Consider the following 115,343-nt stretch of genomic DNA (forward strand, 5'->3'; position numbering starts at 1 on the left):
CTCAAGGTGCGGACGCTTCCTTTGTACTGACCCTCGCGGGCTTTCCTCCGGGCGCTTCCTTCGTTCTTGCGTTTCCGACTCTATCAGATCTTTTCAATCCGATTTCCTCGGCGCTTTCCGGCTTTTCGGCCTTTCAGCGGTTCCAACCTTACCAGATCCGTTTTCCGCGTTTTCCGTGGAATTTCGAATCCGATGGCCGTTGGGGGCCTTTTCCCTTTCGGGCGGATCAGACCATATCAGGTTTCCCAGGTCTGGATTCCCACCCAAGACGGAACCGGTTCGGGCACACGTGTGTGCTGCGGTCCGTGCTGGGGTGGAGACGTCAACGTACTGGAGCGGGGCCCCCGGACGCAAATCCGGTTGCCCCGCTCCGGTGACGCGGGTACGGCGAGGGTCAGACCTCGACGACGACCGGGAGGATCATCGGCCGGCGGCGGTAGCCGTCGGAGACCCACTTGCCCAGCGTGCGGCGGATGAGCTGCTGCAGCTGGTGGGGCTCGGCGACGCCGTCCGAGGCGGCCTTGGCGATGGCTTCCTCGATCTTCGGGACGACCGACGCGAAGGCGGAGTCCTCGATGCCGGAGCCCCGGGCGTTGATGTTCGGGCCGCCGACGACCTTGCCGGTCGTGCTGTCGACGACGATGAAGACCGAGATGATGCCCTCGTCGCCGAGGATCCGGCGGTCCTTGAGGTGGACCTCGGTGACGTCGCCGACCGAGAGGCCGTCGACGTACACGTAGCCGGCCTGGACCTTGCCCGTGATGCGGGCCCGGCCGTCGATCAGGTCGACGACCACGCCGTCCTCGGCGATCACGATGTGGTCCTTGGGGACACCCGTCATCGCGCCGAGCTCGGCGTTGGCGCGCAGGTGGCGCCATTCGCCGTGGACCGGCATCAGGTTCTTCGGCTTGCAGATGTTGTAGAAGTACAGCAGCTCGCCGGCCGAGGCGTGGCCCGAGACGTGCACCTTGGCGTTGCCCTTGTGGACGACGTTGGCGCCCCAGCGTGTCAGGCCGTTGATCACGCGGTAGACCGCGTTCTCGTTGCCCGGGATCAGGGACGACGCCAGGATCACGGTGTCACCGGGGACGATCCGGATCTGGTGGTCGCGGTTGGCCATGCGGGACAGGGCCGCCATGGGCTCGCCCTGGGAACCCGTACAGACGAGCACGATCTCGTGGTCGGGCAGGTCGTCGAGGGTCTTGACGTCGACGACGAGGCCCGGCGGGACGCGCAGGTAGCCCAGGTCACGGGCGATGCCCATGTTGCGGACCATGGAGCGGCCGACGAAGGCGACCCGGCGGCCGTACTCGTGGGCGGCGTCCAGGATCTGCTGGATGCGGTGGACGTGGCTGGCGAAGCTGGCCACGATGATGCGCTTCTGGGCGCCCGCGAAGACGCCGCGGATGACGTTCGAGATGTCGCGCTCGGGCGGGACGAAGCCCGGGACCTCGGCGTTCGTGGAGTCCGACAGGAGGAGGTCGATGCCCTCCTCGCTCAGCCGCGCGAAGGCGTGCAGGTCCGTCAGACGGTTGTCCATCGGGAGCTGGTCCATCTTGAAGTCGCCGGTGGCGACGACCAGACCCGCGGGGGTCCGGATGGCGACGGCCAGGGCGTCCGGGATGGAGTGGTTGACCGCGATGAACTCGCAGTCGAAGTTGCCGAGGCGCTCCCGGTCCCCTTCCTTCACCTCGAGGGTGTACGGGCGGATGCGGTGCTCCTGGAGCTTCGCCTCGATGAGGGCGAGCGTCAGCTTGGAGCCGATCAGCGGGATGTCCGGCTTCTCCCGGAGGAGGTAAGGGACGGCGCCGATGTGGTCCTCGTGGCCGTGGGTGAGGACGATGCCGTCGATCTGGTCGAGGCGGTCCCTGATGGACGAGAAGTCCGGCAGGATCAGGTCGATGCCCGGCTGCTCCTCCTCGGGGAAGAGGACGCCGCAGTCGACGATCAGCAGTCGGCCGTCGAACTCGAAGACGGTCATGTTGCGGCCGATTTCGCCCAGGCCGCCGAGCGGGGTGACGCGCAGGCCGCCCTTGGGCAGCTTCGGCGGCGGGCCGAGTTCCGGATGCGGATGGCTCAAAAGACTCTCCTCACCACACGCGCCACGTACCCCTTAAGGCACGTGGCGCGCATGACATTCGTGCACTTGCTTTTGTGTATGTGTGGACTGCTTGTTCAGTTGTGAAGTCTGGTGTCAGAGCTGTACCCCGCCGGCGGCAAGATCGATCTTGAGCTGGGCGGTCTCTTCGTCGGTCAGTCCGATCATCGGCAGCCGCAGCGGCCCGGCCGGCAGGCCCTGGAGGGTCAGCGCGGCCTTGGTGGTCATGACGCCCTGGGTGCGGAACATGCCGGTGAAGACGGGCAGCAGCTTCTGGTGGATCTCGGTCGCCTTCTGGACGTCGCCGCCGAGGTGGGCCTCCAGGAGGGCGCGCAGCTCGGGGGTGACCACGTGGCCGACGACGGAGACGAAGCCGACCGCGCCGACGGACAGCAGCGGCAGGTTCAGCATGTCGTCCCCGGAGTACCAGGCCAGGCCCGACTGGGCGATGGCCCAGCTGGCGCGGCCGAGGTCGCCCTTGGCGTCCTTGTTGGCCACGATACGGGGGTGCTCGGCCAGCCGGACGATCGTCTCGGTGTTGATCGGGACGCCGCTGCGGCCGGGGATGTCGTAGAGCATGACCGGCAGCCCGGTGGCGTCGGCGACGGCCGTGAAGTGCTGGTACAGGCCCTCCTGAGGGGGCTTGTTGTAGTACGGCGTCACGGCGAGCAGGCCGTGCGCGCCGGCGCGCTCGGCCTGGCGGGCGAGCTCGACGGTGTGGCGGGTGTCGTTGGTGCCGATGCCGGCGACGACGTGGGCACGGTCGCCGACCGCCTCGAGCACGGCTCGTACGAGGTCGTTTTTCTCCGCGTCGGTGGTGGTCGGGGACTCACCGGTGGTCCCGTTGATGATCAGGCCGTCGTTGCCTGCGTCCACCAGGTGGACGGCGAGCCGCTGCGCGCCGTCGAGGTCGAGTGCGCCATCCGCCGTGAACGGCGTGATCATGGCGGTGAGGACCCGCCCGAAGGGGGTCTGCGGAGTCGAGATCGGAGCCATGGGTAACACGCTACTCGCTGCCACGCTCGCGGTGCCCCCTCGGGGGACGTGATGTGGGATGCCGCCCGGTGGTGACCGGGAGGGTTGTTGGAGCCCGGCACTGCCTGCTCGGGGGTTCAAGCAGTGCCGGGTCCGTTTGATCAGCCTAGATGAACTTCACGAAACGCCGCAATACGGACACTTCGCACTTCGCTTCGCACATCCGTCCGGGGCGGCATATTACGGGGCAACCCGGCCGTTCGCATTGAAAGCGGCGTACGTCAGCGGCATCAGCCTGGCCCAGTGCGCTTCCATCTTCTCGCCGACCATCTCGATCTCCCGCTGCGGGAAGGACGGCACCGTGGCCTGCTCGTGCTGGGTGCGCAGCCCCAGGAAGTGCATCAGCGAGCGCGCGTTGCAGGTGGCGTACATCGAGGAGAACAGGCCGACCGGCAGGACCGAACGGGCCACCTCACGGGCCACACCGGCGGCGAGCATCTCCTGGTACGCCGCGTACGCCTGCCGGTAGGAGTCCTCCATGACCCGGCCGGTCAGCTCGGCCTGCGCCTGGGTGCCCTCGACGAAGACGTACTTGCCGGGGCGGCCCTCCTGGACCAGCTTGCGGGAGGCGTCCGGGACGTAGAAGACCGGCTGGAGCTCCCGGTATCGGCCGGACTCCTCGTTGTAGGACCAGCCCACCCGGTGCCGCATGAACTCGCGGAAGACGAAGATCGGGGCGCTGATGAAGAACGTCATCGAGTTGTGCTCGAAGGGGCTGCCGTGGCGGTCGCGCATCAGGTAGTTGATGAGGCCCTTGGAGCGCTCGGGGTCCTTCTGCAGCTCCTCCAGGGACTGCTCGCCGGCCGTGGAGACCCGGGCGGCCCACACCACGTCGGAGTCGGTGGCGGTGTGCTTCACCAGGTCGACGGTCACGTCGCCACGGAAGTCGATCTTCAGCTCGGGGGTCTCGCTCACGAGGTCCTTCCAGTTCACATCGGCCATGCGGCGACCACTTTACGGCGCCCGGAGGGCGCGGCGGGCCAGCACCCGCGCGGGTGCGCCGGACGTCCGGTGTCCGGCGCACAACTGACGCACAGCCATCGAATTTGGATAATGCGCCGGAATCCGGCACCGATGGGCCGCTCCGATCGTCCTACTGGGTAGCAACGCAACACATCGTCGTTCCCGACCGTGAGGAGAGAGGCCCTTCCATGTTCAGCCGGCGCGAACCCGTCCCGTTTGCCTTCGTCGCCGAGGCCGACCGTTTCCGCAGCAACGTCACCCCGCCGCCGCGCGAGCGCCTGGCCACGACCCAGATAGCCGCCCGTACCCTGGTCGGACTGACCGTGGTGGCGGGGCTGGTCGGCTCGCTGCTCTTCGGGCTCCCCGCACTGCAGCCGCACCAGGCCTCCGGTAAGGCGCAGCAGTCCGAGGCGTCCCAGGGGCGCTAGTCTCACCAGGCACAGCCCAGCCGAATGTGCATGTGAGTGAGGATCAGCCGTGCCCCTGCCCTTCCTGACGGCCGACAGCGCATGCGACGCGCACGACGACGAGCCCCTGCCCTACGAGGACCGTGACCGCTGGCGGCGGCCCTACCGGCCCGGACCCTGGCGGGTGGCCGGCGGGGCGTTGCTGCTCCTGCTGGCGTCCTTCATGCTGCTGGCCACGATGATCATCGCCTTCGCGGGTGCGTGGACCGGTGCGGTGGTCTGCCTGGTGGCCGCGCTCTCCGTGATCGCCGGGGCGCTGCGGCTGCTGCGCGCGGGCGTGTGGGTGAGCCCCGCCGGGCTGCGCCGGGCGTCCCTCTTCGGGACCCGGACGCTGGCCTGGGAGCAGGTCGAGGCGGTCCGCACGGTGCAGCAGCCGGTGCGCTGGCTGGGGCTGCCCCGGACGGTGCAGGGGCAGGCGCTGACCGTGGTGGCCAGGGGCGCGAGCCCGGTGCCGGTGCTGCTGACCGACCACAACGCCGACTTCCTCTCGCGGGCCGAGGCCTTCGAGCGGGCGTCCGACACCGTGAAGGCGTGGGCGCAGGAGTACCAGGGCGTGCCCGCGGCCCGCTGAGGCAGGCCGGCCGGGCGGCCGGATCCGAGCACGGAGCCCGTACGGGGGATCAGACCTGTACGGGCTTCTTGTCGTGCAGGGCGATGGCCCGCTGCATGGCCTTGCGGGCCCGCGGGGTGTCCCGGGCGTCGTGGTAGGCGACCGCGAGGCGGAACCAGGTGCGCCAGTCCCCCGGCGCGTCCTCGGTCTCGGCCTTGCGGCGGGCGAAGACCTCGTCGGCGGAGTCGCGCAGGATCCGGCCGTAGCCGTCGCGCTCCAGTTCGTCGACGGGCAGGCCGCCCTCGGCCTCCAGCTCGGCGGAGAGCTGGTTGGCGCGGGCCACGAACTGGGTGTTCTTCCACAGGAACCAGACCCCGATGACCGGCAGGATCAGCACCATGACACCGAAGGTGACGGTCAGTGGGGTGCCGATGCCGATGAGCGCGATGCCACGGCCGCCGGCCAGGACGAAGTAGACGGCCAGGACGGCTGCCGTCAGGAGGTAGGTGAGCTTCGCGCGCATCGGTCGGGTCCGTCGCTTCTACTGGTTCAGGTCGAGGAAGTTTTCCAGGCCGAAGGTGAGGCCCGGGCTGCTGACCACGCGGCGTACGCCGAGCAGGATGCCCGGCATGAAGCTGCTGTGGTGCAGGGAGTCGTGACGGATGGTCAGGGTCTCCCCCTCGCCGCCGAGCAGCACCTCCTGGTGGGCCAGGAGACCGCGCAGCCGGATGGCGTGCACGGGCACCCCGTCGACGTCCGCACCGCGCGCCCCGTCGAGGGCGGTGGCCGTGGCGTCGGGCTGCGGGGCGCAGCCTGCCTTCGACCGGGCCTCGGCGATGAGCTGGGCGGTACGGGTGGCCGTGCCCGAGGGGGCGTCGACCTTGTTGGGGTGGTGCAGCTCGACGACCTCGACGGACTCGAAGTAACGGGCCGCCTGGACCGCGAACTTCATGGTGAGCACGGCGCCGATGGAGAAGTTCGGAGCGATGAGCACACCGGTCTGCGGGGAGCCGGAGAGCCAGGTGGTCAGCTGCGCGAGGCGGTCCTCGGTCCAGCCGGTGGTGCCGACGACCGCGTGGATGCCGTGGCGCACGCAGAAGTCGAGGTTGCCCATGACGGAGGCCGGAGTGGTGAGTTCGACCGCGACCTGGGCACCGGCCTCGGCCAGGGTCTCCAGCTTGTCCCCGCGGGACAGCGCCGCCACCAGTTCCATGTCCTCGGCGGCCTCGACGGCCCGTACGGCTTCGGAGCCGATACGCCCCTGGGCTCCGAGGACGGCCACGCGCAGCTTGCTCATGTTCTTCGCTTCCTTACCTTGGGCGGCGGTCTAGGCGACGGCCTCGTCGAGCCGGGCGGCCTGCTTCTCCTTCAGCGGGCCTATCACCGACAGCGAGGGCCGCTGGGCCAGTACATCCTGCGCGACGGCCTTGATGTCGTCCGGGGTGACCTCGCCGATACGGGCGAGCATGTCGTCGACCGACATCTGGTCGCCCCAGCACAGCTCGCTCTTGCCGATGCGGTTCATCAGGGCGCCGGTGTCCTCCAGGCCCAGGACGGTGGAGCCCGAGAGCTGGCCGATGGCGCGCCGGATCTCCTCGTCGGTGAGCCCGTTCTCGGCGACCTTGGCGAGCTCGTCGCGGCAGATCCGCAGGACGTCGTGGACCTGGCTGGGGCGGCAGCCGGCGTAGACGCCGAACAGGCCGGTGTCGGCGAAGCCCGAGGTGTACGAGTACACGCTGTACGCCAGGCCCCGCTTCTCGCGGACCTCCTGGAAGAGCCGGGAGGACATGCCGCCGCCCAGCGCCGTGTTCAGCACGCCCAGGGACCAGCGCCGCTCGTCGGTACGGGCCAGGCCCGGCATGCCGAGGACCACGTGGGCCTGCTCGGTCTTGCGGGTGACGAGGTCGACGCGGCCGGCGGTGCGGATGCGCTTGGTGCCGCCGCGCGGGCCGATGGGCTCGGCGTCGGTGTGGGTCAGGGCGCCGGCCTTCTCGAAGGCGGCGCGGACCTGGGTCACGACCTTGTTGTGGTCGACGTTGCCGGCGGCGGCGACGACGAGGTGGCGCGGGTCGTAGTGCTTCTTGTAGAAGCGGGCGATCTGGTCGCGGGTGAGCGCGTTGATCGTGTCGACGGTGCCGAGGACGGGTCGGCCCAGGGGGCTGTTGCCGAACATGGTCTCGGCGAACAGGTCGTGGACCATGTCGCCGGGGTCGTCCTCGGTCATCGCGATCTCTTCGAGGATGACGCCGCGTTCCGCGTCGACGTCGGATTCGAGGATCAGCGAGCCGGTGAGCATGTCGCAGACCACGTCGATGGCCAGCGGCAGGTCGGTGTCGAGCACCCGCGCGTAGTAGCAGGTGTACTCCTTCGCCGTGAAGGCGTTCATCTCGCCGCCGACCGCGTCGAGCGCGGCGGAGATGTCGAGGGCGGACCGCTTCTTGGTGCCCTTGAAGAGGAGGTGCTCCAGGTAGTGCGTGGCGCCGTTGAGCGTGGGCGTCTCGTCACGGGAGCCGACGTGCGCCCAGATACCGAAGGTGGCGGAGCGGACGGAGGGCAGCGTCTCGGTGACGACGCGCAGTCCGCCGGGCAGGACGGTGCGCCGGACGGTGCCGATGCCGTTCTCGCCCTTGAGCAGGGTTTGGGTACGGGCGACGGCCCGCCCCTCCGAAGAGGGGCGGGCCGTCGCACGCGAACTACGCGACGTCACTTGTCGGAGTCGTCCTTGTCAGCGTCAGCGTCGGCGGCCTCGCCCTCGATCACGGGGATCAGGGAGAGCTTGCCGCGCTGGTCGATCTCGGCGATCTCGACCTGGACCTTGGAGCCGACCGCGAGCACGTCCTCGACGTTCTCCACGCGCTTGCCGCCGGCGAGCTTGCGGATCTGCGAGATGTGCAGCAGGCCGTCCTTGCCCGGGAGCAGGGAGACGAAGGCACCGAAGGTGGTGGTCTTGACGACCGTACCCAGGTAGCGCTCGCCGACCTCCGGCATGGTCGGGTTGGCGATCGAGTTGATCGTGGCGCGGGCGGCCTCGGCGGCCGGGCCGTCGGCGGCACCGATGTAGATGGTGCCGTCGTCCTCGATCGTGATCTCGGCGCCCGTGTCCTCCTGGATCTGGTTGATCATCTTGCCCTTGGGGCCGATGACCTCACCGATCTTGTCCACCGGGATCTTGACGGTGATGATCCGCGGGGCGAACGGGGACATGGCGTCCGGCGTGTCGATCGCTTCCATCATCACGTCGAGGATGTGGAGGCGGGCGTCGCGGGCCTGCTTGAGGGCCGCGGCCAGGACGGAGGCCGGGATGCCGTCCAGCTTGGTGTCGAGCTGGAGGGCGGTCACGAACTCCTTGGTGCCGGCGACCTTGAAGTCCATGTCACCGAAGGCGTCCTCCGCACCGAGGATGTCGGTGAGGGCGACGTAGTGGGTCTTGCCGTCGATCTCCTCGGAGATCAGGCCCATGGCGATACCGGCGACGGGGGCCTTGAGCGGCACACCGGCGTTCAGCAGCGACATGGTGGAGGCGCAGACCGAGCCCATGGAGGTCGAGCCGTTGGAGCCGAGGGCCTCGGAGACCTGGCGGATCGCGTACGGGAACTCCTCGCGCGTCGGCAGGACCGGCACGATGGCGCGCTCGGCGAGCGCGCCGTGGCCGATCTCGCGGCGCTTGGGCGAGCCCACGCGGCCGGTCTCACCGACGGAGTACGGCGGGAAGTTGTAGTTGTGCATGTAGCGCTTGCGGGTCACCGGGGAGAGGGTGTCCAGCTGCTGCTCCATGCGGAGCATGTTGAGGGTGGTGACGCCCAGGATCTGGGTCTCGCCACGCTCGAAGAGGGCGGAGCCGTGCACGCGCGGGATGGCCTCGACCTCGGCGGCCAGCGTACGGATGTCCGTGACGCCGCGGCCGTCGATGCGGACCTTGTCCTTGATGACGCGCTCGCGCACCAGGGCCTTGGTCAGGCTGCGGTAGGCGGCGGAGATCTCCTTCTCGCGGCCCTCGAAGGCCGGGAGGAGCTTCTCGGCGGCGATCTCCTTGACGCGGTCGAGCTCGGCCTCGCGGTCCTGCTTGCCGGCGATCGTGAGCGCCTGGGCGAGGTCACCGCGCACGGCGTCGGCCAGGGCGGCGTAGACGTCGTCCTGGTAGTCGAGGAAGACCGGGAACTCGCCCTCGGGCTTGGCGGCCTTGGCGGCGAGGTCGGACTGCGCCTTGCACAGGACCTTGATGAACGGCTTCGCGGCGTCCAGACCGGCGGCGACGATCTCCTCGGTCGGGGCCTCGGCGCCGCCCTTGACCAGGGCGATGGTCTTCTCGGTGGCCTCGGCCTCGACCATCATGATCGCGACGTCGCCGTCCTCCAGGACGCGGCCCGCGACGACCATGTCGAAGACGGCGTCCTCGAGCTCGGTGTGCGTCGGGAACGCGACCCACTGGCCCTTGATCAGCGCGACGCGGACGCCGCCGATCGGGCCGGAGAAGGGCAGACCGGCCAGCTGGGTGGACGCGGACGCGGCGTTGATCGCGACGACGTCGTACAGGTGGTCGGGGTTGAGCGCCATGATCGTCGCGACGACCTGGATCTCGTTGCGCAGGCCCTTCTTGAAGGACGGGCGCAGCGGGCGGTCGATCAGGCGGCAGGTGAGGATCGCGTCCTCGGAGGGCCGGCCCTCACGACGGAAGAAGGAGCCGGGGATCTTGCCGGCCGCGTACTGCCGCTCCTCGACGTCCACCGTCAGGGGGAAGAAGTCGAGCTGGTCCTTGGGCTTCTTCGACGCGGTGGTGGCGGACAGCACCATCGTGTCGTCGTCCAGGTAGGCAACGGCGGAACCGGCGGCCTGGCGGGCCAGACGGCCCGTCTCGAAGCGGATGGTGCGGGTGCCGAAGGAGCCGTTGTCGATGACGGCCTCGGCGTAGTGGGTCTCGTTCTCCACTAGCGTTTTCTCCATTTTCGTCGTCTCCGTCCGCCGCCCGTGTGGCGGTGGACGGTTGCGGAGAAGCGCTCCTTGCGTGCGGGCCGGTCTTCGATCGAAGCACCCGGTACGGGGCCCGTCCGGGCGTTTTCCGGGTGCCACTACCGAGGACCGGCGGCGTAGGGAAGGCGCTCCTCCTCTTCAGTTGTGCGTGATGCGACCAGACTACAAAGCGTCCGGTACGTACCGCACGTACAGCAAAGGGAGCGGCCCCCTGGATGTGGGAACCGCTCCCTTCACGGCGTCTTACTTGGCGCCCGCCGCACCGCGGCGGATGCCGAGGCGCTCGACCAGCGCACGGAAGCGCTGGATGTCCTTCTTGGCGAGGTACTGCAGAAGGCGGCGGCGCTGGCCGACCAGGATCAGCAGACCACGACGGGAGTGGTGGTCGTGCTTGTGGGCCTTGAGGTGCTCGGTCAGGTCCGAGATGCGGCGGGAGAGCAGCGCGACCTGGACCTCGGGGGAGCCGGTGTCGCCCTCCTTGGTACCGAACTCGGCCATGATCTGCTTCTTCGTAGCGGCGTCGAGCGACACGCTTACTCCTCGTGATGTCTTCGTTTGCCACCGAGTGCCCCAGGTCTGCATCTCTGGGGAGCTTCCGTGACTCGGGAGGCGGATTCCGTCCGGCGCAGTCCCCGGGAACCGGGGCGCGTACACAGACGGCCGTCACACAGCGTACCAGGCTGCCGGAGCGGGGCCGTCTCAGCTGGTGAGCGAGCGGGCCGCCGAGTAGACGTCGAGGACGGCCAGGCACAGCGGGACGAGGCTGAGCAGGACCGCCGCCTCGGTGAGGTCGAGCAGCCGCCCCCAGAAGGGTGACAGACCCTTGCGGGGAATGACCAGCGCAATTCCGACGACGAGGGCCGCGCCGGCGGCGACGGCGCCGGAGAGCCAGATCGTACGGATGTCCAGGGTGCCGCTGCTGCCGTACTTGGCGAGCTCGACGACGAGCTCGGTGGGCGGGTTCAGGGACAGGCCCAGGATCAGCAGGGTGATGGCGGCCAGGCCCGCGACCAGGGCGCACACGACCTGCGAGGTGTAGCGGAAGAGGCGGGCGCGCAGCAGCATGGCCAGGCCCGCGGCGAGGGCGAGCAGCTTGCCCCAGGTGTTGTCGGAGAAGCCGAGGACGGCCGCCGAGCCGACGACGACCGCGGCGGAGCCGCCGACGAGGCCGAGCAGCATCTCGTGGCCGCGGCGGGCCTGGGCGGCGATGAGCTCGGCGTCGAGGGCGGCGCCGGCCTCGGCGCCGTCGCCGGACTGGTCACCGAAGGTGTCGGCCTCGTAGCGGTCCGGGGTCTCGTAGACCTCGACCGAGCTCTGCGGGGCGGCGTATCCGATGGGCAGCCGGGCGAAGCGGGCCGAGAGGCCGGGCAGGAAGGCGACGAGGCCGATGGCGACGGGGGCGCAGACGGCGGCCGTGTCGGTGGCGGAGGCCTCGGTGACGATGGCGAGGAACGTGGCGAGGGTGCCGACGGCGCCGAGGAAGGTGGCCGCGACGAAGGGGGCGTCCCCGCTGGGGGTGAGCGCGACCAGGGCCACGGAGGCGACCAGGACGCAGACGCAGCCGAGGAGGAACTGGAGCCGGCCCGGTCCCTCGCCGGCGGCGGGCGCGACGATGCCGGAGCCGGCGATCAGCAGGTGCGGCAGGGCGGCCAGGCCCAGGGCCACGGCGGAGCCGCGGTCGCGGTAGACCCGGGCGCGGACCCCAGCGGCCGCGGTCAGCAGCAGGCCTATGGCGCCGGCGATGACGCCGGGCAGGCCGTGCATGTCGTGGCGGACGGGGTCGGAGAACCACAGGACGAAGCCCACGAGGACCAGCAGGACGGCGGCGCCGGCCAGGCCCGCGCCGCGCAGCATGTCGTCGCTCCAGCGGTGCCGGTCGCGGACGACGGCCGAGGCGACGGCGTCGGAGACGTCGTCGAAGACGGCGGGCGGCAGCGATTCGGCGAACGGGCGCAGGCTGAGCACCTCGCCGTCCAGGACGGTCTGCGCGGCGAGCGTGCGGGCGCCGTCGAGGACGGTGCCGTCGCGGCGTACCAGGTGGAAGCCGGTGGGGGCGCCGACCGGCTGGGTCTGGCCGGTCAGGCGCAGCAGCTCCGGATAGACGTCGGCGACGGCGATGTCCTCGGGGAGGGCGACGTCGATCCGGCTGTCCGGGGCCACGACGGTGACCCTGCAGAAACCCGTCGTTGCGGCCGTACTCACCTGTGGGACCCCCCTGGTTGGCGGACTGTTCCGCCTCTGGTTCGAGGCTGATTCGCGGTTGCGCATGATGCGCGCGCCACCCTACCGGGAGTATGCGTGACTGTCGGCAAGTAGGATCACCTGTCGCGCGGAGGAGACCCCCTCCGCATGCGGGACTTGGGGGCGCCGGAAGAGACGTCCCGTCCGTTTTCGAGGGATTGATGCTCCGGTGAGCCAGATCGTCGTCAAACGCCCGCCGCGGTCCCTGCCGCCCGAAGTCCCTTCGGACGAGCTGAGGCTGGAGGCGCCGCCGGAACTTCCGCGCGGGCAGCAGGAAGGCATGGCGATGCAGCTCCTGCCGATGCTCGGCATGGGCTCGTCCGTCGTCTTCTTCTTCATGCCGAACGTGCCGCCGTTCATGCGCATCATGGGCGTGCTGATGCTGGTGTCGACGGTCGCGATGGTCATCGCGCAGATCGTGCGGTTCCGCAAGGGTACGCAGGGGCAAATGGCCGACGTACGGCGCGACTACCTGAAGTATCTGGCGCAGACGCGGCGTCAGGTGCGGCGGACGGCGCGGGCCCAGCGTGACGCGCAGTTGTACCTGCACCCGGCGCCAGAGCAGTTGTGGTCGGTGGTGGCCGAGGGGTCGCGGCTGTGGGAGCGGCGGGTCGGCGACGAGGACTTCGGGCAGGCCCGGCTGGGGCTGGGCGCGCAGCGCCTGGCCACTCCCCTGGTGGCACCGGACACGGCGCCGGTGGACGAGCTGGAACCGCTGACGGCAGGCGCGATGCAGCGCTTCCTGAAGGTGCACGCGTCGCTGGACGGGCTGCCGATGGCGGTGTCGATGCGGGCGTTCTACCACGTGACGGTGTCGGGCGAGCCGGAGTCCGCGCGCGGTGCGGCCCGGGCGATGGTGGCGCAGCTGGCGACGCTGCACTCCCCCGAGGACCTGGTGGTGGCCGTGGTGGCGGCGCCGGGCGCGCTGCCGTCGTGGGACTGGGTCAAGTGGCTGCCGCACACGCAGGTGCCGGGCCAGGTGGACGGCGCCGGTACGAAGCGGCTGTTCAGCGACGACCTCGGGGAGCTGGAGGGTCTGCTGGCCTCGCGGCTGGACGGCCGGCCGCGGTTCAGCAGGGACGTCTCCCCGGTGCTGGACCAGCCGCACATCGTGGTGGTCCTGGACGGTGGGATGGTGCCGCCGGACTCGGTGTTCGCCGCCGCGGAGGGCCTGCAGGGCGTGACCATCGTCGAGGTGGTCGCGGGTGAGCTGGACGAGCCGCGCGGCGGGCTGTCGGTCGTGGTGCGGCCGGGCCGGCTGCGGCTGGAGTCGGGTGGCGGTGTCGCGTACGAGGGCACGCCGGACGTGCTGTCGCTGCCGGCGGCCGAGGCGCTGGCGCGCCAGCTGGCGCCGCTGCGCACGGGCGGGGGCGACGACGACGAACCGCTGCTGGCGAACCTGGACTTCACGGATCTGCTGAACCTGGGCGACGCCGCCTCGATCGACGTGGCGCGCACGTGGCGGCCTCGGTCGGCCGGTGAGCGGCTGCGCGTGCCGATCGGTGTGGGTGAGGACGGCGCGCCGGTCATGCTGGACCTGAAGGAGGCCGCGCAGGAGGGCATGGGCCCGCACGGCCTGTGCGTGGGCGCGACGGGTTCGGGCAAGTCGGAGCTGCTGCGCACGCTGGTGCTGGGCCTGGCGGTCACGCACACCTCGGAGACGCTGAACTTCGTGCTCGCGGACTTCAAGGGCGGTGCGACGTTCACCGGCATGGGCACGATGCCGCACGTGGCGGCGGTCATCACGAACCTGGCGGACGACCTCACGCTGGTCGACCGCATGGGCGACTCGATCCGCGGTGAGCTGCAGCGCCGTCAGGAGCTGCTGCGGTCGGCGGGCAACTACGCCAACATCCACGACTACGAGAAGGCCCGCGCGGCGGGTGCGCCGCTGGAGCCGCTGGCCTCGCTGGTGCTGGTCATCGACGAGTTCAGCGAGCTGCTGACGGCGAAGCCGGACTTCATCGACATGTTCATCCAGATCGGCCGCATCGGCCGGTCGCTGGGTGTGCACCTGCTGCTGGCCTCGCAGCGTCTGGAGGAGGGCAAGCTGCGCGGCCTGGACACGTACCTGTCGTACCGGATCGGTCTGCGGACGTTCTCGGCGGCGGAGTCGCGTACGGCGATCGGTGTGCCGGACGCCTACCACCTTCCGTCGGTGCCGGGTTCGGGCTATCTGAAGTTCGGTACGGACGAGATGACCCGGTTCAAGGCGGCGTACGTCTCGGGCACCTACCGGGCGGGCGGGCCGGACCTGTCGGTCGGGCAGTTCCCGGTGGAGCGGCGTCCGGCGCTGTTCACGGCGACGCCGGTGCCGGTGGTGTACGCGGCGCCGGACCCGGCGTACCTGGCGGCGCAGGCCGGCCGGGAGGACGACGCGCTGGCGGACACGGTGCTGGACGTGATCGTGGGGCGGCTGGAGGGCCAGGGCGTGCCGGCGCACCAGGTGTGGCTGCCGCCGCTCGACCAGGCGCCGCCGCTGGACCAGCTGCTGCCGGCGCTGGCGCCGTCCGCGGAGCGGGGTCTGCACGCCGAGGGGTACACGCGGCCCGGCGGGCTCGTGGTGCCGCTCGGCCTCATAGACAAGCCCTTCGAGCAGCGGCGCGAGGTGCTCTACCGGGACTTCTCGGGTGCGGCCGGTCACCTGCTGGTGGTCGGTGGTCCGCAGTCGGGCAAGTCGACGCTGATGCGGACGCTGGTGTCGGCGTTCGCGCTGACGCACACACCGCGCGAGGTGCAGTTCTACGGGCTGGACTTCGGTGGTGGGGGTCTCGCGGCGATCCAGGACCTGCCGCACGTGGGCGGGATCGCCTCGCGGCTGGACCCGGAGCGGGTGCGGCGTACGGTCGCCGAGGTGGCCGGTGTGCTCAACCGGCGCGAGGAGTTCTTCCGGGCCCACTCGATCGACTCGATCGGCACCTACCGGCGCCGCCGGGCGTCGGGGGACCTGGCGGGCGAGGTCTTCGGTGACGTCTTCCTGATCGTCGACGGCTGGGGGCAGTTCAAGAACGACTACGACCAGCTGGAAGTGGTGGTCGCGGACATCGCGGCGCGCGGTCTGGGCTACGGCATCCACGTGGTGATCACCGCCTCGCGCTACATGGAGGTGCGGGCGGCGCTCAAGGACCAGATCCTGGGCCGGCTGGAGCTGCGCCTGGGTGACGTCATGGACTCGGAGTTCGACCGCAAGGTCGCGGCGAACGTGCCGCAGGGCTCGCCGGGCCGCGGTCAGGTGGCGGAGAAGCTGCACTTCATGTCCTCGCTGCCGCGCGTCGACGGCCGCTCGAACGCGGAGGGGCTGCCCGAGGCGACGGCCGAGTTCGTGGAGGCCGTCCGCGCGGGCTGGTCCGGTCCGGGCGCGCCCGCCGTACGGCTGCTGCCGCGCAAGCTGGACGCGGACCGGCTGCCGCGGGGCTTCGAGTACCCGCAGCAGGGCATCGCGATCGGTATCGACGAGACGAACCTGGAGCCGGTGTTCGTCGACTTCGAGACCGACCCGTTCTTCCTGGTCTTCGGTGAGAGCGAGTCGGGCAAGACGGCGCTGCTGAGGCTGATCGCGAAGCAGATCACCGAGCGGTACACGCCGGAGCAGGCGCGGATCGTGGTCGGTGACTACCGGCGCACGATGCTGGAGGCGGTGCCGTCCTCGCACCTGCTCGAGTACGCGCCGATGTCGTCGGCGATGGACATGCACATGGAGGCCATCGCGACGGTGATGGGCAAGCGGGCGCCGGGGCCGGACATCACCCCGCAGCAGCTGCGCGACCGCAGCTGGTGGACCGGCCCGGACCTGTACGTGATCATCGACGACTACGAGCTGGTGTCGACGAGTTCCTCGCAGCCGCTGTCGCAGCTGGTGGAACACCTGCCGTTCGCGCGGGACGTGGGCATCCGCTTCATCGTGGCGCGCAGCGCGGCGGGTGCCTCGCGGGCGGCGTACGAGCCGTTCATGCAGCGGGTCAAGGAGCTGGGCGCGCAGGGCGTCGTCCTGTCGGGCGACCGCAACGAGGGCGACATCCTGGGCAACGTCCGGGCGCGTCCGATGCCTCCGGGCCGTGGCACCTTCGTCTCGCGCAAGCGGGGCACGCCGCTGATACAGGCGGGCTGGCTGCCGGGGGCGTGACCGCCTGACGGGGCGGGCGGAGCGGAAGTACGATGCGGTCAGAGGCTGTTCGTACGACCGCTCCGCCGAAGGGAACCCGACGCACATGGCTGACGCACGCGATCGCGAGCGCGAGAAGGACGAGCTCTACGCCCTGGACATCTCGGGGGTGGAGTGGACGAGCGCGCCCGGGACCGAGGAGCACGAGGAGCGGGTCGAGATCGCGAAGCTGCCGGGCGGGGCGGTGGCGATGCGTTCCTCGCTGGATCCGGGGACGGTGCTGCGCTACACCGAGGCGGAGTGGACGGCGTTCGTGCTCGGGGCGCGCGACGGCGAGTTCGACCTCACCTGAGGGCCCGTATACGCGTGAAGGGGCCCGCGCACCGTTCGGTGCGCGGGCCCCTTCACGCGTGTGTGGGACGCGGGGTGGCTCAGACCATCCGGAAGCGGGCGGCGTTGCCCTTGTCGGTGTCCTGGTAGCCGACGAGCGACTGGTCCAGAAGGGTCGCGATCTGACCGAGCTTCTGGTTCATCTGCTCCATGTTGGTGCTGACCGTCCGCTGGATCTCCTCGTAGGCGGTCTTCGCCTCACCCTCCCAGCTCGAGGTGACCTCCTTGACCTTGCCCATGAGGGTCTCCAGCTGCTGGCTGAGCTGCGAGCCGGTCAGGCGCACATCCCCGGCCGCGGTCGAGACGGTGTCGTAATTGACTGCGAGCGACATCGCTGTCTTCCTCCCGTTGTGTTTCGTACTACCGCTGCTCGAACGCTCAGACGTCGAGGATGGAGCTGCTGTTGACCTTGCGGATCTCCGCGATGCGCTGCTGCTCCTCGGCGTCGAAGCCCTTGACGCTCATGCGCATGGCCTCTTCGAGGTCGACGAGGCGGTCCTTGATCTTCTTGAGGTTCTCGTTGACCCCGCGCTGGAGCACGTCGAACTCCTTGCCCGCGGCGCCCTGCCAGCCGGCCTGGATGCGGTCGACGACGTCGTTCAGCTTGCCGATGCGAGTGGTGAGCTCCGTGTGGTAGGTGTTGATCTCACCCGCGAGCTTGACCTTCTTCTGGTCGTCAACTTGAAGGTTCATCGTCATCGTCGGTTCTCTCCCGTCATCACACTCGTGAAGTCCACGGATACTTTAGCCACTTCATACGACAGGCCCAACAATTCACCGTGCGCGTGGCGGTCGTTCGCATTCTGCAAACCCCTCCCCCGGTTCAGGCCTGCCGTGCCGACCCGGAGCGCCGCTTGCGGCGGTACGCCTCACGGGTGACGGTGGCCGTACCGGCGATCACCGCGATCAGCACGGCCCCGATACCCAGAGCGTACGTCCCGAACCGCTCCTCGCGCTCCTGCCGGGTCTCGGTCATCGCGAGCGGGGCCGCCTGCGGGGCGGCCGCCGGCGGCGGACCGGGGTCGGGTACGGGCGCCTTGGGCCGCTGGCCGTCCTGGGTGACGGCACGGACGGGGTCGACGACCCCCCAGCCGACGTAGTCGTCCTTGCCGTTGACGGAGCGCTCGGCCGTCTGCTGGATCTGCCAGATGATCTCCTGGGCACTCCAGTCGGCGTGCTGGGCGCGCAGCAGCGCGGCCACACCGGCGACGTACGGGGCCGAGAAGCTCGTGCCGTTGTCGACGCACTGGCCGAACATCGGCACGGTGGAGACCATGTCGACGCCGGGGGCGGCGACCGAGATGAAGTCACCGGGCTGGGAGAACGCGGCGCGCTCGTTGTTGCGGTCGCTGGAGGCGACGGCGAGGACGCCGGGGAAGGCCGCCGGGTACGTCTTGCGCTTCTCGCCCTTGATGCCGTCGTTGCCGGCGGAGGCGACGACCACGACGTTTTGCGCGACGGCCTTCTTCACGGCCTGGCCGAGCTTGGAGTCCTCGCCCATCGGCTGGGTGGTGTCCTGCGAGATGTTGATGATCTGGGCGCCCTTGGCCAGCGCGTGCTCGATCGCGTCGGCCAGGGTGTCGGCCTTGCCGGTCTGGCGCTCGTCGTTCTGCCGGATCGGGATGATGGTGGCCTCGGGGGCCAGCCCCACGAAGCCGGTGCCCTCCTGGGGGCGGGCCGCGATCAGACCGGCGACCTTGGTGCCGTGCCCGACCGTGTCGGTCGTGCCGTCGCCCTTGGCGTCGAGCAGGTCCTTGCCCGCGCCGACGTCCACGGCCGGGGCCAGCTGCGGGTTGGCGCGGTCCACACCGGTGTCGATGACGGCGACCCGGACGCCCTTGCCGCGGGTCTCGGCCCACAGGGCGTCCAGGAGGACCCGTTGCAGGGCCCAGGGGCGGTCGGCGATCTGCTTCTTCATCGGGAAAGTGCACTCACCCGCGCCGGCCGGCCGCGTCCGCGCGTCGTCGGACGCCAGGGCGAGCGCGGGCGCGGGCGCGGCGGCGGTGCCGGCTCCCACGACGAAGGCGAGGGCCGCAGCCGTGCGCAGGACGGCGGCGCCACGGGGTGTCGTCTGCATCGGCGGCCTCACGAACCCTGCGGCTGGCGGGCCGCGTTGGTGTCCAGACGCGGGCCCTTGGAGAGGAACTCCGACCAGGCGATCGGCACCAGGGCGGGGGTGACGCTGCCGTAGCCCAGGCGGGTCTGGGCCTGGCTGGCCTCGGGGCGCCCGTCGGTGGAGTCCTTCTTCGGGTCGGCGGCGCCGATGCCCGACTTCGCGGCGTCGCTGTCACCGTTGGCCTGGACGGCGTACCGCAGGCCCGTGTCGGTGACCAGGAAGAGGGAGCCGCCGGCGGTGGCCTGCCGGCCCTGGGTCTGCGTGTAGAGCAGGCCCGAGCCGGGGGTGACGTACGAACTGGCGCCGCTGGCGGTGATGTCGATGGGGAAGCCGGTCCCCGCCCACGTGCTCATCGTCTGGTTGCCCGAGCCGTCGACCGAGCGCAGCACGTTGCAGACGGTGTCGCGGTCGCCGCCCTGCGCCGGGGCGCCGGAGGTGCCCGCGGCGCCGGCGGCCGCGCCGACGCGGTTGATCTGCGTGGCCTTCTTCACCGGCCAGCGGGCGTCGCCCTTGAACGGGGTGGCGTCCGGGCTGAGGGACTGCATGTCCACCTCGCGCGGCTTGCCGTTCATGTTGAGCATGTCGGTGGCGGGCGCGCTGATCAGCAGCCACGCCACGAAGTCGGAGACCGGGGCCACCTTGCCCGGCAGCACCACGTAGTGCTGCGGGCCGGAGCCGGTCTGGGCGCGCAGCACCGTGCCGACCCGGTTGTCGGCGGTGACCAGGCCGGGGACGCCGGCGTCCGCGCCGACCGTGCCGGGAAGTTGCGGGAAGCCGAGGGGCTCGCCGTCGCGCAGCGTGGCCAGCCACGCGTCGCTGACCTCCTGCGGGGTGCCGCTGCCCACCAGGGCGTTGGTGAGCTTCTGGGCGTCGGCGGCGGCCGGGGTGCCCGCGGCGCCGTCGGGGAACTTGTACTTGGTGCCGGCCGCGTCGACGAGGTAGCGGGTCCTGGTCTCGCCCGTGCTCTGTACGTACAGCACCTGGCCGTCGGCGACCTTGCGCTCGTCGTCGAGCAGGCGGGCCTCACGGTCGGCGAGGACGAAGGCGGCGGTCTGCACGCCCCTGCCGTTGCCGCCGGGCTGCTGGCAGACGGCCCAGCGCTTGGCGGTGCCGGCGTCCTTGGCGGACGGCAGCCGGTCGGGGGCGTACTGGATGCCGATGATGGGCCCGCGCGGCGGCTTCCCACTGTCGAGGGTCTTGTCGTCGACGGTGATGACCTTGAACTTCTGCGGATCCAGCAGCAGTCGGGCGGAGGCGAGGTTGAGCACGGGGTGCAGCCGGGTCTGGTCCTTGCCGCCCACCTTGGTGGTCAGCACCACGTAGCGGGTGGTCGAGTTCTTGCCGACGATGACCTTCGCGCCGGGCTCGTCCCAGCCCTTGGGGGCCTTGGGCTTGAACATCCCCCACGCGCCGAACGTCGCGAGGACCAGCGCTCCGACCACCAGCCCCGGCACGATCGCGCGCAGCGGCCTGGGGGCCCCTTCCTCGGTGCCCGTCGCGGACGGCTGCAGGAAGGCCGCCACCGTGCGCCGCTTCGCAAAGGTGTACGCGTTGAGCTCATCACGTCGTGATGCCATGACCGCCTGCTTCTCCCCGCCCGGCCCGGCCGGTGAGTACTCCCCCAGCTACCGCTGGGAGGTGCCCCCGTCCCCGGGCCTCGTTTGTCGGACCGGCCACCTACTATGCCTGTTGACGGAGGGTGCGCAGGGGGCGGGTAGGGTGAGGCTGCCGCTCAGTGCCTTCCGTTCCGGGGTGATCAGGGCTTGTTGGGGTGGATTGGGGAGATTCCGGGGAGACGCGGGCACGGGCCGCGGTTCCGCGGGGCTTTCGGGGTCTGGCCCCGGGAAGGGGAAGTGCGCGAGTGATGGCCACCGCGACGCGCCGCCGAGCGGCCGCGGCCGCACCGCCGCAGGGCGGTGTGACGCCGTATCCGAAGTCGAGCCCGGGACGGTTCGGTCCGTTCCGATTGCAACAGTTGGTGCTGCTCCAGGCGGCAGCCGCGGTGCTGCTCGTGGCCTGGGTCGTCGACACCCTGCTGCTGGTGCCTGCCGGTGTGGTGGCCGCCGTGCTCGTCGTGCTGGCCGTCGTGCGCCGCCACCAGCGCTCGCTGCCCGAGTGGATCGGCTCCGCGCTCGCGCTGCGCGCGCGCCGGCGGCGGGCGGCCGCACTGACGGTGCCGCCGGGCACCGAGCCGGGGCTGGCGCCGCTGGTGGAGGCCGATCCGGCACTGCGCACCTACACGTTCAGCGACCGTGACCGCCGTCCGGTCGGGATGATCGGCGACGGCACGTTCCTGACGGTGGTGGTCCAGGTGGACACCGACGCGACCGCGCTGCGCGAGGACCGGGCCGCCCGGCCGCTGCCGCTGGGCCTGATACGGGGCGTGCTGGAGGTCGACGGCATCAGGCTGGAGTCCGCGCAGCTGGTGCAGCACACCCAGCCGGCGCCCGCGCCGCACCTGCCGGCCCAGTCGATGGCGACCCGCAACTACGCGCCGCTGCAGGCCCGGACCGGCACCCCGGCGGTGCGGCTGACCTGGATCGCGCTCAAGCTGGATCCCGAACTGTGTCCGGAGGCGGTCGCCGCGCGCGGCGGCGGGCTCGCGGGCGCGCAGCGCTGCGTGGTGCGCGCGGCCGACCAGTTGGCGAGCCGGCTGGCGGGCGCGGGGTTCCGGGCGACCGTGCTGACCGAGCAGGAGCTGACGGCCGCGCTGGCCACGTCCTCGTGCGCGAATCCGATGGCGATCACCCAGGCGGGCCGCTCGGCGACCGCGGGGCGGCGTACCGAGGAGACACCGCGGACCTGGCGCTGCGACGACCGGCGGCACACGACGTACTGGATAGCCCGCTGGCCGCAGTTGGGCGGCGGGGCCGCGCCGCTGCCGCACTTCGTGGCCCTGCTGACCTCGCTGCCGGCGCTGGCGACGAACTTCAGCCTGACGCTGGCCCCGGCCGACCGGCGGGGGGTGACCCTGACCGGTCACGTCCGGATCACCGGGCGCAGCGACGAGGAACTGGTCGCGGCCCGGCGGGAGCTGGAGCGCACGGCCCGCGGGGTGAAGACCGGACTGGTCCGGCTCGACCGCGAACAGCTGCCGGGCGTACTGGCTTCGCTGCCGCTGGGAGGCGCGCGATGAGGATGGGCTACGGGCTGATCGGCCCGCGCCGGGAACGGCACACGGTCGCGGCGCAGGAGCTGGACGTGCTGGCGCTGCCGGTCGGGGACGACGGCGTCGTCATCGGCGTGGACTCCGAGGGCCGCCCGGCCGTGCTGGGCGTCAACCGCCCCACCCCGTACGAGGTGACGCTCATCGGCGGGCTGTGGACGGCGCAGGTCCTGGCGCTGCGGGCGGCGGCGACGGGCGCCCGGGTGGCCGTCGAGACGGGCCGCGCGCAGGTCTGGGCGCCGCTGGCGCAGGCGGCGGGCGGCGGCCAGCAGTGCGTGACGCTGCACGAGGTGGGCCGGGTGCCGCCGCAGGGTGCGTCGGCGGGCAGCCCGGTGCTGGTCGTCCGCGACTGCGGGATGCGCCCGCCGCGGGGCCGGGTGGTGGCCGGACCGTGGCAGGCGGTGCTGACGCTGCTGCCGTACCTGAGCCCGACGGCACCGCGGCTGGTGCAGCAGTCGTCGCTGGTGGGCGTGCAGCGGGTCTCGCCGGACGAGGCGGAGCAGCTGGGCCGGCTGATGAACCTGCCGCGCACGGCCGTGGAGTCGCTTCCGACGCTGGGCGACGGGGTGACGCTGTGGTGCAACCAGCGGGACCGCCAGTTCGTGATGACTCAGGGGACCGAGGCGGAGACGGGACTGCTGGGCGCGGCGCGCCGGATCGACTGAGGCGCGCGGTGCCGGGCGGTACGCGGCGGTTCGGTGCGTTTCGGTCCGGATGCGGTCCGTATGTGGTCCGCATGGGTTCGGTGTCGTTCCGGTGCGGGTCCGGTGCGGGTGCGGTGCGGGTGCGGTGCGGGTGCGCTTCGGGTGCGGTGCGGTTCGCCGCCGTCGGGTGACGGGTTTCCGCGGCGGACCGGGCACGGCGGACTCGGCGCGGGGCTTGCGGTGTTGGCCCTGCGGGCAGGGGCGTATCGAGGGGCGGCCGTACGGGCGACCCGACGGGGGGCCGGGCTTCGGATGCCGGGCACGATTAGGCTGACGGTGGGCGCGGCGCCGATGGAGGCGCCCCACCGTGCGCGACCAGACCAGGAGGACGTAGTGAACGGCGATCGGAACGAGAGCCGCGGCGGGACGTGGGACGTCCCGACGGACGATCAGTCCGACGCGGAGCCCGAGCTGACGGGCGAGTTCACCATCGACTACACCCCGCCGGCCTGGTACACGCAGAACGCGCCCTCGGCCGGCGCGGTCCCGGGCCTGCCGGAGGGCAGCGGCTTCGAACCGCACCGCCCCGGTGACGTGAGCTCCCCATCGACGATGCGCATCGCCCCGGGCGCTGCGCCGGATCCGGTGCCGGGTACGGGGGCGGCCGGCATGCCGGGCACGGGGGCGCCGGTTCCGGCTGGTCCGGGCGCGCCGATGCCCGGTGCGCCGGTTCCGGGGATGCCGGCGTCCGGTACGCCGGTTCCGGGGATGCCGGCGTCCGGTACGCCGGTGGCTGGGATGCCGGGATCCGGTACGCCGGTTCCGGGGACGCCGGTGTCCGGCGCGCCTGTGCCGGGGATGCCGGGATCCGGTGCTCCGCTGTCCGAGGCTCCCGCTTTCGGGGCTCCGGCCGACGGCGGCTCGAACCCGGGCCACCCGGCGGGCCCGGCGGACGGCACCTCGTACCCCGGCGGGCCGGCGGCGGCGCCCGCGGCCCCGGCCGACGGCGGCTCGTACCCGGGTCTGCCCGCGGCTCCGGTGGACGGGGGCTCATATGGTCTGCCCGCGGCTTCGACTCCTGCGCCGGTTCCGGCTCCGGCTCCGGCTGTCCCGGACATCTCGGGGACCCCCGCCGAAGGGCTTTCCGGCCCCGTCCCGGCGGCGGCCGCCCCGGTGACACCCGCCGCGGGCACCACGTACCCGGGACTGCCGGACGCCCCGGAGCCGGTGGAGACGGCGGAGGCGGCGCCGGAACCGGCGGACGCCGGTGCCCCGCTCCCGGCGGCCGCTGCGGCCGACAGCGCCCCCGTGGCCGACGCCGCCGCGGACGCGCACGTCACCCCGGCGAGCGGCACCCACTCCGGCACGCCGGGCCCGTTCACGGCTCCCAAGCCCCTCGAGGTGCCCGTGGAGACCGCGCTGCCGGCCGACGGCGCCTCCTCCACCGACCCCTACGCCGCTCCGGCCGCCGACGCCGCGCCCCGGACCCCGACTCCCGACTCCGGTACGCCGGTTCCGGCGCCGGGCGCCACCGGTACGGGTGACAGCCCCACGGACGCCGTGCCGTCGCCCCTTCCGGCGACAGGCGAGCCCCAGGACGCCCCGCCCGCCGACCAGCCGTGGGCCACGCCGCCCGCGCCGCAGGGCGGGCTGCCGCCGCTGCCGCCCACCTTCCCGGCGAACCCGGCGGAGCCGGCGCCCGCCCCGCAGGCGGGCTACGGCTTCCCGCCGCCCCAGCCCCCGGCCGGGTACGGCTTCCCGCCCGCCCAGGCGCAGCAACAGCCGCCCGCCGGTTACGGGTTCCCGCCCGCCCCGCAGCAGGCCGGGCAGACCCCGCAGGCGCCCGCCCAGCCGCAGGCACCGCAGCAGCCCCCGGCCGGGTACGGTTTCCCGCCGCTCCCGCCGCAGGACCAGGCACAGCCCCCGGCCCAGCCCCAGGCCCAGGCCCATGCCCAGCCCCAGATTCCGGGGCAGCCGCAGGTTCCGGGGCAGCCGCAGGCGGGCGGCAGCTACGGGTTCCCGCAGCCCCCGGCCCCCGTACCCCCGCAGCCCGACGCGCACCAAGCCGCTCCCGGGTGGCCCCAGCAGGCCCAGCAGGCCCAGCAGGCCCAGCACCCGGGCCAGCACCCCCACCCCGGTCCGAACCCCGGTGCGAACCCCGGCCCCGGCGGCCCCGGTCCGCAGGACCCCCGGTTCCAGCAGTCCCCCGCCGGCGGTGCCCCCCTCGGGTACACCGCCGCCGTGGAGCTGTCCTCCGACCGCCTGCTGCGCAACAAGCAGAAGCCCAAGAGCAGCCGCGCGGGCGGCGGTTCCGGATCCCTCTTCCGCCTCGGCGGCAAGGCGGCCGAGGCCGAGCGCCAGCGCAAGCTGGAGCTGATCCGCACGCCCGTGCTGTCGTGCTACCGCATCGCGGTGATCAGCCTCAAGGGCGGCGTCGGCAAGACCACGACGACCACCGCCCTCGGCGCGACCCTCGCGACCGAGCGCCAGGACAAGATCCTCGCCATCGACGCGAACCCGGACGCCGGCACCCTCGGCCGCCGCGTGCGCCGTGAGACCGGGGCCACCATCCGTGACCTCGTCCAGGCGATCCCGTACCTGAACTCGTACATGGACATCCGGCGGTTCACCTCCCAGGCCCCCTCCGGGCTGGAGATCATCGCCAACGACGTGGACCCGGCCGTCTCGACGACGTTCAACGACGAGGACTACCGGCGGGCGATCGAGGTCCTGGGCCGCCAGTACCCGATCATCCTCACCGACTCGGGCACCGGCCTGCTGTACTCCGCCATGCGCGGCGTCCTGGACCTGGCCGATCAGCTGATCATCATCTCGACGCCGTCCGTGGACGGCGCGAGCAGCGCGAGCACCACGCTCGACTGGCTCTCCGCGCACGGCTACGCCGACCTCGTCTCGCGCTCCCTCACCGTGATCTCCGGAGTCCGCGAGACCGGCAAGATGATCAAGGTCGAGGACATCGTCCAGCACTTCGAGACCCGCTGCCGCGGTGTGGTCGTGGTGCCCTTCGACGAGCACCTCGCCGCCGGCGCCGAGGTCGACCTCGACATGATGCGGCCCAAGACGCGCGAGGCGTACTTCCACCTGTCCGCCCTGGTGGCCGAGGACTTCCAGCGGGCCCAGCAGCAGGCGCACAACCAGTGGGGTGCCGCCGGCCAGCACCTCCCGCAGCAGGCCCCGTACGGCCAGCAGCCGCAGCAGCAGCCGTACGGTCAGCAGCCCTACCCGCAGCAGCAGCCGTACCCGCAGGGGCAGCCCCCGGCGCCCGGCGCACCCGGCCCCTACGGCCAGCCGCCGCAGCAGCCCCAGCAGCCCCAGCCGTACGGTCAGCCGCAGCCCTACCCGCAGCAGCCCCAGCCGTACGGCCAGCCGCCGCAGCAGCAGCCGCAGCCGGGTCAGCCGTACCAGCCGCAGCCCGGCCAGGGCTGGCCGCAGCAGCCGCCCGCCCCGCCGCAGGACCCGCGCCAGTCGCAGGGCCAGTAGCCCGGACAACGCCGAGGGCCCGTACCGTCCTGCCCGGACGGTACGGGCCCTCGCCCGTTCTTCCAGCCTGCGCTCAGCGCGCCGTGTCGTACGCCTCCGTCAGCGCCCGCGCCCGCTTGACGTCGTCCGCGATCGCCTCCAGCAGGCCCTCCAGCGACTCGAACTTCGCCATGCCGCGCACGTACGCGAGGAAGTCGACGGTCACGTGCAGCCCGTACAGGTCCAGTCCGACCCGGTCGATCGCGTACGCCTCGACCGTCCGCTCCGTCCCGTCGAACTGCGGGTTCGTGCCGACCGAGATCGCCGCCGGCATCCGCTCGCCGTCCGCCGTCAGCCAGCCCGCGTACACGCCGTCCGCCGGGATCGCGGTGTGCGGGAGGGTCTCGACGTTCGCCGTCGGGTAGCCGAGCTCGCGCCCGCGCTGCGCACCGCGCACCACGACGCCCTCGACCCGGTGCGGCCGGCCGAGGATCTCGGCCGCGCCCTCCATGTCGCCCTCGGCGACCAGCCGGCGCGCGAGCGTCGAGGAGAACGGCACGCCGCCGCCCGCCTCGCCGCGCACCACCAGGTCGATGACCTCGACCTGGTAGTCGTACGTGGCGCCCAGTTCGCGCAGGAAGTCGACGTTGCCGGCGGCGCGGTGGCCGAAGCGGAAGTTCGGGCCCTCTATGACGGCGCGCGCGTGCAGCTTGTCGACGAGCACCTTGACGATGAAGTCGGCCGGGGACAGCTGCGAGAACTCGGCGGTGAAGGGCAGGATCAGCACCGCGTCGACGCCGAGGCCCTCCATCAGCTCGGCCCGGCGGTGGTGCGGGGCCAGCAGCGGCGGGTGGCTGCCGGGGCGGACGACCTCGCTGGGATGCGGGTCGAAGGTGACCACGACCGACGGCACGCCGAGCTCGCGGGCGCGGGCCACGGCCCGGCCGATGATCAGCTGATGACCCCGGTGGACGCCGTCGTAGGAGCCGATGGTGACGACGCTGCGTCCCCAGTCCTGGGGGATGTCCTCCAAGCCACGCCACCGCTGCACTGTGACCGCTCCTCGCCCGAAACCCGTGTATGCCTGTAGAGATTGCAGGTCTAAGACTGCCATGCCGGTCGTCGAGGGCCCGCATCGGCGTCCGGCTCCGCGGGGCCGCCACCAGTCTGCCAGCCGGGTCCCGGCTCCTGGCCAGATCCCTGTCAGGTACGGGACAGGCTCTCGACCGTACGTCGAGCGCCAGGCCCCAGCAGCGCGGCGCCAGCCGTGGTGTCCTCGGCCAGCCAGCGGGCCACCAGCACCGCGAACCGGGGTGCCGTGCGGGCCAGCTGGAGCGTCGACCGTTCGAACACGGCCGCGCCGCCGGGCGCCCGCAGCAGCTGCCGCGCGGTGCGGCGCAGCAGCTCCCGGGTGCGGGCCTCGTCCCGTACGGCGGCCCCGCGCGCGAGCGCCCCGAGGACCGCCTCCAGCACCCGCGGGTCCTGCTCCTCGCGCAGCAGTACGTCGGCCAGCTCGCCGCGCAACGCCCGGGAGTCCTCGCCCCCGGGTGCGGCGAGGACACCGGCGAGCGCGATCCGTACCGGCAGCGGTCCGCGCAGCAGTCCGGCGACCAGCGGCTGCAGGACCGCCCGGGCGGCCGGGCCCTGGTCCAGGCGGCGGTCGACGAACACGGCGGCGTGCGGGGCGTCCTCGGGGCGGCGGGCGAGGTGGTCGCGGACGAGGTCGCCGGCGCGGCGGGCGAGCGCGGGTGTCGTCAGGGCGGCGAGGGCGCGCAGCACCTCGCCGTCGGCGCGCTCGCGCAGGACGTCGAAGACGGCGTCGGGGTCGGGCAGCAGGGGCAGTGCGGCGACCAGGGCGTCGGCGGGCAGCCGCGCGCCGCGCTCGCGGAAGCAGGCGAGGGCCTGCTGCGCGTAGCGGCCGCGGACGTGCGGGTCCCGGAGCAGGACGGCGAGTGCGCTGCCGTGCAGGGTGGCGTCGGTGGGGCGCGCGAGCAGGGCCTGCGCGGCGTGGCGCAGCAGTTCGCGGTCGGCGGGGGTGCGTACGTGGGCCGCGACGGCCGGGCCGTACGCCGCGGCGGCGACCCGGCGCTCGGGGCGGGCGTCGTGCGCCCAGCGGGCCACGGCCCGGCAGACGGCGGACGGCTCCTCCTCGGCGAGCGCGGCGAGCAGTTCGTCGGCGCACGGGTGCGCGGCGACGACCAGGGCCTCGGTGAGGTCGTCCAGGGCGGGCCCGCGGTGGGTGTGCAGCAGTGCCTGGGCGGCGGTGGCCACGGTGGCGCCGGGGCGGCCGCGCAGCCGGCGTTCGTCGCCGAACCACTGGATCAGCAGCGGCTGGACGGCGTACGGGTCGCGGGCCAGGCGGCGGCCTGCGGCGTCCAGGCAGCGGTCGCCCTCGGCGGGGTCCGCGGGCAGGGCGCGGCGCAGGAGGTCGAGGCGGGCGGTCTCGGACAGGCGCAGCCGGTTCCAGAAGGACCCGCCGAAGCCCCCGGGTCCGGCGTCGTCCTCGGCGACGTGGTCGGCGAGGGCGTGCAGGACGGGCAGGAACGGCTCGGCGTCGGCGGCCCGCAGCAGGCAGGCCCGCAGCAGCCGGGAGGCCCACCAGGCGCGGTCGGCGTCGGGGGCGGGGCGGGCGGTCAGCACGGTGACCAGCTGGAGCAGGCGCGCGGCGCGGGCCGGCGGGGGCAGTTGGTGGAGGGCTTCGAGGACCGGCCCGATGCGGTGCCGGGGGACGGCGGGCGCGGTGGCCGGCCCGGTCCGCAGCACGAGGGTGTCCAGGGCCGTAGGTACGTCGAGATGGGCGGCCTGGAGCCAGTCGGACACCTCTTCGTGGGCAATCCGGTACCCGGTACCGGTGGGCACCAGCAGCCCCTCGGCGAGCACGGCCGAGGCCCAGCCGGTGCGCCGGGGGAACAGCGTCTCGAAGGTCTCCCGGTCCAGCTCGCCCTGCCCGGGCCCCAGACACCGCCGCGCGGCCGCGTGCAACCGCCCGGCCACCCGCACCGCCAACCGCCGCACCCCGGGCCCGTACACGCCCCCACCGCCAGGCACACCCCCGACCCCGACACCACCGCCGTACCACCCGGCCATGACGCCGGCACCGTCCCCGGAGCCGGCCCGACCACCGGCCGCCCCGGGCCCGTACACCTGCCCGGCAGGACCGCACGACCCACCGGCGGCGGCACCGGAAACACCCGCACCAGCACCGGACCCCGGCCAGCCCGCCGTCGGCTCGGGCCCGTACTCCGGGCCGGGGGGTCCGTCGGACGCGCGGACGGCGTCGACGGCTCCGGGGCCGGGGCGGCCGGGGGCTCGTGGCGCGGCGGCGGCGGGCCGTCGGCCGTGTCCGGCCGGGCCGGCAGGGCTCCCGTACCGCCCGGGGCCGGCTGCGGCGGGCTGGCCCGCCTCCGCCGCCGCCCCGTCGGTACCGGCCCCCGTCGGGGGCCAGGGCGGCTGGGGGCGCCCGGTGGCATCCGCGGTCGGCGCTTCGTCCCGGGCGCCCGGCGCGGAGGGTCCGGCGCGGCCGGACGTGAAGGCGGTGCCCGACCCGGGTGGCCCGTGGGACGCGGACGGGTCGGGCTGCGCCGCGTCCGGCGTCCACCCGTGCGTCCCGGACGGTCCGGGGCCGCACCGGGGAGTACCGGACCCGGCGCCGGCCGGGACCCCGCGTCCGGGGCCCGGGGCGTCCGGGGTGGCGATGCGGATCGCCGTGCGCAGGCACAGCAGGTCCAGGTGGGCGGAGAAGATCTCTTCGCGGGTCGGGCGGCCCGCCGTCACGCCCGCGGCCCGGATGCCCGACAGCAGGCGCAGGGCGAGCGGGTGGCGGGCGTCGGCGGGGGCGATCGACGCCGTCGGGATGCCGTGGCGGACCCGGGCCAGCGCCGCCTCGTCCGCGGTCAGGTCGCCCAGTCCCAGCGCGGGCGGGAGACCGCGGGCCGGGCGGCGCGGAACGTGCAGCGCGTCCGGCGGGAACAGGGCTCCCAGGCGTTCCCAGCACTCCGGGCGCCCGGTGATCACCAGCCGGGCGCCGGACGCCCGCAGCCAGTCGACCGTGGCCCGGGTCCACACGGCCAGTCGGTGGTCGGACAGCGCGGGCAGTTCCTCGGACGCGTCGAGCAGGACCGCGAGCGGACGTCCGTACCCCTGCGCCAGCCCGGTCACGGCCGCCGCGAGGCTCCGCGGGTCCCCCGGCACGGCCCCGAGCCCGGTCACAGCCGCCGCCAGGCTTCCGGCGTCCCCGGGCAGGGCCGCCGCGTGGACCCGGTGGTCTCCCGGCGCGGCCACCGCCGGGCTCCGGGGATCCTCCGGGGCGACCGCCGCCAGGCGCTCGGGGTCCCCCGGCACGGCCGCCGCCACGCGCCCGGGGTCCCCCGGCGCGGCCGCCGCGGGGGCCCGGGGGGCGCCGCTTTCGGCGGACCCCGACGTGCCCCCGGCACCCCACGGGCCGAAGGGCGCCCGGCCCCCGGCACCCCACGGGCCGAAGGGCGCCCGGCCCCCGGCGCCCCACGGGTCGGCGGGCGTTCCGCTGCCGGGCGCCCCGGTGCCGCCTCCGTCGGACGCCGTGTCACCCGGGGCGTGGTCCCGGACGGCCGACACCATGCCCCGCGTGCCTCCGTCGGCCGCGGTGCCGCCTGCGGCATGGTCCTGGCCGGCCGCCATCACGCCCCGTGCCGCCCACAGTGTCCGGGTCACCGCGTCCGACAGGGACGTGTCGTCGGGGAGTACGTCGGCGCCGCGCAGGAAGACCGTGGGGTGGGGGGCCGGGGTCAGGGTGCGGCGGCGGGCCCACGAGGCCAGTTCGGTGGTGCGGCCCGTGCCGGGGGCGCCGATCAGGGCCAGGACCGGGCGGTCGCCGGCCGTGAAGGCGGCCAGCTCGGCGACGACGGCCGCGCGTTCGACCGGTTCCGGGCCGTCGTACGGCAGGAACGGGGCCACCGTGGCGCCGGCCAGCCGCAGCACGCCCGCGAGGTTGAGGTCGGCGCCGTAACCGGGGACGGTCGCCGCGTTGCGTTCCAGCAGCTCGGCCAGCGGCCGGCAGGAGGCGGCAGCGGCCCGCAGCACCACCGCGAACCCGCCGGAGCGATGCTCCGAATGCAGAGCAGTGCACACCACCGCGAGCACCGCTCCGGTTTCCGCGTCGAGCACCGGACCGCCGCACGCCTCCCCGCCCAGCCGCAGCGCGTCCATGCCGTCGGTCCCCAGCGCCAGCGCGATCGCCCCCGCCAGCGGCCGGCCGCCGTACGTGACCTCCGCGTCCCCCAGCACCCGCGCCTGCCGCCAGCCCCGCGCGACCAGCCGCACGTACCTCCCGGCCGGGAGCCCGTCCCGCACCGTCACCGGCAACGGCCGCACCGCGGCGAGCCCTTCGGCGCGTACGAGCGCCAGCCCGGCCTCGGGCAGCGCGGTCACCGCCTGCGCCCCAACCCGCCGGGGCCCGTCGCCGGGCCCCACCAGCAGCACCTCTCCCAGGCCGGCGACGGCCTCGTGGCTGGTCAGTACGGTCCCCCGGTCGTCGGCCACGAAGCCGCTGCCGCGCGGCCGACCGGTGGTGGGATCACATACCTGGACCAGCTCCCCCGTGAGCTCCATCTCACGACCGTAGGTCGGTGAAGATCAGCGGGAAAAGCACGTGAGCCGAAAGCGCCCCCGTACGCTCCCTCCATTCACTCCGAGCGCCTGCTCGGACGGGTGAATACGGGGCTCCGGATGGATAGAGACCTACCCGAGGGGGGTCGTGGAGCGGTGAGCAGCAGCACCGGTGCGCTCACCGCTCCACGTCAACACCCGACCATCGATCAGTCGCCCGGACCAGGACGCAGCCGCTCAGACGAAGACCGCCAGGGACTTCGCCTTGCCGCCCTTGCTCTCCACGAGCCCGAGCAGCGTGCCCTGCGGGCCGAACACGGCGACCGTCCGGCCGGCCTCGTACTCGTCCGGCATCTCCAGCCGCACCCCGTTGGCGAGCAGCGAGGCGCGCCGCGCGTCCAGGTCCCAGCGCGGGAACGCGGCGGCCGCGGCCTCCGCGATCGGCATGACGGTCAGCTCCTCCTGGAGCTGGTCCAGGGTGCGCGCCCGGTCCAGCTTGTACGGGCCGACCCGGGTGCGCCGCAGCGCCGTCAGGTGCCCGCCGACGCCGAGGTCGGCGCCGAGGTCGCGGGCCAGGGCGCGGATGTACGTACCGCTGGAGCAGACCACGGAGACGACCAGGTCGACGACCTTGGTGCCGTCCTCGGCCAGCGCCTCGCGCATGTCGTACACCTGGAACGAGGAGACCGTGACCGGCCGGGCCGGGATCTCGAACTCCTCGCCCTCGCGGGCCCGCTTGTAGGACCGCACGCCGTTGATCTTGATGGCGCTGACCTTCGACGGCACCTGCATGATGTCGCCGGTCAGCTTGGCGATGCCCGCGTCGACGGCCTCCCGGGTCACCCCGGAGGCGTCGGTGGAGGCGATCACGTCGCCCTCGGCGTCGTCCGTGAGGGTGTTCTGGCCGAGCCGGACCGTACCGAGGTACTCCTTCTCGGTCAGCGCGAGGTGGCCGAGCAGCTTGGTGGCCTTCTCCACGCCCAGGACGAGGACACCCGTCGCCATCGGGTCGAGGGTGCCGGCGTGGCCGACGCGGCGGGTCTTGGCGATCCCGCGCATCTTGGCGACCACGTCGTGCGAAGTGAAGCCGGACGGCTTGTCGACGATGACAAGGCCGTCCGGCGTGGTGTGTGCCCTGCTGCTCATTCCGCGGCTGCGTCCTCGTCGTCCTCGCCCGGCTTCTTGTACGGGTCGGCCTCGCCGGCGTACTCGGCGCCCGAGGACGCCTCGCGCACCTGGGCGTCGGAGAGCCGCGCCTTGTCGAGGAGGTCCTCGATGGTCTTGGCGTTCTCCGGGAGGGCGTCCGCCACGAAGGTCAGGGTCGGCGTGAACTTGGTGCCGGCCGCCCGGCCGACCGCGGAGCGCAGGATGCCCTTGGCGCTCTCCAGGCCGGCGGCCGCGCTGGCACGGTCCTCGTCGTCGCCGTAGACCGTGTAGAAGACCGTGGCCTCCCGCAGGTCACCGGTGACCCGGGTGTCCGTGATCGTCACGTGCGTACCGAGGCGCGGGTCCTTGATGCCTCGCTGCAGCTTCTGGGCGACCACCTCCCGGATGAGGTCCGCCAGCTTCTTCGCCCGCGCGTTGTCGGCCACTGGTCCGTCTCCTTCTTTTCTTGCAAGTCAAGCAATCAGTCTTCATCACCGTGGAGCCGCCGTCGTACCGACAGCAGTTCCACCTCCGGCCGTGCCGCGACCAGCCGCTCACAGCGGTCCAGTACGTCCGACACGAACCCCGCGTCCCCGGACACCAGCGCGACCCCTATCCGGGTTCTGCGGTGGAGGTCCTGGTCACCCACCTCGGCAGCGCTCACGGAGAACTTGCGCTGGAGCTCGGCCACGATGGGCCGGACGACGGAGCGTTTCTCCTTCAACGAGTGGACGTCGCCGAGGAGCAGATCGAAGGACAGAGTCCCCACGTACATGCAGTTCCGGATGTCCCGCCGGTTCGGGTTCGGTGGCCTGCCAGCCAACGCTTGGCAGGGTCACCAGAACCGTACACGCAACGGCCGGGGCCGATCGACGGAAATTCCGCCGACCGGCCCCGGTCACGACAGCAGTCGTGAGACAGTCGCGATCGCTGCGCGTCAGGCGCGCGGCTTCTCGCGCATCTCGTACGTCGCGATGACGTCGTCGATCTTGATGTCGTTGAAGTTTCCGAGGTTGATACCGCCCTCGAAGCCTTCGCGGATCTCGGTGACGTCGTCCTTGAAGCGACGCAGGCCCGAGATGGTGAGGTTCTCCGCGACGACCTTGCCGTCGCGCAGCAGGCGCGCCTTGGTGTTGCGCTTGACCTCGCCCGACCGGACCAGGACACCGGCGATGTTGCCCAGCTTGGACGAGCGGAAGACCTCGCGGATCTCCGCCGTACCGAGCTCGACCTCTTCGTACTCCGGCTTGAGGAGACCCTTCAGGGCCGCCTCGATCTCCTCGATGGCCTGGTAGATCACCGAGTAGTACCGGACGTCGACGCCCTCGCGCTCCGCCATCTGCGCGGCACGGCCGGCCGCACGGACGTTGTAGCCGATGACGATGGCGTCGGAGCCCATCGCCAGGTCGATGTCGGACTCGGTGACCGCACCCACACCACGGTGCAGGACGCGGATGTCGACCTCTTCGCCGACGTCGAGCTGGAGCAGCGAGGACTCGAGAGCCTCGACCGCACCGGACGCGTCGCCCTTGATGATGAGGTTGAGTTCCTGGACCAGACCGGCCTTGAGCACCTTGTCGAGGTCTTCGAGGGACACCCGGCGGACGCGCTTGGCGAAGGCGGCGTTGCGCTCACGCGCAGCACGCTTCTCGGCGATCTGACGGGCGGTCCGGTCCTCGTCGACGACCAGGAAGTTGTCGCCGGCGCCCGGGACGTTGGTGAGACCCAGGACCAGGACGGGAGTCGACGGGGTCGCCTCCTCGACGTTGTTGCCCTTGTCGTCGAGCATCGCCCGGACACGGCCGTACGCGTCGCCGACGACCATCGTGTCGCCGATGCGCAGCGTGCCGCGCTGGACCAGGACGGTGGAGACGGCACCGCGACCGCGGTCGAGGTGGGACTCGATCGCAATACCCTGCGCGTCCTGGTTCGGGTTGGCCCGCAGGTCGAGCGAGGCGTCGGCGGTGAGGACGACGGCCTCCAGCAGGGAGTCGATGTGCAGACCCTGCTTGGCGGAGATGTCGACGAACATCGTGTCGCCGCCGTACTCCTCGGCCACCAGACCGAACTCGGTCAGCTGACCGCGGACCTTGGTCGGGTCGGCACCCTCGACGTCGATCTTGTTGACCGCGACGACGATCGGGACGCCGGCGGCCTTGGCGTGGTTGAGCGCCTCGATCGTCTGCGGCATGACGCCGTCGTTGGCCGCGACCACGAGGATCGCGATGTCGGTCGACTTCGCACCACGGGCACGCATGGCGGTGAACGCCTCGTGACCCGGGGTGTCGATGAAGGTGATGCGGCGCTCTTCACCGTTGACCTCGGTGCCCACCTGGTAGGCACCGATGTGCTGGGTGATGCCACCGGCCTCGCCCGCGACCACGTTGGTCTTGCGGATCGCGTCGAGGAGCCGGGTCTTACCGTGGTCGACGTGACCCATGACGGTCACGACCGGCGGACGCGCGACGAGGAACTCCTCGCCGCCCTCGTCCTCGCCGAACTCGATGTCGAAGGACTCGAGGAGCTCGCGGTCCTCCTCCTCCGGGCTGACGATCTGAACCGTGTAGTTCATCTCCTGGGCCAGCATCTCCAGCGTGTCGTCCGACACGGACTGGGTGGCCGTGACCATCTCGCCCAGGTTCATCATCACGGCGACGAGCGACGCCGGGTTGGCGTTGATCTTCTCCGCGAAGTCGGTGAGCGACGCACCGCGCGACAGACGAATGGCTTCGCCGTTGCCGCGGGGCAGCATCACGCCGCCGACCGACGGGGCCTGCATGGCCTCGTACTCCTGGCGCCGCTGCCGCTTCGACTTGCGGCCACGACGGGCCGGGCCGCCGGGACGGCCGAAGGCGCCCTGCGTGCCACCACGGCCACCGGGGCCGCCGGGACGACCGCCGAAGCCGGGACGGCCACCGCCGCCAGCACCGGCACCGGGACCGCCGCCGAAGCCGCCGCCACCACCGGGACGCGGGCCGCCGAAGCCGCCGCCGCCACCGGGACGCGAGCCGGGACCGGCCGGACGGCCGGCGAAGCCGCCGCCGCCGGGACGACCGGCACCGCCGCCGGGACGGCCTGCGCCGCCCGGGCCACCGGGACCACGGCCGCCGGGACCGGGGCGCGGGCCGGCAGCGGGACGCTGCGGCATCATGCCCGGGTTCGGACGGTTACCACCGGGAGCACCACCGGGTCCACCGGGACCCGGACGCGGGCCGCCCTGCGGGCGGGGCATGCCGGCGGGCGAGGGCCGCCCACCGGGCTGACCGCCCTGGCCGGGACCCTGCGGACGGGGGCCACCCTGGCCGGCGCCCTGCGGACGCGGGCCGCCCTGACCGGCACCGGGGGCACCGGGACGGGGCGCGCCGCCCGGACGGGGCGCCTGCGGGCGCGCCATGCCGGTGGAGCCGCCGGAGGTGAAGGGGTTGTTGCCCGGACGGGGACCGGCCGGACGGGCGCCACCGGGGCGCGGGGCCTGGGCACCACCGGGACGCGGGGCCTGCGAGCCCTGCGGACGGGGGGCGCCGGGGCGGGCACCGGACTGACCCGGGGCCGCGGGACGCTGCGCCGCCGGGCGCGGGCCCGGGGTCGCGGCGGGACGCGCCGGGGCGGCCGGAGCCGACGGCGGGGCCTGGAATTCGGCCGCGACCGGGGCCGGAGCCGCCGGAGCGGGCTTCGGGGCCGGGGCCTTGGGACCGGGACGCGGGCCGGGAGAGGCCGGCGTCACCGGGGCGCTGACGGCCGGAGCCTCCGCGGCGGCCGGCTTGGGGGCCGGTGCGCCGGGCTTCGGGGCAGCAGGACGCGCCGCGGTCGCCGGGGAGGGCGCCGCGGGCTTGGCGGGCGCGGCCTTGCGGGGCGCGCCGGGCTTTGCAGCGGACTTGCCGGCGGTGCCGGGCCCCTGCAGTGCGTCAGTCAACTTGCGTACAACCGGCGCCTCGATCGTCGAGGACGCCGAACGGACGAATTCACCGAGTTCTTGGAGCTTGGCCATGACGACCTTGCTCTCAACTCCGAACTCCTTGGCGAGTTCGTATACCCGGACCTTAGCCACTTCGCTCCTTTTAGGTCCGGGTTACGCCGGACCGTCGCTACTTCATGGGCGTACTCATCGCGTACTCATCGAGTGCTCATCGCAATCTCGACCTACTTCCAACTCGCGAGGTACCTGACCGCACGGTGTTCCGTGCCGTACTTCTTCTTACGGTGTCGCCTCTGCGGCCGTGTCCACGGCCTTGCGCAGCTCCGCCGTGTCGAGTGCTCCCGGGGACCGAAGGGCCCTGGGGAACGCCCGGCGGCGCACCGCCTGGTCGAGGCAGACCACGGCAGGGTGCACGTACGCACCCCGGCCGGGCAGCGTACCGCGAGGATCGGGGACGCATTCGTCCCCGATCGCCACGATCCGCAGCAGTTCGTTCTTGGCCGCTCGCGCCCGGCACCCCACACAGGTGCGTTCAGGGCATGCGCTGGCATGCGTCCGGCCAGACACGCTTCAGTCTACCTCCCCGTACCGACCTCACCCCTTCGGGCGAAAAATCGAACGGACGTTGTTGTCGTGTATCTCCAGGTCTACCGGCCGGGAACCCCGGTCGGCAGCCGATTATTCCCCCGCCGGCTCGGTGTCCGGGCGGATGTCGATGCGCCAGCCGGTGAGCCGTGCGGCGAGGCGGGCGTTCTGCCCCTCCTTGCCGATGGCCAGCGACAGCTGGTAGTCGGGCACCGTCACCCGGGCGGACCGCGAGGCGAGGTCGACGATCTCGACCTTGCTCACCCGGGCGGGTGACAGCGCGTTGGCCACCATGTCCGCCGGGTCGTCCGACCAGTCGACGATGTCGATCTTCTCGCCGTGCAGCTCGGCCATCACGTTGCGCACGCGGCCGCCCATCGGGCCGATGCAGGCGCCCTTGGCGTTCAGGCCCGAGCGGGTGGAACGCACCGCGATCTTGGTGCGGTGGCCGGCCTCGCGGGCGATCGCCGCGATCTCGACGCTGCCGTCGGCGATCTCCGGGACCTCCAGGGCGAAGAGCTTCTTCACCAGGTTGGGGTGGGTGCGCGAGAGCGTCACGGACGGACCGCGCACACCCTTGGCCACCCGGACGACGTACGTACGAAGACGCAGGCCGTGGGTGTACTCCTCGCCGGGGACCTGCTCCTGCACCGGCAGGATGGCCTCCAGCTTGCCGATGTCGACCAGGACGTTCTTGGGGTCCTTGCCCTGCTGCACCACACCGGTGATGACGTCGCCCTCGCGGCCGGCGAACTCGCCGAACGTCAGGTCGTCCTCGGCGTCGCGCAGACGCTGCAGGATCACCTGCTTGGCGGTGGTGGCGGCGATCCGGCCGAAGCCCGAAGGAGTGTCGTCGAACTCCTTGGCCTCCTGGCCCTCCTCCAGATCCTGAGGGTCTTCCTTCGCCCACACGACCACGTGCCCGTTGGTGCGGTCCAGCTCGACCCGGGCGCGCCGGAAGCTTCCCTCGGTGCGGTGGTAGGCGATGAGGAGGGCCGACTCGATCGCTTCGACGAGCAGGTCGAAGGAGATCTCCTTCTCCCGGACCAGACCCCGCAGGGCACTCATGTCGATGTCCACGGCTACGCCTCCTCTTCCTTCTTGTCCTTGCGGTTGAACTCGATCTCGACACGCGCCCTGGCGATGTCCGTGAAAGCGATGCGGCGGGCGGTGGCCTTGCGGCCCTTCACGCCCGGGACCTCCAGGTCCAGGCCGTCCTCGTCCACGCCGAGGATGCGGGCGACCAGTTCCCCGGCACCCGTGTCACCTTCGGCGGACAGCTGGAACTTCACGAGGCGACCCGTCGCCCGTACGTAGTGGCGGTGCTCGGTCAGGGGGCGGTCCGCGCCCGGGGAGCTGACCTCGAGGACGTACTCGCCCTCGCCCATCACGTCGGTCTCGTCGAGCATCTCTCCGACGACCCGGCTCAGCTCGGCGCAGGTGTCCAGCTCCACGCCCTCATCGGAATCCACGATGATCCGCAGCATCCGGCGCTTGCCGGCACGGGAGGTCTCGATCTCCTCGAGGTCCAGTCCCTTGGCGGTGACGAGCGGCTCCAGCAGTCCGCGCAGCCTGTCGCTCTGGGGGGTGCTCATCCGGGTGACTCCTCGGCCGCGTGTGCTGTTGTGGTTTCCGTCGCGTGGGTCGCGTGTCAGGTCAAAGGGTATCCGGTCGCGGAGGGTGTTGCCGTCCGCCCTGTGGACAACCCCCCGGGTACCGTGATCACTGCCTGCCCCTGCACACCCCCCGAGGACGTCGCCGTGCCCTGGTCTTTGCCTCTGAGGCCCTCGCGAAGAAGCCTGCTCGCCGCAGCCGCCGGCACCGCCGGTGCCGTGCTGCTCACGGGCTGCACGGACGGTCGCCCCGCCGCCGGCGACCCCGAAGGTCCACCCGAACGGCGGATGCGGGAAGCGGCCGTCCGTGACAGCCGGGCGATGCTGGAACGTTACGACGCCACGCTCGCCGCCCACCCGGCGCTGGCCGGGCGGCTCGCGCCGCTGCGGGCCGCGGTCGCGGCGCACGTGACGGCGCTGGACCCCGACCAGCCGCGCCGCACGCCCTCCGCGACCCCGTCCGCCACCGGGGCGCCGGCGGCCGCCGGCGCGCCGAAGGCCTCGGGCACGCCGCAGGCGTCGGGCGCGCCGGCCGAGGCCGTCCCCGCCAAGCCGGAGGAGGCCGTCACCGCCCTGGCGGAGGCCGAACGCGACCTCGCCGAGACCCGTACCGTCGCGCTGGCCGAGGCGCCGGGCGAGCTGGCCCGGCTGCTCGCCTCGGTCGCGGCCTGCGGGGCCGTCCACCACCACCTGCTCACCTCGACCCCGGGAGCCGCGCAGTGAGCCGAGAGCAGAGCACGGGACCGTCGCAGTCCCCCGCCGCCGCCCGTGTGCTGGAGGCGGCCCAGGCCGCGCTGGCCGCCGAGCACGCGGCCGCCTACGGGTACGGCGTGATCGGCGCCCGGGTCGCGGCGGAGCGGGCGAACGAGGCCCGTGAGGCGCACGGCGGACACCTCGCGCGCCGGGACGCGCTGACCCGGACCGTGCGCGAGCTGGGCGGCGTACCCCGGCCGTCGGAGGCGGCGTACGCGCTCCCGTTCGAACTGCGCGCCCCCGCCGACGCGGTGCGGCTGGCCGCCGAGATCGAGGAGCGGGTGGCCGGGGCGTACTCCGATCTGGTGCGGGCGGCGGAGGGTCCGCTGCGCCGCGAGGCGGCCGACGCACTGAGCCGGGCGGCGGTCCGCGCGGCACGCTGGCGCGGCGGCGGCGTAGCCTTCCCTGGGCTCGGCGAACGCGCGGAACGAGCCCGGACCAGCTGAAAGGGACCACGCACGCATGGCTTTCGAACCGCCGCAGCGGCTCGTACGGGCGCTCGGCGAGATGCCGGATCCGGCGCAGGACGCGGACTGGCTGGGGCAGTTGCCCCACCTCGCGCAGGAGGCCCTCGACCGGCGGGGGGTCGCCGCGCAGCGGATCCAGGCACCCGGCGGCCGCAGCAGCGTGGTCGTCCTGGTCCGCTACCCCGACGGGACCCCGGCCGCGCTGAAGCTGGCGCCGCCGTCCGCCCGCCCGGACCGTGAGCTGGCGGCGCTGGCGCACTGGGGCGGCTTCGGAGCGGTCCGGGTGCTGGACAGCCGGCACGACGACGGGGGGCTGCTGCTGGAGCGGCTGCAGCCCGAGGTCTCGCTGCGTTCGCTGCCCGACGCGAAGGCCCTGCTGGAGGCGGCGGGCACGATCCGCCGGCTGTGGGTGGCGCCGCCGGCCGGGCACGGCTTCGAGACGGTCGCCCAGCGGACCGGGCGGCAGGCCGAGGCGATGGCGGGGGCGCCCGAGGAGGCGCAGCCGCTCGTACGGGACGCGCTGGCGGCCCGGGACGGACTGGGCGCGGCGGCGGAGGAGGAGTTCCTGCTCCACGGGAACTTCCGGCAGGGCAAGGTACTGGCGGGCGACCGGGCGCCGTGGCTGACGGTGGGCCCGGAACCGCTGGTGGGCGAGCGGGCGTACGACCTGGCGCGGCTGGTGCGGGACCGGCTGGAGGACCAGGTGGCCTCCTCGGCGGGCGCGGCGGGCGCCCGGCGCCGGGTGAACAAGCTGGCGGACTCCCTGGAGGTGGACCGGGACCGGCTGCGGGCCTGGACGCTGTTCCGGGCGGTGGAGTCGGGCACGCGTGCGCTGCGGGCCGGACGGCGGCGGGACGCGGAGCTGCTGCTGGAGTTCGCGGGCTGGCTGTAGTTCGCGGACCGGCCGCAGGGCATACCGTTGAGGGGTAGGCATGCCTGGCAGGGGGCCGTCATGGGCGAAGAACTGCTGGCCGCGGCCATCGCGGCGGGAACGGCGATCGTGGTCTACGTCGGTTGCGCGGCGCGGGTGGTCAAGCAGTACGAGCGCGGCCTGGTCTTCCGCTTCGGGCGGCTGCGCGCGGGCATCCGGCAGCCCGGCTTCACGCTGGTCGTCCCGGGCATGGACCGGATGCGCAAGGTGAACATGCAGATCGTGACGCTGCCGGTGCCCGCGCAGGAGGGGATCACGCGGGACAACGTGACGGTGCGGGTGGACGCGGTCGTGTACTTCAGGGTGATCGACCCGGCGAACGCGATCATCGAGGTCGAGGACTACCGGTTCGCGGTGTCGCAGATGGCGCAGACCTCGCTGCGCTCGATCATCGGCAAGTCGGACCTGGACGACCTGCTGTCCAACCGGGAGAAGCTCAACCAGGGGCTGGAGCTGATGATCGACAGCCCGGCGGTGGGGTGGGGCGTGCAGATCGACCGGGTGGAGATCAAGGACGTCTCGCTGCCGGAGACGATGAAGCGGTCGATGGCCCGGCAGGCGGAGGCGGACCGGGAGCGGCGGGCGCGGGTGATCAACGCGGATGCGGAGCTGCAGGCGTCGAAGAAGCTGGCGGAGGCGGCGGGGGTGATGGCGGAGCAGCCGGCGGCGTTGCAGCTGCGGCTGCTCCAGACGGTGGTCGCCGTCGCGGCGGAGAAGAACTCCACGCTGGTCCTGCCGTTCCCGGTGGAGCTGCTGCGGTTCCTGGAACGCGCGGCCCAGGCCGCCCCTGCGGAGGGCCAGCCGAATCCGGCCCGCCCGGACGCCCCGCCGCCCCCCGCCACGCCCCCGGGCCCGCCGCCCGCCGCCGCGGCACCGGGCCCGCCGCCTCCTGACGCCGTGCCGGGCCCGCCGGACCCCGGTGCCCTGCTGGGTCCGTCGGACCCCGGTGCCCTGCTGGGTCCGGCGGCCCCTGACGCCGTGCCGGGTCCGTCGGACCCCGGTGCCCTGCTGGGTCCGTCGGACCCCGATGCCCTGCTGGGTCCGCCGGACCCCGATGCCCTGCTGGGTCCGTCGGACCCCGGTGCTCTGCCGGGTCCGGCGGACGCCGCGCCGCGGTCGGAGGGCCCGCCGGACCTGGCGCCGCCGCGCCTGGAGGGGCCGGCCGCCCCGGTGCCGGACCCGGCGGATCCCCCGCCGTTGCGGGGGCCGGCGGAGCCGCCGCCGGCGGCGGCCGCGTAACCCGGGCGCCGCTGCGCGGTGCTCTTCCCCCACCCCGCCCCTTCCCGAAACCGGGGCCCCGCCCCGGCCCCGCGCCTCAAACGCCGGCGGGGCTGAAAGGTGCCCGACGGGGCACGGTTGCGGGGGCTCCGCCCCCGAGCCCCGATACGGGCGCTCCGCGCCCGTGCGCTCAAACGCCGCGCGGGCTGGACATGCCGCTCCGCGGCATCCGAGCCCCGCGGGCCCCATCCCAGCCCTGCGGGCTCCATCCCAGCCCTGCGCTCCATCCCAGCCCTGCGCTCCATTCCAGCCCGGCGGGCTCCATTCCAGCCCCGCCGAGGCGCACCACCCAGCCCCGCCGGCGTTTGAGGCGCGGGGGTCCGGGGCGGAACCCCCGCAAGGCCGGCCGGGCCCACGGACCCTGCCCCGCCACCGGGCACCACTCCAACCCCGTCAAGGCGCACCACCCAGCCCCGCCGGCGATTGAGGCGCAGGGGCTCGGGGTGGAGTCACCGGGGGTTTGGGGCCGGCGGCGAGTGGGTCAGGGGTGTGTCAGGCGGGTGACGGCTTGCGGGAGGGGGAGTTCCTCGCGGGTGCCCGTGCGGCGGTCCTTCAACTCCACGACCGATTCCGCCGAGCGCCGGCCCGCGACCAGGATCCGCGGGACGCCCAGCAGTTCGGCGTCCGTCAGCTTCACGCCCGGCGAGAGGCCGGCCCGGTCGTCCAGCAGGACCCGCAGGCCCGCCGCGGCCAGGGCGGCGGCCGCTTCCTCCGCCAGGGCCAGCTGCGCGGCCTTGCCCGCCGCGACCACGTGCACGTCCGCCGGGGCCACCGCGTCCGGCCAGCACAGGCCCTGCTCGTCGGCGGTCTGCTCGGCCAGCGCGGCCACGAGCCGCGACACGCCGATGCCGTACGACCCCATCGTCACGCGCACCGGCTTGCCCTCGCGGCCCAGTACGTCCAGCCCGAAGGCGTCCGCGTACTTGCGGCCCAGCTGGAAGATGTGGCCCACCTCGATCGCCCGGTCCAGGGAGAGGGCCGAGCCGCAGGCCGGGCAGGGGTCGCCCGGTTCCACGACGACCACGTCCAGGTACCGGTCGACCTCGAAGTCCCGCCCGCACACCACGTTCCGCGCGTGCGTGTCCGCCCGGTTCGCGCCCGTCACCCACGCCGTGCCCGGCGCGACCCGCGGGTCGGCGAGGTAGCGGACCTTGTCCAGGCCCTGCGGGCCCACGTAGCCGCGCACCAGGTCCGGGCGGTCCACGAAGTCCTCGGCCGTGACCAGTTCGACGACCGCCGGCGCCAGGTGCTCGCCCAGCTTGCCGAGGTCCACCTCGCGGTCCCCGGGGACGCCGACCGCGACGATCTCGCCGTCGACCTTCACCAGCAGGTTCTTCAGCGTCGCCGACGCCGGCACCCCCAGGTGCGCGGCCAGCGACTCGATGGTCGGGGTGTCGGGGGTGTCCAGTTCCTCCACCGGGCCGTGGTCCACCTCGCCCGCCGGCACCAGGGCGAACGTCACCGCCTCCGTGTTCGCCGCGTAGCCGCACGCCGCGCAGGAGGCGAAGGTGTCCTCGCCCGCCGCGGCCGGGGCCAGGAACTCCTCCGACGCCGAGCCGCCCATCGCGCCCGAGACCGCCGACACGATGCGGTGGTCCAGGCCGAGCCGCGTGAAGATCCGTACGTACGCCTCGCGGTGGAGCCGGTAGGACTCCGCCAGGCCCTCGTCGCTGACGTCGAAGGAGTACGAGTCCTTCATCTGGAACTCACGGCCCCGCAGCACGCCCGACCGCGGCCGCGCCTCGTCGCGGTACTTGGTCTGGATCTGATACAGCGTCACCGGCAGGTCCTTGTAGGACGCGCACTGGTCCTTCACCACCTGGGTGAAGATCTCCTCGTGCGTCGGCCCCAGCAAGTAGTCCGCGCCCTTGCGGTCCTTGAGGCGGAACAGCAGGTCGCCGTACTCGCTCCAGCGGCCCGACACCTCGTACGGCTCGCGCGGCAGCAGCGCCGGCAACAGCACCTCCTGCGCGCCGATCGCGTCCATCTCCTCGCGGACGACGCGCGAGACGTTCTCCAGGACCTTCTTGCCGAGCGGCAGCCAGATCCAGACGCCCGCCGACGAACGGCGCACGTAGCCGGCCCGGACCAGCAGCTTGTGGCTGAGGGTCTCGGCGTCCGCCGGGTCCTCCCGGAGGGTCTTGGCCATCACCCGGGACATTCGCTGTACGTGTTGCAGAGACATGCCCCGAGGTTATCGGCGGCGCAGCGGCAGGGGCGCGCCCATGACGGCGTAGGGCAGGCTGGCGCTGGGGAAGTGCACCTGGCGCGCGAGGTCGGTGTAGCCCAGCGCCCGGTAGAGACCGCGCGCCCGGCTCTCGGTGTCGATGGCGGACAGGATCGAGCGCGGCTCCGCGGCCGCGTCCGTGATCCGGGTGATCAGCTCGCGGCCGACGCCATGGCCCTGGAACCCGGGGTGGACGTGGAGTTCGGTGATGACGAACGAGCCGTCGAGCCAGCCGTCGTTCCCGGTAGCCCGCAGGTACGGCTCGACGACGGTGGACCACCAGTGCGTACGGTCGTTGGGCATGCCGTAGACGAACCCGGCCAGCGCCCCGTCCTCGGTGAACGCGCCGAGCGCGCGGGCCCCGGGGCAGGTCATGTGGCGCTGGACGATGTAGCGCCGGATGCCGATCTCCTCCTCGCTGAGGCCGAAGGCGACGGCCTGCACCCGCAGCGCCTCGTCCACGCGGGCCCCGAGGTCCAGGGGGGCGATCTCGAGTCCGGCGGGCGTGGGCACGGACGGCGTGGAGGGCTCGGAAGGCACCATGCGGCGACCTTACTGGGCGGTCACCCCCTCATGACAGCAGGTTCAGAAGAGCACGCTCATGAACGCGCCGACCTCGCGGAAGCCCACGCGCCGGTACGCCGCCCGCGCGGCGGTGTTGAAGTCGTTGACGTAGAGGCTGACGAGCGGCGCCACGTCGCGCAGCGCGTACTGGACGACGGCGGCCATGCCGCCCTCGGAGTGGCCGCGGCCGCGGAACTCGGGGTCCACCCAGACGCCCTGGATCTGGCAGGCCAGCGGGGTGGCCGCGCCGATCTCGGCCTTGAAGACGACCCGGCCGTCGTCGACGCGGGCGAAGGAACGGCCGGTTCCCACCAGTTCCGCGACCCGGGCCTGGTAGAGGAGCCCGCCGTCGCCGGCGAGCGGGGAGACGCCGACCTCCTCGGTGAACATGGCCACGCACGCGGGCATGATCAGGTCCATCTCGTCCTTGCGGATCCGGCGGACCAGCGGGTCGGGCGCGATCTCCCGCGAGGGCTCCTCGATGACCATGAGGGGCTGGTGGGAGCGGACGTCGCGGGCGGGGCCCCAGTGCGGCTCCAGCAGCCGCCACAGCAGCGCGGTGGCCTGGGCGGGGCCGACGATGGAGGAGCAGCGGCGGCCGGTACGGCGGGCGCGGTCGGCGAAGGCGCGTACGGCGTCGGGGGTGGCGCAGACGGGGACGAGGTTGGCGCCGGCGTAGCACAGGGAGGTCAGCTCGCCGCCGGTGTAGTAGCCCCACATCTCGCCGCCCAGGCGCCAGGGGTCGAGGCCGGCGATGCGGACCCGCGAGGTGACGAAGGCGTTCTCGACCGGCTCGCGCTCCAGCACCTCGAGCGCGGCGTCGAGATCACCGGGTTCGAGGACCCGGGTGGTGGTCTGCGTCAACACGTGGGGGGCCTCACCATGCAAGTCTGCTGATCTGTCGCACTGTACCCGCCGGCACCGCGCATTGCCGCTTCCCCGGGGTCACGAAAAGGCTCCGGCCCCGCCCGCGAGCTGCGGGAACGGGGCCGGAGGAGGCGATGCGGAGAGGGGCGGCGGCGGGAGCCGGCCGGGGTCAGACGCCGATGGCGACGGTGGGCTCGCCGGAGGCGACGCCGTCCTTCTCCATCTGCTCGGCGATCTTCATGGCCTCTTCGATGAGGGTCTCGACGATCTTCGACTCGGGGACGGTCTTGATGACCTCGCCCTTCACGAAGATCTGGCCCTTGCCGTTGCCGGAGGCGACGCCGAGGTCGGCCTCGCGGGCCTCGCCGGGGCCGTTGACGACGCAGCCCATGACGGCGACGCGCAGCGGGACCTCCATGCCGGTCAGGCCGGCGGTGACCTCTTCGGCCAGCTTGTAGACGTCGACCTGGGCGCGGCCGCAGGACGGGCAGGAGACGATCTCCAGGCGGCGCGGCTTGAGGTTGAGGGACTCCAGGATCTGGATGCCGACCTTGACCTCCTCCGCCGGCGGGGCGGAGAGGGAGACGCGGATGGTGTCGCCGATGCCCTCGGAGAGCAGTGCGCCGAAGGCGACGGCGGACTTGATGGTGCCCTGGAAGGCCGGGCCGGCCTCGGTGACGCCCAGGTGCAGCGGGTAGTCGCAGGCGGCGGCGAGCTGGCGGTAGGCGTTGACCATGACGACCGGGTCGTTGTGCTTGACCGAGATCTTGATGTCGCCGAAGCCGTGCTCCTCGAAGAGGGAGGCCTCCCACAGCGCGGACTCGACCAGCGCCTCGGGGGTGGCCTTGCCGTACTTCTTCAGCAGCCGGGCGTCGAGGGAGCCGGCGTTGACGCCGATGCGGATCGGCGTGCGGGTCTCGTTCGCGGCCTTCGCGATCTCCTTGACCTTGTCGTCGAACTGCTTGATGTTGCCCGGGTTCACGCGGACCGCGGCGCAGCCGGCGTCGATCGCGGCGAAGACGTACTTCGGCTGGAAGTGGATGTCGGCGATGACCGGGATCTGCGACTTCTTGGCGATCACGGCGAGCGCGTCGGCGTCGTCCTGGGTCGGGCAGGCCACACGGACGATGTCGCAGCCGGAGGCGGTGAGCTCGGCGATCTGCTGGAGCGTCGCCCCGATGTCGGAGGTCCTGGTGGTGGTCATCGACTGCACGGAGATCTGTGAGTCGCCACCGACGGCCACCTTGCCGACCTGGATCTTGCGGCTGACGCGGCGGTCGGCAAGCTTCGTCGGCACGGCCGGCATTCCGAGAGAGATGGCAGTCATCTGCTGTGCAACCCCAAGGTGTGGATCAAGGTCCCGAGATCGGCGGGCTCCAGGCTTCGAGATTACGCCAAGCGGCACGCGCCCCGTGCATCCGAGGGGGTCCGCCACCCGAACGTAGGGAGCCGGACACGTAACGTGCCCGGCTCCCGTACGCATGCCGTACAAGCGGTCGTACGACAGGCGTACGACGCGTGTCGGATCAGGTGATCTTGATGGGGTTCACCACGTCCGCGATCATCACCAGCAGGGTGAAGCAGACGAAGACGCCCGCCACCACGTACGCCACCGGCATCAGCTTCGCGACGTCGAACGGGCCCGGGTCGGGGCGCCGGAAGACGCGGGCGAAGGTGCGCCGCACCGACTCCCACAGGGCTCCGGCGATGTGCCCGCCGTCCAGCGGCAGCAGCGGCAGCATGTTGAACAGGAACAGCGAGAGGTTGAACCCGGCCAGCAGGTTCAGGAAGAACACCAGCGTGTGGGTCGGGGGCACGTCGAGGGTGAAGATCTCGCCGCTGACCCGGGCGGCGCCGATGATGCCCATCGGCCCGTCCTGCTCGCGCTCGGCCCCGTTGAAGGCGGCGTCCCACAGCGCCGGGACCCGGGACGGCAGGTCGATCAGCGCCTGGACGCCGGACTGCATCATGTCGCCCATGCGCTCGACCGACTGGCCGAAGGACTGCTCGACGTAACCGACGGCGGGGCTGAAGCCGAGGAAGCCGGCGGTGACGTACTCGCCCTTGACGTACTGGCCGTTGCCGTCGGTCTTGGCGACCTTGTTCGGGATCAGGTCGGCCTTGAGGTCCAGGCGCTGCCCGGCCCGCTCGACGGTGATGGTGGCGGGGCCGGTGGTGGCGCGGATGTCCTTCTGCAGCGCCGACCAGTCGGAGACCGCCCGGCCGTCGAAGGCGACGATCTTGTCGCCCTGCTTGAGGCCGGCGGCCTTGGCGGGGGCCTGCGGGTCGCCCGCGGCGCAGGTGGTGCGCTGCTCGCTCTGCTGGATCACGCAGTCCGAGACCGAGCCGACCACAGTGGTCTGGGTGTTGACCCCGAAGGTCATCAGGGTGGCCACGAAGATCGCCACGGCCAGCACCAGGTTCATGAACGGCCCGGCGAACATGACGATGACGCGCTTCCAGGGCTTGCGCGTGTAGAACAGCCGCGTCTCGTCGCCGGGCTGGAGCTCCTCGTACGCCGCCGAGCGCGCGTCCTCGATCATCGACCGGAAGGGGGAGGTCGAGCGGGCGCTGACCTTGCCGTCCTCGCCGGGCGGGAACATCCCGATCATGCGGATGTAGCCGCCCATGGGGATGGCCTTGATGCCGTACTCGGTCTCGCCCTTCCTGCGCGACCAGATGGTGGGGCCGAAGCCGACCATGTACTGCGGGACGCGGACCCCGAAGAGCTTGGCCGTCGAGAGGTGGCCCAGTTCGTGCCAGGCGATGGAGATCAGCAGACCGAGCAGGAATACGACTATCCCGATCACCGTCATGAGCATGGTCATGCGCGCGCCTCCACGGCGGCCCGTGCCGCCATCTCCCGCGCCCGGGCCCGCGCCCAGGCCTCCGCCTCGAGGACGTCGGAGAGGGTCAGCGAAGTTCCCGCGGCCGGCGTCCCGTGGTCCTCGACCACAGCGGCGACGGTATCCACGATCGCTGTGAACGGCAGCCGACCGGCCAGGAAGGCGTCCACACACTCCTCGTTCGCCGCATTGAACACGGCGGGGGCGGTGCCGCCCAGGGTACCGACGTGCCGGGCCAGGCCGACGGAGGGGAACGCCTCGGTGTCCAGGGGGAAGAACTCCCAGGTGGAGGCCTTGCTCCAGTCGAACGCGGGGGCCGCGTCCGGGACCCGGTGGGGCCAGCCGAGACCGATCGCGATGGGGCCGCGCATGTCCGGCGGGGTGGCCTGGGCGAGCGTGGAGCCGTCCGTGAACTCCACCATCGAGTGGACGTAGGACTGCGGGTGGACGACGACCTCGATGCGCTCGAAGGGGATGTCGTAGAGCAGGTGGGCCTCGATGACCTCCAGGCCCTTGTTGACCAGGGTCGCCGAGTTGATCGTGATGACCGGGCCCATGGCCCAGGTCGGGTGGGCGAGGGCGTCGTCGACGGTGACGTGCGCCAGCTCGGCGCGGGTGCGGCCGCGGAAGGGCCCGCCGGAGGCGGTGACCACGAGCTTGCGTACGTCCGCCCGGGTGCCGGCGGCCAGCGCCTGGAACAGCGCGGCGTGCTCGGAGTCGACCGGGATGATCTGGCCGGGCTGCGCGAGGGCCTTGACCAGCGGGCCGCCGACGATCAGCGATTCCTTGTTGGCCAGGGCCAGGGTGCGGCCGGCCCGCAGCGCCGCGAGGGTGGGCGCGAGGCCGATGGAACCGGTGATCCCGTTGAGCACGGTGTGGCACGGGGAGGCGGCGAGTTCGGTGGCCGCGTCGGGGCCCGCGAGGACCTCGGGCTGCGGCTCGGCGCCGTACTCGGCGCCGAGCGCCTCTTTCAGGGCCGGTACGACGTCCTCGCGGGCGACCGCGACCCGCTCGACCCGCAGCCGCCGGGCCTGCTCGGCGAGCAGGCCGACGCGGCCGCCGGCGGCGGACAGCGCGGTCACCCGGAACAGGTCGGGGTTGCGCAGGACGAGATCGATGGCCTGGGTCCCGATCGATCCGGTGGACCCGAGGATGACGATGTCCCGGCGGCCGGCCGCGGCGTCGAAGAGGAGGTGCGGGTCGGCGAGGGGGGCTGGGCTGTCGCTCATCCCCCCATTGTTGCCGCAACTCAGCCGGGGTTGGACACCCAGTCCCCCGAGGTGACCCCGGCGAGGAGTTCGGGCAGCGTCCCGGGGAAGTCGGGCAGCGCGCGGGCCGCCCGCCACCAGCCGTCGGCGTACGTCCCGAGGGCGCCCGCGAGCAACCGGTCGGCCTCGGCCCGACCGGCGAACAACGCCCGCCGCCCGCCCCGCCCCCGTCCGGCGCCACCGCCGTGGCCGGCGTCACCATCGTGGCCGGCGCCACCACCGTGGCCCGCGCCACCGTCGCCACCGTCGTCCGCGGCGCGGTCGGGGGCGTCGGGCGCGGGGTCCTCGTCGAGGTCGCCCAGCCAGTGGTCCTCGTCGACGTCGCCCAGCCAGTGGTCCTCGTCCAGGGCCCACGCCGCGGGTGCCTTGTGGCGGAGCACGTCGGTGCCGGTCAGCAGGCCGCGGTCCAGGCAGGCCCGGACCCAGCGGATGTCCTCGCGCAGGTCGCCCATCGCATTGGGCACGGCCAGGCTGGCCAGGGCCAGTTCCCGCTCGACGCCGCCGGCGGGTGGGGGCGGGGCGGGGGCCAGGGCGCGCACGGCCCGTTCGAGACCGGGCACGGGCGGGGCCGGCGGGACGGCGGCGAGGTCACCGGCGGTGCCCCCGGCGATCGCGGCGGCGAGTTCGGGCAGGGTGCCGGCGAAACCGGGCGCGTGGCGCGTCAGCGCGGCCCACAGCCGGGGGTCCTCGCCCAGGGCCGGGCGCAGCACGCGGTGCACGGCCGAGCGCATCTGGGCCCGCTCGGCCAGGGACCAGCGCAGACCGTGGCCGCGCCCGCCCTCCAGCGCGAGCAGCAGGGTCCGGTGGGCCGGGGCGAGGTGGGCGACGAGTTCGTCGGGGGTGGCCAGGCCCATCCGTACGGCCCGGACGGCGGGCCGGTGCCAGGAGCGGCCGTACCCGGTGGCGGCGCGGGTGTCGAGCAGGGCCAGGGCCACGGGCAGGGGCAGCCGTCCCACCAGCAGCAGGGCCTCGACGGAGCCGGGCGGCAGCGGGTGGCGGGCGTGTTCGCGCAGCAGCGCGCCGGGGTCGGGGCCGGGCCGGGTGTGCAGGCGCAGCACGTCCAGCGGGCCGCGCGGCCGGCGGGCGCCGGTGCGGCGCAGGAGGGCGATCAGCTCTTCGTCGGTCAGGGACAGCGGCTCGTCGGGCGGGTGGCCCAGCTCGGCGCCGAGCAGGTCGGCGAGGTGCGCCTTCGGCGGCCGGGCGGCGTAGCGGGCGGGGCCGGGCAGGCCCGGCAGCGGGCGGCCCAGGACGTAGGGGTTGCGGGCGACCGTACGGCGGTCCTCGTCGGTGCCGTGGCGCAGCAGGAGCGTCACGGTGGAGGCCGGGAGGTGTTCGTCCCGGCACAGGAAGCGGCGCGTGGGGGCGTCCAGGCGCCCGAGGAGGTCGGCGGCGACCGCGTCCGGTGCGTGGCGCAGCAGGAGCGCCACGCACCGGGCGAGCCGTCTGCTCTCCCTGTCGACGTTCATCGTTGGTCCGCTTCCCCGCTCGCCGCCCTCGTACGCCTGTCCGGCGACGGGGCGATGATCGCAGGTCAGCGGAACGGGCGGTGGACGTTTTTCTGCTGGGAGGGTCCGGGGGCGGCGTCCGCGATCCAGGGGCCGTCGCCGGAGGGGTCCAGGACGCCTTCCTCCAGCCAGGTGTAGGTGCCGGTCAGGACGCCCGCGACGACCTTGCGGTCCAGGTCGTCGGTGTTGGACCACAGCCGTCCGAACAGCTCCTCGATCCTCAGCCGGGACTGCCGGCAGAAGGCGTCGGCGAGCTGGTAGGCCTCGCGGCCGTGGGCGCCGGTGGCGCGCAGGTGCTCGGCGCGCACGCAGGCGGCGCTCATGGCGAAGAGTTCGGCGCCGATGTCGACGACGCGGCCGAGGAAGCCCTGTTTGGTCTCCATCCGGCCCTGCCAGCGGGACATGGCGTAGAACGTGGACCGGGCGAGCTTGCGGGCGCCGCGTTCGACGTAGCGCAGGTGAACGGCGAGGTCGGGGTGGCCGGCGGGGTGGAACTCGCGGTAGGTGCCGGGCACCTGGCCGGGGCCGGCGGCGAGCTTGGGCAGCCAGCGGGCGTAGAAACCAGCGGCGCGGGCGCCGGCCCGGGCCTTGTCGCCGAGCGCCTTGTCGGGGTCGATGAGGTCGCCGGCGACCGAGAGGTGGGCGTCGACGGCCTCGCGCGCGATCAGCAGGTGCATGATCTCGGTGGAGCCCTCGAAGATCCGGTTGATGCGCAGGTCGCGCAGGAGCTGCTCGGCCGGTACGGCGCGTTCTCCGCGGGCGGCGAGGGAGTCGGCGGTCTCGAAGCCGCGGCCGCCGCGGATCTGGACCAGTTCGTCGGCCATCAGGCAGGCCATCTCGGAGCCGTAGAGCTTGGCGAGCGCGGCCTCGATGCGGATGTCGTTGCGGTCCTCGTCGGCCATCTGCGAGGCGAGGTCGACGACGGCCTCCAGCGCGAAGGTGGTGGCGGCGATGAAGGAGATCTTGGCGCCGACGGCCTCGTGGCGGGCGACGGGCCGGCCCCACTGCTCGCGGACCGCCGACCATTCGCGGGCGATCTTCAGGCACCACTTGCCGGCGCCGACGCACATCGCGGGCAGCGAGAGCCGGCCGGTGTTGAGGGTGGTCAGCGCGATCTTCAGGCCGGCGCCCTCGGGGCCGATGCGGTTCGCGGCGGGGACCTTGACGCGGTGGAAGCGGGTGACGCCGTTCTCCAGGCCGCGCAGGCCCATGAAGGCGTTGCGGTGCTCGACGGTGATGCCGGGGGCGTCGGCCTCGACGACGAAGGCGGTGATGCCGCCGCGGTGGTTCTCGGACGCGGGCACCCGGGCCATGACGACGAGCAGGTCGGCGACCACGCCGTTGGTGGTCCACAGCTTCACGCCGTCCAGGACGTAGCCGTCCTCGCCGTCGGGGACGGCGGTGGTGGCGAGCCGGGCGGGGTCGGAGCCGACGTCCGGTTCGGTGAGGAGGAAGGCGCTGATGTCGGTGGTGGCCAGGCGCGGCAGGAAGGCGTCCTTCTGCTCCTGGGTGCCGAAGATCTTCAGCGGCTGGGGGACGCCGATGGACTGGTGGGCGGAGAGCAGGGCGCCGATGGCGGGGCTGACCGAGCCGACGAGGGCGAGCGCCTTGTTGTAGTACACCTGGGTCAGGCCCAGGCCCCCGTACTTGGGGTCGATCTTCATGCCGAGGGCGCCCAGTTCCTTGAGGCCGCGCACGGTCTCGTCCGGGATCTTCGCCTCGCGTTCGATCCGGGGCCCGTCGATCTCGGTCTCGCAGAAGGCGCGCAGCCGGGCCAGGAAGGCCTCGCCGCGCCGCACGTCCTCGTCGGCGGGAAGGGGATGGGGGTGGATCAGGTCGAGGCGGAACCGGCCGAGGAAGAGTTCCTTGGCGAAGCTGGGCTTGCGCCAGTCCTGTTCCCGGGCCGCTTCCGCGACCTGCCGGGCCTCGCGCTCGGTCACCTTGGGCGGGACCGGGGATGCGGGCCGGGCTGGTTCCGCGGGCTGGGCGGGCTGTGCGGGCTGTGTTGCGGACATGAGGGGGATCACCTCGCCGCTCGTCGGGTCGCTACCGGTGGGTGCTACCTGTGAGTCGTACCCGTTAGTCGTACCCCTTCCGCCCGCCCGGGAAAAGGGGGACGGCCTGAGCCCCCGCACAGTGGGCTCAGGCCGTCGGCTCTTTGGCGGAACGGACTCAGATGTCGAGGCCGGTCAGGACCATGACTCGCTCGTACGTGTAGTCCTCCATCGCGTAGCGGACACCCTCGCGGCCGACACCCGACTGCTTCACGCCGCCGTACGGCATCTGGTCGGCGCGGTACGAGGGGGCGTCGCCGATGATCACGCCGCCGACCTCGAGCTCGCGGTGGGCGCGGAAGGCGCTCTGCACGTCGTGGGTGAAGACGCCGGCCTGGAGGCCGAACTTGGAGTCGTTGACCTTGGCGAAGGCCTCGTCGGTGGTCTCGACGCGGTGCAGGGTCAGGACCGGTCCGAAGACCTCCTCGACGGCGATGGTGACGTCGCCCGGGACCTCGGCGAGCACGGTCGGCTCGTACGAGGCGCCCTCGCGCTTGCCGCCGGCGAGCAGCTTGGCGCCGGCGGAGACGGCCTCGTCGACCCAGGACTCGACGCGCTTGGCGGCGTCCTCGGAGACGAGCGGGCCGACGTCGGTGGCGTCGTCGTTCGGGTCGCCGGTGACCTGGGCCTGGACCTTCGCGACGACCTTCTCGACCAGGCGGTCGTAGACGGCGGCGTCGGCGACGACGCGCTGCACGGAGATGCAGGACTGGCCGGCCTGGTAGTTGGAGAAGGTGGCGATGCGGGTGGCGGCCCAGTCGAGGTCGGCCTCGGAGGACCAGTCCTGGAGGACCACGGCCGCGGCGTTGCCGCCGAGCTCCAGGGTGCAGTGCTTGTGGGGCACGGACTCCTGGATGGCGTAGCCGACCTTGTCGGAGCCGGTGAAGGAGATGACGGGCAGGCGCTCGTCCTTGACCAGGGCCGGCATCTTGTCGTTGGCGACGGGGAGCACGGACCAGGAGCCGGCCGGCAGGTCGGTCTCGGCGAGCAGCTCGCCGAGGATCAGGCCGGACAGGGGGGTGGCCGGGGCCGGCTTGAGGATGATGGGCGCGCCGACGGCGATCGCGGGGGCGACCTTGTGGGCGCAGAGGTTCAGCGGGAAGTTGAACGGCGCGATGCCGAGGACCGGGCCCTTGACGAAGCGGCGGGTCAGGGCGAGACGGCCGACGCCACCGGCGTCGGTGTCCAGGCGCTGGGCCTCACCGCCGTTGAAGCGGCGGGCCTCTTCGGCGGCGAAGCGGAAGACGGACACCGCGCGGCCGACCTCGCCGCGGGCCCACTTGACGGGCTTGCCGTTCTCGGCGGAGATCAGCTGGGCGATCTCCTCGGTGCGCTCGACGAGCCGCTTGGAGACGTGGTCCAGGGCGGCGGCCCGTACGTGGGCGGGGGTCGCGGAGAACTCCGCCGTCACGGCGTGCGCCGCGGCCACGGCCTCTTCGACCTGCGCGTCGGTGGGCACGCTGACGGTGCCGACGACGCGGCCGTCCCACGGGGAGTGGACGTCGAAGCTGTCCTGGCCGGTGGCCTGGCGGCCGGCGAGCCAGAAGGCGTGGGTGGAAGTCATGCGAATCCCCGGCCCTTCGGTGGTGTGCGGGTCCTGTCCCTCCCACCGTAGATCTGCGCGGCGGTTTCGGCGTTTGTCCGGCATGGAGCGCCGCTCGCGCGTCCTGCGCCGCTTTGTCAGTGTCGCCCGGTCGGCGGTGCCGCTCCGGCGTCGGTCCGGCCCGGCCGCCGCCGCTCGCGGTGCACCCCGCAGGGGTGGGGCGCGCTCACGTAGGGGTGGAGGTGGCCTTCAGGGCGAGCCAGAGCTCCATGCGGACGTCGGGGTCGTCGAGGGAGCGGCCGAGGATCTCCTCGACGCGGCGCATGCGGTAGCGCAGGGTGTGGCGGTGGACGCCGAGTTCGGCGGCGGCCGCGTCCCACTGGCCGTGCCGCGAGAGCCAGGCCTGGAGGGAGGCCACCAGGTCGCCGCGGCCGGTGGCGTCGTGCTCGCGCAGGGCGCGCAGGGTGCCGTCGGCGAAGGCGCGGACGGCCTCGTCGGCCAGGAGCGGCAGGACCGAGCCCGCCGCGAGGTCCTCGTGCTCGACCAGCGGGCGGCCGCGCCGGCGGGCCACGGCCAGGGCCTGGTCGGCCTGCTTGAAGGCGGCGCCGGCGTTCGCCGGGCCCGCGGGCGCGGACAGGCCGATGACCAGTTCGTCGGCCTCGGGGCCGGTGGCGTCCCGGCCCCGCCGGCCTTCGAGGGCCTCCGCGTGGGCGGCCACCGCCTGTACGGCCGCGCCGCCGTCGGCGGCCAGCACCACCAGCCGTCCGGTCTCGGGCACCACGAGCAGGGTCTCGCCGGCCCGGGCCGCCGCCGACTCCACGGCGTCGGCGAAGGCGGCCAGGCCTTCGGGCTGGGCGGTCCCGGGCAGCGCCGGTTCGACCACGACCAGCCGGAACGGCGCCTCCAGCAGTCCGCCGTACAGGTCGGCGGCCACGGCCTGGGCGTGCTCGGGTTCCCCGGCCAGCAGCATCCGCAGCACGGCCGCGCCCAGCCGCGACTCGGCGTCGTGCAGGGCGCGCGAGCGTTCGGTGGTCAGCGTGAGCAGGGCGACCGCCGAGTGGACGGCGTACCGCTCGGCGGTGCCCAGCGGCGCGCCCGTGCCCACGGCCAGCGCGCCGCGGGCCCGCCGGCCGGTGCCCAGCGACTGCAGTTCGACCCGGTCGTCCGAGCCGCCGACCACGGCGCTGGCCGGCGCCGGGCGTTCGCGCAGCCGTTCGACGTCCGGGGTGAGCCGGGCGGCGCGCCGGGCGGCCCAGTCGGGCGCGGCCGCGACGACCGCCCCCGAGGTGTCGTACAGGGCCGCCCAGCCGTGCACGTGCGCGGCGAGCCTGGCCAGCAGTTCGGCGGGGCCCTCGGCGGACAGCGCGGCCCGCGTGAGCTCGCGCTGCGCCTCGAATCCGGCGGTCACCGCCCGGTACTGGTCGGCGGCCAGCGCCGCGGAGACGGCCTTGCTGATCGCGAGGAAGGGGGTGCGCCGGGGCACCTCCAGCAGCGGCAGGTCCTCGCCGCGGGCGGCCTCCACCAGGGCCTGGGGGATCGCGTCGTAGTTGACGCCGACGGCGAAGCCGATGCCGACGACCCCGGCGGCCGCCAGCCGGCGGACGTAGGCGCGCATCTCCTCGGGGTCCTCGGCGTCCAGCTTCATGGCCGTGATGAGCAGCAGCTCGCCGCCCTCCATGTAGGGGACGGGGTCGGCGAGCTCGCTGACGTGCGCCCAGCGCACCGGCGTGTCCAGCCGGTCCTCCCCCGCGCGGACGCTGAGCTTGAGCGCCGAGTGCTGGACGAGCGAGGCGAGAGTGAGCGGCATCGGTTCCCGGGGCTTTCGACAATGATTCATTTCGCCGTGGCGTATGAACGGCTCAGGTCGATTCTGCCACCTCGTACGGGTCGCCACACGGCCGTCGCGGCAACCGGCGGGCGGCTTCCCCGACGGCCGTCATCCGGCGTGGCCCAGCTCCACCAGCAGCGGCGCCGCCCGCTCGCCGCGCACCGTGGTCAGCGACAGCACCGCGCACCCGGCCGGCACCGCGTGCGCGAGGTCCGAGGCCGACCACCGCTCCCGCTCCACCTGCCGTACGGTCACCGCGTCCGTGGTCACGGCCTTGCCGGTGATCAGCTTGCGCAGGGCGTGGATCCACCGGGTGAGGGCCTGGTCGGCGAAGACGTCCCGGCTGGTGACGTCGCGCGCCTCCACCCACTCGGTGCCCCAGGCCTCCGCGAACCGCTTGCCGTCCCAGGTGGTGACCCCGGAGAACGCCATCCGGCAGCCCACCGCGCCCAGCAGCGGCGTGCGCAGCCCCTCGGGTACGTCCTCCAGCGTGCGCAGGGCCAGCAGCACCCCGGCGTGGGCCGAGCGCAGCCGGCTCAGTTCCCGCACGGTCTGCGGGGTCAGCGTGGCGGAGGCGTCGTCGAGGGCCAGGAAGGCGAAGAGCGAGCGGTCGGCGCGGGCGGCGACGCTCGCCGTGAACTGGGCGAGCAGCAGCCGGGCCAGCATCCGGGAGGCGTCGGTGTGCCCGCGCTCGGGCAGGTCGATGCGGACCCGCAGGGGGTGCTCCAGGAAGCTGAGCGAGAACATCCGGTTCTGCCCGGTGGTGTCGAAGGACCCGGCGAACGCGGGCCGGTCCAGCAGGGCCACGCGGTCGGCGAGCAGCGGCCCGGGGTCGCCGTGGGAGCCGGAGGCGCGCTCCCGCGCGTCGAGCTCGCGCAGCATCGCGTACTGGCCGGCGCTCTGGAGGTCCTCGCGCAGCGCGGCGACGGCGGCGGGCACCTGGTCGAGGAGTTCGCGCAGCTCGGGGACGCCGGGGAAGCGCCCGTAGGCGGCCCGGAAGGGGCCGAGCAGCTGGGCCAGGGCGGTCGCGGCCCGCCGTACGTCGATGCCCGGTACGTCGCCGACGAAGGCCTCGGCGAGCAGGGTGGCCGCCTCGTCGGGGTCGGGGGTGCCGCCGTAGAGGTCGAGGTCGTGCACGGAGGAGTCGTCGCCGATGCGGACCACCACGTCGTACGCGTCGTCGGGCCCGAGCCGGGCCCCGGCCGCGCCGACCGCGATGACGGCGGCCTGTCCGGCCAGCGCCTGGAGGGCCAGCGACTCCACGACGGGCCGCACCAGCCGTCCGGTCTTGCCCGCGCCGGAGGGGCCGACGGCCAGCAGTGAGGTGCCGAGCACCTCGGGGTCGAGGGCGAGGCCGGTGGTGCGCCGGGCGTAGGGGTTGCGTTCGGTGTCCGCGACCGTGCCCAGGCGGACCTGCCGCAGGAGCAGGTCGTGCCGGGCGGCCCGGACCGGCAGGTCGCGCGCTCCGGAGGGGTGCGCGCAGGCGCCGGCGCCCTTGGCGCGCACCGCGTCGGCGAAGGCGGTGAAGCGGGTGGGGTCGACCTGGACGGACTCCCAGGCGCGGCGGATGCGGACGTGGTCGACGTCGCCCATCCGGCCGGCCTCGGTGTCGGCGCCGAGCCGGTCGGCGGCGTCGGCCAGGCCGGCGGCGCGCAGCTGCGACCAGCGGACGGGATCCTCCTCGGACCCGGGCTCGACCGGGGCCGGGGCGCCGGGCCGGCCGGCCGGCGCGGCGGAGGCGCCGGGCCCGCGGCGGCGCAGCAGGGTGAGCCCGCCGCCGAGGACGGCGCAGGCCAGCACGACGCCCGCGTCCAGGAGGAGGTGGGCGGTGTCGACGAGCTGCTTGTTGGCGACCTGGTCGGTGCCGAACGGGAGCAGCGAGTAGGCGAGCGCGCGCAGCGGGAGCTGGTAGTGACGGACCAGCAGGACCGCCAGGAGGGCGACGAGCGCGGCCGCCCCGGCGCGGGCCCAGGGGCCGCGGGCGACGACGAGCCGGTTCCAGGCGAGCTTCCAGCGGCCGAGGCGGCCGAAACCGTAGAGCAGGGCGGCGTCGAAGAGCAGCTCGTAGAGCGGCTTGGCGGTCATGCCGCCCTGGCCGGGGCGGGGCTCGCCGTGCAGGTCCCACCAGTCGTTCGGGGTGAACATCCGCAGCGGCTCGTCCCACGCCGTGATGTAGCCGTTGCGGATCAGCGACCACACCAGGACGCAGACGAGGAAGGAGATCACGGCGGAGCTGAGCAGCGCGCGCGCCGGTACGGCCTCCTCGGGGTCCTGGGCGGCGCGCGGCACGTGGCCCAGGCGCCAGGTGCCGGGCTCGGCCTCGGGCCGGGGCGTGCGCAGCCACTCGGCCAGCGCCCCGGCGGCCCCGGCGGCGGGGCGGGGCGCGTGGGCGGGGCGGGGCGGCCGCACCGGCGGGGCGGCGGGGGCCGGGGGGACGGCGGGGGCGGGCGGGACCGCGGTCGCCGGGGCGTGCGCCTTCGGGGAGCGGCCCGCTGCCTGCGGGTCCGGGGCGGGCAGGTCCGGGGCGTGCGGATCCAGTGCGTGCGGATCCAGTGCCTGCGGGTCCTGGGCCGGTCCCGGTGCGTGGGGGGTTCCGGCGCCCGGCGGCAGCGGTGGCCCGGCCGGCCGGGGGACCTGGCCCCCGCGGGCGACCGCGTCCGGTGTGCCGTACGTACCGTCGGTGTCCATGAACCCCTGCCCCCTGCCTGCCCCGTTCACTGTGCTGCGGCGCTCAATCTAGTGGCCGGGACCGCCCCGCGGCCCGTACCCCGGCCGGATCGGCGCGACACCCGGTGACCGGCCCGCGGCGCCCGGCCCCGCCCCTCCTATGGCCGTCACGGACAAGGACACGCGGGCACCACTCCCGAACGGAGCATGCCTTCGGCCCTCCCTCGGGCCTAGCCTGCGGACAAAGACACACGTGCGTCCGAAAACGGCCCGCAAACACCCCCAGGAGCCCCCATGACCGCTGTCCCGCAGGAGCGCCGCATCGTCACCGCGATCCCCGGCCCGAAGTCGCAGGAGCTGCAGGCCCGCCGTCTGGAGACGGTGGCCGGCGGCGTGGGCTCCGTGCTCCCCGTCTTCACGGCCCGCGCGGGCGGCGGCATCATCGAGGACGTCGACGGCAACCGCCTGATCGACTTCGGCTCCGGCATCGCCGTGACCTCGGTCGGCGCCTCCGCCGAGGCCGTCGTGCGCCGCGCCTCCGCGCAGCTCGCCGACTTCACCCACACCTGTTTCATGGTCACCCCCTACGAGGGCTACGTCGAGGTCTGCGAGGCGCTCGCCGAGCTGACCCCCGGTGACCACGCGAAGAAGTCGGCGCTGTTCAACTCGGGCGCCGAGGCCGTCGAGAACGCCGTCAAGATCGCCCGTTCGTACACCAAGCGCCAGGCCGTCGTCGTCTTCGACCACGGCTACCACGGCCGCACCAACCTCACCATGGCGCTGACGGCGAAGAACATGCCGTACAAGCAGGGCTTCGGCCCGTTCGCGCCCGAGGTCTACCGCGTGCCGGTCGCCTACGGCTACCGCTGGCCCACCGGTGCCGAGAACTGCGGCCCCGAGGCCGCCGCGCAGGCGATCGACCAGATCACCAAGCAGATCGGCGCCGAGAACGTCGCCGCGATCATCATCGAGCCGGTGCTCGGCGAGGGCGGCTTCATCGAGCCGGCCAAGGGCTTCCTGCCGGCGATCGTGAAGTTCGCCAACGACAACGGCATCGTGTTCGTCGCCGACGAGATCCAGTCCGGCTTCTGCCGCACCGGCCAGTGGTTCGCGTGCGAGGACGAGGGCATCGTCCCGGACCTGATCACCACCGCCAAGGGCATCGCCGGCGGTCTGCCGCTGGCCGCCGTGACCGGCCGCGCCGAGATCATGGACGCCGCGCACGCGGGCGGCCTGGGCGGCACCTACGGCGGCAACCCGGTGGCCTGCGCCGGCGCCCTGGGCTCCATCGAGACGATGAAGGAGCTCGACCTCAACGCCAGGGCCAAGCACATCGAGTCGGTGATGAAGGCCCGCCTGACGGCGATGCAGGAGAAGTACGACATCATCGGTGACATCCGCGGCCGCGGTGCGATGATCGCGATCGAGCTGGTCAAGGACCCCGCGTCCAAGACCCCGAACCCGGAGGCCGCCGGCGCGCTCGCCAAGGCCTGCCACGCCGAGGGCCTGCTCGTCCTCACCTGCGGCACCTACGGCAACGTGCTCCGCTTCCTGCCCCCGATCGTCATCGGCGACGACCTGCTGAACGAGGGCCTGGACATCATCGAGGGCGCCTTCGCGGGCATCTGAGCGAGCGTCCGAACACGGTGCTCGATCCATACCAGCGGTAACGGTCGGGCCCTGTGAAGAACGTGTGGGGGGCCGATGGCGGGAGCGCGATCCCGCTGTCGGTCCCCCTCTCGCTGCCGTACGGTTTCTGCAGATGAGTGAGACACACCGTCGCCGGTCTCCCGGGGACGATTCCGGTACCGGGCTTCCCCAGCGCCGTACCGGGCATGCGTTCGCGCACACTCCTCACCGATCGGACAGCCGTCCGCCCCAAACCCCCCGGGGCGCACGGCAACCCGATCAGGGCGGCCGTCCCGGAACCATCCCCCCTGTTCCGGGACGGCCGGCCGTCTTCTCCTCCCGGGCCCTGCGCACCGCGGCGGCCGCGCTCCTCGGCCTGGCCCTGATCACCTGGCAGGTCCTGGTCTCCGGCCCGCTGCTGGCGCCGGACGAGAGCCTGAGCCGTGCCGTCGTCCGCACGGTCCCCGACGCCGTCACCGAACGCCTCTCCGACCTCGGCAACGTCCCGGTCGCCGTACCGGTCCTGCTGCTGGCGATGGGCTGGGCGGCGTGGCGCGGCAACCGCCGGGGCGCGCTGGTGGCGGGCCTGGCCATGGCCCTGGTCCCGGCCCTGGTCGTCCCGCTGAAGGAGTGGACCGCCCGGCCGGGCCCGCTGGAGCCCTGGGCGGCCGGCTACTTCCCCTCGGGGCACACGGCCACCTCGGCCGTGGCCTACATCGGCGCGGCCCTGCTGATCACGCCGTACGTCCGCCGCGCCTGGCCGATGGCCGCCGCCCTCCTGCTGACGGGCGCGACGGCCACCGGCCTGATCCTGCGCGGCTGGCACTGGCCCCTGGACGTGCTGGCCAGCTGCCTGCTGTGCGTCCCGCTGCTCCTCGCCGTGCGCCGCGGCGCGGCGCGTGCGGTCTGAGACGGGCGGTCAGCCGCCGAAGTAGGCGTCGAAGTTCCGGGAGAACTCCCAGCCGCCGAACCGGTCCCAGTTGACCGACCACGTCATCAGGCCGCGCAGCGCGGGCCAGGTGCCGTGGGTGGTGGAGGCGCCGCAGTTCGTCTTCTTCGTCAGGCAGTCCAGGGCCTTGTTCACCTCGGCGGGCGGTGTGTGCCCGTTGCCCGCCTGGGGCGTGGCCGGCAGGCCGATGGCGACCTGGTCGGGGCGCAGGGCCGGGAAGACGCGTGCGGTGTCGCCCGCGACCGGGAAGCCGGTCAGGAGCATGTCGGTCATGGCGATGTGGAAGTCGGCGCCGCCCATGGAGTGGTACTGGTTGTCCAGGCCCATGATCGGGCCGGAGTTGTAGTCCTGCACGTGCAGCAGGGTGAGGTCGTCGCGCAGGGCGTGGATGACCGGGAGGTAGGCGCCGGCCCGCGGGTCCTGCCCGCCCCACGGGCCCGGGCCGTAGAACTGGTAGCCGAGCTGGACGAAGAAGGTCTCCGGGGCCATGGTCAGGACGAAGTCCGGGCCGTACCGGGCCTTGAGGGTCTTCAGCGCCGAGATCAGGTTGACGATCACCGGCGTGGTGGGGCTGCGGAAGTCGGTGTCGCCCGCCGCCAGCGACAGGGAGTGGCCCTCGAAGTCGATGTCGAGGCCGTCGAGGCCGTACTCGTCGATGATCCGGCCGACGGAGGAGACGAAGGTGTCGCGGGCGGCCGCCGTGGCGAGCTGCACCTGGCCGTTCTGGCCGCCGATGGAGATCAGCACCTTCTTGCCGGCCGCCTGCTTGGCCTTGATCGCCGCCTTGAACTCGGCGGCCGATTCCACGTTCGGGCACTCGGCCACCGGGCACAGGCGGAAGCGGATGTCGCCCGAGGTCACCGAGGTCGGCTCGCCGAAGGCGAGGTTGATCACGTCCCAGGACGCGGGGACGTCGGCCATCCGGACATAGCCGGAGCCGTTGGCGAAGCTCGCGTGGAGGTAGCCGACGAGGGCGTGGGCGGGCAGGTCCGGTCCGCCGGGGCCGCCGCTCGTGGTGGCGGCGGGGACGACGGCGCTGCGCGGACCCTCGCCCGCCGGGCCCACCGCGGCCACCTGGAAGGCGTACGTCGTGGCGGGCGCGAGGCCGGTCACCGTCGCCGAGGTGCCGCTGACGGTCAGGGCCGCGGCGCCGTCGCGGTAGACGGTGTAGCCGGTGGCGCCGGCGACCGCCGACCAGGACAGGCCGACCGAGGTGGCGGTGGCGCCCGACGCGGTGAGGCCGGTGGGGGCGGCCGGGAGGTCGGGCCCGCCGGGGCCGCCCGGGTCGGGGCCGACCACCGCGAGGTCGTCGACGTGGTGGGCGTTCTGGCCGTACCAGCCGTGGGTGTACACGGTCACGGACGTCGTCGAGGGGCCCGTGCGGAAGGTGGTCGTGAGCTTGGTCCAGGCGCCCGCCGACCGGGTCCACGTGGACACGTCGGTGGTGCCGGTGCCGCTCGCGCCCAGGTAGACGTACGCGCCCTGCACCCAGGCGCTCAGCGTGTACGTCGCCCCGGGCCGGACGGTGACGGCCTGGGCGCACCGGGCGTTGTCCTGCCCGGCCGGGGTGGCCTTCAGGGCCGCGGCGCCGCCGTGGACGGGTGAGCCGACGACGGCTGCGCTGCCGGCCGTGCAGCTCCAGCCGGTGAGGCCCGACTCGAAGCCGCCGTTGCGGGCGAGGTCGGCGTCCGCCGCCGCGGCGGGCGGCCCCGCGGCGAGCAGACCGGCCGCCGCCAGGGCGGCGGCCGTAAGCAGGGACAGTATTCTGCGGCGCACAACTGCCTCCGGAACATGGGGGGATGGAGGAACCCGGCGGCGCACAACATGGTCCAGACCAATGCCCCTGTCAAGGCCTCGCGCTTGCGTCCCACCCGGGCTCCCCCGCCACCACGGCCGCCGCCTCGTGCATCGCGAGCTCCAGCACCACCGGATCGGTGAGCGTGCCCAGCCCGTCGGGGAGCACCAGCCAGCGCGCCCCGCCGGTGGCCCGGCCGGGATAGGGGACGACGATCCAGCTGCCGCGTCCCGCCCCCCGTACGCCCGTGCCCATCCAGCGCGAGGCGGTGCCGGCGGGCACGAAGAAGCCCAGCCGGGAGTCACCGAAGTCGGCGAGCACCGGGCCGGGCCGCTCCAGCAGCCGCTGGAGCACGTCGAGCGTGAGCTGCCCCAGCTCCCCGGGCAGGATCAGTACGTCCCAGCTCCGGCCGGCGGGCAGCAGCGTGACCCCGAGGGGGCTGCGCTCCCACTCCCACCGGCAGGCGTCGGGATCCGGCGCCACCGCCACCAGCCATTCCACCGCGCTCCTGATCTCCGAGCCCTGCATCGCCCGGCCTCCGTTCCCTGTAGGTGAGGGGTCCTCACCGTCAGAGAGCGGGGCCGGGCCGGGCGATGACGCGGGTTCCCCCACCCCGTGGTGGTGAAACGGCTCACGCCATGAACCGGGCGTGTGCGCCGGGGGCGCGCAGCGCCCGCCGGTCGCGGATGCGGGGCCCGCCCGGGCTCAGCTGTCGAAGCCGAGGCCGAACTTGTCCATGGCCTTCAGCCACAGGTTGCGGCGGCCGCCGCGGGCGTCGGCCCGCGCCAGGGACCACTTGGTGAGCGTGATCCCCGTCCAGGCGAACGGCTCGGGCGGGAACGGCATCGGCCGGGACTTCACCATCTCCAGTCCGGTCCGCTCGGTGCGCGCCCCGTCCAGCAGGTCCAGCATCACGTCGGCGCCGAAGCGGGTGGCACCGACACCGAGCCCGGTGTATCCGGCGGCGTAGGCGACCTTGCCGCCGTGCGCGGTGCCGAAGAAGGCGGAGAAGCGCGAGCAGGTGTCGATCGCGCCGCCCCAGGCGTGGCTGAAGTTCACGCCCTCCAGCTGCGGGAACGCCGTGAAGAAGTGCTGCGCCAGCTTCAGGTACGTCTCGGGGCGGTGGTCGTACTCGGAGTCGAGCTTGCCCCGGTAGGGATAGATGGCGTCGTAGCCGCCCCACAGGATGCGGTTCTCCGGGGTGATCCGGAAGTAGTGGAACTGGTTGGCGCTGTCGCCCATGCCCTGGCGGCCCCGCCAGCCGATGGCCGCCAGCTGCTCGGGGCTCAGCGGCTCGGTCATCAGCGCGTAGTCGTAGACCGGGACCGTGAACGGGCGGATCCGCTTGACCAGGGAGGGGAAGATGTTCGTGCCGAGCGCGACCCGGCGGGCGAAGATCCGCCCGTACGGGGTGCGTACGGCCATCCCCGCACCGGAGGCGGCGAGCGAGAGCCCCCGGGTGTTCTCGTAGATGCGCACGCCCAGGCCCAGGCAGGCCTCCTTCAGCCCCCAGGCGAGCTTGGCCGGGTTGAGCATCGCGACGCCGTCGGTGTCCCACAGGCCCGCGAGGAAGGTCGGCGAGTCGACCTCGGCGCGCAGTTCGTCGCGCTCCAGCCAGCGCGAGCCGTCCGCCAGGCCCAGCTTCTGGGCCTGCTCGTACAGTTCGCGCAGCTCCTCCACCTGGTGCGGCTCGGTGGCGACGTCGATCTCGCCGGTGCGCTCGAAGTCGCAGTCGATGCCGTAGCGGGCGACCGCCGCCTCGATCTCGTCGAGGTTGCGGGCGCCCAGCTCCTCCAGCTTGGCGAGCTCGCCGGGCCAGCGGGCCAGGCCGTTGGCCAGGCCGTGGGTGAGGGAGGCGGCGCAGAACCCGCCGTTGCGGCCGGAGGCGGCCCAGCCCGCCTCCTTGGACTCGATCAGGACGACGTCCCGTGCGGGATCGCGCTCCTTGGCGATGAGCGCGGTCCACAGGCCGCTGTAGCCGCCGCCGATGACCAGCAGGTCGCAGGCCTCGTCGGAGGTGAGCGCCGGCTGCGCGGCGGGCTTGCCGGGGTCGTCCAGCCAGTACGAGACCGGCAGCGCTTCGGAAAGGGATTTCGCAACACTTCGCATGGCGACTGGGGCCATGGCTTCCAACTCCCTACAGAGTTACGGGGGGTATTACTTGGCTTGCGTCTTCTTGCGGCGGTTGCCGATCATCTGACCGGCGAGGACCACCAGCACCGCGATGACGAACATCGCCGTACCGATGACGTTGATCTGGACGGGCGTACCGCGCTGCGCCGATCCCCACACGAACATGGGGAAGGTGACGGTGTTGCCCGAGTTGAAGTTGGTGATGATGAAGTCGTCGAAGGAGAGCGCGAACGCCAGCAGCGCGCCGGCGGCGATTCCGGGGGCCGCGATCGGCAGGGTCACCCGCAGGAAGGTCTGCACCGGACCGGCGTACAGGTCGCGGGCGGCCTCCTCCAGCCGCGGGTCCATGGAGAGCACCCGCGCCTTGACGGCGGCGACGACGAAGCTGAGGCAGAACATGATGTGGGCGATCAGGATCGTCCAGAAGCCCAGCTGGATGCCCATGTTGAGGAAGAGCGCGAGCAGCGAGGCCGCCATCACGATCTCGGGCATGGCCATCGGCATGAAGATCAGGCTGTTGACCGCGCCGCGCGCCCGGAAGCGGTAGCGCACCAGCGCGAAGGCGATCATCGCGCCGAGGACGGTGGCGCCGATGGTGGCCCACAGGGCGATCTGGAGGGAGAGCCCGAGGGACCCGCACAGGTCGGCGACCCCGCAGGGGTCCTTCCAGGCGTCCAGGGAGAACTCCTGCCAGGCGTAGTTGAACCGCCCGGTGGGGTTGTTGAAGGAGAACACCGTCACGACGACGTTCGGGAGGATCAGGTACGCGAGCGTGCACAGGCCCGCGATGACGACGAGATTGCGGCGCAGCCACTGCATCAGACCAGGTCCTCCGTTCCCGCTCGGCGGATGTAGACGGTGACCATGATCAGCACGATGGCCATGAGGATGAACGACAGCGCGGCCGCCGTCGGATAGTCGAGGATCCGCAGGTACTGCGACTGGATGACGTTGCCGATCATCCGGGTGTCCGTGGAGCCGAGCAGCTCCGCGTTGACGTAGTCGCCGCTCGCCGGGATGAAGGTGAGCAGGGTCCCGGAGACCACGCCCGGCATCGAGAGCGGGAAGGTCACCTTGCGGAAGGTGGTGGCGGGGGTGGCGTACAGGTCGCCGGCCGCCTCGTGCAGACGGGTGTCGATCCGCTCCAGCGAGGTGTAGAGCGGCAGGATCATGAAGGGCAGGAAGTTGTACGTCAGACCGCACACGACGGCCAGCGGGGTGGCCAGCACCCGGTCGCCCTCGGTCAGGCCCAGCCAGCTGGTGACGTCGAGGAAGCCGACCGCGTTGAGCACGCCGACGACCGGGCCGCCGTCGGCCAGGATCGTCTTCCAGGCCAGGGTGCGGATCAGGAAGCTGGTGAAGAAGGGCGCGATGACCAGGATCAGCAGCAGGTTGCGCCAGCGGCCGGCCTTGAAGGCGATCAGGTAGGCCAGCGGGTAGCCGAACAGCAGGCACAGCACGGTGGCGGTGCCGGCGTACAGCAGGGAGCGCAGGAACTGCGGGTAGTACTCGGTGAAGGCGTCCCAGTAGGTGCCGAAGTGCCAGGTGACCTCGAAGCCCTCTTCGAGGGAACCGGTCTGCACCGAGGTGGAGGCCTGGTAGATCATCGGCAGCACGAAGAAGACCAGCAGCCACAGGATGCCGGGCAGCAGCAGCCAGTACGGGACGAGCCGCTTGCGCCGCGAGGGGCGGTGGACCGGTGGTTCGGCGGGCGCGGGCGCCTGGGGCGGCGCGGCGGTCGTGGTCACGCGGACTCCTCGACGGTCTCGATGCCGGCGTCGATGTCCATGGCCGCGTCCAGACCGAAGGTGTGCTCCGGGTTCCAGTGCAGGATCACCTCGGCGCCGGGGACCAGGCGGGCGTCGCGCTCGATGTTCTGCGCGTACACCTCCAGCTCGGGGCAGACCGGGCTGTCGATGACGTACTGGGTGGAGACGCCGATGAAGGAGGAGTCGGCGATCCTGCCCACGATCTTGTTGCGGCCGGCCGCGATGGTGTGCTCCTCGTCGGCCGGGACCAGCGAGATCTTCTCGGGGCGGATGCCGACCAGCAGCTTCCCGCCGCTGCGCGGGGTGGTGGAACAGCGCGCGGCGGGCAGCCGCAGCGTGGTGCCGGAGGCGGAGACGACGACGTCGGAGGAGCCGCCACCGGACTCCACGGCGGCCTCGATGAGGTTGGAGGTGCCCAGGAAGTTCGCGACGAAGGTGGTGCGCGGGTTCTCGTAGAGGTCGGCGGGCGCGCCCAGCTGCTCGACCCGGCCGCCGTTCATGACCGCGACCGAGTCGGCCATCGTCATGGCCTCCTCCTGGTCGTGCGTGACGTGCACGAAGGTGATGCCGACCTCGGTCTGGATCCGCTTGAGCTCCAGCTGCATCTGGCGGCGCAGCTTGAGGTCGAGGGCGCCGAGCGGCTCGTCGAGCAGCAGCACCTGGGGGTGGTTGATGAGCGCGCGGGCGACGGCGACGCGCTGCTGCTGGCCGCCGGAGAGCTGGTGCGGCTTCTTGTTGGCGTGCTCGCCGAGCTGGACGAGGTCGATCATGTCGTCGACCTGCTTCTTCACGGACTTGATGCCGCGGCGGCGCAGCCCGAAGGCGATGTTCTCGAAGATGTCCATGTGCGGGAAGAGCGCGTAGCTCTGGAACACCGTGTTGACCGGGCGCTTGTACGGCGGCAGCTGGGTGACCTCGCGCGCGCCGAGGTGGACCGTACCGGTGGAGGGCTCCTCCAGGCCGGCGATCATGCGCAGGGTGGTGGTCTTGCCGCAGCCGGAGGCGCCGAGCAGGGCGAAGAAGGAGCCCTGGGGGATGGTGAGATCGAGCGGGTGCACGGCGGTGAAGGAGCCGTAGTGCTTGCTGATCCCGGAGAGGCGGACGTCGCCGCCCGCGGTCGTGTCAGTCATGGGTCGCGGTCCCGGGGGTGGAAGGGGCGGAAGGGGGGCGCAGGGGGGTGCGGCGGCTCAGGAGCCGATGAGCTTGGCGAACTTCTCCTCGTACGCCGTCTCTTCCGCGGCGGTGAGGGAACGGAAGGGGTGGGCCTTGGCGGCCATGGCCTTGTCCGGGACGATCAGGGGGTTGTCCGCGAGGGCGGGATCGATCTTCGCGAGCTCCTCCTTGACGCCTTCGACCGGGCAGACGTAGCTGATGAAGGCGGCCAGCTGGGCGGCGACGGGGGGCTCGTAGTAGTAGTCGATGAGCTTCTCGGCGTTGGCCTTGTGCCGCGCGCGGGCGGGGACCAGCAGGTTGTCGCTGGAGGTGATGTAACCGGGCGCGGGGATGGCGTACTTGATGTCCGGGTTGCCGGCCTGGAGCTGGATGACGTCGCCGGCCCAGGCCAGGCAGGCCGCGATGTCGCCCTTGTCGAGGTCCGAGGTGTAGTCGTTGCCCGTGAAGCGGCGGATCTGCTTCTTGTCCACGGCCTTCTGGAGGCGGCCGATGGCCGCGTCGTAGTCGGCGTCCGTGAAGGTCGCCGGGTCCTTGCCGAGGTCGAGCAGGGTCATGCCGACGGTGTCGCGCATCTCGGTGAGCAGGCCCACCCGGCCCTTGAGGGAGGGGTCGTCGAGCAGCTGGGTGACGGAGTCGACCTTCCTGCCGTCGGTGGCCTTGGCGTTGTAGGCGATGACGGTGTCGATGCCGGTCCAGGGGTAGCTGTACGCGCGGCCGGGGTCCCAGTCGGGATTGCGGTACTGCGGGATCAGGTTGGCGTAGGCGTGCGGGAGGTGGGAGGGGTCCAGCTTCTGCGCCCAGCCGAGCCGGATGATGCGGGCGGCGAGCCAGTCGGTGACGACGATCAGGTCGCGGCCGGTGTCCTGGCCGGCCGCCAGCTGCGGGCGGATCTTGCCGAAGAACTCGACGTTGTCGTTGATGTCCTCGGTGTAGTTGACCTCGATCCCGGTGCGCTTGGTGAACTCCTCCAGGGTGGGCCGGGTCTTCTCGTCGTCGCTGGTGTCCATGTACTCGGTCCAGTTGGAGAAGTTCAGCACCTTCTCCTTCTCCGAGTGGTCGTCCGAGGCCGTGGACTGGTCTGCCCGCTGCGCGGGCGGGATGCCGCACGCGGACAGCCCGGACAGGCCGCCGAGGGTGAGCGCGCCGACTCCGGTGGCGCGCAGCAGCGAGCGGCGGGTGAGGGCGCCTCGGCCGCTTTCAAGGCTGCGCCGCATCGCGGCGAGTTGCGCCGGCGAGAGGCGGTCGGGCTCGTACTGCTCCATGCGCTGTGCCCTTTCGGGTTGGTTGTCGTCCGCCGGTCGTGCGGAGCGGTTATCGGTCCCCGAAGATCGTGCGGTGCCAGTCCTTGGCGGCGACCGCCGTGTTGTCGTACATCACGTGCTTGACCTGCGTGTACTCCTCGAAGGAGTAGGCGCTCATGTCCTTTCCGAAGCCGCTGGCCTTGTAGCCCCCGTGGGGCATCTCGCTGATGATCGGAATGTGGTCGTTGACCCACACGCAGCCCGCCTTGATCTCGCGGGTGGCACGGCCGGCGCGGTAGACGTCGCGGCTCCAGGCGGAGGCGGCCAGCCCGTAGGGGGTGTCGTTGGCCAGGGCGATGCCCTCGTCGTCGGTGTCGAAGGGCAGTACGACCAGGACGGGGCCGAAGATCTCGCTCTGGACGACCTCGCTGTCCTGGGCGGCGCCGGCGATCAGGGTGGGCCGGTAGTAGGCGCCGTCGGCGAGCGCGCCGCCGGGGATCTCGCCGCCGGTGACGACGGTGGCGTACGCGCGGGCCCGCTCGACGAAGCCGGCGACGCGGTCGCGCTGGGCGTAGGAGACCAGCGGGCCGAGGTCGGTGGCGGGGTCGAGGGGGTCACCGAGGCGGACGGTGTCCATCAGCGCGGCGACGCGGGCGGTGAAGGCGTCGAACAGGGGCCGCTGGACGTAGGCGCGGGTGGCGGCCGTGCAGTCCTGGCCGGTGTTGATGAGGGAGGCGGCGACGGCGCCGTGGGCGGCGGCCTCCAGGTCGGCGTCGTCGAAGACCACGAAGGGCGCCTTGCCGCCGAGCTCCAGGTGCAGGCGCTTGACGGTGGCGGTGGCGATCTCGGCGACGCGCCGGCCGACGGCGGTGGAGCCGGTGAAGGAGGTCATCACCACGTCCGGGTGGCCGACCAGGTGCTCGCCGGCCTCCCTGCCCGCGCCGGTGACGATGTTGATCACGCCGTCGGGCAGGCCCGCCTCCTGGGCCGCCTGCGCGAACATCAGGGAGGTCAGCGGGGTGAGCTCGGCGGGCTTGAGGACGATCGTGTTGCCCGCGGCGACGGCCGGGAGGATCTTCCAGGCGGCCATCTGGAGGGGGTAGTTCCAGGGCGCGATGGAGCCGATCACGCCGATCGCCTCGCGGCGTACGTACGAGGTGTGGTCGCCGGAGTACTCGGCGGCGGCCTGGCCCTGGAGGTGCCGCGCGGCGCCCGCGAAGAAAGCGGTGTTGTCGATCGTGCCCGGTACGTCGAACTCGGTGGCGAGCCTGATCGGCTTGCCGCACTGGACGGACTCGGCGTACGCGAAGTCCTCGGCCTGCTCGGCGAGGACCGCCGCGAGCCGGTGCAGGGCGTCGGAGCGCTCACCGGGGGTGGCCGCGGACCAGGCGGGGAAGGCCCGCTCGGCGGCGGCCACGGCCTCGTCCACGTCGGCCGTGGAGGCCAGCCGGTAGGTCAGGACCTCCTCGCCGGTGGCGGGGTTGACGACGGTGTGTGACGCGTCACCGGTGCCGTGCCGCAGCCGTCCGTCGATGTACTGCGCGCCGTCCGCGAAGCGTTCCTTGACCTGGAAGCGGTTGCCCATCACGCTCTCCGTAGCTTCAGCTCGAATTGAGTGCCGATCCTGACAGAGGTGTTCCACTCCGCCAAGTGATTCCGTTGTTGCCTTTTGATTACGCGACGGAATCGGTCGACCATGTGTCGAGGCGGACCGCAAATCCCGTACGAAGTGTCAGTGGCGGCTGTCAGACTCGCGTGCATGGAGATGATCGACGAACTGATCGGGCAGGTCAGCCGGGGTGAGAGGGTGAAGTACCTGCCCTTCTGGGGGCATCGGCCACGGCCGGACGGAACCCTCGGTCCGAGCTGCCTGAGCCAGTGGTGGCCGGCACCCTTCACTGTGAGTGACATCCACTATGCCACCGCCGAGCACTGGATGATGGCCGAGAAGGCTCGGCTGTTCGGTGACGCGGAGGCGGAGCGGGCGGCCGTCGAGGCACGGACCCCGGCGGAGGCGAAGAAGGCCGGGCGGCTGGTGCGCGGCTTCGACGACGCGGTGTGGAAGCGCGAGCGGTTCGCCGTCGTGGTGGCGGGCAGCACGCACAAGTTCGGCTCGACGCCGCAGCTGCGGGGGTACCTGCTGGGCACCGGGGACCGGGTGCTGGTGGAGGCGAGCCCGGTGGACCGGATCTGGGGCATCGGCCTGGCGGCCGACGACGAGCGGGCCCTGGACCCGGCGCGCTGGCGGGGGCTGAACCTGCTGGGCTTCGCGCTGATGGAGGCGCGGGAGCGGCTGCGGTCGGGGGACGGCGCGTAGGAGCCGGGGCACCGGGCGGCACCGGAGCACGACGCGGTACCGGAGCACCGGGCGGCACCGGAGCACCGGGCGGCACCGGAGCACGACGCGGTACCGGAGCACCGGGCGGCACCGCGGGACACGAGGGCCCGGAAAACCGGTGGCGGTCCGGGCGGGAGCCTCCTAGGCTGCTCCGCAGTCACGCACCTCCCGGTGCGACGGCTGCGGCTCCTTCCTTTCCGAAACCCAAGTGACGCCGCCGCTCTTTTGATCTCGGGAGGTGCGGGCGGGGCGCCCGGTGCGCAGGTGACGGCTCCTTCTCAACCCGGAGGTCGCGGGTTCGAATCCCGCTCGGCCGCCGGCCCCCGGGCCGTCGGCCGGTGGAGCAGCTCGGTGGCTCGCCGGGCTCCCGGACCGTCGCCGATCCCGATCTCGGGCCCCCGCCACCACGTCGCACCGCCCACGTTCCGTTGCCGAATCCGGGGGGATTCCCACTGCCTCGCTACACGCAGCGCGTGTCCAAGGTCTGGCCCGAGATGCTCGTGGCCCACTCCGTCTCCGCCGCCGCCGCACACGGCGCCTACGGGCCCGGCGGGGCCCACCCGGCGCAGGAAGGCGTCCTCACCCACCAGGGCGGGGCGGGCCACCTGCGCGACCCGCACACCGAACTGTTCCTGCTGGCCGTCGCCAACTTCGTGCGGCAGCGCACCTTCTACGAGGGCGCGGGCGAACGCGACGCGCGGTACGCGGCGCTCGTGCGCCGGCTCGCCGTCGAGGATCCGGAGTGGACCGCCGGTCTGCTGGGCTGGCTGCGCGGGGAGGCGAACATGCGCACCGCCTCGCTCGTCGGCGCCGCCGCGTACGTCAAGGCCCGCCTGGAGGCGGGCGCCACCGAGGGCCCGTCGGGCCGCCAGGTCGTGGACAGCGTCCTGCGCCGCGCCGACGAGCCCGGCGAGCTGCTCGCCCACTGGATCACCACGTACGGCAGGAACGTGCCCAAGCCCGTCAAGCGCGGCATCGCCGACGCCGTGCGGCGCCTGTACTCCGGCCGGTCGCTGCTGAAGTACGACACCGCGTCGAAGGGCTTCCGCTTCGGCGACGTCCTCAACCTGGTGCACGCCTCCCCCGACCCGGCCAAACCCTGGCAGGGCGAGCTGTTCGCCCACGCCCTGGACCGCCGGCACCACCCGGAGGGCGCCGTACCGCCCGCCGGGAACCGTACGCTGACGGCCCATCGGGAGCTCATGGAGCTGCCGGTCGACGAACGCCGGGCCGTCGTCACCGCACCGGGCGGCGCGGACCGGCTGGCCGAGGCGGGCATGACCTGGGAGGCACTGGCCGGCTGGCTCCAGGGGCCGATGGACGCGGCCGCCTGGGAGGCGGTCATCCCCTCGATGGGCGTCATGGCGCTGCTGCGCAACCTGCGCAACTTCGACCAGGCCGGGATCTCCGACGAGGTGGCCGCCGGGGTCGCGGCGAGGATCGCGGACCCGGAAACCGTCGCCGCCTCGCGGCAGTTCCCCTTCCGCTACCTCGCCGGGTACCGGCACGCGCCCTCGCCGCGCTGGGCGGACCCGCTGGAGCGGGCGCTGGGCCACTCGCTGGCGAACGTGCCGGCGCTGCCGGGCCGTTCACTGATCCTGGTGGACCGGTCGGGCTCCATGTGGTCCCCGCTGTCGGAGCGCTCCCAGCTCAACCGGGCGGACGCGGCGGCCGTCTTCGGCACCGCGCTGGCGATGCGGGCGGAGCGCGCCGACCTGATCGAGTTCGGCACGTGCAGCAGCCCCGTCGCGTACCGCAAGGGCGAGTCGGTGCTCGCCGTGCTGGGGCGCTTCGGCAACCTCGGCGGCACCAACACCGCCCAGGCCCTGCGCAGGCACTACCACGGGCACGACCGGGTGCTGATCGTCACCGACGAGCAGGCCGCGTACCACCCCGGCGGCCCGTCCGCCCAGGTGCCCGCCAGGGTCCCGCTCTACACGTGGAACCTCGCCGGCTACCAGGTCGGCCACACGCCCGTCGGCACCGGCAACCGCCACACCTTCGGCGGGCTGACGGACGCGGCCTTCCGGATGGTGAGCCTCATCGAGGACGGCCGGAACGCCACCTGGCCGTGGCAGCGGTAGCGGTAGCGGTAGCGGTAGCGGTAGCGGGCGGCGGCGTCAGGCGCGCTGGTACACCTGGGATATGGAGTCGCGGCCGCGGGACGGCGGGCCGTCGTCCTCCAGGGGACCGAGGTCCCGGAGGCTGGAGAACATCAGCACGATCACCAGGACGGCCAGCGCGATGCCGATGATCCCGAGGACCAGCCCGGACGTCGCCACCCCGCCGTTGTCGGCCTCGCCGCGCTGGGCCCGGCCGCGGCCGAGCGCTCCGAAGATGACGGCCAGGACCCCGAGCACGATGGCGAGGAAGCTGGTGAAGAAGCCGACCACGGACAGGATGCCGAGCACCAGCCCGGTCGTGCCGAAACCGTTCTGCGGCGGGCCCGCGTAGGGCTGGTGACCGGCGTACCCCGGGTATCCGGGATAGCCGCCCGGGTACCCGTACACCGGGTGGTCGGCCGGGGCGGGGTAGCCGTAGCCCGCCGAAGCGGGCCGGGCGGGCTGGGCGACCGGCTGGTAGCCCGACGGCGCCGGCTGCTGCGCGGCCGACGGTACGGGCGTGGGGTGTGCGGCGGGCGCCGCCCCGGGGCGGGTGTGGCCGGCCGGTCCCCCGGCGGGCGTCCCGCCCGCTCCCGGCATCCCCGCGATGGTCGGCTGGTCGTGCACCGACGGCGGCCCGGGTGCCATGCCCGGTGTGCTCGCGTCCCCCCGCGAGGCCTGCTTCTTGCCCAGCTCCACCGCCGGCCGCGCCGGCGGCGCCCACGGGTCCACGGGCTCGGGGCTGTGTTCGGTCATACGGCGCCCCCCTCTCGTACAACCATGCTACGGGCTGACACCGACAGCCCCTTGAGCTGCCTACGATGGGGCGGACCGACCGCAACCGCGTCAGCATCCGGAGGCCCTTCATGCCCGACCTGCACCCCTTCATCGCGGGGTTGCCCAAGGCGGAACTCCACGTCCACCACGTCGGCTCGGCCTCGCCCCGCATCGTCGCCGAACTCGCCGCCCGGCACCCCGACTCCAAGGTGCCCACGGACCCGGAGGCGCTGGCCGACTACTTCACCTTCACCGACTTCGCCCACTTCATCGAGGTCTACCTCTCCGTCGTGGACCTGGTCCGCACCCCGGAGGACGTCCGGCTGCTGACCTTCGAGGTCGCCCGTGACATGGCCCGGCAGAACATCCGGTACGCCGAGCTGACCATCACCCCGTACTCCTCCACCCGTCGCGGCATCGACGGGAAGGCCTTCATGGACGCCATCGAGGACGCCCGCAAGGCCGCCGAGGCCGAGCACGGCGTCATCCTGCGCTGGTGCTTCGACATCCCCGGCGAGGCCGGGCTGGAGGCCGCCGCCGAGACCGCGCGGCTCGCCGTCGAGCTGCGGCCCGAGGGCCTGGTGTCCTTCGGTCTGGGCGGCCCCGAGATCGGTGTGCCGCGCCCGCAGTTCAAGCCGTACTTCGACCAGGCGCGCGCCGCCGGCCTGCACAGCGTCCCGCACGCGGGCGAGACCACCGGCCCGCAGACGATCTGGGACGCCATCAACGAGCTGGGCGCCGAGCGGATCGGCCACGGCACCAGCGCCACCCAGGACCCGGAGCTGCTGGCGTACCTGGCGGAGCACCGGATCGCGCTGGAGGTCTGCCCGACCTCCAACATCGCCACGCGCGCGGTCGCCGACCTCGACCAGCACCCCGTCAAGGAGATGGTGCGCGCGGGCGTGCTCGTCACCATCAACAGCGACGACCCTCCGATGTTCGGCTCCGACCTCAACAACGAGTACGCGGTCGCCGCCCGGCTGCTGGAGCTCGACGAGCGGGGTCTGGCCCGGCTCGCCAAGAACGCCGTCGAGGCCTCCTTCCTCGACGAGGCGGGCAAGGCGGCGCTCGTCGCGGAGATCGACACGTACACCGAGGCCTGGCTGGCCCACTGACGCCCGCGGACAATGGGACGCATGCCTACCCTGACGGCCGTCGGCCACCGCGGCGATCCCTACCGCATCCGTGAGAACACCCTGCCCTCGGTCCGCTCCGCGTTCGCGCGCGGGGCGGACGCCGTCGAGATCGACGTACGGCTGACGCGGGACGGGGTGCCGGTCCTCCTGCACGACGAGACGCTCCAGCGGCTGTGGGGCCACGACGTGCGCCTGGACGCCGTCACGGCCGCGCAGCTGCGGGAGCTGACCGAGGGTCAGGTCCCCACGCTGCGCGCGGCGCTGACGGCGGCGGGCGCGGGCGGGGGCCGGCTGATGCTCGACCTGCCCGGCGCGACGTACGAGGCGGTCGAGGCGGTGGTCGGCCTGGTCCGCGAGTGCGGCGCGCGCGACCGTACGTACTACTGCGCCGGCCCGCGCACGATGCTGGCGGTACGGGCCGCCGACCCGGGCGCCGAGATCGCGCTGACCTGGACCACGCTGTCGCCGCCGCGCCGCGTCCTGATCGACGCGGTCCGCCCGGCGTGGCTGAACTACCGCTTCGGGCTGCTCGGCCGGGAGCTGGTGACCGCCCTGCACGCGGACGGGCTGAAGGTGTCGGCGTGGACGGCCGACACCCGCTGGACCATGCGCCGGCTGATCGCGGCCGGCGTGGACTCGATCACCACCAACCGCATCGACGCGCTGGCGGGCGTACGGGCGGCGCTCGCCGACTGATACGCCGGGCCGGCCCGCGCCCGTCACGCGGTGGCGCCCGCCGTCGCCGGCGCGGCCGGCTCGGCCGACGGCAGGGACTCCAGCCGCTTGATCATGCGGCGCAGCGCCAGCAGCGGGATCACGCCGAAGACGCCGAAGGCCATGTCGATCAGGCTCCACCCGAACGGGATGCCGCGGATCGGCCCGCAGATCAGGGCCAGCGGGGTGATCCCGGCGCAGGCGATCATGCCCGCCTCCACGACCCACACGTTGCGGACCGGGTCGCGGTGGACGCCGTAGAAGAAGACGGCGATGACCAGGTGGGCGAAGGCCAGCCAGTCGGTGCCGTAGAGGAGGAACGGGTAGTCGGCGTCGGCCCGTTCCAGCCCCTCGCCGACCCGTGCGAGCCACTCGTGGGAGATCAGCGAGTTGAGCCAGCGGACCTCGGTGACCAGGGGGAAGGCCGTGAGGCCGCTGAGCACCAGACAGACGACGAACACGGCCAGCCACAGACGGATGCGCCGCTCGAGGGCGCGCCTTTCGATCATGGCAGCAGCCTACGCCGCATTTCTGAACATGTTCAAGTCTATTCCTGAACATGTTCAGAAAGCTGCTGCGGGGCCGGTCAGAGGCCGACGATGGAGTTCCAGCGCTTGGCGAAGACGCGGCGCTCCGCCGAGGTGATGTCCCGGGCCACCGCGAGCCTGCTGCGCATGTCGTCGTCGGGGAAGATCAGCGGGTTCTCCGCGAGTTCCGCCGTCTCCCGGTCGTCGGAGCCGGCCAGCACCTCGCGGGCGGCCGGGACCGGGCAGACGTAGTTGACGGACGCGGCGAGCTCGGCGGCGATCTCCGGGTCGTAGTAGTGGTCGATCAGCGCCTCGGCGTTGGCCTTGTGGCGGGCGAGGTTGGGCACCAGCAGGCTCTCCGCCCACAGTTCGGCCCCCTCCTCGGGCACCACGAACTCGATGTCGGGGTTGTCGGCCTGCAGCTGGATGGCGTCACCCGAGTACGCCTGGCAGGCCAGGACGTCGCCCTTGCTCAGGTCGGAGGTGTAGTCGTTGCCGGTGAAACGGCGCACGTGCCCCCGGCGCACGAGGTCCTCCACCTGGTCGCACACCCGGTGGAAGTCGGACTCGGTCCACCGGGTCACGTCCACCCCGTTGCCCTGCATCAGCAGCGCGAAGGACTCGTCGAGCCCGGAGAAGAGGGTGACGCGGCCCTTGAGGTCGGGGTGGAAGAGGTCGGCCGTGGACTTCAGCTCCCTGCCGAGCGCCTTGCGGTTGTAGGCGATGCCGGTGATGCCGGACTGCCAGGGGACGGTGTGCAGCCGGCCCTCGTCGAAGGCGGGCGAGCGCAGCTGCGGGTCCAGGTGCGCGCTCACGTTGGCCTGGGCGGCGCGGTCCATCTTCTGGGTCCAGCCCAGGCGTACGAAGCGGGCCGCCATCCAGTCGCTGACCACCACCAGGTCGTGGCCGGTCTCCTGGTGGTTCATCAGGGCCGGGCCGACCTTGCCGAAGAACTCGTCGTTGTCGTTGATCTCCTCGGTGTAGCGGACCTCGATGCCCGTCCGCTGCGAGAAGGCCTCCAGCGTGGGGCGCCTGGTCTCGTCCTCCTCGTCCGTGTCGATGTACAGCGGCCAGTTGGAGAAGGACAGGCTCCGGTCCCGCTCGGAGCGGTCCGGGGCCCCTCGCCGGTCCTCCGGGACGTAGGCCGCGGGCACCCCGCAGCCGGTGAGGGCCGTCAGCAGGCCTGCGGCACCGAGGCCGCGCAGCACCGCGCGGCGGGAGAAAGCGAGTTCAGGCATGGGAGAAGACTCAGGTAACGCCGGGGGGCGGGCAATAGACACAGTGTCTACTGCCCGCCCCCTCGGGACCCATGGGTGGCCGTTGTGGCCGCCGTTCAGCCGTTCAGCCGTTCAGCCGTTCAGCCGTTCAGCCGTTCAGCGAGGTCATCACGTGCTTGATGCGCGTGTAGTCCTCGAAGCCGTAGGCGGAGAGGTCCTTGCCGTAGCCGGACTTCTTGTAGCCGCCGTGCGGCATCTCGGCGACGAGCGGGATGTGGGTGTTGATCCACACGCAGCCGAAGTCGAGGTTCTTGGACATGCGCATCGCGCGGGAGTGGTCCTTGGTCCACACCGAGGAGGCCAGCGCGTACTCGACGCCGTTCGCGTACGCCAGGGCCTGGTCCTCGTCCGTGAAGGACTGGACCGTGATGACCGGGCCGAAGACCTCGTTCTGGATGATCTCGTCGTCCTGCTTCAGGCCGGAGACGACCGTCGGGGCGTAGAAGTAGCCCTGCTCGCCGACCTGGTGGCCGCCCGCCTCGACCTTGGCGTGGGCGGGGAGGCGCTCGATGAAGCCCGCGACCTGCTTGAGCTGGTTGGGGTTGTTCAGCGGGCCGTAGAGCACGTCCTCGTCGTCCGGCTGCCCGGTCTTGGTGTCGGCCGCGTTCTTGGCGAGCGCCGCCACGAACTCGTCGTGGATCGACTCGTGCACGAGCACGCGGGTGGCGGCGGTGCAGTCCTGGCCGGCGTTGAAGAAGCCCGCGACCGCGATGTCCTCGGCGGCCTTGGCGATGTCGGCGTCCTCGAAGACCACGACCGGGGCCTTGCCGCCCAGCTCCAGGTGGACGCGCTTGACGTCCTTGGCGGCGCTCTCGGCGACCTGCATGCCGGCCCGTACCGAGCCGGTGATGGAGGCCATGGCCGGGGTGGAGTGCTCCACCATGGCCTTGCCGGTCTCGCGGTCGCCGCAGACGACGTTGAAGACACCCTTGGGCAGGACCGAGTCGATGATCTCGGCCATCAGGACCGTGGAGGCCGGGGTGGTGTCCGAGGGCTTGAGCACCACGGTGTTGCCCGCGGCGAGCGCCGGGGCGAACTTCCACACGGCCATCATCATCGGGTAGTTCCACGGCGCCACCTGGGCGCAGACGCCGACCGGCTCACGGCGCACGATCGAGGTCATGCCGTCCATGTACTCGCCGGCCGAGCGGCCCTCCAGCAGCCGGGCCGCACCCGCGAAGAAGCGGATCTGGTCGACCATCGGGGGGAGCTCCTCGCTGGCCGTCAGGCCCAGCGGCTTGCCGGTGTTCTCCGACTCGACGGCCACCAGCTCCTCGGCGCGGGCCTCGAAGGCGTCCGCGATCTTCAGCAGGGCCTTCTGGCGCTCCGAGGGGGTGGTGTCGCGCCAGCCCGGGAAGGCGGCCGCGGCGGCGGCCATGGCGGCGTCGACATCGGCCTGGCCGGAGAGCGGTGCGGTGGCGTACACCTCGCCGGTGGCGGGGTTGACCACCTCGGTGGTCCGTCCGTCGGCGGCGTCCTTGAACTCTCCGCCGATGTAGTTGCGCAGACGACGCAGTTCGGTGGTCACTACAGCCACACTCCTGATCCGATGTCCAACGATTGAGACAAGTACCCAGCCTAACGCGTAGAGCGACGCTTTCGACAGAGGCAGACGCACCGGACTACGAAATCCGTAAGTTCCAGGTCGATCGGCAACGGATTTCATCGATTCCGTCTTGCGGAACAGACGACTCCTCGTGCACAGTGAGGTCGTGGTCAGTCGAAGCGCAGATTCCAGGAACAGACAACCGTCCCCTTCGGTCGATGCTGTGTCCCTGGCGATCATCGAGCAACTGCAGGAGGACGGTCGCCGTCCCTACGCAGCGATCGGCAAGGCCGTCGGCCTGTCCGAGGCAGCTGTGCGCCAGCGCGTGCAGAAGCTCCTCGACCAGGGCGTCATGCAGATCGTGGCCGTCACCGACCCGCTCACCGTGGGCCTGCGGCGCCAGGCGATGGTCGGCATCAACGTCGAGGGCGACCTCGACCCGGTGGCCGACGCGCTGACCGCGATGGCCGAGTGCGAGTACGTGGTGATGACCGCCGGCTCGTTCGACCTGATGGTGGAAATCGTCTGCGAGGACGACGACCACCTGCTGGAAACGATCAACAAGCGGATACGCACGCTCCCCGGCGTGCGATCCACCGAAAGCTTCGTTTACCTGAAGCTGAAGAAGCAGACCTACATGTGGGGAACCCGATAACCGTGACCCAGGACCTGTCCAAGACCGCGTACGACCACCTGTGGATGCACTTCACCCGCATGTCCTCGTACGAGAACTCCCCCGTCCCCACCATCGTGCGGGGCGAGGGCACCTACATCTACGACGACAAGGGCAAGCGCTACCTGGACGGCCTCGCCGGACTGTTCGTGGTCAACGCCGGCCACGGCCGCAAGGAACTGGCCGAGGTCGCCTACAAGCAGGCTCAGGAACTCGCGTTCTTCCCCGTGTGGTCGTACGCGCACCCCAAGGCCGTCGAGCTCGCCGAGCGGCTCGCCGACTACGCCCCGGGCGACCTGAACAAGGTGTTCTTCACCACCGGCGGCGGCGAGGCGGTCGAGACCGCCTGGAAGCTCGCCAAGCAGTACTACAAGCTCCAGGGCAAGCCGACCAAGTACAAGGTCATCTCGCGTGCGGTCGCCTACCACGGCACCCCGCAGGGCGCCCTGTCCATCACCGGCCTGCCGGCCCTGAAGGCCCCGTTCGAGCCGCTGGTCCCCGGCGCCCACAAGGTGGCCAACACCAACATCTACCGCGCCCCGATCCACGGCGACGACCCGGAGGCCTTCGGCCGCTGGGCCGCCGACCAGATCGAGCAGCAGATCCTCTTCGAGGGCCCCGACACCGTCGCGGCCGTCTTCCTGGAGCCGGTGCAGAACGCCGGCGGCTGCTTCCCGCCGCCGCCCGGGTACTTCCAGCGGGTCCGCGAGATCTGCGACCAGTACGACGTCCTGCTCGTCTCCGACGAGACGATCTGCGCCTTCGGCCGCCTGGGCACGATGTTCGCCTGCGACAAGTTCGGCTACGTACCGGACATGATCACCTGCGCCAAGGGCATGACCTCGGGCTACTCCCCGATCGGCGCCTGCATCGTCTCGGACCGCATCGCGGAGCCGTTCTACAAGGGTGACAACACCTTCCTGCACGGCTACACCTTCGGTGGCCACCCGGTGTCCTCGGCGGTCGCGATCGCCAACCTCGACATCTTCGACAAGGAAGGCCTGAACCAGCACGTGCTGGACCAGGAGGGCAACTTCTTCGACACCCTGAAGAGGCTGCACGACCTGCCGATCGTCGGCGACGTCCGCGGCAACGGCTTCTTCTACGGCATCGAGCTCGTCAAGGACAAGGCCACCAAGGAGTCCTTCACGGACGAGGAGACCGAGCGCGTGCTCTACGGCTTCCTCTCGAAGGCGCTCTTCGAGAACGGCCTGTACTGCCGTGCCGACGACCGTGGCGACCCGGTCGTCCAGCTGGCCCCGCCGCTGATCGCGGACCAGGGCACGTTCGACGAGATCGAGCAGATCCTGCGCAACGTGCTCACCGAGGCGTGGACCAAGCTGTAGAGCGGCCCGCGGACGAACGCCTGAACACCTGAATACCGGTCCGACCACACGGCCCGGACCCCCCGTTCGAGTGAGAACGAGGGGTCCGGGCCGTGTGCTGTGCGCAGCCAACACGTTCATCTCTTTAGATGGCTCCGCGGCGCCAGTGACCGATCAGGCTCCGCTTCGTTCCCCCGGACGGAGGTGTACGCCATGGTGGCTCCACCGGACAACGCCCCACCGGATAATGACGTCCTCTGGGCACGGTCCCTGCTCTACTCGCACAGGGGGTCCCCCCGGATGAAGTCCGGGGAGGGCTCGCCCGGCATCATCGGTGTCTCGGTCAGCGTCCGCGAGGGTGAGGTCCTCGCCGTCACCGGCCCGCGCGGCTGCGGCAAGACGACGCTGCTGCGCTGCCTGTCGGCACAGCTCGTGGCCGACGAGGGCGAGGTCTGGTTCAACAGCGTGCCCGTGCACACCATGGGCGCGCTGGCCCGTGAGCGGCTGCGCCGCGACCGGTTCGGCTGGATCGGCCCCGAGCCGCAGCTCCTGCCCGAGCTGCGGGTCTGGGAGAACGCGGCGCTGCCGCTGCTGGTCGCCGGGGCCCGGCACCGCGACGCCAAGCGGGTCGCCGACGAATGGCTGGACCGCCTCGACATCGGCGCCTTCGCCCGCAAGCGCCCCGACGCCCTGAACACCACCGAGGCCCAGCGGGTCGCGCTCGCCCGGGCCCTGGTCAACGCCCCCGCGGTGGTCTTCGCCGACGAGCCCACCGCCCCGCTGCACCGTGCCGAGTGCGCGCTGCTGCTGCGTACGCTCACCACCGCGGCCCGCTCGCACGGCATCACCGTGGTGCTCGCCACCCACGACCCCGACACGGCCGCGGTCGCCGACCGGCATCTGGCCCTGGTCGACGGCCGCCCGGCCGGGACCGCCGGTACCCGGCCCACCGACACGGAAGGCCAGGCCGCGTGCTCGCTCTCCGCCTAGCCCGCGGCTCGCGGCCGCTCGTCCAGCTGCGCCGGCTGCTGGTCGCGGCCGCCGCCGCGGGATCGGGGTTCCTGCTGCTGTACGTGCTCGGCGACGCCCTGGAGGGTTCTGCCGGATCGTTCCCTCGCCTGCTGTGGGCGCTGGTCCCGCTGGCGGCGACCGTGCAGCTGGCGGTCGCGGTGGCCCGTACGGATCCCGCGACCCGGCCCCGCGGGGGCATGGACGCGGTGGGGCTGGGACCCGTACGGCGGCAGCTGGTCGCGGCGGTGTCCACGGCGCTCTCCTGCACCCTGGGCAGCGCGCTCGCCCTCGCCGCGTTCCTGCACCTGCGCGGCGACCTGTCCGGGCTTCCCTTCGACGGGGCGGGCGCCACGCTCCTCCACGCGCAGCAGCCGTTGCCGGTCGCGGGCGTCCTCACCCTGCTGGCCGTCGTGCCGCTGACCGCCTCGGCCGCCGTCGCGCTCGCCCTGCGTCCGCACCCGCCGCGCGCGCCGCAGGCCGAGCTGCCCTGGGGGATCACACTGACCGCGTGCGGGCTGGCCGTCGAGGCGTACGCCGGGCGCGGCACGGCCGGGATGCTCGCGGGCTGGTCGCTGACCGCCGTCGGGCTGGCCCTGGCCGGGCCGGGGCTGGCGTACCTGTGCGGGACCCTGGTCCAGGCGGTACGGCCGGGCGCGCTGCGGCTGCTGGCGGGGCGGGCCCTGCAGGAGGAGGCCGGCCGGGTCGGCCGGCCGCTCGGCGTGCTGTGCGCGGTGGCGGCGGGCTGGCTCGCCGTACCCGCCCTGCGCGCCGGTGGCGGGGCGCCGCCCCCGCTCGGCCCGCTGACCGTCCCGGCCGCCGTCCTGGTGGCGCTGTGCGCGGCCGCGACCCTGCTGACCTCGGCGGTCGAGGCCCGCCAGGCCCGGTCCGCGGCCCGCGCGGCCCTGCTGGACCTCGGGACGCCCGGCAGGGTGCTGCGCACCGCGGCGACCCTGCGGGCCACGGCCCTGTTCGTCGTGTGCGCGCCGCTGAGCTGGGCCGTCGCCCAGCTGACGGCGGTCGCGCTGACCCGCTGACCCGCCGCGCGGGAAGCTGTTGAGTCAACGAGGCAACGCGACGGCCCGTTCCTGCGTCTGGCAGAGGTACCGCACAACCTGCCAGACGTGAACGGAGCCCTCGGTGCTCATAGGCCTGCTTACCGCCATCGCGGCGTCCATCTGCTACGGCACGGGGTCCGTGCTGCAAGCCGTGGGCTCGCGCCGGGCCGCCCGCTCGACCCCGGCCGACGCCGGGGTGACCCAGCACGGCGGGCCCAACCTGGCGTCCACCGCGAAGGCGGCGATGACCTGGGAGTTCATCGTCGGCACCATCCTCGACTTCGTGGGCTTCGGACTGGGCGCGCTGGCCGCGCGGCTGCTGCCGCTGTTCCTGTCCCAGACCGTCATCAGCGCGAACCTCGTCGTCACGGCGGTCCTGAGCGTGAAGATGCTCGGCATCAGGCTCACGCGCAAGGAGTGGACCTCGATCGGCGTCGTCTGCGGAGCGCTGGTGCTGCTGGCCAGCGCCGCCGGCCACGAGGGCAGCGGTTCGACCCCGGTCTCCACGCACTGGTGGCTGCTGGCGGTCACCCTCGTGATCATCGTGGGCGGCACCGTCGCGGTCCGGCTGCTGGGCGCCCGCGCCGCGATCCTGGCCGGTCTGCTCTCGGGCCTCGGCTTCGGCGCGCTGGGCGTCGGCGTCCGCATCCTCGACGGCGTCGACCCGTTCGACCTGGGCACCCTCGTCTCCGACCCGGCCCTGTACGCCATCCTGGTGGCCGGCTTCGGCGGCATGTACCTGCACACGGTCGCCCTGCAGATCGGCTCGGTCAACGGCGCGACCGCCGCGCTGGTCGTCGGCGAGACGGTGCTGCCCGGCGCGATCGGCGTCCTGTGGCTGGGCGACGCCTCCCGCGCCGGCTTCGCCTGGCTGGCCGTCCTCGGCTTCGTCCTGGCGGTGGCGGGCGCGGTGGCCGTCGCCTGGTACGGCAAGCACAACGCCGCCGAGGAAGAGCGGACGCCGGCCCCCGTACCCGTCGGCTAGGCCGACTCCGCCTCCGCCCCCGCCGGCAGGACCACGACCTGGTCCGGCGCGAAGCGGACCGCGACCGGGTCGCCGGCCTCCGGCGCCCGGGCGAGGTCGCACTCCGCCTCGAGCACCGGGCCGTCGGCCGGCCGCAGCGTCAGGGTGACGTGACCGCCCCGGAAGGTGCGGGCCTGCACCACGCAGTCCAGGCCCGAGGAACCCAGGCCCGAGGAGTCCAGCGTGACGCCCGCGGGGCGGACCAGCAGCCGGTGTTCGCCCTGCGGCGAGCCGGGCGGGACCGGGATCCGCCCCCACGGGGTGGTGGCGGCCGTCCCGGAGACGGTGGCCGGGACCACGTTCTCGAAGCCCAGGAACCGGGCCACGAACTCCGAAGCCGGCCGCCGCCAGACCTCCAGCGGCGTGCCCGCCTGCGCGATGTGCCCGTCGCGCATCACCACCACCCGGTCGGCCAGTGCGAAGGCCTCGCCCTGGTCGTGGGTGACGGCCAGCACGGTCGTCCCGAGCCGGGAGAACAGCGCGCGCAGTTCGACGACGAGCCGTTCGCGCAGGCTCCGGTCGAGCTGGCCGAGCGGCTCGTCGAGCATCAGCAGCCGCGGCGAGGGGGCCAGCGCGCGGGCCAGCGCGACCCGCTGCTGTTCGCCCCCGGACAGGGAGGCGACGGGCCGGCGCTCGGCGCCCGGGAGGCCCACCAGCTCCAGCAGTCCGGCCACCTGGCTCTCCGACGCGCTCCGCGCGAGCCCCCGCATGCGCAGGCCGAACGCCACGTTGCGGCCGACGTCACGGTGCGGGAAGAGCTGGTGGTCCTGGAACATCAGGCCCACGCCCCGCCGGTGCACGGGCACGGCGGCCTGGTCGGCGCCGCCGAGCAGGACCCGCCCGGACGCGACCGGCTGCAGGCCGGCGATCACCCGCAGGAGCGTGGACTTGCCGCTTCCGCTGGGCCCGAGCACGCACACGATCTCGTGCTCGGCGACGTCGAGCGAGACCGCTTCGACGACCGCCCGCTCGCCGAAGCGGACCGTCACCGCGTCCAGGGCCAGCAACGGCGTGGCACTCATCAGAACTCTCCCGAGGTCGTGGCGGGTCGCAGCCGCTCCAGCGCCAGCAGGGACACCGCGCACACCAGCATCAATATCGTGCTCAGGGCCATCGCCTGTCCGTAGTTGAGCTCCCCCGCCCGCCCCAGCAGCCGGGCGACGGCCACCGGCAGGGTGGGAGCGTCGGGCCGGGCGATGAAGACGGTCGCGCCGAACTCGCCGAGCGAGACCGCGAAGGCGAACCCGGCCGCGATCAGCAGCGCCCGCCGCACCAGCGGCAGGTCCACCTCCCGCCAGGCCCGCCACGGGGAGGCGCCGAGCACCGCCGCGGCCTCCCGCAGCCGGGCGTCCACGGCCCGCAGCACGGGCAGCATGGTCCGTACGACGAACGGCACGCCGACCAGGGCCTGGGCCAGCGGCACCAGGATCCACGAGGTCCGCAGGTCCAGCGGCGGCTCGTCCAGCGTGATCAGGAAACCGAAGCCGACGGTCACCGCGGACACGCCCAGCGGGAGCATCAGCAGCGCGTCGAAGCCGCGGACGAACGGGCCCGCGATGGGGGTGCCCCCGCTCGAGCGAGGCCGAGCGTGGGGGAGGGTCAGGGCGGCGGCCGCGAGCCCGCCGATCAGCAGGGCGATCACGGTGGCGGCCAGGGCGTACCGCAGGGAGTTCCCGATCGCCTCCAGCGGCGGTACGAGGAAGGTCCCGCCGCCCGCGCCCGCGTCCCCCAGCGCCCGGTAGAAGCCGAGGCCGTAGCCGCCGGGGGTGTCGAAGGAGCGCTCGACGAGCACGGCCAGCGGCGCCACGATCAGCACCGCGATGGTCGCCAGCACCCCGCCGAGCAGGGTGCGCTGCGCCCAGCCGTGCGGCCGGTGGGCGGTCCGGGCGGGGTCCACCAGCCGCAGCGCCCGCTCGCGCCGGCGCACGGTCCAGGCGTGCAGGGCGAGGATCGCGCCGATCGCCGCGAACTGCACCATCGTCAGCACGGCCGCCGTCGACAGGTCCAGGAGCTGCGCGGTCTGCCGGTAGACCTCCACCTCGAGGGTGGCGTACGCGGGGCCGCCCAGGATCAGGACGACGCCGAAGGAGCTGAAGGTGAAGAGGAACACCATCAGCGAGGCGGCGGCGACCGACGGGGCCAGCGCGGGCAGCGTCACGCGCCGCCAGGCGGCGAACCGGCCGGCGCCCAGCACCCGCGCGGCCTCCTCCTGGCGCGGGTCGAGCTGCGCCCACAGGCCGCCGACCGTGCGGACGACGACGGCGTAGTTGAAGAAGACGTGCGCGAGGAGGATCGCCCACACGGTGGTGTCGAGGCGGACGCCCACCGTCTCGTCCAGCAGACCGCCGCGGCCGAGCAGGGCGAGGAAGGCGGAGCCCACCACCACGGTCGGCAGGACGAAGGGAACGGTCACCACGGCCCGCAGCACCTGCTTGCCGGGGAACTCGAAGCGCGCGAAGACGTAGGCGCCGGGAAGCGCGATCAGCAGGGTGAGCGCGGTGGAGACGAACGCCTGCCAGGTGGTGAACCACAGCACGTCGGCGATGTCGGGGCGGCCCAGCACCTCGCCGAAGCGGCCGAACTGCCATCCGGCATCGGTCCTGAGGCCCCGCCCGACGATGGCCGCCACGGGGTAGGCGAAGAAGAGCGCGAAGAAGGCGAGGGGCAGCGCCAGCAGGGCGAGCCGGACGAGCGTCGCCCGGGTCCCCTCGCCCGGTGCCGCGCCGGGACGCGGCGCGGCGCCCCCAGGCGCCGCGCCCGTTCTCCCGCCCTTGCCGCCGCCTACTTCACGACGGTCGAGGTCCATGCCTTGACCCACTGCTCACGGTTCTTGGCGATCGCTTCCGGAGTGACGGTCTCCGGCTTGTCGATGACCACACCGTGCCGGGTGAACAGCTCCGGCAGCGCGGCGTCCGTCGTCACGGGGTTGACGAACATCTGCAGCGGCATGTCCTCCTGGAACTTCTTGCTGATCAGGAAGTCCACGAGCGCCTTGCCGCCCTCTTCGTTCCTGCCGCCCTTGAGCAGCCCCGCGAACTCGATCTGGCGGAAGCAGGTGCCGGTGGCGACGCCCGTCGGGGCCTCGGCCGGCCGGGGCTCGCCGTACAGCACCTCGACCGGCGGGCTGGAGGCGTAGGAGACGACCAGCGGACGGTCGCCCTTGGCCTTCTTGCCGCCGGCGGAGCCGGAGAAGCGCTCGTTGTAGGCCTGCTCCCAGCCGTCGACGACCTCGACACCGTTGGCCTTCAGCTTGGCCCAGTAGTCCTTCCAGCCCTCCTCCCCGTACTTGCCGACGGAGGCGAGCAGGAAGCCGAGGCCGGGCGAGGAGGTCGCCGCGTTCTCGGTGACCAGCAGGTTCTTGTACTCGGGCTTGATCAGGTCGTCGAGGGTCTGCGGCGGGACGAGCTTCTTCTCGGCGAAGTACGCCTTGTCGTAGTTGACGCAGATGTCGCCGGAGTCGACGGGGGTGACCCGGTGCTCCTTGTCGAGCACGTACTCGGGCTTCACCCGGTCCAGGCCCTTGGCCTCGTACGGCGTGAAGATGCCGTTGTCGAGGGCGCGGCTGAGCAGGGTGTTGTCCACGCCGAAGAAGACGTCGCCGCGCGGCGAGCCCTTGGTGAGGATCTCCTGGTTGAGCGCGGCGCCCGCGTCACCGGACTTCAGCACCTTGACGGTGTAGCCGCTCTGCTGCTCGAACTCCTTGAGGACCGTGTCGGTCACGTTGAAGGAGTCGTGCGAGACGAGCGTGACGGTCCTGGACTTCGGCGAGCCGCTCGTGGCCGTGCCCTTGTCCTTGTCCTTGGCGTCCCCGCCGCCGCACGCGGCGAGCGTGCTGACGCCCAGGGCCGCGGCGAGCGCGGCGCCCGCCATTCTCTTGGTGGTGCTCACTGGTGTATTCCTCCTGGGATGTCCAGGAGAAGACGCGGCCCTGCCCGGCGTCGGTGGAGCGGTCGCCGGGCAGGGCGCAACAGCATGAGTGGTGACCGAACTTCCTACCCCGAATGACCGGGGCGAGGTTCAGAGGGTCTGCGGATGACGGTTCCCGCACTCTCAGCGCTGTGGCGCTCCCCTGTCGGAATATGAAATTGGTTCGGCCACAGGGTACCCCGTGGCCGAATCCCGCCGGAGGGAGCCGGAAGCTAGCGCTCCGAGGCGGCCAGCTGGCCGCAGGCGCCGTCGATCTCCTGGCCGCGGGTGTCCCGTACGGTCACGGGCACGCCGTGCCGGGCGATGGCCTCCACGAAGGCCCGCTCGTCCTCGGGCCGCGAGGCGGTCCACTTCGAGCCCGGCGTGGGGTTCAGCGGGATCAGGTTGACGTGGACACGCTTGCCTTTGAGCAGCTTGCCCAGCAGGTCGCCGCGCCAGGCCTGGTCGTTGATGTCGCGGATCAGGGCGTACTCGATGGAGATCCGGCGGCCGGACTTCTCGGCGTACTCCCAGGCCGCGTCGAGAACCTCGCGGACCTTCCAGCGGGTGTTCACCGGGACCAGGGTGTCGCGCAGCTCGTCGTCCGGGGCGTGCAGCGAGACCGCGAGGCGGCACTTGAATCCCTCGTCGGCGAAGCGCAGCATCGCCGGGACCAGACCGACGGTGGAGACCGTGATGCCGCGCTGGGAGAGGCCCAGACCGTCGGGCTCGGGGTCGGTCAGGCGGCGGATGGCGCCGACGACCCGCTTGTAGTTGGCCAGCGGCTCGCCCATGCCCATGAAGACGATGTTGGACAGCCGCGCGGGTCCGCCGGGGACCTCGCCGTCGCGCAGGGCCCGCATGCCGTCGACGATCTGGTGCACGATCTCGGCGGTGGACAGGTTGCGGTCCAGGCCGGCCTGGCCGGTGGCGCAGAACGGGCAGTTCATGCCGCAGCCGGCCTGCGAGGAGATGCACATGGTGACCCGGTCGGGGTAACGCATCAGGACCGACTCGACGAGCGTGCCGTCGTGCAGCTTCCACAGGGTCTTGCGGGTGGTGTCGTCGTCGCAGGAGATGTGCCGTACGACCGACATCAGGTCGGGCAGCAGCTCCTGCTGGAGCTTCTCGCGCGAGCCGGCCGGGATGTCGGTCCACTCGGCCGGGTCGTGCGCGTACCGCGCGAAGTAGTGCTGGGAGAGCTGCTTGGCCCGGAACGGCTTCTCCCCGATCGCGGCGACCGCCTCCCGGCGCTCGGCGGGGGTGAGGTCGGCCAGGTGCCGCGGGGGCTTCTTGGCTCCGCGAGGGGCGACGAAGGTGAGCTCTCCCGGTGCGGGGCGGGCCATGGCAGGTACTCCTCGTAAGACGAAAGGCGCGCCGCAGAAGCAGCGCGCCCTTCCAGGGTAACGGCTGGGACCCGCACGGGTCCCTGATCAGCCTGCGACCATGATCAACTGGTGCCGACGAAGGCCGCCAGCAGCAGCCACACCACCGGTGCCGTCGGCAGCAGGGAGTCCAGGCGGTCCATGATGCCCCCGTGACCCGGGAGCAGGGTGCCCATGTCCTTGATGCCCAGGTCCCGCTTGATCATCGACTCGCCGAGGTCGCCGAGCGTGGCGCTCACGGCGACCGCGAGCCCCAGCAGCAGACCCTGCCACCAGCTGCCGCCGTCGACCAGGAACTCCATGCACAGCGCGCCGGCCGCCATGGCGAAGGCGACGGCGCCGAGCAGGCCCTCGCGGGTCTTGCCGGGGCTGATGCGCGGGGCGAGCTTGTGCTTGCCGAAGCGCCAGCCGACCGCGTAGGCGCCGGTGTCGCTGACCACGGTGAGCACCAGGAAGGTGACCACCCGCTGCGGACCGTCGTCCGCGGTGAGCATCATCGCCACGAAGGTCGCCAGGAACGGCACGTAGAACGCGGCGAAGACACCGGCCGTGACGTCCTTGAGGTAGTCCTCCGGCGGCTCGGTCATCCGCCATACGAGCACCGCGAGCGCCGTGAGGGCCATGGCCACCCACGCGCCCTCGGCCCCGCGGACGTATCCGGCGATGACCATGGCCGCGCCGCCGACCGCGAGCGGTACCAGCGGCGCCTTGATGCCCTTGCGTTCCTGGAGCCGGGACGTCAGCTCCCACAGGCCCACGACGACCGCGACGGCGACGACGCCGACGAAGACCGCCTTGACGATGAAGAGCGAAGCGAAGATGACCGCGCCGAGGCCGACGCCGACCCCTATGGCGGCGCGCAGGTCCCGCCCCGCCCGCTTCCTCTGCGGAGGCTGCGAGGAGGCCTGCGGGGCCTGCGATGGTGGCGTGGGCATGGGCTCCTGCGGCGGCGTCTCGGCACGGACCGGGGGGCCGCCCGGAAGGGCGGCCCCCCGATCATAAGCCGGACCCGCGGCAACCGGCTCCGCGGCCCAGGGAGAGTCGTTCATCAGACCTCGAGGAGCTCGGCTTCCTTGTGCTTGAGCAGCTCGTCCACCTGCGCGACGTACTTCGCGGTGGTGTCGTCGAGCTCCTTCTCCGCGCGGCGCACCTCGTCCTCGCCCGTCTCCTTGTCCTTGACGAGCTTGTCGAGGGCATCCTTCGCCTTGCGGCGCACGGAACGGATGGAGACCTTGGAGTCCTCGGCCTTGGTGCGCGCGACCTTGATGTAGTCGCGGCGGCGCTCCTCGGTGAGCTCCGGGAAGGTCACCCGGATGATGTTGCCGTCGTTGCTGGGGTTGACACCCAGGTCGGAGTCGCGGATGGCCTGCTCGATGTTGCGCAGCGCGCTCTTGTCGAACGGGGTCACCACGGCCATGCGCGGCTCGGGCACCGAGAAGGAGGCCAGCTGGTTGATGGGCGTGAGGGCACCGTAGTAGTCCGCCACGATCTTGTTGAACATCGCCGGGTGCGCACGGCCGGTGCGGATCGCGGCGAAGTCCTCCTTGGCGACCACGACGGCCTTCTCCATCTTCTCCTCGGCCTCGAGGAGGATTTCTTCGATCACCACGTGCTCCTGCATGTCAGATATGGATGGTTCAGGCGGGCGGCGCCGGCCTCGCGGCCGGCGGGACGCTCGGGGCGGCGCCCGGGGCTCGGGGGCACTACGCCCGGGTGCCCTCGTCGCTCACGAGCGTGCCGATCTTCTCACCCTTGACCGCGCGGGCGATATTGCCCTCGGCGAGCAGCTCGAAGACCAGGATCGGCAGCTTGTTGTCGCGGCAGAGCGTGATGGCGGTGGCGTCGGCGACCTTGAGGTCGCGCGAGAGCACCTCGCCGTACTCCAGCGCGTCGAACTTGACGGCGTCCGGGTTGGTCTTCGGGTCGGAGTCGTAGACCCCGTCCACGCCGTTCTTGCCCATGAGAAGCGCCTCGGCGTCGATCTCCAGGGCGCGCTGCGCGGCGGTGGTGTCGGTGGAGAAGTAGGGCATGCCCATACCGGCGCCGAAGATCACGACGCGGCCCTTCTCCAGGTGCCGCACGGCACGCAGCGGGATGTACGGTTCCGCGACCTGGCCCATGGTGATGGCGGTCTGGACGCGGGAGTCGATGCCTTCCTTCTCCAGGAAGTCCTGGAGGGCGAGGCAGTTCATGACGGTGCCGAGCATGCCCATGTAGTCGGACCGGGCACGGTCCATGCCGCGCTGCTGCAGCTCGGCGCCTCGGAAGAAGTTGCCGCCGCCGATGACGACCGCGATTTCCGCGCCGTCGCGGACCACGGCCGCGATCTCGCGGGCGATGGCGTGCACGACGTCGGGGTCGACACCCAGGCCGCCGCCGCCGGAGAAGGCCTCGCCGGACAGCTTCAGCATGAAGCGGCGGCCTGCCTTCTTGTCGTGGTCGCTCTTGTCGTCGGAAGCGGTGTGGGGGTCCACGCCCTGATTCATGGAGATCTCCTCGTGCACATACGAAGAAGGCCATTGCCGGTGGGTCCTTGCGGTTCCCTCTACGGCAATGGCCTCCTCGTCAGATCTGCGGTCGTCCTGCGCGAACGCGGACGACTGCCTCAGACCCTACCGGGGTCCGGGTGTCCGTCGCGTACGGACGGACTCAGATGCCGACCTTGATGCGGGTGAAGCGCTTCAGGGTGACACCGGCCTCGTCCAGGATCTGCTGGACGGACTTCTTGTTGTCCAGCGCGTACGGCTGGCCCAGCAGCGTGGCCTCCTTGAAGAAGCCGTTGACGCGACCCTCGACGATCTTCGGGAGCGCGGCCTCGGGCTTGCCCTCGGCGCGGGTGGTCTCCTCGGCGACGCGGCGCTCGGACTCGATGACCTCGGCCGGGACGTCCTCCTTGGAGAGGTACTTCGGCGCGAAGGCGGCGATGTGCTGCGCGATGCCGCGAGCGACGTCGCTCTCCTTGTCGAACTCCACCAGAACACCGATCTGCGGCGGCAGGTCGGGGTTCGTGCGGTGCATGTAGGCGTGGACGAAGCCGTCCTTGTACTGCGCGAAGCGGTCGAGGACGATCTTCTCGCCGAGGTTGGCGTTGGCCTCGTCGACGAACGCCTGGACGGTCTTGCCGGCCTCGATCTCGGAGGAGAGCAGGGCCTCGATGTCAGCCGGGGAGGTGGCGACGACGTGGTCGGCGATGGTCTTGGCGACGGCCTGGAACTTCTCGCCCTTGGCGACGAAGTCCGTCTCGCACTTCAGCTCGACCAGAACACCGGCGGAGGCGTCCTCGGCGATGACGGAGACGATGGCACCGTTCTCGGCGGACCGGCCCTCGCGCTTGGCGACGCCCTTCTGGCCCTTGATGCGCAGGGCCTCGACGGCCTTGTCGACGTTGCCCTCGGACTCGTCCAGAGCCTTCTTGCAGTCCATCATGCCGGCGCCGGTGAGCTCGCGGAGCTTCTTGACGTCAGCGGCGGTGTAGTTCGCCATGAGTCTGTGATTCTCTCTCGAAGTCGTAGATCTACGGGTGAACGGCGGGGGCCGGTGCCGTGGCACCGTCCCCCGTCGTCATCGTCCGCGCTGCGAGTGCCCGGCGGGTGAACGCCGGGCGCTCACAGTGGGTCAGGCCTGCTCGGCCTCGGCGGCCGGAGCCTCGGCAGCCGGAGCCTCGTCGGCCGCGGGGGCCTCGGCGGCGGGGGCCTCGGCGGCGGCCGGAGCCTCGTCAGCCTTCTTCTCACCCTCGAGCAGGTCGCGCTCCCACTCGGCGAGCGGCTCGCCGGCGGCCTTGTCGCCCGGCTTCGAGTCACCGGTGGCGACGCCGGAACGGGCGATGAGGCCCTCGGCGACGGCGTCGGCGATCACGCGGGTGAGCAGGGTGACGGAGCGGATCGCGTCGTCGTTGCCCGGGATCTTGTAGTCGACCTCGTCGGGGTCGCAGTTGGTGTCGAGGATCGCGACGACCGGGATGTGGAGCTTGCGCGCCTCACCGACGGCGATGTGCTCCTTCTTGGTGTCGACGATCCAGACGGCGCTCGGCACCTTCTGCATCTCGCGGATACCACCGAGGGTCTTCTCCAGCTTGGCCTTCTCGCGGGAGAGGACCAGGAGCTCCTTCTTGGTGAGGCCGGAGGCGGCCACGTCCTCGAAGTCGATCGCCTCGAGCTCCTTCAGACGCTGAAGGCGCTTGTAGACGGTGGAGAAGTTGGTGAGCATGCCGCCCAGCCAGCGCTGGTTGACGTAGGGCATGCCGACGCGGGTCGCCTGCTCGGCGATCGCCTCCTGCGCCTGCTTCTTGGTGCCGACGAACATGATGGAGCCGCCGTGCGCGACGGTCTCCTTGACGAACTCGTAGGCGCGGTCGATGTACGACAGCGACTGGAGCAGGTCGATGATGTAGATGCCGTTGCGCTCGGTGAAGATGAAGCGCTTCATCTTCGGGTTCCAGCGACGGGTCTGGTGACCGAAGTGGACGCCGCTTTCCAGCAGCTCCCGCATCGTGACGACGGCCATGGCCGTATCTCCTTGAATTCTCGGTTGCATCCTGACGCCCCGCCGCGTCCTGCCCCCGAGAAGGGGACCGAGGGACGCTGTCACCGTTGCCGCTGCGGGCCGGTGCTGGGGCGTGCGAAGTCGACCCGGTGACCCGGATCGCCACAAGAAGTGTACGGGACCCGGCGCCGTGCCGGATGACGCCTCCCCCGGACCCCGTCCGGGGTGCCCCCGATCCACGGCGGCCCGGTTGTCCACAACGGCCCGGTCGTCCACAGGCGGGCCGGTGTCGGGAGCCCGCCGGGGGACCGTGGTGAACATGACGTTCTCGCTGCTCACCGTGGTCCTGACGCTGCTGCTGGCCCTGCCGCCGACCCCGCCCGCACCGCACGCCCGCCCGCTGCCGGCCCCCGCGACGCCGTACGCCCACCTGCGGCCGGCCCCGGCCGCGCCGTACGCCCATCCGCGGCCGGCCGCGTCCGCGCCGTACGCCCATCCGCGGCCGGCCCCGGCCGCGCCGTACGTCCGCCCGCTGCCGGCCCCGCTGCACGTGGTCCGCTGGTGGGATGCGCCGCCGGGGCCGTACGCGGCGGGTCACCGCGGGGTGGACCTCGCCGCGCCGCCGGGCGCGCGGATCCGCGCGGTCGGCCCCGGCCGGGTGCATTACGCCGGACAGGTGGCCGGCCGCGGCGTGCTCTCCCTCACCCTCCCGGGCGGGCTGCGCACCACGTACGAGCCGGTGCGGCCGCTGGTGGTGACGGGGGAGGCCGTCACCGCCGGCCAGGTCGTGGCGGTCCTCGACGCGGGGACGCACTGCCCGGTGGCGTGCCTGCACTGGGGGCTGCTGGCGGGCGAGAGCTACCTCAACCCGCTCGCGCTGCTCGGCCGCGCCGCGGTCCGGCTGCTGCCGCGGGGAACGGGGTCAGCCCCGGACGCCGCGCAGGGCCATGGCGACGGCCACCTCGGTGACCTCGGCGGGGTCCTCCGCGGCGCCCAGCTCGATGCGCCGGACCGCGGCGTCCACCACGCCCTGGAGCAGCATGGCCGCCAGCCGGGGCTGGGCGTGGCCGAGCGCGCCGAGCGCCTCGACGATCATCGCCACCAGGCCGCCGTGGGCCGCGCGGATCTTCTCCCGCGCCCCGGCGTCCAGCTCGCTGGCGGAGATCGCCACCACGGCCCGGTGCCGCCGGTCCCCGACCAGGCTCAGCTGGCTGCGGACATAGGCCTCGATCTTCGCCTCGGGGGCCTGCTCGGCCTCCATCGCCGCCTCGATCTCGGCCGCCCACACGGGGAAGTCCACCGCGCACAGCTCTTCGACCACGGCCGCGCGCGAGCGGAAGTACTCGTAGACGGAGGACCGGGCCAGGCCGGTCCGCTCGGCGAGGGCGGGGAAGGTCAGCGCTTCCGTCCCGCCTTCGGACAGCAGGGAACGCGCGGCGTCCAGCAGGGCGGCGCGCTGCATCGTCCGGTGCTCGGCCACGGAGGCCGCTCGAATCCTTGGCACGGTTCCACTCTACGGAGGGGACGCAAGCTCACCGCCCGACATCCGCCAGCTTCGCCCGCAGTTGCAGCACGGACTTGGTGTGGATCTGGCTGACGCGGCTCTCGGTGACGCCCAGGACGTGGCCGATCTCGGCGAGGGTCAGGCCCTCGTAGTAGTAGAGGGTCACCACGGTCTTCTCCCGCTCGGGGAGGGTGTTGATCGCCCGGGCCAGCAGTCTGCGCAGCTCACGGTCCTCGGCCACTTCCACGGGATTGTCGGCTGCGGTGTCCTCCAGGGTGTCCATGAGCGAGAGGCGGTCGCCGCCCTCGCCGCCCACGTGCAGCAGCTCCTCCAGCGCGACCACGTTGGCGAGGGACAACTGGCTGAAAACGGAGTGGAGTTCCTCCACCCCGACGCCCATCTCGCCGGCGACCTCGGTCTCGGTCGGGGTGCGCCGCAGCTGCGCCTCCAGGGTGGCGTAGGCCCGCTCCACGGCCCGCGCCTTCTGCCGCACCGAGCGCGGGATCCAGTCCAGCGCGCGCAGCTCGTCGATCATCGCGCCGCGAATCCGGGTGATCGCGTACGTCTCGAACTTGATCGACCGCTCGATGTCGAACTTCTCGATGGCGTCGATCAGCCCGAAGACCCCGGAGGAGACGAAGTCGGCCTGCTCCACGTTGGGCGGCAGGCCGACGCTGACCCGGCCGGCGACGTACTTGACCAGCGGCGAGTAGTGCAGGATCAGCTGCTCCCGCAGCCGTTCGTCACCCGATTCCTTGTACGAGCGCCACAGCGTGTCCAGGGACGAGGGCGCGGTGGACCTCTCGCTGCCGCGGGCAGCGGGGGGCACGGCAGCGCGGTCAGACCCTGAGGTGTGCTGGGGCATGCTTCGCCTTTGTCGGGGCCGGATTCCTTGGGAGCGTAGCGTGACTGAATCGTCGCGGTGCGCGAAGAGGCGGTGCGCGAAGAGTACGGGATCGCACGGGGGCGCCGGAGCGGCTCACATCGCGCGGGCGGCCCGGGACCGGCGCCTCGCGCCCGGTCCCGGCGGCTGGCACCAGGAGGACCGCATCTGTCATCGGCTTCACTCTTTCACCGGAACACCCCAGGTCAATGACCGCCTCGCCGGACGCCACCGGTTCGAGTGCCCTCGTCGGGCGGGTGCGGGGTCAACCGCCACTCCTCGCCCTGCCGTTCGACGAACCCCAGAGAGTGAAGTTCGTACAGTCTGCCGATGACCTCATCGGTTCCGGTGCCCGCGGCCAGTGCCACCTCCTCGGCACGGGCGGGCCGCCCGGCGGGCAGGGCGTCGAGCACCCTGGCCGCCGCCGGCGCCAGCAGGTCCCGGGTCAGCACCGGTCCGCGCCGCACGGGCGCCAGCTCGCCCATGGCGCCGACCAGTTCGACGACGTCGGCGGCGTCGGTGACCAGGGTGCCGCCGCCGCGCAGCAGTTCGTGCACCCCGGCCGAGAGCGCGCTGGTGGCGGGGCCGGGCACGCCCATGGTGAACCGGCCCAGCGCCTGGGCGCGGCGGGCGGTGACCAGCGAGCCGCTGCGCAGCGCGGCCTCGACGACCACCGTGCCGCGGGTGAGGGCGGCGATGACCCGGTTGCGCAGGACGAACCGGCTGCGGGTGGGATGGCTGCCCGGGGGCAGCTCCCCCAGGACCAGCCCCTGGCCGACGATCCGGCCCAGCAGCCCGGCGTGCCCGCGCGGGTACGCCACGTCCACCCCGCAGGCCAGCACGGCGGCCGTCGCCCCGCCCGCGGCCAGCGCCCCGCGGTGCGCGGCCCCGTCGACCCCGAAGGCGCCGCCGGACAGCACGACCCAGCCGCGTTCGACGAGTCCGGCGGCCAGGGTCTGGGCCATGTGGGCGCCGTAGGGCGTGCAGGCCCGGGCCCCGACGACGGCGACCGAGCTCAGGGCCCAGGCCCGCAGGTCGGGGGCGCCCCGCAGCCACAGCCCCACCGGCCGGGTGTCCCCGAGGTCGTCCAACTGGCGGGGCCACTGCGGCGACCCGGGGCAGACGAACCGCCCGCCCAGCTCCTCGATCCGTGCGAGGTCGCGGTCCGGGTCCGCGAGCGCCGCCCGGCCGCGGTACCCGGCCAGCCGCTCCTGCCCCACCCCGGCCAGCGCCCGGCTCCCCTCCTCGGGCCCGGTGAGCAGCCGTATCACCTCGGCCGCCCCGAACTCCCGCAGCCAGCGCCCGCCGTGCTCGTCCCCGGGCTCCAGCACCCGGGTCAGCGCGGCCCTCGCCCGCAGGTCCTCCTGCCCGGTCATCGCACGGCTCCCGGGCCGAGCGGCACACCGCGGGCGATACCGGTGCGCAGTTCCAGGGCGACGGCCATGTCGAGGGCGTCGGGACGGTCCTTGCCGGCCAGGTCGGCGACGGTCCAGGCGACCCGCAGCACCCGGTCCAGGCCGCGCGCGGTGAGCAAGCCCCGCTCCAGGTCGCGTTCGGCCTGGTCGAGGGCGCCGGGCACGGGCCGGCGGCGGGTGCGCAGCTCGTGCCCGGGGACCTCGCTGTTGACGGTCCACGGTGTCCCGGCGAGCCGGTCCGCCGCCCGGGCCCTGGCCTCGGCGACCCGCGCGGCGACGGTGCTGCTGGCCTCGCCGCGCCCGCCCCGGCCCAGCAGGTCGGACCGGCTGACCGGTTCCACCTCCACCCGCAGGTCGACGCGGTCCATGAGGGGCCCGGAGAGCCGGCTCTGGTAGCGACGGATCACCGACGGAGGGCATTCGCAGCCGGCCCCGTGCAGGGTGTGCCGCCCGCACGGGCAGGGGTTGGCGGCCAGCACCATCAGGAACCGCGCGGGCAGCCGGACCACCCCGGCGGCGCGGGCCACCACGACATGACCGGATTCCAGCGGCTGGCGCAGCGCGTCCAGGACACGCGTGCTGAACTCCGGGGCCTCGTCCAGGAAGAGCACGCCCTTGTGTGCCAGCGAGACCGCCCCGGGCCGGGGCACGCCCTGCCCGCCGCCGATCAGCGACTGCATGGTCGCCGAGTGGTGCGGGGCGCAGTAGGGCGGCGCGCCGACCAGGGGCTCGCCGGGCGGCAGGATCCCGGCGACCGAGTGGACGGCGGTGACCTCCAGGGACTCCTGCCGGGTGAGCGGCGGCAGGATCCCCGGCAGCCGCTCGGCCAGCATCGTCTTGCCGGCGCCGGGCGGGCCGCTGAGGAAGAGGTGGTGGCCGCCGGCGGCCGCCACTTCCAGGGCCCGGCGGGCCAGCGGCTGCCCCGCCACGTCGGCGAGGTCGGGCAGCCCCTCCGCGCCGCCCGGTCCCCCGCCCGCCGCCGCGGCGGCCCCGGCCGGTCCGCGGAGGAGGCCGGTGCCCAGCGCGGCCCCCGGCACGACCAGGCCCGCGAGCATCGGGTCCGGGCGCCCCGGCGGCTCGGGGGGCTCTTCGTCGGGGATCTCGGCGTCCGTCAGGACCGCGATCAGCTGGCGCAGGCTGCGGATGCCCAGCACCGAGACCTGCGGGACCAGGGCGGCCTCCGCCGCGCAGCTCTGGGGGACGACCACCCTGCGGTAGCCGGCCTCCGCGGCCGCCAGGACCGCCGGGAGGACGCCCCGGACGGGGCGGGCCCGGCCGTCGAGACCGAGCTCGCCGATGAGGACCAGGTCGGCGATGGCGGCCACGTCGACACGCTCGGCCGCGCCGAGGACGGCCGCCGCGACGGCCAGGTCGAACCCCGAACCGCATTTGGGGACCGACGCCGGACTGAGGCCGACGGTGAGCTTCTTCTGCGGCCACTCCGCGCCGGAATTGACCACCGCAGCGCGCACCCGGTCCCGGCTCTCGACCAGGGTCTTGTCCGGCAGGCCCACGAGGGTGAAGGCCGCCACCCCCGGTTCGAGGTCGGCCTGCACCTCCACCACCACGCCCTCGACGCCGACCAGCGCCACCGAGCACGTCCGCGCGAATCCCATCAGGCCACCCCCCTGAGGTGGTCCACGACGGGCGCCCCGCGCCGTGGCAGGACCACCGCGACCAGGTCGATGCGCACCCCGCCGGGCGGTGGTCCGCCGTGGTCGGCCAGCCACCGCTCGGCGAGCCGGCGCAGCCGCACCGCCTTGCCCGCCCGGACCGCCGCCGCGGGATGCTCGAACGCGCCGGCCCGGCGCGTCTTGACCTCGCAGATCACCAGCGCGTCGCCGTCCCGCGCGACGATGTCGATCTCACCGCCCCGCCCGGACCGCCAGTTGCGCGCGATCACGGTCATCCCGGCTTCGGCCAGCCGCCGCGCGGCCAGCTCCTCGCCGTACTTCCCCAGTGCCCCTCGTGCGTCCATCCGGCACCACCTCCGGTACCGAATGTCCCGCGCCGCCCCCGATCAGAAGGATCTTGGTGGACAACCGAGGCATTGTGGATAACTTCCTCAGCTGCCCGGGAGCTCCAGGTCGGTCTTGTTGAGCTCCTCGATGTTCACGTCCTTGAAGGTCAGCACGCGCACCTGCTTGACGAAGCGCGCCGGGCGGTACATGTCCCAGACCCACGCGTCCGCCATCGTGACCTCGAAGAACACCTCGCCCTGGACCGAGTGCACCTGCATCTCGTAGTCGTTGGTGAGGTAGAAACGGCGTTCCGTCTCGATCACGTACTTGAACAGCCCGACGACGTCGCGGTACTCCCGATAGAGCTTCAGCTCCATCTCGGTCTCGTACTTCTCGAGGTCCTCGGCGCTCATGGCATGTTCCCCTTCAGCCGTGCGTCCCCCTATTGTGCGCCAGGCTCACGCGCCCCTAAACGATTTCGGGATCCAGGACCACCGGCGCACCCGGAGGACCCTCGTCGAGCAGCTTGCGCAGCAGCTCGGCGAGTCTGGTCGGGTACACCGTCTCACGGGCTGCGAGAAGTTCCTCGGAGGTCCACCATCTGGCACCGGTGACGCTGCGCCGCTCCAGGTCGGTGAGAGCGGCCGGCGCGGTCGCGGTCTGGCTGGTCCGGGCCAGGAAGTACCACTCGTCCTGCTCCCAGCGCCGCCCGTCGAAGGGGAAGGAGCAGTAGCGGTGCCACAGCACCGGGCCGAGCTCCACCTGTGTGATCCCGGTCTCCTCGGCCAGCTCCCGCAGGGCGGCCTCCGCCCGGCTCTCGGTCCCCTCCAGGCCGCCGCCCGGGGTGAACCACCACTCCTGCGCGGGATCGGCCGGTTCGAACCCGTGCAGCAGCAGGATCCGGTCGTCCGGGTCCAGCAGGATCACCCGCGCCACCGCCCGCGGACCCGGATCACCCGAGGCGCCCAAAACGCCCGGGTCGCCCGGGTCGCCCGGGTCGCCCGGCACCGCCGGGGTCCCACCCTCAGCCGACACCGCCGGCTCCCGCCCCGCCGGTCCGCCCACGCCGCAGCAGGCGGGCGACGGGCCCGTACGCGGCCCCCGCCACCACCAGGAACGCGCCGGTCACGGCCGCCGCCACCTGGAGCCGCAGCGGCCCCTGCGCGGAGACCCCGCCGGGCAGCCCCGCGTACGTGCCGGGGCGCTCCACCATCACCATCGACGGCCACACACGGGCGTCGATCCGGGCGCTGACCGCCTCCCGCGGCACCGTTCCCTGCCCGGCCTCCTGAAGGTGCGCCCGGGAGTCCAGCGAGGCCGACCGCCGGTCGCCCATCAGGAACAGGTTGCCCTCGGGGACGGTCACCTCGAACGGGGTCTCCGACGCCACCCTCGAGCGCTGCCCCGACCCGTCGGCCTTCACCATGTCCAGGTAGGGCTCGTCGAGCTCCTTGCCGTTCACCGAGAGCCTGCCGCCCTCGCCGCAGCAGCGCACGGTGTCGCCGCCGACGCCGACGACCCGCTTGAGCATCGGAGCGTTGCTCCATACCGCGTCGGTGAAGATCACCACGTCCCCGCGGCGGACCTCGCCGCCGTCGATGCGCTGGGCGAGCACCCGGTCCCCGGGCAGCACCGTCGGCATCATCGAGTCCGTGGGCACGGTGTACGGCCGGTAGACCAGCGCGCCCCACACGAAGCCGCCGAGGAAGAGCACAAAGCCGACGGCCACGGCGATCCCCGACAACACGTTGCCGAGGCCACCGCGGCCGTCCCCACCGCGTACGGTTCCCTGTGTGGACCGCTGTGTACCGCCCATAGCTGCGCGCCCCCGCCTGAGGAGATCTCGACCTGGGCGGCACCCTACCCGGCGGTACGCTCCCTAGCCACGCCTGTCCCGCGCCGCGGACCGCACGGTCAGCCGCCGCCGGCGCCACAGGACGAGCGGCACCGCGCCGACGAGTCCGAGCGCGGCCGGCGCGGCACCGAGCGCCGCCGCGGCCTTCTTGTCGTTGATGCCCGGCTGGTCGAAGGTGTCCGGGACCGGCAGCGTCGACCAGCGGGTGAGCGGCCACGCGACGACCACGGCGCGCCCGACGACCTTGTCGACCGGGACGAAGCCCTTGGTGGAGTCCTGCTGGTGGAAGCGGGAGTCCTGCGAGTTCTGCCGGTGGTCGCCCATCACCCAGATCTTGCCCTCGGGCACGGTGAGCGGCCCGAAGGGGAAGTCGTCGCACGGCGTGTCGCCCGGGTAGATGTACGGCTCGTCGAGCTCCTTGCCGTTGACCTTGACCGGGCCGCCCTTCTTGCACTCCACCGTGTCCCCGCCGACCGCGATGACCCGCTTGATCAGGTCCTTCTCGTCGGCGGACGGCATCAGGCCGATCTTGCTGAGGACCTGCTGGACGAGGTTGGGCTGCGGAGTGGGCTCCCCCGACAGCCAGTTCGCCGGGTCGTGGAAGACCACGACCTCGCCGCGCTCGGGCTCGGAGCCGAACCACGGCGTCAGCTTGTCGACCAGCACCCGGTCCCCGCGCTGCAGGGTGTTCTGCATGGAATCCGAGGGGATCGAGAACGCCTGCATCAGGAAGGTCTTGATCAGCAGGGCCAGCACCAGGGCGATGCCGATGAGGAGCGGCAGTTCCTTCCAGAAGGGGCGGTGCGGCTGCGCTTCGGCTGCGTCGTCCTCGTTCTTCTCCTCGACGGCCGGGTCCGGCTTCTCCTCCGGCTCATCGCGCTCGGACCGTGCGCCTACTGCCACATCCCCCACATCCACTCCTCAGTTCGTACGTTCGCGTCGCGGCCCGCGCCGGTTCGGACACGGGCCCTCCCCTCCCTTAACGACCGGGAGTTCCCGAGGGCGCGGGAGACCGAGGACACACTATGCGAACGCCGGGCCCCCGCGGCCCCTGCGGCGCCCGCGCCGCGCACGATCGGGCACGTTACGGAACGTCGCGGGTGTGTCGAGCGAGCTCCAGTGACCGTACGGCCAGGCGATGACGACGGCCCGGCCCACCACGTCGCGCACGGCGATGGTTCCCTGGCCTGCCTCGTCCAGGTGGTAGCGGGAATCGGCCGAGTTGGAGCGGTGGTCGCCCATCACGAAGATCCGGTCCTCGGGCACCCGCACCTCGAAGCGGATCTCGGAGGGCGCGTCGCCGGGGTTCACGTACGGCTCGTCGAGCGGCGTGCCGTTGACGGTCACCCGCCCCTGGGCGTCGCAGCACGCGACGGTGTCGCCGCCGATGCCGATGACCCGCTTGATCAGGTCCTGCTCGTCGGCGGAGGGCAGCAGGCCGATGAAGGTCAGCACCTGCTTGACCTGCTTGACCACGACCGGATCGGGCTCGGGCCGGGCGGCCTCGCCCTGGAGCCAGCCGCCGGGGTCCTTGAAGACGACGACGTCGCCGCGCTCGATCTCGGAGCCGAACCACGGGGTGAGCTTGTCGACCAGGACGCGGTCGCCGATCCGGATCGTCTGTTCCATCGAGCCGGAGGGGATGAAGAAGGCCTGGACGAGGAACGTCTTCAGGACGAGCGCGATGCACAGCGCCACGACCACCAGCAGCGGCAGCTCGCCCGCCCGCCGGGTGCGCCGGCGCCGCCGCAGCCGGCGCATCTGCAGGCGCCGGTGGGCCCGGCCGCCCTCCAGGGTGACGAAGGAGGGTTCCGGCTCGCGCTCGCGCTTCTTCCCGCGGCTACCCACGTCCACCGCCGGTCCGGTCCGCCGCGCCCCAGCGCGAGGCGGGCCAGCCGATCCAGTCGGCCCGTCCGATCACCTTGTCCACCGGCACCATCCCGCCCCCCGGCTCCCCGAGGTGGTCCCGCGAGTCCCGGGACTGGGAGCGGTGATCACCCATCACCCACAGGGTGCCCAGCGGGACGACGATGCGGAAGGGCACCTTCGACGGGGCGTCCCCGGGGTAGAGGTACGGCTCCGGCAGCGGGACCCCGTTGACGGCCAGGCGTCCGGCCGCGTCGCAGCACACCACGTCGTCGCCGCCCACGCCCACGACCCGCTTGACGAAGTCGCTGTCGGAGGGCCCGGCCAGGCCCAGTGCCGAGACCGCGCCGCGCAGCACCGCCCCGGGGCCGCCGCCCTCGGGGCGCTCGGGCACGAAGGACCCGGTGCCGTCGAAGACGATCAGGTCACCGCGGGCAGGCTGATTGCCGAAACGGTACGCCAGCTTGTTGACGAGCACCCGGTCGCCGACGGCCAGGGTCGGCTCCATCGACGTGCTCGGGATCTGGAACGGCTGCACGACGAAGTTGCTGAGCAGGAGCAGGAACGCGGTGCACGCGACGCCCAGCAGGGCCGTCCGCCGCCAGGTCAGCCGCAGGAACGCAGAACGCGGCCGCCCCTCCCCCTCGTCGGGAGAGGAGTGGCCGCGCTGCGGGTGAGGTGCTTCGGTGTCCATCGGAGGCGAGCCTATCCGGCCGTTCCGGGACACCGGAGGGAGCCTCAGTTGTCGCGCTTCTCCTTGATCTTCGCGGCCTTGCCGCGGAGCTCACGGAGGTAGTACAGCTTGGCGCGGCGGACGTCACCGCGGGTGACCAGCTCGATCTTCTCGAAGATCGGGGAGTTCACCGGGAAGGTGCGCTCCACACCGACGCTGAAGGAGACCTTGCGGACCGTGAAGGTCTCGGACACGCCGGAGCCCTGACGGCGGATGACGACGCCCTTGAACTGCTGGATACGGGAGCGGTTGCCCTCGATCACGCGGACGTGGACGTTGACGGTGTCACCGGGGCGGAAGGCCGGGACGTCCGTACGCAGGGAGGCGGCGTTGACGCCGTCCAGGAGAGAAGACATGTTCTCGTCTGCTTTCTTCGCACGACGCCACAGGTCGCCGGTGCGGGTTCTTCGTAGAGAATTCGGGAGCCGTAGCACCCGGCGGACGACGGTCCCCCTGTGGCAGGGGCGCTCGCGGGCGTACAGCAGCCGCCTATTCTTCCACGGCCTCTGCTCTGCGCCAAAATCGGCCGTCCGGGGCCGGTTCCCAGCCCAGGACGGAGAGCGTCTCGCGGTCCTTCTTGTCGAAGGCGGTGGCGGGGGTGCGCTCGACGAGGTCCGGCCGGTTCGCGACGGTACGGGCGAAGGCCTCGTCCCGCCGCCAGCGCGCGATCCTGCCGTGGTGGCCGCTGAGCAGCACCTCGGGGATGCCGCGCCCGCGCCACACGGGCGGCTTGGTGTAGACGGGCCCCTCCAGCAGGTTGGCCATCTCGCCGGGTGCGAAGGAGTCGTCGCGGTGCGACTCGGCGTTGCCGAGCACCCCGGGCAGCAGCCGGGCGACGGCCTCGGTGATGACCAGGACGGCCGCCTCGCCGCCGGCCAGCACGTAGTCGCCGATGGAGACCTCGTGGACCGGTATGCGGGTCGCGTACTCGTCCATGACGCGGCGGTCGATGCCCTCGTAGCGCGCGGGCGTGAAGATCAGCCAGGGCTTCGCGGAGAGCTCGACGGCCAGCTCCTGGGTGAACGGCCGGCCGCTGGGGGTGGGGACGACCATGACGGGCCCGTGCGCGCCGGCCTCGTAGCCGGCGGCGAGCGCGTCGTCGAGGCAGTCCCCCCAGGGCTCGGTCTTCATGACCATGCCCGGGCCGCCGCCGTACGGGGTGTCGTCGACGGTGTTGTGCCGGTCGTACGTCCATTCCCGCAGGTCGTGGACGTGCACGTCGAGCTGGCCGCGGGCGCGGGCCTTGCCGACGAGGGAGACGTTCAGCGGCTCCAGGTACTCGGGGAAGATCGTGACGACGTCGAGCCGCATCAGGAGGCGTCCTCCGCGTCACGCGTGGAGACGATCTCGGCGCGGTCGTCGATGAGCCCGGGCGGCGGGTCGATGACGGCCCGCTGCTCCTCCAGGTCGATCTCGGTGACGATCTCCTCGACGAAGGGGATCATCACCTCGGTGCCGTCCGGCCGCTCGACGATGAACAGGTCCTGCGAGGGCAGGTGCGAGATCTCGGTGATCCGGCCGATCACGGTGCCGTCGGCGAGGACCACGTCCAGGTCCATCAGCTGGTGGTCGTAGAACTCGTCCGGGTCCTCGGGCAGCTCCGCCGGGTCCACGTCGGCGATCAGCAGGGTGTTGCGCAGCGCCTCGGCGGCGTTGCGGTCCTTGACTCCCTCGAAGCGCAGCAGCAGCCGGCCGCTGTGCACCCGGCCGGTCTCGACGGTCAGCGGTCCGGCCGAGGCGGGCTCGGTCTGCAGGACGGCGCCGGGGCTGAGCCGCAGCTCCGGCTCGTCGGTCCGCACCTCGACGGTGACCTCACCCTTGATGCCATGGGCGCGGCCGATCCGCGCGACTACCAGCTGCACGCTGTTCCTCTCCCTCTTCGAACGACGACGGGCCGGGGTGGGCACCAGCCCTCCCCGGCCCGTGCCGGTGTTCAACTTCTCAGCGGATCTGGTCCACGTCGACGAGGTCGACGCGGATCCCCCGGCCGCCGATGGCGCCCACGACGGTGCGCAGGGCACGCGCGGTGCGGCCGTTGCGGCCGATCACCTTGCCGAGGTCGTCGGGGTGCACCCGGACCTCCAGCACCTGCCCACGACGCAGGTTGCGCGAGGCGACCTGCACGTCGTCGGGGTTGTCCACAATGCCCTTCACGAGGTGCTCAAGAGCCTCCTCGAGCATGCTCAGGCCTCGGTCGACTCGGCGGCGGCCTCAGCCTCGTCCGCCTTCTTGTCGGCCTTCTTCGCCTTCTGAGTGATGGCCTCGCCCTTGGCGTCGCCACCCTCCAGCGCCTTCGCGAACTCGTCGAAGGAGCGACGCTTGTCCTCCTTCGTCGCCGGCTGCAGCAGCGGCGCCGGGGCCGGCAGGCCCTTGTGCTTCTGCCAGTCACCGGTGAGCTTCAGGATGGCGAGCACCGGCTCGGTCGGCTGGGCGCCGACGGACAGCCAGTACTGCGCGCGCTCCGAGTCGACCTCGATGCGCGACGGGTTGTACGTGGGGTGGTACAGACCGATCTCCTCGATCGCACGACCATCGCGGCGGGTGCGCGAGTCGGCGACGACGATGCGGTAGTGCGGCTGGCGAATCTTGCCGAGGCGCTTGAGCTTGATCTTGACTGCCACTGGAGTGGTGTCTCCTGAACTTGACGTGGTTGGGCACATGAGATGCCACGTGGGGTTGCGGTACTCGGGTGCCCGATGGACGCGTCAGCCGGAGGAGAGAGGGGTCCTATGCGACTGTCGAGTACAGCTAGCCATTGTGCCACATGCCCGTGCCGCGTCAGGACGCGGCCGCACCCACGGCCACTTCCGGGATACGGAAGGGCTTGCCGCAGCCCCCGCACACGATCGGCGCCTGGGCCAGCACCGACGGCACCACCCGGACGTTGCGCCCGCAGTCGCAGACCGCCTTCACCCGGACCCCGCCCCCGGAGGACCCGTGCCGGGCGGCCGGACCCCGGAAGCTGCGCTTGGTGTCCGCGGCGGTGGCCACCATGTGCGCCTTCAGCGCGCGCTGGAGCCGCTCCATGGTCGGCCGGTAGCGCTTCTTCGCCTCGGGGTTGAGCGAGACCAGCGAGAAGCCGCTGCTGGCGTGCGGCTCGTCGGAGTGGTCCAGGCCCATCTCCTCGGCGATCGCCAGGAAACGGCGGTTGTGGTAGCGGCCGGCGCGCGAGGTGTCGCGGACACCTCGGGCGGCGGCGATGCCGTGGACTGCCTCGTGCAGCAGTCGCTCGAAGGAGAGCTCCGCGCCGCAGGCGGACGAGGACTCTCCGATCAGGGACTCGGGCGCGGCAAGGTCAGGCAGCTCGGGGTGGTACCGCTGAATGTCGGCCCACGCCTGCGCCAGCTCTGCGGCGAGAACAGGTGGTGTCGTGCTCACGTCGTGACAACGAGCCGAGGTGCCACGGTGTTCCGATTCCGGGCCATTCCAAATTTTTTGCACGTACCAGTCAGTTCAGTCTCATGCGACCGGACGAGGGCGGGTGCGCAGAACTCAGGAGGAGTCGGTACGTATGGGGGTCCCCCGGACGTGGTCGCCTCACGGCCGCCCCACGTCCGGGGAACCCCCGGACGTCACCGCCCGACGCGCGCCACCGGCGCACGCGGGCCGCGCGCGTCAGTACGAACGCGCCACGATCGCCAGCGTGCCCGGGGCATCGTCCGCCACCGGCACCGAGCCGTCCTCGGCGACCAGGCACCGTACGGAGACGGCCTGCTCGGCGAGCTTGGCCTCGCCCTCCGGGCCCAGCACGTCCCACGGGATCCGCGCCCAGCCGCCGGCGATCGCGGCCTCGGCGGCCTCGCCGATCGTCGCGACGTCGGTCGTACGGGCCTCACGGCGCTCGCGGGACTCGCGCAGCAGCTGCGCCTGGTCCTCCTCCAGCACCTTCGGCAGCAGGTCGGCCAGCGCGTCGATGCTCACCGGCTCCTTGCCGCCCGGGATGCGGCGCGCGAGCATCGCGGTGCCGGCCTCCAGGTCGCGCGGGCCGATCTCCACGCGGACCGGGACGCCCTTGAGCTCCCAGTCCACCGCGCGGCGGCCGAAGGGGGTGTCCACCCGGTCGTCGACCTGCACGCGGATCCCGGCGGCCTTCAGCTGCGCACCGAGCTCGCGCACCTTCGCGACGGCCTCGTCGCCCTTGATCGCCATGACGACGACCTGGACATGGGCCAGCCGCGGCGGCACGCGCAGACCGTTGTCGTCGCCGTGGGACATGATCAGACCGCCGACCATGCGGGTCGAGACGCCCCAGGAGGTCTGCCAGACCAGCTCCTGCCGGCCCTCCTTGGACAGGTACTGGGTGTTGAAGGCCTTGGCGAAGTTGGTGCCGAGCTCGTGGCTCGTGCCCATCTGCAGCGCCTTGCCGTCGCCCATCATGCCCTCGAGGGTGAGGGTGTTGATGGCGCCCGCGAAGCGCTCCTTGGCGGTCTTGCGGCCGAGCACGACGTCGATGCCGAGCACGTTCGTCATGAAGTCGCCGTAGACGTGGCGGTGGATGTGCGCGGCGTAGTCGCGGGCGTCCTCGTACGTGGCGTGGGCCGTGTGGCCCTCCTGCCACAGGAACTCGCTCGTACGGAGGAAGACGCGGGGACGCATTTCCCAGCGGACCACGTTGGCCCACTGGTTGATCAGCAGGGGCAGGTCGCGGTAGCTCTGCACCCACTTGGAGAAGTAGTCGTTGATGATCGTCTCGGAGGTCGGCCGGACGACGACCGGCTCCTCCAGCTCCTTGCCGCCGCCGTGCGTGACGACCGCGAGCTCGGGCGCGAAGCCCTCGACGTGCTCGGCCTCCCGCGTCAGGTACGACTGCGGGATGAACAGCGGGAAGTACGCGTTCTGGGCGCCCGCGTCCTTGATGCGCGCGTCCATCTCCTGCTGCATCCGCTCCCACAGGCCGTAGCCGTACGGTCGGATGACCATCGTGCCGCGCACCGGGCCGTTGTCGGCCAGCTCGGCCTTGTTGATCAGATCCTGGTACCAGCGGGGGAAGTCCTCCGACTGGGGGGTGAGAACGGGAGCCTTTGCCATGGCGCGAATGGTACGGCGCCGGGCGCGTCGAGCGTGAATCGGGTCCGGCAGTCCTCTGGACGCGGGGGCGAAGTGGGAGTTCTCTGACAACGGGGGCATGGGGGCGAGACGGGAATCAGGAGCGCTCTTTCGATGACACCGACGCTGACGCCGACGCTGGCCGCCCGGGACTGGGCGGAGATCCAGGAACGGATGCTGGTACCGCTCTACGAAGCGGTGTACGAGCGACTGGAGGTCGGGCCGGGCGACCGGCTGCTCGGCCTGGACTGCGGGGCCGGGCTGCCGCTGCTGCTGGCCGCCGGGCGCGGCGCCACGGCGACCGGCGTGGAGCCGGACCCCGCGCGGCGGGCCCTGGCGCGCGAGCGGCTGCTGGAGGTGCTGCCGCAGCTGCCCGCGCCCGCCGCGGCCCGTCCGTACGACGTCCTGCTGGCCTTCGCCCCGGATCCGGCCGCCCTGCCGGCCGCCGCGGCGCTGGTGCGGCGCGGCGGGGCGGTGGTGCTGGCCGACTGGGGGCCGCCGGAGCGCTGCACGGCGCCGGCGGTGCTGGGCGGCGGACCCGTCCCGCGCGACCTGGACGCGCTGGCCGAGGCGGCCGGGCTGCGGCCGGACGGCTCGGGCCGGGTGTTCTGCCCGTTCGGCTACGCGGACATGGAGAGCGCGGCGCGGGGACTGCTGTCCACCGGCCTGTACGACGTCTCGGACCCGGCGCAGGCGGAGAAGGAGCTGACGGAGGCCCTGCACCCGTACGAGCGGGCCGACGGCACGGTGTGGCTGCCGAACATCTTCCGCTACGTCGTCACCCGGGTGGGCTGAACACCCTCCGCTCCTGTGGGCCCCGTGCGCGGCCCGGCCCCTTCCGCACCGGTCACTTCTTCGTGCGGGGGACACCGGCCGCCGCGTACGCCGCCTCCTCGTCCAGGGTCTCCTCCGCCAGCAGGGCCGTGGCGAGGGCGTCGAGCCGGTGGCGGTGCTCGCGCAGCAGCCGGCAGGCGTTCTCGTAGCACTCGTCGACGATCCGCCGCATCTCCGCGTCGACGGTGTCCAGCGTGGCGGGGGCGGCGGCGAGGCCGTACGCGACCTGGCTGTCGGCGGGGAACGCGGTGAGCCGGCCGACGCGCTCGCTCATGCCCCAGCGGCCGACCATGCCGCGTGCCAGATTGGTCACCTGTTCGAGGTCGTTCTCCGCGCCGGTGGTGATGACCCCGTAGACCACCTGTTCGGCGGCCATGCCGCCGAGCGCGCCGATGATCCGCCCGCGCAGGTACTCCTCGGTGTACGCGTACCGGTCGGCGTCCGGTGTGGACAGCGTGACGCCCAGGGCGCGCCCGCGCGGCACGATCGTGACCCGGCGGACCGGGTCGGCGCCCGGGTGCAGCATGCCCAGCAGGGCGTGCCCGCTCTCGTGGTACGCCGTGCGCCGGCGCTCCTCGTCGGGCATGACCAGGGAGCGCTCGGCGCCGAGCTGGATCTTCTCCAGGGCGTCGGAGAGGTCCTCCTGGGTGACCTCGGCGTGCTGGCGGCGCACGGCGAGCAGGGCGGCCTCGTTGGCCAGGTTGGCGAGCTCCGCGCCGGTCATGCCGGGGGTGGCCCGGGCCACCTGGACGAGGTCGGTCTCCGGTGCCAGCGGGATGTCCCGGGTGTGGATGGCCAGGATGGCCGCCCGGCCGCCGCGGTCGGGCGGGGAGACCTGGACGGTCCGGTCGAAGCGGCCCGGCCGGGTCAGGGCGGGGTCGAGGACGTCGGGGCGGTTGGTCGCGGCGATCACGACGACGCCCTCGGAGCCGGAGAAGCCGTCCATCTCGGTGAGGATCTGGTTGAGCGTCTGCTCGCGCTCGTCGTGGCCGCCCATGCCCGCGCCGGCGCCGCGGGCCCGGCCGATGGTGTCGATCTCGTCGATGAAGATGATCGAGGGGGCCACCTTGCGGGCCTCGGCGAACAGCTCCCGCACCCGCGAGGCGCCCACACCCACGATCATCTCGATGAACTCCGAGGCCGAGGCGGAGAAGAAGGGCACGCCCGCCTCGCCCGCGACGGCCCGTGCCAGCAGGGTCTTGCCGGTGCCGGGCGGGCCGGCGAGCAGCACCCCGCCGGGCATCCGGGCGCCCATCCTGCGGTAGGCCGCCGGGTTCTTCAGGAAGTCCACGACCTCGCTCAGCTCGGCCTTGACCTCGTCGATTCCGGCGACGTCGTCGAAGCTGGTACGCCGGGTGCCCGCCAGCTCCACCGGTCTGGGGGGCGTTTTCCGGCCGAGTCCGCCGAGCCCGCCGCCCATCGCCGAGCCCATCCGGCGGGCGACGAGCACCCACAGGCCGACCAGCAGCAGCATCGGCGCCAGCGAGATCAGCAGGTTGGCGAGGAAGCTGCGGTGCTCGACGACCGGGGAGGCGGTGACGGTGACGCCCTTGGCGGTCAGGTTCGCCCAGAGGTCGTCGTCGGCGAAGGCGGGCCGCTGGGTGATGAACGTGGTGTAGTCGCCCTTGCCGCCGGGCACCGGCTGTTTGCTCTTCAGCTCGCCCTCGATGGCGTCGCCCTTGGAGTAGATCTTCGCGACGTTGCCGTCGGCGACCTGCTTGCTGAACTCGGTGTACGAGACGGTCGGCTCGTCGCCCTTGTTGAGGAAGGAGAGCACCAGGTTGGTGAGCAGGTAGACGATCAGGGCGGCGAGGACCAGGTTCCGCCAGCTGATCTTCTTGCGGGGCGGCGGGGACGGCGGGGCGCCTTCGGAGCGCCAGGGCGCGCCGGACCGGTCACGCGGGGGCACGGGGGTGGGCTGGGGCACGTGGCCGCCTCCTTCTGCCGTCCTCCCGGCCGACCATAGGCGACAAACCGGACGGTCGCTTCCGGAGGACCACGACGAGGGGCCCCGCCGGTCCGCCCGGCGGGGCCCCTCGTCGTACGCGCCGTGGCGCTGCGCGCTACTTCATGAACTTCTTGAACTCGTCCGGCAGCTCGAAGTCCTGACCGCCCTGCCCGGCCGGCAGGCCGAACGGGTTGCCGCCGGCGACCGCCTCGTCACCCGGGCCGCCCTGGCCGCCCTGCTCGCGGCGGGCCGCGGCGGCGGCCTCCTCGGCCTTGCGCTTCATCGGGTTGCCGCTCTTGCGCTTGCCCTTGGCCTGCTTGACCTGCTTCTTCTGCCGGCCGGGGCCGCCGCCCATGCCCGGGATACCGGGCATCCCCGGCATGCCGCCGCCCTGGGCCATCCGCGACATCATCTTGCGGGCCTCGAAGAACCGCTCGACGAGGTTCTTGACGGCGCTGACCTCGGTGCCCGAACCCTTGGCGATACGGGCACGGCGGGAGCCGTTGATGATCGTCGGGTCGTTGCGCTCGGCCGGCGTCATCGACTTGATGATGGCGGCGGTGCGGTCGACGTCGCGCTCGTCGATGTTGTTGATCTGGTCCTTGATCTGCCCCATGCCCGGCAGCATGCCGAGCAGCTTGGAGATGGAGCCCATCTTGCGGACCTGCTCCATCTGGGACAGGAAGTCGTCGAGCGTGAACTCCTTGGGCCCCTTGGCGAGCTTGGCCGCCATCTTCTCGGCCTCGGCCTGCGAGAAGGTCTTCTCGGCCTGCTCGATGAGGGTGAGCATGTCACCCATGTCGAGGATCCGGCCCGCCATGCGGTCGGGGTGGAACGCGTCGAAGTCGTCGAGCTTCTCGCCGTTGGAGGCGAACATGATCTGCTTGCCGGTGACGTGCGCGATGGAGAGCGCGGCACCACCGCGGGCGTCGCCGTCGAGCTTGGAGAGCACGACGCCGTCGAAGCCGACGCCGTCACGGAAGGCCTCGGCGGTGTTGACCGCGTCCTGACCGATCATGGCGTCGACGACGAAAAGGATCTCGTCGGGGCTGACGGCGTCGCGGATGTCCGCGGCCTGCTGCATCAGCTCCTGGTCGATGCCGAGGCGGCCGGCGGTGTCGACGATGACGATGTCGTGCTGCTTGGTGCGCGCGTACTCGATCGAGTCCTTGGCGACCTGGACCGGGTCACCGACACCGTTGCCCGGCTGGGGCGCGTAGACCGCGACGCCCGCGCGCTCGGCGACGACCGAGAGCTGGTTGACGGCGTTGGGGCGCTGGAGGTCGCAGGCGACGAGCAGCGGCGCGTGGCCCTGGGCCTTGAGCCAGAGGCCGAGCTTGCCGGCGAGGGTGGTCTTACCGGCACCCTGGAGACCGGCGAGCATGATCACGGTGGGCGCGGTCTTGGCGAACCGCAGCCGGCGGGTCTCGCCGCCGAGGATGCCGACGAGCTCCTCGTTGACGATCTTCA

General features: G+C 72.6%; 96 protein-coding genes, 2 pseudogenes and 1 riboswitch (1 of these 99 running past the window's edge). Of the genes and pseudogenes, 24 read left to right on the forward strand and 74 right to left on the reverse strand.

Annotated features, from left to right (window positions below; translation table 11 throughout):
• Positions 1-394: 394 nt before the first annotated feature.
• From ACIPXB_RS28280 to thyX, 3 genes are all read right to left on the reverse strand, one after another.
• On the reverse strand, positions 395-2,080 hold the full coding sequence (locus ACIPXB_RS28280; RefSeq protein ID WP_401454292.1) for a ribonuclease J: 1,686 nt from the start codon (positions 2,078-2,080) through the stop codon (positions 395-397).
• Between the two features lie 114 nt (positions 2,081-2,194).
• Complete coding sequence (dapA, locus tag ACIPXB_RS28285; protein ID WP_401454293.1) at positions 2,195-3,094, reverse strand: 4-hydroxy-tetrahydrodipicolinate synthase; 900 nt, start codon at positions 3,092-3,094, stop codon at positions 2,195-2,197.
• A gap of 219 nt (positions 3,095-3,313) precedes the next feature.
• Positions 3,314-4,075 carry an FAD-dependent thymidylate synthase gene (gene thyX / locus ACIPXB_RS28290; RefSeq protein WP_401454294.1) on the reverse strand — a complete coding sequence of 254 codons (762 nt, stop codon included), beginning with the start codon at positions 4,073-4,075 and terminating at the stop codon, positions 3,314-3,316.
• A gap of 209 nt (positions 4,076-4,284) precedes the next feature.
• Between thyX and ACIPXB_RS28295 the strand changes: the two genes are divergently transcribed.
• Positions 4,285-4,524 carry a hypothetical protein gene (locus ACIPXB_RS28295; protein WP_401454296.1) on the forward strand — a complete coding sequence of 80 codons (240 nt, stop codon included), beginning with the start codon at positions 4,285-4,287 and terminating at the stop codon, positions 4,522-4,524.
• Between the two features lie 49 nt (positions 4,525-4,573).
• Positions 4,574-5,134 carry a PH domain-containing protein gene (locus ACIPXB_RS28300; protein WP_401454297.1) on the forward strand — a complete coding sequence of 187 codons (561 nt, stop codon included), beginning with the start codon at positions 4,574-4,576 and terminating at the stop codon, positions 5,132-5,134.
• Between the two features lie 49 nt (positions 5,135-5,183).
• Here ACIPXB_RS28300 and ACIPXB_RS28305 read toward each other — a convergent pair whose 3' ends face one another.
• The 6 genes from ACIPXB_RS28305 to eccD all read right to left on the reverse strand — a co-directional run bounded on the left by ACIPXB_RS28305 (position 5,184) and on the right by eccD (position 12,283).
• Positions 5,184-5,636 carry a hypothetical protein gene (locus ACIPXB_RS28305; RefSeq protein ID WP_401454298.1) on the reverse strand — a complete coding sequence of 151 codons (453 nt, stop codon included), beginning with the start codon at positions 5,634-5,636 and terminating at the stop codon, positions 5,184-5,186.
• Between the two features lie 18 nt (positions 5,637-5,654).
• Entirely contained in the window at positions 5,655-6,410 is a 756-nt protein-coding gene (gene dapB, locus ACIPXB_RS28310; RefSeq protein ID WP_401454300.1) for a 4-hydroxy-tetrahydrodipicolinate reductase, read from the reverse strand.
• 30 nt (positions 6,411-6,440) lie between these two features.
• A complete protein-coding gene (locus tag ACIPXB_RS28315; RefSeq protein ID WP_401454302.1) occupies positions 6,441-7,820 on the reverse strand; it encodes a M16 family metallopeptidase in 1,380 nt (459 codons plus the stop codon).
• Positions 7,817-10,039 carry a polyribonucleotide nucleotidyltransferase gene (locus ACIPXB_RS28320; RefSeq protein ID WP_401454414.1) on the reverse strand — a complete coding sequence of 741 codons (2,223 nt, stop codon included), beginning with the start codon at positions 10,037-10,039 and terminating at the stop codon, positions 7,817-7,819. Before ACIPXB_RS28320 ends, ACIPXB_RS28315 begins: the two co-directional genes overlap by 4 nt.
• Positions 10,040-10,324: 285 nt before the next feature.
• Complete coding sequence (gene rpsO / locus ACIPXB_RS28325) at positions 10,325-10,612, reverse strand: 30S ribosomal protein S15 (protein ID WP_401454304.1); 288 nt, start codon at positions 10,610-10,612, stop codon at positions 10,325-10,327.
• A 168-nt stretch (positions 10,613-10,780) separates the two neighbouring features.
• Complete coding sequence (eccD, locus tag ACIPXB_RS28330; protein WP_401454306.1) at positions 10,781-12,283, reverse strand: type VII secretion integral membrane protein EccD; 1,503 nt, start codon at positions 12,281-12,283, stop codon at positions 10,781-10,783.
• A 208-nt stretch (positions 12,284-12,491) separates the two neighbouring features.
• Between eccD and eccCa the strand changes: the two genes are divergently transcribed.
• Entirely contained in the window at positions 12,492-16,445 is a 3,954-nt protein-coding gene (gene eccCa, locus ACIPXB_RS28335; protein WP_401454307.1) for a type VII secretion protein EccCa, read from the forward strand.
• Positions 16,446-16,530: 85 nt separating this feature from the next.
• The gene (locus tag ACIPXB_RS28340) at positions 16,531-16,776 is read left to right on the forward strand and encodes a DUF397 domain-containing protein (RefSeq protein WP_401454309.1); all 246 of its coding nucleotides are present in this window, start codon (positions 16,531-16,533) and stop codon (positions 16,774-16,776) included.
• A gap of 79 nt (positions 16,777-16,855) precedes the next feature.
• Here the strand turns inward: ACIPXB_RS28340 and ACIPXB_RS28345 are convergent, their stop codons facing one another.
• The 4 genes from ACIPXB_RS28345 to eccB all read right to left on the reverse strand — a co-directional run bounded on the left by ACIPXB_RS28345 (position 16,856) and on the right by eccB (position 20,507).
• Positions 16,856-17,146, reverse strand: coding sequence for a WXG100 family type VII secretion target (locus ACIPXB_RS28345; protein WP_401454310.1), 291 nt, complete (start codon positions 17,144-17,146; stop codon positions 16,856-16,858).
• A gap of 46 nt (positions 17,147-17,192) precedes the next feature.
• Positions 17,193-17,513 carry a WXG100 family type VII secretion target gene (locus tag ACIPXB_RS28350; RefSeq protein ID WP_401454312.1) on the reverse strand — a complete coding sequence of 107 codons (321 nt, stop codon included), beginning with the start codon at positions 17,511-17,513 and terminating at the stop codon, positions 17,193-17,195.
• Between the two features lie 124 nt (positions 17,514-17,637).
• Positions 17,638-18,891 carry a type VII secretion-associated serine protease mycosin gene (mycP, locus tag ACIPXB_RS28355; protein WP_401454314.1) on the reverse strand — a complete coding sequence of 418 codons (1,254 nt, stop codon included), beginning with the start codon at positions 18,889-18,891 and terminating at the stop codon, positions 17,638-17,640.
• Positions 18,892-18,899: 8 nt separating this feature from the next.
• Positions 18,900-20,507, reverse strand: a complete 1,608-nt coding sequence (gene eccB, locus ACIPXB_RS28360; RefSeq protein WP_401454315.1) for a type VII secretion protein EccB — start codon at positions 20,505-20,507, stop codon at positions 18,900-18,902.
• Positions 20,508-20,794: 287 nt separating this feature from the next.
• On the opposite strand from eccB, the gene eccE reads away from it, so the two are divergent.
• The 3 genes from eccE (at position 20,795) to ACIPXB_RS28375 (ending at position 26,241) form a co-directional block, all read left to right on the forward strand.
• Positions 20,795-22,066, forward strand: a complete 1,272-nt coding sequence (gene eccE, locus ACIPXB_RS28365) for a type VII secretion protein EccE (RefSeq protein ID WP_401454316.1) — start codon at positions 20,795-20,797, stop codon at positions 22,064-22,066.
• The gene (locus ACIPXB_RS28370) at positions 22,063-22,761 is read left to right on the forward strand and encodes a hypothetical protein (protein ID WP_401454318.1); all 699 of its coding nucleotides are present in this window, start codon (positions 22,063-22,065) and stop codon (positions 22,759-22,761) included. Before eccE ends, ACIPXB_RS28370 begins: the two co-directional genes overlap by 4 nt.
• Before the next feature lie 330 nt (positions 22,762-23,091).
• Entirely contained in the window at positions 23,092-26,241 is a 3,150-nt protein-coding gene (locus ACIPXB_RS28375; RefSeq protein WP_401454415.1) for an SCO5717 family growth-regulating ATPase, read from the forward strand.
• A 73-nt stretch (positions 26,242-26,314) separates the two neighbouring features.
• Here ACIPXB_RS28375 and ACIPXB_RS28380 read toward each other — a convergent pair whose 3' ends face one another.
• From ACIPXB_RS28380 to rimP, 9 genes are all read right to left on the reverse strand, one after another.
• Positions 26,315-27,271 carry a bifunctional riboflavin kinase/FAD synthetase gene (locus ACIPXB_RS28380; RefSeq protein ID WP_401454319.1) on the reverse strand — a complete coding sequence of 319 codons (957 nt, stop codon included), beginning with the start codon at positions 27,269-27,271 and terminating at the stop codon, positions 26,315-26,317.
• Between the two features lie 152 nt (positions 27,272-27,423).
• Entirely contained in the window at positions 27,424-31,806 is a 4,383-nt protein-coding gene (locus ACIPXB_RS28385) for a hypothetical protein (protein ID WP_401454320.1), read from the reverse strand.
• 234 nt (positions 31,807-32,040) lie between these two features.
• Positions 32,041-32,949 carry a tRNA pseudouridine(55) synthase TruB gene (gene truB, locus ACIPXB_RS28390; RefSeq protein WP_401454322.1) on the reverse strand — a complete coding sequence of 303 codons (909 nt, stop codon included), beginning with the start codon at positions 32,947-32,949 and terminating at the stop codon, positions 32,041-32,043.
• Positions 32,946-33,395, reverse strand: coding sequence for a 30S ribosome-binding factor RbfA (rbfA, locus tag ACIPXB_RS28395; RefSeq protein WP_401454323.1), 450 nt, complete (start codon positions 33,393-33,395; stop codon positions 32,946-32,948). The genes truB and rbfA overlap by 4 nt, the downstream gene beginning before the upstream one ends.
• Positions 33,396-33,430: 35 nt before the next feature.
• On the reverse strand, positions 33,431-33,724 hold the full coding sequence (locus ACIPXB_RS28400) for a DUF503 domain-containing protein (protein WP_125643693.1): 294 nt from the start codon (positions 33,722-33,724) through the stop codon (positions 33,431-33,433).
• Between the two features lie 162 nt (positions 33,725-33,886).
• A complete protein-coding gene (gene infB / locus ACIPXB_RS28405; protein WP_401454324.1) occupies positions 33,887-36,997 on the reverse strand; it encodes a translation initiation factor IF-2 in 3,111 nt (1,036 codons plus the stop codon).
• Between the two features lie 147 nt (positions 36,998-37,144).
• Entirely contained in the window at positions 37,145-37,432 is a 288-nt protein-coding gene (locus ACIPXB_RS28410) for a YlxR family protein (protein ID WP_401454325.1), read from the reverse strand.
• 111 nt (positions 37,433-37,543) lie between these two features.
• The gene (gene nusA / locus ACIPXB_RS28415; RefSeq protein WP_401454326.1) at positions 37,544-38,530 is read right to left on the reverse strand and encodes a transcription termination factor NusA; all 987 of its coding nucleotides are present in this window, start codon (positions 38,528-38,530) and stop codon (positions 37,544-37,546) included.
• 2 nt (positions 38,531-38,532) lie between these two features.
• Entirely contained in the window at positions 38,533-39,045 is a 513-nt protein-coding gene (rimP, locus tag ACIPXB_RS28420; protein ID WP_401454327.1) for a ribosome maturation factor RimP, read from the reverse strand.
• 339 nt (positions 39,046-39,384) lie between these two features.
• On the opposite strand from rimP, the gene ACIPXB_RS28425 reads away from it, so the two are divergent.
• From ACIPXB_RS28425 to ACIPXB_RS28440, 4 genes and pseudogenes are all read left to right on the forward strand, one after another.
• Positions 39,385-39,786 carry a hypothetical protein gene (locus ACIPXB_RS28425; protein ID WP_401454329.1) on the forward strand — a complete coding sequence of 134 codons (402 nt, stop codon included), beginning with the start codon at positions 39,385-39,387 and terminating at the stop codon, positions 39,784-39,786.
• The gene (locus ACIPXB_RS28430) at positions 39,783-40,262 is read left to right on the forward strand and encodes a ferritin-like domain-containing protein (RefSeq protein WP_401454331.1); all 480 of its coding nucleotides are present in this window, start codon (positions 39,783-39,785) and stop codon (positions 40,260-40,262) included. The genes ACIPXB_RS28425 and ACIPXB_RS28430 overlap by 4 nt, the downstream gene beginning before the upstream one ends.
• Positions 40,263-40,278: 16 nt before the next feature.
• Entirely contained in the window at positions 40,279-41,175 is an 897-nt protein-coding gene (locus ACIPXB_RS28435; RefSeq protein ID WP_401454332.1) for an aminoglycoside phosphotransferase family protein, read from the forward strand.
• Between the two features lie 60 nt (positions 41,176-41,235).
• Positions 41,236-42,213, forward strand: a pseudogene (locus tag ACIPXB_RS28440) (slipin family protein); the annotation flags it as partial.
• Between the two features lie 760 nt (positions 42,214-42,973).
• On the opposite strand, the gene ACIPXB_RS28445 reads toward ACIPXB_RS28440, so the two are convergent.
• The 11 genes from ACIPXB_RS28445 to ACIPXB_RS28495 all read right to left on the reverse strand — a co-directional run bounded on the left by ACIPXB_RS28445 (position 42,974) and on the right by ACIPXB_RS28495 (position 59,882).
• Positions 42,974-44,671, reverse strand: a complete 1,698-nt coding sequence (locus ACIPXB_RS28445; RefSeq protein ID WP_401454416.1) for a proline--tRNA ligase — start codon at positions 44,669-44,671, stop codon at positions 42,974-42,976.
• A gap of 15 nt (positions 44,672-44,686) precedes the next feature.
• Entirely contained in the window at positions 44,687-45,262 is a 576-nt protein-coding gene (locus ACIPXB_RS28450) for a GNAT family N-acetyltransferase (protein WP_401454334.1), read from the reverse strand.
• 42 nt (positions 45,263-45,304) lie between these two features.
• The gene (locus ACIPXB_RS28455) at positions 45,305-46,147 is read right to left on the reverse strand and encodes a GNAT family N-acetyltransferase (RefSeq protein WP_401454417.1); all 843 of its coding nucleotides are present in this window, start codon (positions 46,145-46,147) and stop codon (positions 45,305-45,307) included.
• Positions 46,148-46,319: 172 nt separating this feature from the next.
• Positions 46,320-47,477: a flavodoxin-dependent (E)-4-hydroxy-3-methylbut-2-enyl-diphosphate synthase gene (gene ispG, locus ACIPXB_RS28460; protein ID WP_401454335.1), complete on the reverse strand. Its 1,158-nt coding sequence runs from the start codon at positions 47,475-47,477 to the stop codon at positions 46,320-46,322.
• A gap of 199 nt (positions 47,478-47,676) precedes the next feature.
• The gene (locus ACIPXB_RS28465) at positions 47,677-48,978 is read right to left on the reverse strand and encodes a M50 family metallopeptidase (protein ID WP_401454337.1); all 1,302 of its coding nucleotides are present in this window, start codon (positions 48,976-48,978) and stop codon (positions 47,677-47,679) included.
• The gene (dxr, locus tag ACIPXB_RS28470) at positions 48,975-50,225 is read right to left on the reverse strand and encodes a 1-deoxy-D-xylulose-5-phosphate reductoisomerase (RefSeq protein WP_401454338.1); all 1,251 of its coding nucleotides are present in this window, start codon (positions 50,223-50,225) and stop codon (positions 48,975-48,977) included. Before dxr ends, ACIPXB_RS28465 begins: the two co-directional genes overlap by 4 nt.
• 20 nt (positions 50,226-50,245) lie before the next feature.
• On the reverse strand, positions 50,246-51,730 hold the full coding sequence (locus ACIPXB_RS28475; protein ID WP_401454339.1) for a hypothetical protein: 1,485 nt from the start codon (positions 51,728-51,730) through the stop codon (positions 50,246-50,248).
• Between the two features lie 65 nt (positions 51,731-51,795).
• The gene (locus tag ACIPXB_RS28480) at positions 51,796-53,784 is read right to left on the reverse strand and encodes an acyl-CoA dehydrogenase family protein (protein ID WP_401454341.1); all 1,989 of its coding nucleotides are present in this window, start codon (positions 53,782-53,784) and stop codon (positions 51,796-51,798) included.
• Between the two features lie 157 nt (positions 53,785-53,941).
• Positions 53,942-55,387, reverse strand: a complete 1,446-nt coding sequence (locus ACIPXB_RS28485; RefSeq protein WP_401454342.1) for an aldehyde dehydrogenase family protein — start codon at positions 55,385-55,387, stop codon at positions 53,942-53,944.
• Positions 55,388-55,592: 205 nt separating this feature from the next.
• Positions 55,593-57,173, reverse strand: coding sequence for a PucR family transcriptional regulator (locus ACIPXB_RS28490; RefSeq protein ID WP_401454344.1), 1,581 nt, complete (start codon positions 57,171-57,173; stop codon positions 55,593-55,595).
• A 129-nt stretch (positions 57,174-57,302) separates the two neighbouring features.
• Positions 57,303-59,882: an ATP/GTP-binding protein gene (locus ACIPXB_RS28495; RefSeq protein ID WP_401454345.1), complete on the reverse strand. Its 2,580-nt coding sequence runs from the start codon at positions 59,880-59,882 to the stop codon at positions 57,303-57,305.
• Between the two features lie 273 nt (positions 59,883-60,155).
• On the opposite strand from ACIPXB_RS28495, the gene gabT reads away from it, so the two are divergent.
• Both gabT and ACIPXB_RS28505 read left to right on the forward strand, forming a co-directional pair.
• Positions 60,156-61,490, forward strand: a complete 1,335-nt coding sequence (gabT, locus tag ACIPXB_RS28500) for a 4-aminobutyrate--2-oxoglutarate transaminase (RefSeq protein ID WP_401454346.1) — start codon at positions 60,156-60,158, stop codon at positions 61,488-61,490.
• Between the two features lie 592 nt (positions 61,491-62,082).
• Entirely contained in the window at positions 62,083-62,400 is a 318-nt protein-coding gene (locus ACIPXB_RS28505) for a phosphatase PAP2 family protein (RefSeq protein ID WP_401454419.1), read from the forward strand.
• 9 nt (positions 62,401-62,409) lie between these two features.
• On the opposite strand, the gene ACIPXB_RS28510 is transcribed toward ACIPXB_RS28505, so the two are convergent.
• From ACIPXB_RS28510 to ACIPXB_RS28545, 8 genes are all read right to left on the reverse strand, one after another.
• Positions 62,410-64,215, reverse strand: a complete 1,806-nt coding sequence (locus tag ACIPXB_RS28510) for a chitinase (protein ID WP_401454347.1) — start codon at positions 64,213-64,215, stop codon at positions 62,410-62,412.
• A 70-nt stretch (positions 64,216-64,285) separates the two neighbouring features.
• Positions 64,286-64,762, reverse strand: a complete 477-nt coding sequence (locus ACIPXB_RS28515; protein ID WP_401454348.1) for a hypothetical protein — start codon at positions 64,760-64,762, stop codon at positions 64,286-64,288.
• Between the two features lie 177 nt (positions 64,763-64,939).
• On the reverse strand, positions 64,940-66,358 hold the full coding sequence (locus ACIPXB_RS28520; protein WP_401454349.1) for an NAD(P)/FAD-dependent oxidoreductase: 1,419 nt from the start codon (positions 66,356-66,358) through the stop codon (positions 64,940-64,942).
• A 33-nt stretch (positions 66,359-66,391) separates the two neighbouring features.
• Positions 66,392-67,186 (reverse strand): ABC transporter permease, encoded by a 795-nt coding sequence (locus ACIPXB_RS28525; protein WP_401454351.1) that lies wholly within the window; start codon positions 67,184-67,186, stop codon positions 66,392-66,394.
• Entirely contained in the window at positions 67,186-68,115 is a 930-nt protein-coding gene (locus tag ACIPXB_RS28530; RefSeq protein WP_401454353.1) for an ABC transporter permease, read from the reverse strand. Before ACIPXB_RS28530 ends, ACIPXB_RS28525 begins: the two co-directional genes overlap by 1 nt.
• Positions 68,112-69,266 (reverse strand): ABC transporter ATP-binding protein, encoded by a 1,155-nt coding sequence (locus tag ACIPXB_RS28535; RefSeq protein ID WP_401454354.1) that lies wholly within the window; start codon positions 69,264-69,266, stop codon positions 68,112-68,114. Before ACIPXB_RS28535 ends, ACIPXB_RS28530 begins: the two co-directional genes overlap by 4 nt.
• A gap of 57 nt (positions 69,267-69,323) precedes the next feature.
• Positions 69,324-70,571 (reverse strand): spermidine/putrescine ABC transporter substrate-binding protein, encoded by a 1,248-nt coding sequence (locus ACIPXB_RS28540; protein ID WP_401454356.1) that lies wholly within the window; start codon positions 70,569-70,571, stop codon positions 69,324-69,326.
• A gap of 49 nt (positions 70,572-70,620) precedes the next feature.
• Entirely contained in the window at positions 70,621-72,135 is a 1,515-nt protein-coding gene (locus ACIPXB_RS28545) for a gamma-aminobutyraldehyde dehydrogenase (protein WP_401454357.1), read from the reverse strand.
• Positions 72,136-72,309: 174 nt separating this feature from the next.
• Here ACIPXB_RS28545 and ACIPXB_RS28550 point away from each other — a divergent pair, with 174 nt between their 5' ends.
• Both ACIPXB_RS28550 and ACIPXB_RS28555 read left to right on the forward strand, forming a co-directional pair.
• Entirely contained in the window at positions 72,310-72,867 is a 558-nt protein-coding gene (locus ACIPXB_RS28550; RefSeq protein WP_401454359.1) for an NADAR family protein, read from the forward strand.
• 515 nt (positions 72,868-73,382) lie between these two features.
• Positions 73,383-74,972: a TROVE domain-containing protein gene (locus tag ACIPXB_RS28555; RefSeq protein ID WP_401454420.1), complete on the forward strand. Its 1,590-nt coding sequence runs from the start codon at positions 73,383-73,385 to the stop codon at positions 74,970-74,972.
• Positions 74,973-75,008: 36 nt separating this feature from the next.
• Here the strand turns inward: ACIPXB_RS28555 and ACIPXB_RS28560 are convergent, their stop codons facing one another.
• On the reverse strand, positions 75,009-75,746 hold the full coding sequence (locus tag ACIPXB_RS28560; RefSeq protein WP_401454361.1) for a DUF4190 domain-containing protein: 738 nt from the start codon (positions 75,744-75,746) through the stop codon (positions 75,009-75,011).
• A 110-nt stretch (positions 75,747-75,856) separates the two neighbouring features.
• On the opposite strand from ACIPXB_RS28560, the gene ACIPXB_RS28565 reads away from it, so the two are divergent.
• Together ACIPXB_RS28565 and ACIPXB_RS28570 are read left to right on the forward strand one after the other, a co-directional pair.
• Positions 75,857-76,882: an adenosine deaminase gene (locus ACIPXB_RS28565; RefSeq protein WP_401454363.1), complete on the forward strand. Its 1,026-nt coding sequence runs from the start codon at positions 75,857-75,859 to the stop codon at positions 76,880-76,882.
• Positions 76,883-76,903: 21 nt separating this feature from the next.
• Entirely contained in the window at positions 76,904-77,599 is a 696-nt protein-coding gene (locus ACIPXB_RS28570) for a glycerophosphodiester phosphodiesterase (RefSeq protein ID WP_401454364.1), read from the forward strand.
• 23 nt (positions 77,600-77,622) lie between these two features.
• On the opposite strand, the gene ACIPXB_RS28575 is transcribed toward ACIPXB_RS28570, so the two are convergent.
• From ACIPXB_RS28575 to ACIPXB_RS28585, 3 genes are all read right to left on the reverse strand, one after another.
• Positions 77,623-78,126 (reverse strand): hypothetical protein, encoded by a 504-nt coding sequence (locus ACIPXB_RS28575; protein ID WP_401454365.1) that lies wholly within the window; start codon positions 78,124-78,126, stop codon positions 77,623-77,625.
• 77 nt (positions 78,127-78,203) lie between these two features.
• Positions 78,204-79,382, reverse strand: a complete 1,179-nt coding sequence (locus ACIPXB_RS28580; protein ID WP_401454367.1) for a PotD/PotF family extracellular solute-binding protein — start codon at positions 79,380-79,382, stop codon at positions 78,204-78,206.
• A 127-nt stretch (positions 79,383-79,509) separates the two neighbouring features.
• Positions 79,510-80,949 (reverse strand): gamma-aminobutyraldehyde dehydrogenase, encoded by a 1,440-nt coding sequence (locus ACIPXB_RS28585; RefSeq protein ID WP_401454369.1) that lies wholly within the window; start codon positions 80,947-80,949, stop codon positions 79,510-79,512.
• 169 nt (positions 80,950-81,118) lie between these two features.
• Between ACIPXB_RS28585 and ACIPXB_RS28590 the strand changes: the two genes are divergently transcribed.
• The 5 genes from ACIPXB_RS28590 (at position 81,119) to ACIPXB_RS28610 (ending at position 86,016) form a co-directional block, all read left to right on the forward strand.
• Positions 81,119-81,622 (forward strand): Lrp/AsnC family transcriptional regulator, encoded by a 504-nt coding sequence (locus ACIPXB_RS28590; RefSeq protein WP_401454370.1) that lies wholly within the window; start codon positions 81,119-81,121, stop codon positions 81,620-81,622.
• On the forward strand, positions 81,607-82,986 hold the full coding sequence (locus ACIPXB_RS28595; protein ID WP_401454372.1) for an aspartate aminotransferase family protein: 1,380 nt from the start codon (positions 81,607-81,609) through the stop codon (positions 82,984-82,986). Before ACIPXB_RS28590 ends, ACIPXB_RS28595 begins: the two co-directional genes overlap by 16 nt.
• 192 nt (positions 82,987-83,178) lie before the next feature.
• On the forward strand, positions 83,179-83,955 hold the full coding sequence (locus tag ACIPXB_RS28600) for an ABC transporter ATP-binding protein (protein ID WP_401454374.1): 777 nt from the start codon (positions 83,179-83,181) through the stop codon (positions 83,953-83,955).
• A complete protein-coding gene (locus ACIPXB_RS28605) occupies positions 83,937-85,010 on the forward strand; it encodes a hypothetical protein (RefSeq protein ID WP_401454375.1) in 1,074 nt (357 codons plus the stop codon). Before ACIPXB_RS28600 ends, ACIPXB_RS28605 begins: the two co-directional genes overlap by 19 nt.
• Positions 85,011-85,113: 103 nt before the next feature.
• Positions 85,114-86,016, forward strand: a complete 903-nt coding sequence (locus ACIPXB_RS28610) for a hypothetical protein (protein ID WP_401454376.1) — start codon at positions 85,114-85,116, stop codon at positions 86,014-86,016.
• On the opposite strand, the gene ACIPXB_RS28615 is transcribed toward ACIPXB_RS28610, so the two are convergent.
• The 9 genes from ACIPXB_RS28615 to rpsB form a co-directional block, all read right to left on the reverse strand.
• Positions 86,013-87,062, reverse strand: coding sequence for an ABC transporter ATP-binding protein (locus ACIPXB_RS28615; RefSeq protein WP_401454421.1), 1,050 nt, complete (start codon positions 87,060-87,062; stop codon positions 86,013-86,015). The two genes, ACIPXB_RS28610 and ACIPXB_RS28615, sit on opposite strands and share 4 nt — an antisense overlap.
• A gap of 14 nt (positions 87,063-87,076) precedes the next feature.
• Complete coding sequence (locus tag ACIPXB_RS28620) at positions 87,077-88,729, reverse strand: ABC transporter permease (RefSeq protein ID WP_401454423.1); 1,653 nt, start codon at positions 88,727-88,729, stop codon at positions 87,077-87,079.
• Between the two features lie 107 nt (positions 88,730-88,836).
• On the reverse strand, positions 88,837-89,943 hold the full coding sequence (locus ACIPXB_RS28625; RefSeq protein WP_401454377.1) for a thiamine ABC transporter substrate binding subunit: 1,107 nt from the start codon (positions 89,941-89,943) through the stop codon (positions 88,837-88,839).
• 83 nt (positions 89,944-90,026) lie between these two features.
• Positions 90,027-90,136, reverse strand: a riboswitch (TPP riboswitch).
• A gap of 58 nt (positions 90,137-90,194) precedes the next feature.
• Positions 90,195-91,307, reverse strand: coding sequence for a 23S rRNA (adenine(2503)-C(2))-methyltransferase RlmN (rlmN, locus tag ACIPXB_RS28630; protein ID WP_401454378.1), 1,113 nt, complete (start codon positions 91,305-91,307; stop codon positions 90,195-90,197).
• 104 nt (positions 91,308-91,411) lie between these two features.
• Positions 91,412-92,395: a phosphatidate cytidylyltransferase gene (locus tag ACIPXB_RS28635; protein ID WP_401454379.1), complete on the reverse strand. Its 984-nt coding sequence runs from the start codon at positions 92,393-92,395 to the stop codon at positions 91,412-91,414.
• Complete coding sequence (frr, locus tag ACIPXB_RS28640) at positions 92,395-92,952, reverse strand: ribosome recycling factor (RefSeq protein WP_401454424.1); 558 nt, start codon at positions 92,950-92,952, stop codon at positions 92,395-92,397. Before frr ends, ACIPXB_RS28635 begins: the two co-directional genes overlap by 1 nt.
• A gap of 97 nt (positions 92,953-93,049) precedes the next feature.
• A complete protein-coding gene (gene pyrH / locus ACIPXB_RS28645) occupies positions 93,050-93,832 on the reverse strand; it encodes a UMP kinase (protein WP_401454380.1) in 783 nt (260 codons plus the stop codon).
• 163 nt (positions 93,833-93,995) lie between these two features.
• Positions 93,996-94,829, reverse strand: a complete 834-nt coding sequence (gene tsf / locus ACIPXB_RS28650) for a translation elongation factor Ts (protein ID WP_401454381.1) — start codon at positions 94,827-94,829, stop codon at positions 93,996-93,998.
• A gap of 132 nt (positions 94,830-94,961) precedes the next feature.
• Positions 94,962-95,849: a 30S ribosomal protein S2 gene (gene rpsB / locus ACIPXB_RS28655; RefSeq protein ID WP_401454382.1), complete on the reverse strand. Its 888-nt coding sequence runs from the start codon at positions 95,847-95,849 to the stop codon at positions 94,962-94,964.
• A 298-nt stretch (positions 95,850-96,147) separates the two neighbouring features.
• On the opposite strand from rpsB, the pseudogene ACIPXB_RS28660 reads away from it, so the two are divergent.
• Positions 96,148-96,687: pseudogene (locus tag ACIPXB_RS28660) on the forward strand (peptidoglycan DD-metalloendopeptidase family protein); the annotation flags it as partial.
• Positions 96,688-96,750: 63 nt separating this feature from the next.
• Here the strand turns inward: ACIPXB_RS28660 and ACIPXB_RS28665 are convergent.
• From ACIPXB_RS28665 to proS, 18 genes are all read right to left on the reverse strand, one after another.
• On the reverse strand, positions 96,751-97,290 hold the full coding sequence (locus ACIPXB_RS28665; protein WP_401454426.1) for a TetR/AcrR family transcriptional regulator: 540 nt from the start codon (positions 97,288-97,290) through the stop codon (positions 96,751-96,753).
• 70 nt (positions 97,291-97,360) lie between these two features.
• Positions 97,361-98,197: an RNA polymerase sigma factor WhiG gene (whiG, locus tag ACIPXB_RS28670; RefSeq protein ID WP_401454384.1), complete on the reverse strand. Its 837-nt coding sequence runs from the start codon at positions 98,195-98,197 to the stop codon at positions 97,361-97,363.
• Between the two features lie 224 nt (positions 98,198-98,421).
• Complete coding sequence (gene dprA, locus ACIPXB_RS28675; protein ID WP_401454385.1) at positions 98,422-99,591, reverse strand: DNA-processing protein DprA; 1,170 nt, start codon at positions 99,589-99,591, stop codon at positions 98,422-98,424.
• A complete protein-coding gene (locus ACIPXB_RS28680) occupies positions 99,588-101,246 on the reverse strand; it encodes a YifB family Mg chelatase-like AAA ATPase (RefSeq protein WP_401454387.1) in 1,659 nt (552 codons plus the stop codon). The genes dprA and ACIPXB_RS28680 overlap by 4 nt, the downstream gene beginning before the upstream one ends.
• A complete protein-coding gene (locus ACIPXB_RS28685) occupies positions 101,246-101,608 on the reverse strand; it encodes a YraN family protein (protein ID WP_401454388.1) in 363 nt (120 codons plus the stop codon). The genes ACIPXB_RS28680 and ACIPXB_RS28685 overlap by 1 nt, the downstream gene beginning before the upstream one ends.
• Positions 101,609-101,695: 87 nt before the next feature.
• Positions 101,696-102,004, reverse strand: coding sequence for a DUF2469 domain-containing protein (locus ACIPXB_RS28690; protein WP_179178094.1), 309 nt, complete (start codon positions 102,002-102,004; stop codon positions 101,696-101,698).
• Positions 102,005-102,059: 55 nt separating this feature from the next.
• Positions 102,060-102,599 carry an NUDIX hydrolase gene (locus ACIPXB_RS28695; protein ID WP_401454427.1) on the reverse strand — a complete coding sequence of 180 codons (540 nt, stop codon included), beginning with the start codon at positions 102,597-102,599 and terminating at the stop codon, positions 102,060-102,062.
• 16 nt (positions 102,600-102,615) lie between these two features.
• A complete protein-coding gene (gene lepB, locus ACIPXB_RS28700) occupies positions 102,616-103,407 on the reverse strand; it encodes a signal peptidase I (protein WP_401454389.1) in 792 nt (263 codons plus the stop codon).
• A 63-nt stretch (positions 103,408-103,470) separates the two neighbouring features.
• Positions 103,471-104,349: a signal peptidase I gene (gene lepB / locus ACIPXB_RS28705; RefSeq protein WP_401454391.1), complete on the reverse strand. Its 879-nt coding sequence runs from the start codon at positions 104,347-104,349 to the stop codon at positions 103,471-103,473.
• 120 nt (positions 104,350-104,469) lie between these two features.
• On the reverse strand, positions 104,470-105,300 hold the full coding sequence (gene lepB / locus ACIPXB_RS28710) for a signal peptidase I (protein ID WP_401454392.1): 831 nt from the start codon (positions 105,298-105,300) through the stop codon (positions 104,470-104,472).
• Complete coding sequence (lepB, locus tag ACIPXB_RS28715) at positions 105,287-106,006, reverse strand: signal peptidase I (RefSeq protein ID WP_401454394.1); 720 nt, start codon at positions 106,004-106,006, stop codon at positions 105,287-105,289. Before lepB (ACIPXB_RS28715) ends, lepB (ACIPXB_RS28710) begins: the two co-directional genes overlap by 14 nt.
• Before the next feature lie 44 nt (positions 106,007-106,050).
• Complete coding sequence (gene rplS, locus ACIPXB_RS28720; RefSeq protein ID WP_401454395.1) at positions 106,051-106,401, reverse strand: 50S ribosomal protein L19; 351 nt, start codon at positions 106,399-106,401, stop codon at positions 106,051-106,053.
• Positions 106,402-106,534: 133 nt separating this feature from the next.
• On the reverse strand, positions 106,535-107,356 hold the full coding sequence (gene trmD / locus ACIPXB_RS28725) for a tRNA (guanosine(37)-N1)-methyltransferase TrmD (protein WP_401454396.1): 822 nt from the start codon (positions 107,354-107,356) through the stop codon (positions 106,535-106,537).
• The gene (gene rimM, locus ACIPXB_RS28730; protein ID WP_401454398.1) at positions 107,356-107,907 is read right to left on the reverse strand and encodes a ribosome maturation factor RimM; all 552 of its coding nucleotides are present in this window, start codon (positions 107,905-107,907) and stop codon (positions 107,356-107,358) included. The genes trmD and rimM overlap by 1 nt, the downstream gene beginning before the upstream one ends.
• A gap of 79 nt (positions 107,908-107,986) precedes the next feature.
• Complete coding sequence (locus ACIPXB_RS28735; protein WP_201880709.1) at positions 107,987-108,226, reverse strand: RNA-binding protein; 240 nt, start codon at positions 108,224-108,226, stop codon at positions 107,987-107,989.
• A 2-nt stretch (positions 108,227-108,228) separates the two neighbouring features.
• Positions 108,229-108,666, reverse strand: a complete 438-nt coding sequence (gene rpsP, locus ACIPXB_RS28740) for a 30S ribosomal protein S16 (protein ID WP_401454400.1) — start codon at positions 108,664-108,666, stop codon at positions 108,229-108,231.
• A gap of 157 nt (positions 108,667-108,823) precedes the next feature.
• A complete protein-coding gene (locus ACIPXB_RS28745; RefSeq protein ID WP_401454401.1) occupies positions 108,824-109,423 on the reverse strand; it encodes a hypothetical protein in 600 nt (199 codons plus the stop codon).
• A 237-nt stretch (positions 109,424-109,660) separates the two neighbouring features.
• The gene (gene proS, locus ACIPXB_RS28750; RefSeq protein WP_401454403.1) at positions 109,661-111,073 is read right to left on the reverse strand and encodes a proline--tRNA ligase; all 1,413 of its coding nucleotides are present in this window, start codon (positions 111,071-111,073) and stop codon (positions 109,661-109,663) included.
• Between the two features lie 132 nt (positions 111,074-111,205).
• Here proS and ACIPXB_RS28755 point away from each other — a divergent pair, with 132 nt between their 5' ends.
• On the forward strand, positions 111,206-111,886 hold the full coding sequence (locus ACIPXB_RS28755; protein ID WP_401454404.1) for a class I SAM-dependent methyltransferase: 681 nt from the start codon (positions 111,206-111,208) through the stop codon (positions 111,884-111,886).
• A 52-nt stretch (positions 111,887-111,938) separates the two neighbouring features.
• Here the strand turns inward: ACIPXB_RS28755 and ftsH are convergent, their stop codons facing one another.
• Both ftsH and ffh read right to left on the reverse strand, forming a co-directional pair.
• Positions 111,939-113,852 (reverse strand): ATP-dependent zinc metalloprotease FtsH, encoded by a 1,914-nt coding sequence (gene ftsH / locus ACIPXB_RS28760; RefSeq protein ID WP_401454405.1) that lies wholly within the window; start codon positions 113,850-113,852, stop codon positions 111,939-111,941.
• Positions 113,853-113,988: 136 nt separating this feature from the next.
• Positions 113,989-115,343, reverse strand: the 3' portion of a protein-coding gene (gene ffh, locus ACIPXB_RS28765) for a signal recognition particle protein (RefSeq protein WP_401454406.1). It continues 223 nt past the right edge of the window; the window shows 1,355 of its 1,578 coding nt (coding positions 224-1,578); its start codon lies off the right edge, out of view; its stop codon occupies positions 113,989-113,991.

This window comes from Streptomyces sp. NPDC090022, assembly GCF_044748145.1.
GTDB lineage: Bacteria > Actinomycetota > Actinomycetes > Streptomycetales > Streptomycetaceae > Streptomyces.

What these genes read in the sequence shown, in the direction of transcription:
- dapA (WP_401454293.1), bottom strand. Translation starts at nt 3,094, where the DNA reads ATGGCTCCGATCTCGACTCCGCAGACCCCCTTCGGGCGGGTCCTCACC.
- thyX (WP_401454294.1), bottom strand. Translation starts at nt 4,075, where the DNA reads ATGGCCGATGTGAACTGGAAGGACCTCGTGAGCGAGACCCCCGAGCTG.
- ACIPXB_RS28295 (WP_401454296.1), top strand. Translation starts at nt 4,285, where the DNA reads ATGTTCAGCCGGCGCGAACCCGTCCCGTTTGCCTTCGTCGCCGAGGCC.
- ACIPXB_RS28305 (WP_401454298.1), bottom strand. Translation starts at nt 5,636, where the DNA reads ATGCGCGCGAAGCTCACCTACCTCCTGACGGCAGCCGTCCTGGCCGTC.
- dapB (WP_401454300.1), bottom strand. Translation starts at nt 6,410, where the DNA reads ATGAGCAAGCTGCGCGTGGCCGTCCTCGGAGCCCAGGGGCGTATCGGC.
- ACIPXB_RS28340 (WP_401454309.1), top strand. Translation starts at nt 16,531, where the DNA reads ATGGCTGACGCACGCGATCGCGAGCGCGAGAAGGACGAGCTCTACGCC.
- ACIPXB_RS28345 (WP_401454310.1), bottom strand. Translation starts at nt 17,146, where the DNA reads ATGTCGCTCGCAGTCAATTACGACACCGTCTCGACCGCGGCCGGGGAT.
- ACIPXB_RS28350 (WP_401454312.1), bottom strand. Translation starts at nt 17,513, where the DNA reads ATGACGATGAACCTTCAAGTTGACGACCAGAAGAAGGTCAAGCTCGCG.
- mycP (WP_401454314.1), bottom strand. Translation starts at nt 18,891, where the DNA reads ATGCAGACGACACCCCGTGGCGCCGCCGTCCTGCGCACGGCTGCGGCC.
- eccB (WP_401454315.1), bottom strand. Translation starts at nt 20,507, where the DNA reads ATGGCATCACGACGTGATGAGCTCAACGCGTACACCTTTGCGAAGCGG.
- eccE (WP_401454316.1), top strand. Translation starts at nt 20,795, where the DNA reads ATGGCCACCGCGACGCGCCGCCGAGCGGCCGCGGCCGCACCGCCGCAG.
- ACIPXB_RS28370 (WP_401454318.1), top strand. Translation starts at nt 22,063, where the DNA reads ATGAGGATGGGCTACGGGCTGATCGGCCCGCGCCGGGAACGGCACACG.
- ACIPXB_RS28375 (WP_401454415.1), top strand. Translation starts at nt 23,092, where the DNA reads ATGGAGGCGCCCCACCGTGCGCGACCAGACCAGGAGGACGTAGTGAAC.
- ACIPXB_RS28385 (WP_401454320.1), bottom strand. Translation starts at nt 31,806, where the DNA reads ATGGAGCTCACGGGGGAGCTGGTCCAGGTATGTGATCCCACCACCGGT.
- truB (WP_401454322.1), bottom strand. Translation starts at nt 32,949, where the DNA reads ATGAGCAGCAGGGCACACACCACGCCGGACGGCCTTGTCATCGTCGAC.
- ACIPXB_RS28400 (WP_125643693.1), bottom strand. Translation starts at nt 33,724, where the DNA reads ATGTACGTGGGGACTCTGTCCTTCGATCTGCTCCTCGGCGACGTCCAC.
- rimP (WP_401454327.1), bottom strand. Translation starts at nt 39,045, where the DNA reads ATGAGCACCCCCCAGAGCGACAGGCTGCGCGGACTGCTGGAGCCGCTC.
- ACIPXB_RS28425 (WP_401454329.1), top strand. Translation starts at nt 39,385, where the DNA reads ATGCTGGAACGTTACGACGCCACGCTCGCCGCCCACCCGGCGCTGGCC.
- ACIPXB_RS28435 (WP_401454332.1), top strand. Translation starts at nt 40,279, where the DNA reads ATGGCTTTCGAACCGCCGCAGCGGCTCGTACGGGCGCTCGGCGAGATG.
- ACIPXB_RS28450 (WP_401454334.1), bottom strand. Translation starts at nt 45,262, where the DNA reads ATGGTGCCTTCCGAGCCCTCCACGCCGTCCGTGCCCACGCCCGCCGGA.
- ispG (WP_401454335.1), bottom strand. Translation starts at nt 47,477, where the DNA reads ATGACTGCCATCTCTCTCGGAATGCCGGCCGTGCCGACGAAGCTTGCC.
- ACIPXB_RS28465 (WP_401454337.1), bottom strand. Translation starts at nt 48,978, where the DNA reads ATGACCATGCTCATGACGGTGATCGGGATAGTCGTATTCCTGCTCGGT.
- dxr (WP_401454338.1), bottom strand. Translation starts at nt 50,225, where the DNA reads ATGAGCGACAGCCCAGCCCCCCTCGCCGACCCGCACCTCCTCTTCGAC.
- ACIPXB_RS28475 (WP_401454339.1), bottom strand. Translation starts at nt 51,730, where the DNA reads ATGAACGTCGACAGGGAGAGCAGACGGCTCGCCCGGTGCGTGGCGCTC.
- ACIPXB_RS28480 (WP_401454341.1), bottom strand. Translation starts at nt 53,784, where the DNA reads ATGTCCGCAACACAGCCCGCACAGCCCGCCCAGCCCGCGGAACCAGCC.
- ACIPXB_RS28485 (WP_401454342.1), bottom strand. Translation starts at nt 55,387, where the DNA reads ATGACTTCCACCCACGCCTTCTGGCTCGCCGGCCGCCAGGCCACCGGC.
- ACIPXB_RS28490 (WP_401454344.1), bottom strand. Translation starts at nt 57,173, where the DNA reads ATGCCGCTCACTCTCGCCTCGCTCGTCCAGCACTCGGCGCTCAAGCTC.
- ACIPXB_RS28495 (WP_401454345.1), bottom strand. Translation starts at nt 59,882, where the DNA reads ATGGACACCGACGGTACGTACGGCACACCGGACGCGGTCGCCCGCGGG.
- gabT (WP_401454346.1), top strand. Translation starts at nt 60,156, where the DNA reads ATGACCGCTGTCCCGCAGGAGCGCCGCATCGTCACCGCGATCCCCGGC.
- ACIPXB_RS28505 (WP_401454419.1), top strand. Translation starts at nt 62,083, where the DNA reads ATGGCCCTGGTCCCGGCCCTGGTCGTCCCGCTGAAGGAGTGGACCGCC.
- ACIPXB_RS28515 (WP_401454348.1), bottom strand. Translation starts at nt 64,762, where the DNA reads ATGCAGGGCTCGGAGATCAGGAGCGCGGTGGAATGGCTGGTGGCGGTG.
- ACIPXB_RS28520 (WP_401454349.1), bottom strand. Translation starts at nt 66,358, where the DNA reads ATGGCCCCAGTCGCCATGCGAAGTGTTGCGAAATCCCTTTCCGAAGCG.
- ACIPXB_RS28525 (WP_401454351.1), bottom strand. Translation starts at nt 67,186, where the DNA reads ATGCAGTGGCTGCGCCGCAATCTCGTCGTCATCGCGGGCCTGTGCACG.
- ACIPXB_RS28535 (WP_401454354.1), bottom strand. Translation starts at nt 69,266, where the DNA reads ATGACTGACACGACCGCGGGCGGCGACGTCCGCCTCTCCGGGATCAGC.
- ACIPXB_RS28540 (WP_401454356.1), bottom strand. Translation starts at nt 70,571, where the DNA reads ATGGAGCAGTACGAGCCCGACCGCCTCTCGCCGGCGCAACTCGCCGCG.
- ACIPXB_RS28545 (WP_401454357.1), bottom strand. Translation starts at nt 72,135, where the DNA reads ATGGGCAACCGCTTCCAGGTCAAGGAACGCTTCGCGGACGGCGCGCAG.
- ACIPXB_RS28550 (WP_401454359.1), top strand. Translation starts at nt 72,310, where the DNA reads ATGGAGATGATCGACGAACTGATCGGGCAGGTCAGCCGGGGTGAGAGG.
- ACIPXB_RS28555 (WP_401454420.1), top strand. Translation starts at nt 73,383, where the DNA reads ATGCTCGTGGCCCACTCCGTCTCCGCCGCCGCCGCACACGGCGCCTAC.
- ACIPXB_RS28560 (WP_401454361.1), bottom strand. Translation starts at nt 75,746, where the DNA reads ATGACCGAACACAGCCCCGAGCCCGTGGACCCGTGGGCGCCGCCGGCG.
- ACIPXB_RS28565 (WP_401454363.1), top strand. Translation starts at nt 75,857, where the DNA reads ATGCCCGACCTGCACCCCTTCATCGCGGGGTTGCCCAAGGCGGAACTC.
- ACIPXB_RS28570 (WP_401454364.1), top strand. Translation starts at nt 76,904, where the DNA reads ATGCCTACCCTGACGGCCGTCGGCCACCGCGGCGATCCCTACCGCATC.
- ACIPXB_RS28575 (WP_401454365.1), bottom strand. Translation starts at nt 78,126, where the DNA reads ATGATCGAAAGGCGCGCCCTCGAGCGGCGCATCCGTCTGTGGCTGGCC.
- ACIPXB_RS28580 (WP_401454367.1), bottom strand. Translation starts at nt 79,382, where the DNA reads ATGCCTGAACTCGCTTTCTCCCGCCGCGCGGTGCTGCGCGGCCTCGGT.
- ACIPXB_RS28600 (WP_401454374.1), top strand. Translation starts at nt 83,179, where the DNA reads ATGGTGGCTCCACCGGACAACGCCCCACCGGATAATGACGTCCTCTGG.
- rlmN (WP_401454378.1), bottom strand. Translation starts at nt 91,307, where the DNA reads ATGGCCCGCCCCGCACCGGGAGAGCTCACCTTCGTCGCCCCTCGCGGA.
- ACIPXB_RS28635 (WP_401454379.1), bottom strand. Translation starts at nt 92,395, where the DNA reads ATGAACGACTCTCCCTGGGCCGCGGAGCCGGTTGCCGCGGGTCCGGCT.
- pyrH (WP_401454380.1), bottom strand. Translation starts at nt 93,832, where the DNA reads ATGAATCAGGGCGTGGACCCCCACACCGCTTCCGACGACAAGAGCGAC.
- tsf (WP_401454381.1), bottom strand. Translation starts at nt 94,829, where the DNA reads ATGGCGAACTACACCGCCGCTGACGTCAAGAAGCTCCGCGAGCTCACC.
- rpsB (WP_401454382.1), bottom strand. Translation starts at nt 95,849, where the DNA reads ATGGCCGTCGTCACGATGCGGGAGCTGCTGGAAAGCGGCGTCCACTTC.
- ACIPXB_RS28665 (WP_401454426.1), bottom strand. Translation starts at nt 97,290, where the DNA reads ATGCAGCGCGCCGCCCTGCTGGACGCCGCGCGTTCCCTGCTGTCCGAA.
- whiG (WP_401454384.1), bottom strand. Translation starts at nt 98,197, where the DNA reads ATGCCCCAGCACACCTCAGGGTCTGACCGCGCTGCCGTGCCCCCCGCT.
- dprA (WP_401454385.1), bottom strand. Translation starts at nt 99,591, where the DNA reads ATGACCGGGCAGGAGGACCTGCGGGCGAGGGCCGCGCTGACCCGGGTG.
- ACIPXB_RS28680 (WP_401454387.1), bottom strand. Translation starts at nt 101,246, where the DNA reads ATGGGATTCGCGCGGACGTGCTCGGTGGCGCTGGTCGGCGTCGAGGGC.
- ACIPXB_RS28685 (WP_401454388.1), bottom strand. Translation starts at nt 101,608, where the DNA reads ATGGACGCACGAGGGGCACTGGGGAAGTACGGCGAGGAGCTGGCCGCG.
- ACIPXB_RS28690 (WP_179178094.1), bottom strand. Translation starts at nt 102,004, where the DNA reads ATGAGCGCCGAGGACCTCGAGAAGTACGAGACCGAGATGGAGCTGAAG.
- lepB (WP_401454389.1), bottom strand. Translation starts at nt 103,407, where the DNA reads ATGGGCGGTACACAGCGGTCCACACAGGGAACCGTACGCGGTGGGGAC.
- lepB (WP_401454394.1), bottom strand. Translation starts at nt 106,006, where the DNA reads ATGGACACCGAAGCACCTCACCCGCAGCGCGGCCACTCCTCTCCCGAC.
- rplS (WP_401454395.1), bottom strand. Translation starts at nt 106,401, where the DNA reads ATGTCTTCTCTCCTGGACGGCGTCAACGCCGCCTCCCTGCGTACGGAC.
- trmD (WP_401454396.1), bottom strand. Translation starts at nt 107,356, where the DNA reads ATGCGGCTCGACGTCGTCACGATCTTCCCCGAGTACCTGGAGCCGCTG.
- ACIPXB_RS28735 (WP_201880709.1), bottom strand. Translation starts at nt 108,226, where the DNA reads ATGCTCGAGGAGGCTCTTGAGCACCTCGTGAAGGGCATTGTGGACAAC.
- proS (WP_401454403.1), bottom strand. Translation starts at nt 111,073, where the DNA reads ATGGCAAAGGCTCCCGTTCTCACCCCCCAGTCGGAGGACTTCCCCCGC.
- ACIPXB_RS28755 (WP_401454404.1), top strand. Translation starts at nt 111,206, where the DNA reads ATGACACCGACGCTGACGCCGACGCTGGCCGCCCGGGACTGGGCGGAG.